The organism is Streptomyces sp. NPDC097981, assembly GCF_040302565.1.
In the GTDB taxonomy this organism is placed as follows: domain Bacteria; phylum Actinomycetota; class Actinomycetes; order Streptomycetales; family Streptomycetaceae; genus Streptomyces.
Genome location: NZ_JBEORW010000022.1, coordinates 54,613 through 139,447, shown reverse-complemented (window position 1 = coordinate 139,447; position 84,835 = coordinate 54,613). Strand labels below are relative to the sequence as shown.

At 72.6% G+C, this 84,835-nt stretch carries 65 protein-coding genes, 1 other RNA gene and 2 pseudogenes; 49 read left to right on the top strand and 19 right to left on the bottom strand.

All coding sequences use genetic code 11. From position 1 onward, the window contains the following. The 4 genes from ABTY04_RS22145 to ABTY04_RS22130 all read left to right on the top strand — a co-directional run. Window positions 1–190, top strand: a 190-nt coding sequence (locus tag ABTY04_RS22145) for a hypothetical protein (protein WP_352215076.1), incomplete at its 5' end; no start/stop codon positions are given. Window positions 191–442: 252 nt separating this feature from the next. Further along, a complete protein-coding gene (locus tag ABTY04_RS22140) occupies window positions 443–943 on the top strand; it encodes a DUF6912 family protein (protein WP_352215074.1) in 501 nt (166 codons plus the stop codon). Continuing rightward, on the top strand, window positions 940–1,641 hold the full coding sequence (locus ABTY04_RS22135; RefSeq protein ID WP_352215073.1) for an HAD family hydrolase: 702 nt from the start codon (window positions 940–942) through the stop codon (window positions 1,639–1,641). The genes ABTY04_RS22140 and ABTY04_RS22135 overlap by 4 nt, the downstream gene beginning before the upstream one ends. 354 nt (window positions 1,642–1,995) lie before the next feature. After that, window positions 1,996–6,963 carry an NAD-glutamate dehydrogenase gene (locus ABTY04_RS22130; protein ID WP_352215072.1) on the top strand — a complete coding sequence of 1,656 codons (4,968 nt, stop codon included), beginning with the start codon at window positions 1,996–1,998 and terminating at the stop codon, window positions 6,961–6,963. Window positions 6,964–7,048: 85 nt separating this feature from the next. On the opposite strand, the gene ABTY04_RS22125 is transcribed toward ABTY04_RS22130, so the two are convergent. Together ABTY04_RS22125 and ABTY04_RS22120 are read right to left on the bottom strand one after the other, a co-directional pair. Further along, window positions 7,049–7,870, bottom strand: a complete 822-nt coding sequence (locus ABTY04_RS22125; RefSeq protein WP_352215071.1) for an ABC transporter ATP-binding protein — start codon at window positions 7,868–7,870, stop codon at window positions 7,049–7,051. Then, complete coding sequence (locus ABTY04_RS22120) at window positions 7,863–8,762, bottom strand: ABC transporter permease (RefSeq protein WP_352215070.1); 900 nt, start codon at window positions 8,760–8,762, stop codon at window positions 7,863–7,865. Before ABTY04_RS22120 ends, ABTY04_RS22125 begins: the two co-directional genes overlap by 8 nt. A 146-nt stretch (window positions 8,763–8,908) precedes the next feature. Here ABTY04_RS22120 and ABTY04_RS22115 point away from each other — a divergent pair, with 146 nt between their 5' ends. After that, entirely contained in the window at window positions 8,909–9,541 is a 633-nt protein-coding gene (locus ABTY04_RS22115) for a TetR/AcrR family transcriptional regulator (protein ID WP_352215069.1), read from the top strand. 28 nt (window positions 9,542–9,569) lie between these two features. On the opposite strand, the gene ABTY04_RS22110 is transcribed toward ABTY04_RS22115, so the two are convergent. From ABTY04_RS22110 to ABTY04_RS22090, 5 genes are all read right to left on the bottom strand, one after another. Then, entirely contained in the window at window positions 9,570–11,831 is a 2,262-nt protein-coding gene (locus ABTY04_RS22110; protein WP_502996691.1) for a bifunctional glycosyltransferase/CDP-glycerol:glycerophosphate glycerophosphotransferase, read from the bottom strand. A gap of 175 nt (window positions 11,832–12,006) precedes the next feature. Beyond that, window positions 12,007–12,918, bottom strand: coding sequence for a carbohydrate ABC transporter permease (locus tag ABTY04_RS22105; protein WP_352215067.1), 912 nt, complete (start codon window positions 12,916–12,918; stop codon window positions 12,007–12,009). Beyond that, the gene (locus ABTY04_RS22100; protein WP_352215066.1) at window positions 12,915–14,243 is read right to left on the bottom strand and encodes a carbohydrate ABC transporter permease; all 1,329 of its coding nucleotides are present in this window, start codon (window positions 14,241–14,243) and stop codon (window positions 12,915–12,917) included. The genes ABTY04_RS22105 and ABTY04_RS22100 overlap by 4 nt, the downstream gene beginning before the upstream one ends. A gap of 4 nt (window positions 14,244–14,247) precedes the next feature. Beyond that, complete coding sequence (locus ABTY04_RS22095; protein ID WP_352215065.1) at window positions 14,248–15,639, bottom strand: ABC transporter substrate-binding protein; 1,392 nt, start codon at window positions 15,637–15,639, stop codon at window positions 14,248–14,250. Window positions 15,640–15,774: 135 nt separating this feature from the next. Beyond that, window positions 15,775–18,753 (bottom strand): FHA domain-containing protein, encoded by a 2,979-nt coding sequence (locus ABTY04_RS22090; protein ID WP_352215064.1) that lies wholly within the window; start codon window positions 18,751–18,753, stop codon window positions 15,775–15,777. Window positions 18,754–19,226: 473 nt separating this feature from the next. On the opposite strand from ABTY04_RS22090, the gene ABTY04_RS22085 reads away from it, so the two are divergent. Together ABTY04_RS22085 and ABTY04_RS22080 are read left to right on the top strand one after the other, a co-directional pair. Further along, window positions 19,227–20,972, top strand: a complete 1,746-nt coding sequence (locus tag ABTY04_RS22085; RefSeq protein WP_352215063.1) for a serine/threonine-protein kinase — start codon at window positions 19,227–19,229, stop codon at window positions 20,970–20,972. Between the two features lie 150 nt (window positions 20,973–21,122). Further along, complete coding sequence (locus tag ABTY04_RS22080) at window positions 21,123–22,382, top strand: serine/threonine-protein kinase (RefSeq protein WP_352215062.1); 1,260 nt, start codon at window positions 21,123–21,125, stop codon at window positions 22,380–22,382. Window positions 22,383–22,522: 140 nt separating this feature from the next. Here ABTY04_RS22080 and ABTY04_RS22075 read toward each other — a convergent pair whose 3' ends face one another. Beyond that, the gene (locus ABTY04_RS22075; RefSeq protein WP_352215061.1) at window positions 22,523–23,530 is read right to left on the bottom strand and encodes an isopenicillin N synthase family dioxygenase; all 1,008 of its coding nucleotides are present in this window, start codon (window positions 23,528–23,530) and stop codon (window positions 22,523–22,525) included. A gap of 312 nt (window positions 23,531–23,842) precedes the next feature. Between ABTY04_RS22075 and prfB the strand changes: the two genes are divergently transcribed. Then, window positions 23,843–24,952 (top strand): peptide chain release factor 2, encoded by a 1,110-nt coding sequence (gene prfB, locus ABTY04_RS22070; protein ID WP_352215060.1) that lies wholly within the window; start codon window positions 23,843–23,845, stop codon window positions 24,950–24,952. Between the two features lie 106 nt (window positions 24,953–25,058). Here the strand turns inward: prfB and ABTY04_RS22065 are convergent, their stop codons facing one another. Beyond that, the gene (locus ABTY04_RS22065; RefSeq protein ID WP_352215059.1) at window positions 25,059–25,250 is read right to left on the bottom strand and encodes a hypothetical protein; all 192 of its coding nucleotides are present in this window, start codon (window positions 25,248–25,250) and stop codon (window positions 25,059–25,061) included. A gap of 224 nt (window positions 25,251–25,474) precedes the next feature. Between ABTY04_RS22065 and ftsE the strand changes: the two genes are divergently transcribed. The 7 genes from ftsE (at window position 25,475) to ABTY04_RS22030 (ending at window position 30,167) form a co-directional block, all read left to right on the top strand. Further along, window positions 25,475–26,164, top strand: a complete 690-nt coding sequence (gene ftsE / locus ABTY04_RS22060) for a cell division ATP-binding protein FtsE (RefSeq protein WP_030161344.1) — start codon at window positions 25,475–25,477, stop codon at window positions 26,162–26,164. A 17-nt stretch (window positions 26,165–26,181) separates the two neighbouring features. Then, a complete protein-coding gene (gene ftsX / locus ABTY04_RS22055; RefSeq protein WP_352215058.1) occupies window positions 26,182–27,114 on the top strand; it encodes a permease-like cell division protein FtsX in 933 nt (310 codons plus the stop codon). Window positions 27,115–27,181: 67 nt separating this feature from the next. After that, on the top strand, window positions 27,182–28,393 hold the full coding sequence (locus ABTY04_RS22050) for a S41 family peptidase (protein WP_352215057.1): 1,212 nt from the start codon (window positions 27,182–27,184) through the stop codon (window positions 28,391–28,393). 18 nt (window positions 28,394–28,411) lie between these two features. Next, window positions 28,412–28,897, top strand: a complete 486-nt coding sequence (smpB, locus tag ABTY04_RS22045) for an SsrA-binding protein SmpB (RefSeq protein WP_352215056.1) — start codon at window positions 28,412–28,414, stop codon at window positions 28,895–28,897. A gap of 82 nt (window positions 28,898–28,979) precedes the next feature. After that, window positions 28,980–29,368: a transfer-messenger RNA gene (gene ssrA, locus ABTY04_RS22040) on the top strand. Window positions 29,369–29,514: 146 nt separating this feature from the next. Further along, on the top strand, window positions 29,515–29,859 hold the full coding sequence (locus ABTY04_RS22035; protein ID WP_352215055.1) for a hypothetical protein: 345 nt from the start codon (window positions 29,515–29,517) through the stop codon (window positions 29,857–29,859). Next, a complete protein-coding gene (locus ABTY04_RS22030) occupies window positions 29,856–30,167 on the top strand; it encodes a hypothetical protein (RefSeq protein ID WP_352215054.1) in 312 nt (103 codons plus the stop codon). Before ABTY04_RS22035 ends, ABTY04_RS22030 begins: the two co-directional genes overlap by 4 nt. A 7-nt stretch (window positions 30,168–30,174) precedes the next feature. Here the strand turns inward: ABTY04_RS22030 and ABTY04_RS22025 are convergent, their stop codons facing one another. Next, window positions 30,175–31,431 carry an MFS transporter gene (locus ABTY04_RS22025; protein WP_352215053.1) on the bottom strand — a complete coding sequence of 419 codons (1,257 nt, stop codon included), beginning with the start codon at window positions 31,429–31,431 and terminating at the stop codon, window positions 30,175–30,177. A gap of 84 nt (window positions 31,432–31,515) precedes the next feature. On the opposite strand from ABTY04_RS22025, the gene ABTY04_RS22020 reads away from it, so the two are divergent. The 8 genes from ABTY04_RS22020 to ABTY04_RS21985 all read left to right on the top strand — a co-directional run bounded on the left by ABTY04_RS22020 (window position 31,516) and on the right by ABTY04_RS21985 (window position 41,635). Next, window positions 31,516–32,481, top strand: coding sequence for a LysR family transcriptional regulator (locus tag ABTY04_RS22020; RefSeq protein ID WP_352215052.1), 966 nt, complete (start codon window positions 31,516–31,518; stop codon window positions 32,479–32,481). Between the two features lie 95 nt (window positions 32,482–32,576). Beyond that, on the top strand, window positions 32,577–33,947 hold the full coding sequence (locus tag ABTY04_RS22015) for a nitrate/nitrite transporter (protein ID WP_352215051.1): 1,371 nt from the start codon (window positions 32,577–32,579) through the stop codon (window positions 33,945–33,947). Between the two features lie 126 nt (window positions 33,948–34,073). Then, the gene (locus tag ABTY04_RS22010; protein WP_352215050.1) at window positions 34,074–35,225 is read left to right on the top strand and encodes a uroporphyrinogen-III synthase; all 1,152 of its coding nucleotides are present in this window, start codon (window positions 34,074–34,076) and stop codon (window positions 35,223–35,225) included. Between the two features lie 234 nt (window positions 35,226–35,459). After that, window positions 35,460–36,005, top strand: coding sequence for a GNAT family N-acetyltransferase (locus tag ABTY04_RS22005; RefSeq protein ID WP_352215049.1), 546 nt, complete (start codon window positions 35,460–35,462; stop codon window positions 36,003–36,005). 95 nt (window positions 36,006–36,100) lie between these two features. Continuing rightward, entirely contained in the window at window positions 36,101–36,670 is a 570-nt protein-coding gene (locus tag ABTY04_RS22000; RefSeq protein WP_352215084.1) for a CGNR zinc finger domain-containing protein, read from the top strand. A gap of 93 nt (window positions 36,671–36,763) precedes the next feature. Further along, complete coding sequence (locus ABTY04_RS21995) at window positions 36,764–39,082, top strand: HelD family protein (protein WP_352215048.1); 2,319 nt, start codon at window positions 36,764–36,766, stop codon at window positions 39,080–39,082. Window positions 39,083–39,522: 440 nt separating this feature from the next. After that, window positions 39,523–40,926 carry an NAD-dependent malic enzyme gene (locus ABTY04_RS21990; protein WP_352215047.1) on the top strand — a complete coding sequence of 468 codons (1,404 nt, stop codon included), beginning with the start codon at window positions 39,523–39,525 and terminating at the stop codon, window positions 40,924–40,926. A gap of 427 nt (window positions 40,927–41,353) precedes the next feature. Further along, window positions 41,354–41,635 carry an HU family DNA-binding protein gene (locus ABTY04_RS21985; protein ID WP_030161324.1) on the top strand — a complete coding sequence of 94 codons (282 nt, stop codon included), beginning with the start codon at window positions 41,354–41,356 and terminating at the stop codon, window positions 41,633–41,635. A 173-nt stretch (window positions 41,636–41,808) separates the two neighbouring features. Here the strand turns inward: ABTY04_RS21985 and murA are convergent, their stop codons facing one another. Further along, window positions 41,809–43,155 carry a UDP-N-acetylglucosamine 1-carboxyvinyltransferase gene (gene murA / locus ABTY04_RS21980; protein WP_352215046.1) on the bottom strand — a complete coding sequence of 449 codons (1,347 nt, stop codon included), beginning with the start codon at window positions 43,153–43,155 and terminating at the stop codon, window positions 41,809–41,811. 300 nt (window positions 43,156–43,455) lie between these two features. Here murA and ABTY04_RS21975 point away from each other — a divergent pair, with 300 nt between their 5' ends. The 16 genes from ABTY04_RS21975 to ABTY04_RS21900 all read left to right on the top strand — a co-directional run bounded on the left by ABTY04_RS21975 (window position 43,456) and on the right by ABTY04_RS21900 (window position 65,957). After that, the gene (locus ABTY04_RS21975; protein WP_352215045.1) at window positions 43,456–44,016 is read left to right on the top strand and encodes a YqgE/AlgH family protein; all 561 of its coding nucleotides are present in this window, start codon (window positions 43,456–43,458) and stop codon (window positions 44,014–44,016) included. Window positions 44,017–44,045: 29 nt separating this feature from the next. After that, a complete protein-coding gene (locus tag ABTY04_RS21970) occupies window positions 44,046–44,330 on the top strand; it encodes a DUF3039 domain-containing protein (RefSeq protein WP_030161320.1) in 285 nt (94 codons plus the stop codon). A 190-nt stretch (window positions 44,331–44,520) separates the two neighbouring features. Continuing rightward, window positions 44,521–46,197, top strand: coding sequence for a beta-N-acetylhexosaminidase (locus ABTY04_RS21965; protein WP_352215044.1), 1,677 nt, complete (start codon window positions 44,521–44,523; stop codon window positions 46,195–46,197). A gap of 407 nt (window positions 46,198–46,604) precedes the next feature. Beyond that, window positions 46,605–47,507, top strand: coding sequence for an FAD binding domain-containing protein (locus tag ABTY04_RS21960; protein WP_502996690.1), 903 nt, complete (start codon window positions 46,605–46,607; stop codon window positions 47,505–47,507). A 14-nt stretch (window positions 47,508–47,521) separates the two neighbouring features. Further along, the gene (locus tag ABTY04_RS21955; RefSeq protein ID WP_352215043.1) at window positions 47,522–49,714 is read left to right on the top strand and encodes a 2Fe-2S iron-sulfur cluster-binding protein; all 2,193 of its coding nucleotides are present in this window, start codon (window positions 47,522–47,524) and stop codon (window positions 49,712–49,714) included. Continuing rightward, window positions 49,711–52,056, top strand: a complete 2,346-nt coding sequence (locus tag ABTY04_RS21950) for a xanthine dehydrogenase family protein molybdopterin-binding subunit (protein ID WP_352215042.1) — start codon at window positions 49,711–49,713, stop codon at window positions 52,054–52,056. The genes ABTY04_RS21955 and ABTY04_RS21950 overlap by 4 nt, the downstream gene beginning before the upstream one ends. 167 nt (window positions 52,057–52,223) lie before the next feature. Then, window positions 52,224–52,766 (top strand): DUF2563 family protein, encoded by a 543-nt coding sequence (locus ABTY04_RS21945; RefSeq protein WP_352215041.1) that lies wholly within the window; start codon window positions 52,224–52,226, stop codon window positions 52,764–52,766. After that, complete coding sequence (locus ABTY04_RS21940; RefSeq protein ID WP_352215040.1) at window positions 52,766–54,169, top strand: WXG100 family type VII secretion target; 1,404 nt, start codon at window positions 52,766–52,768, stop codon at window positions 54,167–54,169. Before ABTY04_RS21945 ends, ABTY04_RS21940 begins: the two co-directional genes overlap by 1 nt. 20 nt (window positions 54,170–54,189) lie before the next feature. Then, window positions 54,190–55,371, top strand: a complete 1,182-nt coding sequence (gene mycP, locus ABTY04_RS21935; protein WP_352215039.1) for a type VII secretion-associated serine protease mycosin — start codon at window positions 54,190–54,192, stop codon at window positions 55,369–55,371. A gap of 9 nt (window positions 55,372–55,380) precedes the next feature. Next, window positions 55,381–56,553, top strand: a complete 1,173-nt coding sequence (mycP, locus tag ABTY04_RS21930) for a type VII secretion-associated serine protease mycosin (RefSeq protein ID WP_352215038.1) — start codon at window positions 55,381–55,383, stop codon at window positions 56,551–56,553. A gap of 25 nt (window positions 56,554–56,578) precedes the next feature. Continuing rightward, window positions 56,579–56,998 carry a hypothetical protein gene (locus ABTY04_RS21925; protein WP_352215037.1) on the top strand — a complete coding sequence of 140 codons (420 nt, stop codon included), beginning with the start codon at window positions 56,579–56,581 and terminating at the stop codon, window positions 56,996–56,998. Between the two features lie 9 nt (window positions 56,999–57,007). Further along, window positions 57,008–59,347 (top strand): hypothetical protein, encoded by a 2,340-nt coding sequence (locus tag ABTY04_RS21920; RefSeq protein ID WP_352215036.1) that lies wholly within the window; start codon window positions 57,008–57,010, stop codon window positions 59,345–59,347. A gap of 47 nt (window positions 59,348–59,394) precedes the next feature. Continuing rightward, window positions 59,395–60,108, top strand: coding sequence for a hypothetical protein (locus ABTY04_RS21915; protein ID WP_352215035.1), 714 nt, complete (start codon window positions 59,395–59,397; stop codon window positions 60,106–60,108). Between the two features lie 462 nt (window positions 60,109–60,570). After that, window positions 60,571–62,667 (top strand): serine/threonine-protein kinase, encoded by a 2,097-nt coding sequence (locus tag ABTY04_RS21910; RefSeq protein WP_352215034.1) that lies wholly within the window; start codon window positions 60,571–60,573, stop codon window positions 62,665–62,667. A gap of 129 nt (window positions 62,668–62,796) precedes the next feature. Next, the gene (locus tag ABTY04_RS21905) at window positions 62,797–63,732 is read left to right on the top strand and encodes a protein kinase family protein (RefSeq protein WP_352215033.1); all 936 of its coding nucleotides are present in this window, start codon (window positions 62,797–62,799) and stop codon (window positions 63,730–63,732) included. 5 nt (window positions 63,733–63,737) lie between these two features. Further along, on the top strand, window positions 63,738–65,957 hold the full coding sequence (locus ABTY04_RS21900) for a protein kinase domain-containing protein (protein WP_352215032.1): 2,220 nt from the start codon (window positions 63,738–63,740) through the stop codon (window positions 65,955–65,957). Window positions 65,958–66,084: 127 nt separating this feature from the next. Here the strand turns inward: ABTY04_RS21900 and ABTY04_RS21895 are convergent. Next, window positions 66,085–67,332 (bottom strand): annotated as a pseudogene (locus tag ABTY04_RS21895) (IS701 family transposase); the annotation flags it as partial. Between the two features lie 139 nt (window positions 67,333–67,471). Here ABTY04_RS21895 and ABTY04_RS21890 point away from each other — a divergent pair. The 6 genes and pseudogenes from ABTY04_RS21890 (at window position 67,472) to ABTY04_RS21865 (ending at window position 73,721) form a co-directional block, all read left to right on the top strand. Continuing rightward, window positions 67,472–69,016, top strand: a complete 1,545-nt coding sequence (locus ABTY04_RS21890) for an MFS transporter (protein ID WP_352215030.1) — start codon at window positions 67,472–67,474, stop codon at window positions 69,014–69,016. 104 nt (window positions 69,017–69,120) lie between these two features. Further along, window positions 69,121–69,321 carry a hypothetical protein gene (locus tag ABTY04_RS21885; protein WP_352215029.1) on the top strand — a complete coding sequence of 67 codons (201 nt, stop codon included), beginning with the start codon at window positions 69,121–69,123 and terminating at the stop codon, window positions 69,319–69,321. Then, a pseudogene (locus ABTY04_RS21880) lies at window positions 69,318–69,742 on the top strand (type II toxin-antitoxin system death-on-curing family toxin). Before ABTY04_RS21885 ends, ABTY04_RS21880 begins: the two are co-directional and overlap by 4 nt. A gap of 117 nt (window positions 69,743–69,859) precedes the next feature. After that, window positions 69,860–71,644, top strand: coding sequence for a DEAD/DEAH box helicase (locus ABTY04_RS21875; RefSeq protein ID WP_352215028.1), 1,785 nt, complete (start codon window positions 69,860–69,862; stop codon window positions 71,642–71,644). 456 nt (window positions 71,645–72,100) lie between these two features. After that, window positions 72,101–72,742: an IclR family transcriptional regulator gene (locus ABTY04_RS21870; RefSeq protein WP_352215027.1), complete on the top strand. Its 642-nt coding sequence runs from the start codon at window positions 72,101–72,103 to the stop codon at window positions 72,740–72,742. A 181-nt stretch (window positions 72,743–72,923) separates the two neighbouring features. Further along, window positions 72,924–73,721, top strand: a complete 798-nt coding sequence (locus ABTY04_RS21865) for a S16 family serine protease (RefSeq protein WP_352215026.1) — start codon at window positions 72,924–72,926, stop codon at window positions 73,719–73,721. Here the strand turns inward: ABTY04_RS21865 and ABTY04_RS21860 are convergent. The 4 genes from ABTY04_RS21860 to ABTY04_RS21845 all read right to left on the bottom strand — a co-directional run bounded on the left by ABTY04_RS21860 (window position 73,651) and on the right by ABTY04_RS21845 (window position 76,410). Continuing rightward, on the bottom strand, window positions 73,651–74,976 hold the full coding sequence (locus ABTY04_RS21860; RefSeq protein ID WP_352215025.1) for an MFS transporter: 1,326 nt from the start codon (window positions 74,974–74,976) through the stop codon (window positions 73,651–73,653). The genes ABTY04_RS21865 and ABTY04_RS21860 overlap by 71 nt on opposite strands. Next, window positions 74,973–75,194, bottom strand: a complete 222-nt coding sequence (locus tag ABTY04_RS21855) for a hypothetical protein (RefSeq protein ID WP_352215024.1) — start codon at window positions 75,192–75,194, stop codon at window positions 74,973–74,975. The genes ABTY04_RS21860 and ABTY04_RS21855 overlap by 4 nt, the downstream gene beginning before the upstream one ends. Window positions 75,195–75,261: 67 nt before the next feature. Next, window positions 75,262–75,864, bottom strand: a complete 603-nt coding sequence (locus ABTY04_RS21850; protein ID WP_352215023.1) for an ArsR/SmtB family transcription factor — start codon at window positions 75,862–75,864, stop codon at window positions 75,262–75,264. A 75-nt stretch (window positions 75,865–75,939) separates the two neighbouring features. Further along, window positions 75,940–76,410, bottom strand: a complete 471-nt coding sequence (locus tag ABTY04_RS21845; protein WP_352215022.1) for an Lrp/AsnC family transcriptional regulator — start codon at window positions 76,408–76,410, stop codon at window positions 75,940–75,942. A gap of 133 nt (window positions 76,411–76,543) precedes the next feature. Between ABTY04_RS21845 and hppD the strand changes: the two genes are divergently transcribed. After that, a complete protein-coding gene (hppD, locus tag ABTY04_RS21840; RefSeq protein ID WP_352215021.1) occupies window positions 76,544–77,689 on the top strand; it encodes a 4-hydroxyphenylpyruvate dioxygenase in 1,146 nt (381 codons plus the stop codon). A 97-nt stretch (window positions 77,690–77,786) separates the two neighbouring features. Here hppD and ABTY04_RS21835 read toward each other — a convergent pair whose 3' ends face one another. Further along, on the bottom strand, window positions 77,787–79,412 hold the full coding sequence (locus ABTY04_RS21835) for a tetratricopeptide repeat protein (protein ID WP_352215020.1): 1,626 nt from the start codon (window positions 79,410–79,412) through the stop codon (window positions 77,787–77,789). A gap of 105 nt (window positions 79,413–79,517) precedes the next feature. Here ABTY04_RS21835 and ABTY04_RS21830 point away from each other — a divergent pair, with 105 nt between their 5' ends. Beyond that, window positions 79,518–80,900 carry an FAD-binding oxidoreductase gene (locus ABTY04_RS21830; protein ID WP_352215082.1) on the top strand — a complete coding sequence of 461 codons (1,383 nt, stop codon included), beginning with the start codon at window positions 79,518–79,520 and terminating at the stop codon, window positions 80,898–80,900. 62 nt (window positions 80,901–80,962) lie between these two features. Here the strand turns inward: ABTY04_RS21830 and ABTY04_RS21825 are convergent, their stop codons facing one another. After that, window positions 80,963–81,442, bottom strand: coding sequence for an SsgA family sporulation/cell division regulator (locus ABTY04_RS21825; RefSeq protein ID WP_352215019.1), 480 nt, complete (start codon window positions 81,440–81,442; stop codon window positions 80,963–80,965). A 258-nt stretch (window positions 81,443–81,700) separates the two neighbouring features. On the opposite strand from ABTY04_RS21825, the gene ABTY04_RS21820 reads away from it, so the two are divergent. Together ABTY04_RS21820 and ABTY04_RS21815 are read left to right on the top strand one after the other, a co-directional pair. After that, complete coding sequence (locus ABTY04_RS21820) at window positions 81,701–83,308, top strand: RDD family protein (protein ID WP_352215018.1); 1,608 nt, start codon at window positions 81,701–81,703, stop codon at window positions 83,306–83,308. A gap of 87 nt (window positions 83,309–83,395) precedes the next feature. Next, window positions 83,396–84,148 (top strand): RDD family protein, encoded by a 753-nt coding sequence (locus tag ABTY04_RS21815; RefSeq protein WP_352215017.1) that lies wholly within the window; start codon window positions 83,396–83,398, stop codon window positions 84,146–84,148. A 43-nt stretch (window positions 84,149–84,191) separates the two neighbouring features. Here the strand turns inward: ABTY04_RS21815 and ABTY04_RS21810 are convergent, their stop codons facing one another. Beyond that, window positions 84,192–84,527, bottom strand: a complete 336-nt coding sequence (locus ABTY04_RS21810; RefSeq protein WP_352215015.1) for a hypothetical protein — start codon at window positions 84,525–84,527, stop codon at window positions 84,192–84,194. Window positions 84,528–84,835 lie beyond the last annotated feature (308 nt).

Sequence of the window (84,835 nt, the reverse complement as noted above, 5' to 3'; positions counted from 1 at the left end):
GTTTGCCGGTGCTGTAAATGCCGAGCGACCAGAGCAGCAGTCCCAGGAGCACGCCGAGCACCGCGAGGAGGACATCGTCGCGGCACGGGGGCGGCGCTGGTCGTGGCGGCCGGGGGGCCGGGTGGTGTTCCTGGTCCTGGTCATGGCGGTCGTCCCCGAGAAGTCAGGGCCCGGAGGTACCGGGCGGTAACTTGGTAGGGGAGTTCTACGGTTCGCGACCACCCTCCGCAACGGCGCCCCCGGGGCCGGGGCGGGCGGGGGCCGTTCACCTATCCGGGTGGGCGCCGCAGGCCCCCGGCCGCTCACCGTGTCCGCGAGCGGCACGCGGTGGACGGATTCCGGCCGGCGCCCCGCAGCCCGAAGGGGGACCGCCGCCGTCACCGGACGGAGTCCGGTCAAGTCGTATCCTGAGGGCGTTCCCGACTACTGAAAGCAGCCGGCCATGCGCGTGTACGTCCCCCTGACCCTCCCCGGGCTCGCCGAGGCGCACAAGGCGGGTGAGCTGGGCCCCGCCCCGCTGCGTGCGTACGCCGTCACACCCGGCCTGCGGGAGTGGTACGCGTCGGACGACATCGAGGAGCTGGAGTACGCCGCCCTCGGCCGGGCGGCGGCCGCGTCCCTGCGGATGCTCGCCGAGGACGACGGCGTCCCGCGCAAGCGCGTGGTCGTGGCGGTCGACGTGGACGACAAGGCCGCCGCCGCGACCCCCGGCCTCGACGAGGCCGCCCTCGGACAGGTGTCCCTCACCGCCGCCGTGCGGCTCTCCGTGGCCGCCGCCGTGCACGTCGACGCCGATGACGCCCTGGACGACGTGACGGCCGCCGCTGCCGCCCTCGGGGCCGCCGACGGCGGGGACGAGGACGCGCAGTTCACCGTGGACGGCGCCGAGGACCACGAACTGCTGTGGTTCGGCGTCCAGGAGATCCCGGGGCTGCTGAAGTGACCACCCCCGCCACCCCCGCCGGCCGCGCCGTCCCCGCCGCACCCGTCCACATAGTCTGGGACTGGAACGGCACGCTGCTGCACGACATCGACGCCGTGATCACCGCCACCAACGCCTCGTTCGCCGAGTTCGGCTTCGCGCCGATCACGCTGGAGCGCTACCGCGAGCTGTACGTCGTACCGGTGCCGAAGTTCTACGAACGGCTGATGGGGCGGCTGCCCACCGACGCCGAGTGGGAGGTCATGGACGCGACCTTCCACCGGTACTACTGGGCCGCCGCCGACACCGCCGGGCTCGCCGAAGGGGCCCGGGAGCTGCTGCGGGACTGGCAGGCGGACGGGCTCACGCAGTCCCTGCTCTCGCTCGCGCCCCACGAGAAGCTCGTGCCGCTCGTGCAGGCACACGGGATCGAGCGGCACTTCCTGCGCGTCGACGGCCGCATCGGGCCCTCGCACACCAGCAAGGCAGGGCATCTCGTACGGCATATGCAGGCCCTGGAGGAGACGGGCGTGAGCACCGGCCGTACGGTCCTCATCGGGGATGCGGTGGACGATGCGCTCGCCGCAGCGCACGTGGGCGCCCGGGCCGTCCTTTACACGGGTGGTTCGCACAGCCGCAGCAGTCTGGAACGAGCCGGGGTCCCCGTCGTGGACTCGCTGGCAGAGGCCGTACTCACTGCTCGCGAGCTGGCCGAATAGTTACTGGCATCGGGCGGGTCGCGTCACTGCGCACATCGTCAAACTTCCCGACCTGCTTTTGTACAGATCTGGTGCGTGACTAAGGGGGGGTCCGGCGAGATAGCCTGGTACCCGTGATCAGCGCGATAGTTCACGGAGGCACTGCCGCCTCCGGCCAGCGCCCGGCGCACGACCGTGCCCGGGCCTTCGCTGATCCCCGCTGCCGGGACCTCGCGCCGATCATGGCCAAATCCCTCCCGGGCGGCTCTCACGACGGCATGGCGCCGATTCCGAACGGTCACCCCGCATCGCGGCGCTACGTCATTCCTTCCTTCACCTACGTCACGCAATGGCGCGCGACAGGAGCCAGAGGACATGCAGACCAAGCTGGACGAAGCAAAGGCCGAGCTGCTCGCGCGGGCGGCACGGGTAGCTGAGCACAGCCCGGCCGGGGGGCTACTTCCGACTGGGTCCGAGCAGGGAGAGCGGCCCGACCGGGAGACGACTCTCTCGTACCTCCAGCGCTACTACCTGCACACCGCCCCAGAGGACCTCCTGGACCGGGACCCGGTCGACGTGTTCGGGGCGGCGCTCTCGCACTACCGGCTCGCCGAGAACCGGCCGCAGGGCACCGCGAACGTGCGCGTCCACACCCCCACGGTCGAGGAGAACGGCTGGACGTCCAGCCACTCCGTCGTCGAGGTGGTCACCGACGACATGCCGTTCCTCGTGGACTCCGTGACGAACGAGCTGTCCCGGCAGAGCCGCGGCATCCACGTCGTGATCCACCCGCAGGTCGTCGTCCGCCGTGACGTGACCGGCAAGCTGATCGAGATCCTCGGTCCCGACTGCGACGCGCACGGCCCCAAGACCGCGCGCCCCCACGACTCCCTCGTCGAGTCCTGGATCCACGTCGAGACCGACCGCGAGACCGACCGCGCCGACCTCAAGCAGATCACCGACGACCTGCGCCGCGTCCTGTCCGATGTCCGCGAGTCCGTCGAGGACTGGGAGAAGATGCGCGACGCCGCGCTGCGCATCGCCGACGACCTCCCGAACGAGCCGACCGCGCCCGACCTGCTTGAGTACGAGCTCGAAGAGGCCCGTGAGCTGCTGCGCTGGCTCTCGGACGACCACTTCACCTTCCTCGGCTACCGCGAGTACAACCTCGTCGACGGCGACGCCCTGGCCGCCGTGCCCGGCACCGGCCTCGGCATCCTGCGCTCCGACCCGCACCACAGCGGCCAGGAGGACGACCACCCCGTCTCGCCGTCCTTCAACCGGCTGCCGGCCGACGCCCGCGCCAAGGCCCGCGAGCACCACCTGCTGGTGCTGACCAAGGCCAACAGCCGCGCCACCGTGCACCGCCCCTCCTACCTCGACTACGTCGGCGTGAAGAAGTTCGACGCCGAGGGCAACGTCGTCGGCGAGCGCCGCTTCCTCGGCCTGTTCTCCTCCGCCGCGTACACGGAGTCGGTCCGCCGGGTCCCGGTCATCCGCCGCAAGGTCGCCGAGGTCCTCGAAGGCGCCGGCTTCTCGCCGAACAGCCACGACGGCCGCGACCTGCTCCAGATCCTGGAGACCTACCCGCGCGACGAGCTGTTCCAGACCCCGGTCGACAAGCTCCGCGAGATCGCCACCTCCGTCCTGTACCTCCAGGAGCGCCGCCGGCTGCGGCTGTACCTGCGCCAGGACGAGTACGGCCGCTACTACTCGGCGCTCGTCTACCTGCCGCGCGACCGCTACACCACCGGCGTGCGGCTGCGCCTGATCTCGATCCTCCAGGAGGAGCTCGACGGCATCAGCGTCGACTTCACCGCCTGGAACACCGAGTCGATCCTCGCCCGCATCCACTTCGTCGTCCGCGTTCCGCAGGGCACCGAGCTGCCCGTGCTGACCGACGCCGACGTCGAGCGCATCGAAGGCCGGCTGGTCGAGGCCGCCCGCTCCTGGGCCGACGGCTTCGGCGAGGCCCTGGTCTCCGAGCTGGGCGAAGAGCGCGCCGCCGAGCTGCTGCGCAAGTACGGCACCTCCTTCCCCGAGGGCTACAAGGCCGACCACTCGCCGCGCGCGGCCGTGGCCGACCTGTGCCACCTGGAGCGGCTCTCCGCCAGTGACCGCGAGTTCGCGCTCTCGCTGTACGAGCCCGTCGGCGCGGGCCCCGGCGAGCGCCGGTTCAAGATCTACCGCACCGGTGAGCAGGTCTCGCTGTCCGCGGTCCTGCCCGTGCTCCAGCGCCTGGGCGTCGAGGTCACCGACGAGCGGCCGTACGAGCTGCGCTGCAGCGACCGCACCAACGCGTGGATCTACGACTTCGGCCTGCGGATGCCGGTGTCGTCCTCGAACGGGGACAGCTACCTCGGCGACGACGCCCGGGACCGTTTCCAGGACGCCTTCGCCGCGGTCTGGCAGGGCGACGCCGAGAACGACAACTTCAACACCCTGGTGCTGAGCGCCGGGCTCACCTGGCGCCAGGCCGTGGTGCTGCGCGCGTACGCGAAGTACCTGCGCCAGGCCGGTGTGAACTTCAGCCAGGACTACATGGAGGACACCCTCCGCAACAACGTCCACACCACCCGGCTGCTGGTCTCGCTCTTCGAGGCCCGCATGTCGCCCGGCCGCCAGTCCGCCGGCACCGAGCTCATCGACGCCATGCTGGAGGAGCTGGACGGGGCCCTGGACCAGGTCGCCTCGCTCGACGAGGACCGGATCCTGCGGTCCTTCCTCACCCTGATCAAGGCGACCCTGCGGACCAACTTCTTCCAGCTCAACGACGCGGGCGAGCAGCACGCGTACGTGTCGATGAAGTTCGACCCGCAGGCCATCCCGGAGCTCCCGGCTCCGCGCCCGGCCTACGAGATCTGGGTGTACTCCCCGCGCGTCGAGGGCGTCCACCTGCGCTTCGGCAAGGTCGCCCGAGGCGGCCTGCGCTGGTCCGACCGCCGCGAGGACTTCCGTACGGAGATCCTCGGCCTGGTCAAGGCGCAGATGGTCAAGAACACCGTCATCGTGCCGGTCGGCGCCAAGGGCGGCTTCGTCGCCAAGAACCTGCCGGACCCGTCGGTGGACCGCGACGCGTGGCTCGCCGAGGGCATCGCCTCGTACAAGATCTTCATCTCGGCGCTCCTCGACATCACGGACAACATGGTCGGCGGCGAGGTCGTGCCGCCGACCGGCGTGGTCCGCCACGACGAGGACGACACCTACCTCGTCGTCGCCGCGGACAAGGGCACCGCGACCTTCTCCGACATCGCCAACGGCGTCGCCGAGGCGTACGGCTTCTGGCTGGGCGACGCGTTCGCGTCGGGCGGCTCGGCCGGCTACGACCACAAGGGCATGGGCATCACCGCCCGCGGCGCCTGGGAGTCCGTCAAGCGGCACTTCCGCGAGCTGGGCCACGACACCCAGACCGAGGACTTCACGGTCGTCGGCGTCGGCGACATGTCCGGCGACGTGTTCGGCAACGGCATGCTGCTCTCCGAGCACATCCGCCTGGTCGCCGCCTTCGACCACCGGCACATCTTCCTCGACCCGACCCCGGACGCGGCGACCTCGTACGCCGAGCGCCGGCGCCTGTTCGAGCTGCCGCGCTCCTCGTGGGCCGACTACAAGGCGGAACTGCTCTCGTCGGGCGGCGGCATCCACCCGCGCACGGCGAAGTCGATCCCGATCAACGCGCACGTCCGCGAGGCCCTCGGCATCGAGGCGGGCGTCACCAAGATGACCCCGGCCGAGCTGATGCAGACGATCCTCCAGGCCCCCGTGGACCTGCTGTGGAACGGCGGCATCGGCACGTACGTCAAGGCGTCGTCCGAGACGCACACGGACGTCGGCGACAAGGCCAACGACGCCATCCGCGTCAACGGCGGGGACGTCCGGGCCAAGGTCATCGGCGAGGGCGGCAACCTGGGTCTGACCCAGCTCGGCCGCATCGAGTTCGCCCGGATCGGCGCCGGCGGCGAGGGCGGCAAGGTCAACACCGACGCCATCGACAACAGCGCGGGCGTGGACACCTCCGACCACGAGGTGAACATCAAGATCCTGCTCAACGCGGTGGTCGCGGACGGGGACATGACCGTCAAGCAGCGCAACAAGCTGCTCGCGGAGATGACCGACGAGGTCGGCCGCCTGGTGCTGCGCAACAACTACGCGCAGAACACGGCCCTCGCCAACGGCATCGCCCAGGCCCCCAGCCTGCTGCACGCCCAGCAGCGCTTCATGCGCCGCCTGGAGTCGGCCGGACTGCTGGACCGGAGCCTTGAGTTCCTGCCCGCCGACCGGCAGATCCGCGAACTGCTGAACAACGGCAAGGGCCTGACCCAGCCGGAGCTGGCCGTCCTGTTCGCCTACACCAAGATCACGGTGGCGGACGAACTCATCGCCACCGAGCTGCCGGACGACCCGTACCTGCGCCGCCTGCTGTACGCGTACTTCCCGGGCGCCCTGCGCGGGAAGTTCCCGGAGCAGATCGACGCACACGCGCTGCGTCGCGAGATCATCACGACGCTGCTGGTCAACGACACGGTCAACACCGGTGGTTCGACCTTCCTGCACCGGCTGCGCGAGGAGACCGGGGCCTCCACGGAGGAGATCGTCCGGGCTCAGCTCGCGGCCCGCGAGATCTTCGGCCTGGCCGAGGTGTGGGACGCGGTCGAGGCGCTGGACAACAAGGTCGCGGCCGACGTCCAGACCCGGGTCCGCCTGCACTCGCGGCGCCTGGTCGAGCGCGGCACCCGCTGGCTGCTGAACAACCGGCCGCAGCCGCTCCAGATCACCGAGACCATCGAACTCTTCGGCGACCGGGTCGGCCAGGTCTGGGCCGAGCTGCCCAAGCTGGTGCGCGGCGCCGACCTGGAGTGGTACCAGTCGATCATGGACGAGCTGACCGGCGAGGGCGTGCCGGACGAGCTGGCGGCCAAGGTCGCCGGATTCTCCTCGGCGTTCCCGACGCTGGACATCGTCGCGATCTCGGACCGCACCGGAGTCGACCCGCTGGGCGTCGCCGAGGTGTACTACGACCTCGCCGACCGCCTGGACATCACGCAGCTGATGGACCGGATCATCGAGCTGCCGCGGGCGGACCGCTGGCAGTCCATGGCGCGCGCCTCCATCCGCGAGGACCTCTTCGCGGCGCACGCGGCGCTGACCGCCGACGTGCTGGGTGTGGGCAACGGCAACTCGACTCCCGAGGAGCGCTTCAAGGCGTGGGAGGAGAAGAACGCGGCGATCATCACCCGGGCCCGGACGACCCTGGACGAGATCCGCGGGTCGGACGACTTCGACCTGGCGAACCTGTCCGTTGCGATGCGGACGATGCGTTCGCTGCTGAGGGCCCACGCCTAGTCCCTGCGGGGCAGTGACGGAGAAGGGCTGCCCGGGCTTCGGCCCGGGCAGCCCTTCCGCGTTCGCGGCGCCCTTGCAGGCCCCGTCAGCGGCCGGAGGTGAACGCCTCGTACGCGTCGCAGACCTCGGCCGAGGGGCCGTCCATGCGCAGCACGCCGGACTCCAGCCAGATCGCCCGGTCGCAGGTCTCGCGGACGGTGCCGATGCTGTGGCTGACGAGGAAGACGGTGCCGGCCTGCTCGCGGAGTTCCTCGATGCGGGCCTGGCTGCGGCGCTGGAAGGCGGCGTCGCCGGTGGCGAGGGCCTCGTCGATCATCAGGACGTCGTGGTCCTTGGCGGCGGCGATGGAGAAGCGCAGCCGGGCGCCCATGCCGGAGGAGTACGTGCGCATGGGGAGGGAGATGAAGTCGCCCTTCTCGTTGATGCCGGAGAAGTCGACGATGCCCTGGTAGCGCTCACGGATCTGCTGCTTGGACATGCCCATCGCGAGCCCGCCGAGGACCACGTTGCGCTCGCCGGTGAGGTCGTTCATCAAGGCCGCGTTCACGCCGAGGAGCGAGGGCTGGCCGTGGGAGTAGATCTTGCCGCGGGCCACGGGCTGGAGGCCGGCGATCGCGGAGAGCAGGGTGGACTTGCCGGAGCCGTTGGAGCCGATCAGGCCGATGGCCTCGCCCTTGTACGCGACGAAGGTGACGCCCTTGACGGCGTGCACCTCGCGCATGCCGGGGGCGGGCTTGCGCGAGAAGATCCGGCTGAGGGCGGCGGTGGCGCCGCCCTTGCGGGCGCCGGAGCCGTGCACCTTGTAGACGACGTGGACCTCGTCGGCGATGACGGTGGGGACGCGGGTGTCGGCGACCGCCGCGGCCGGTGCGGGTGTGCTTGCGGGTGCGGTTGCGGTGTCAGCCACGGCCGTACTCCTCCTCAGCCTTCCAGAAGTAGATGAATCCGCCGACGCCCGCGAGCAGGGCCCAGCCGACGGCGATCGCCCACACGTGGTGCGGGAGCGCGTGCGGGTCGAAGCTGTCGATCAGCGCGAAGCGCATCAGGTCGATGTAGACGGCCGCGGGGTTGGTCTTGAGCACGACGGTGACCCAGTGCGCGAGGTGGTCCTTCTTGAGCATCTGGTCGATGGACCACATGACCCCGGAGGAGTACATCCAGGTGCGCAGGATGAACGGCATCAGCTGGCTGACGTCCGGGCTCTTGGCGCCGATGCGGGCCATGACCATGGCGACACCGGCGCAGAAGACCGCCATCAGGAGCAGGGTGGGCGCGGCCAGCAGCCACTTCAGGGTCGGGGTCTGGCCGCAGGCGAACAGCAGGAGGACGAGCGCGCCCATGGTGACCAGCAGCTGCTGGAAGAGCTGGACGACCGTGGACAGGGGCAGGCTGGCGCGCGGGAAGTGCAGGGCGCGGACCAGGCCGAGGTTGCCGTGGACGGCGCGGGTGGAGGCGTTGATGGAGCTGCCGATGAAGTCCCAGACGAAGACGCCGGTGATCAGGAACGGGATGTAGTCCGGCACGTCGTGGCTGGCGTTCATGACGATGCCGAAGATGAAGTAGTAGACGGCCGCGTTGAGCAGCGGGGTCACCAGGTGCCAGACCTGGCCGAGCCGGGCCGTGCTGTACGTGGCGTGCATCCGGGCGGAGGCGTACGCGGTCACGAAGTGGCGGCGGCCCCAGAGCCGGCGCACGTAGTCCGGGAGCGTGGGGCGCGCGCCGCTGACGGTCAGGCCGTGGGCGGCCGCCAGCTCTGCGAGCGTGGCGGACGGGGCGGGCGCGGCTGGCGTAGGGGTCACGGGGGTCACGGGGGTCGCTTTCGACGGGGTCGGGGCGTCGGGACGGGTCCGTATCGTCGCTACGGCGAGGTTAGGGCGCACTACGACGGAACGCAACCGTATCGTCGTGACGAGTGGGTGGCGGCGTGCGCGGCTATGCTCTGGGCATGACCACGGACCCTGCCGACGCCCCCGCCCCCGCCCGCCGCGCCCCCGCCGGGGCCGCCGTCCTGCGCGAGGACGTGACCGAGGCGATCCGGGCCGCGGTGGTGGAGGAACTCGCCGCGGTCGGGTTCTCGCGGATGTCCATCGAGGGGATCGCGCGGCGCGCGGGCGTCGGGAAGACGGCCGTCTACCGGCGCTGGAAGTCGAAGCTGCACCTGGTCCTCGACCTGGTGGGCGCCTTCGCGGTCGACGGCCTGCCGGTGCCGGCGACGGGCTCGCTGTACGGGGACGTACGGGCCCTGCTCGAAGTGATGTCGCACGTGCTGCGGCACCCCGTCGCCTCGGCGGTGATCCCGGACCTGCTGGTCGAGGCGGCGCGCAACCCGGAGATCGCGGACGCGGTACGCGGCGCCCTGCTGGACGGGGAGCGGCGGATGGCCGAGGGGATCGTGTCGGAGGCCGTGGCACGCGGCGAACTGGCGGAGGGGACGGACCCGGGCCGGGCCCTGGACCTGGCGATCGGCCCCCTCTACTGGCGCCAGGTGGTGGCGCGCGACGCCGTACCGGCGCCGTACCTGGACGACCTGGCCCGCTCGGTGGTGGCGGGCCTGAAGGCCACGTCGCCCGGCTCCTGACGGGCCCCCGGACCCGCCGCGCCCGGCCCTACGGCCAGAGGCCCGGCGTGGTCACCGACGCCAGCGTCGGTCCCGGGACGCAGGACGGGGCCGTCGGGGCCGGGCGGCGCTCCGGGAGCGGGACCACCGGCGGGACCGCCGCCGGCTGGCCCAGGAAGACGCGCCGCACGACGCGCTCGGCCGCGTGGCCGTCGTCGTACGAGCAGAACCGCGACCGGAACGCCGCCCGCAGCTGCGCCGAGCGCGAGCCCTGCCAGTGGCCGGTGGTGAAGACGTCCACCAGCTCGTCCTCGGTCCGGGCGATCGCGCCCGGCGGGCACGACCGCAGGTCGAAGTACGTGCCGCGGGCGGCCTCGTACGCCTCCCAGTCGTCCGCGTGGATCACGATCGGCCGGTCCAGCGCCGCGTAGTCGAACATCAGCGACGAGTAGTCCGTCACCAGCGCGTCGGACGCCAGACAGAGCTCCTCCACCGACGGGTACGCGGAGACGTCGATCAGGCGCGGGTGGCGCACCGGCAGGGCGGGCGCGTCCGCGTACGTCAGGTGGGTGCGCGCCAGGATCGTGAACCGCGGGCCCAGATCCCGCAGCACCCGCTCGAAGTCCAGGTGCTCGGGCCGGCTGCGCCGGTAGTCGCGGTGGGTCGGCGCGTACAGGACCGCCACCCCGCCCGCCGGGATGCCGAGGCGTTCGCGCAGGGCCAGGACGTCGTCCAGGGTCGCCCGGTGGAAGGCGTCGTTGCGCGGGTAGCCGTATTCGAGCGTGGTGTACGAGGAGGGGATCGCCTTCTCCCACACCAGGGTGGAGTGGCGGTTCGCGGAGAGCAGGTAGTCCCACTGGTCCGCGCCGCGCAGCAGGCCCGCGAAATCAGCCGTCGGCGCGGCCGCCGGCCGGTCCTGGAGATCCAGGCCGACCCGCTTGAGCGGGGTGCCGTGCTGGGTCTGCAGCAGGACCTGGCCCGGGCGCTTGACCAGGGCGCGGTCGAAGTTGACGTTCGTCGTGAGGTACGCGGCCCGGGCGAGCGCCGTCCAGTACGCCGCGGAGCCGGGGCGGAGCACGGCCGTCTCCGGCGGGAGCGTCGCCGCATGCTGCGGGTCGCAGATCCACGCCGTCCGCATCCGGGGCGCGAGCTCGCGCAGCTTGGCCTCGATGGCGGCCGGGTTGCAGGCGTAGCCGCCGTGCCAGTACGCGGAGAAGACCGCCAGCTCCGCGTCCAGCGGCAGGAGCCGCTGGACGCGGTAGTGCAGCCGCAGCGCGCTCTCGCGCAGGCCCCGCCCCAGCGACACCCCCGTGCGCCCCGCCGCCAGCGCGGCCGAGCGGAGCACCGACAGCGTGCGGTACGTGCGGCGCACGCCGAGCCGCATCAGGGCGTGCCGGATCCGGTCGGTGCGGGACAGCGGCAGCGGGGCCGGGCCGGCCGGCCGGTAGCGGCGCAGCAGCACGGAGGCCCGGTGGAAGAACTCGGCCCGGCCGGCGCGCGGGAGGCGGCGCGGGTCGGCGTACAGGGCGCAGAAGTGCTCGGCCATCCGCCGGTGCACGGTGAGGCGCCAGCGCTCCAGCTCGGGGCGGGTGCCGAGGTATCCGAAGACCCGGTCGTACTGGTCGAAGATCTCGAGGTGGCGGCGGCTGGTCGTGGTCAGGATCGAGCCGGTGCGCCGCTGGCGGTAGTGCACGCACACCCGGTCCAGGACGGCGATGGACTCGGCGGCCAGCAGCGCCGGGTACGTCCAGGGGGTGTCCTCGTAGAAGCCGGGCGGGAACTCCAGGCCTTCGCGCTCCACGTACTCGCGGCGGTACGCCTTGTTCCAGACCACCATCAGCATGCCGAGGAGCGCCGGGCGGTCCGCGAGCCGGAAGCTGGCCGGACCCTCCTCGGCCAGCCGGTGCGAGAGGCGGTTGCGCACCAGTTCGCCGGTCCAGAAGGTGCGCGCGTAGTCGTAGACGAGGACGTCCGGTGACCCGGTGTCCTTGAGCCGGTCGGCGATGGCCTGGAGGGCGCCCGGGGCCAGGGTGTCGTCACCGTCGAGGAAGACCAGGTAGTCGCCGGCGGCCCGGGCCAGGCCCGCGTTGCGGGCCGGGCCCAGGCCCAGGTTCTGCGCGAGGTGCACGGCGGTCACCCGGGAGTCCCTGGCCGCGTACTCGTCGATGAGCGAACCGCAGGCGTCCGGTGAGGCGTCGTCGACCGCGATCACTTCCAGATCCGCGTACGACTGGGACAGGACCGAGTCCAGACTCTCCCGGAGGTACGCCTGAACCTTGTACGCGGGCACGATGACGCTGAACCGGGGCACGGCACATCCAGGGGTCGGCGCGGGCATATGGCTCCCCCGGCTACCGCTGGGTGGGGGTCCCCCCGGACGAAGTCCGGGGGAGTGCCCCCAAGGAACCCCTGGCGTGGCGATCGGGTTACGCAGCGTGCGGCATTCGGGTTGCCGGGCGTCGGCGCTGCACGTCAACTGCCATGCGCTACTTGATCGCCCCCGCCATCACCCCCGAGACGAACTGCCGCTGGAAGGCGAAGAACACCACGAGCGGCACCACCATCGACAGGAACGCGCCGGGCGCCAGCACGTCGATGTTGTTGCCGAACTGCCGTACCTGCTGCTGGAGGGCGACCGTGATCGGCGGGTGCGCCGAAGACGCGAACACGAGCGCGACCAGCATGTCGTTCCACACCCACAGGAACTGGAAGATGCCGAGCGAGGCGATCGCCGGCCCGCCCAGCGGCAGCACCACCCGTGTGAACAGCCGCAGTTCGCCCGCGCCGTCGAGCCGGGCCGCCTCCAGCAGCTCGCGCGGGATCTCCGCGAAGAAGTTGCGCAGCAGGAACACGGCGAACGGCAGCCCGAACGCGGTGTGGAACAGGACCACCCCCGCCGTGGTCTCGAACAGCCCGATGGCGCCGAAGAGTTCCGACACCGGGATCAGCGCCACCTGCACGGGGACCACGAGCAGCCCGACCACGACCAGGAACAGCCAGTCCCGTCCCGGGAACTCCAGCCAGGCGAAGGCGTATCCGGCGAACGAGCCCAGCACGAGCACGAGCAGGGTCGCCGGGACCGCGATGGCGACCGTGCTGAGCAGGGCGTTCGTGATGGTGTCGTTCGCCAGCAGCCGCTCGTAGTTGTCGGCGGTCAGCCGGGTCGGCGCGGTCAGCGCCTGCCACCAGCCGCCCTTGTTCAGGTCGGTGGGCGAGAGGAAGGAGGAGATCAGCAGCCCGAGCGTCGGCACCAGCCAGAACAGCGCGGCCAGGACCAGGAACACGCGGACGGCCCCGGCCGCCGCAGCGGCCGCGAGCCGGCCGGCCCGGGCACCGGCACGGGGAGCGGGGCGGGCACCGGCACGTGCTCCCGGGCGGGCCTGGGCGGAGGCGCTCATCGGGACCCCTCCTTCCGCAGCCTGCGGATGTTGTAGAGCATGACAGGGACCACCAGCGCCAGCAGCAGCACCGCGATGGCACTGCCCAGCCCCGGATCGGCGTCGGTGCCGAAGGAGGTGCGGTACAGCTGGAGGGCCAGGACGTTCGCGTCGTCCTGCACCGAGCCCGGCGCGATCACGAAGACCAGGTCGAAGATCTTCATGACGTTGATGACGAGGGTGACGAGGACGACCGCCAGCACAGGCGCCAGCAGCGGCACGGTGACCCGCCGGAACACCTGCCACTCGTTGGCCCCGTCCACCCGCGCTGCCTCCAGCAGCTCCCGCGGTACGGCGGCCAGCCCGGCCCCGATCAGCACCATCGCGAAACCGGCCCACATCCACACGTACGCCCCGATCACCGCCGGGGTCACCAGCGTCGGGCCGAGCCACTGCACCCCCGCGTACGGCTCCCGGAAGTTCGACGCGGGCAGCCGCAGCAGCGCCCCGTCGGCCTTCGCGGACAGGGTGAACGTGCCGTCGGCGCGGGTCGTCGCCGAGTCGACCACCTTGCCGTACTTGACCGCCTCGATCCGCATCCCCGCGAAGCCGGACTCCGTCGGGTCGACCGTGTTCGTCCGGCCGCCGCCGCCCCGGGTGAAGTCCTGCCAGGCCGTCCCGGTGACCTTGCCGGGCTCGGCGGCGGCGTCCCGGGCCGGACGGGTCCCTGCCGGCAACGTCTCGGGGGCCACGCCGACCAGCGGGAGCAGCACCGGCACCCCCGCCCGTACGGGATCACGGGTCGTGAAGCCGCCCGCGGCGGCCCCTGCGGCCGGGACCAGCGGGGAGTCGCGGCCCGGACGGGCCTTCGGGAAGGCCGAGGACTGTGCGAAGGTGTCGTGCACCCCGACCCAGACCGCGTTCGCGACGCCGCGGTCGGGGTCGTGGTCGTACACGAGCCGGAAGATGATGCCCGCCGCCAGCATCGAGATCGCCATCGGCATGAAGACGAGCAGCTTGAACGCCGTGCCCCAGCGCACCCGTTCGGTGAGCACCGCGAAGACCAGGCCGAGGGCGGTGGCCGTGGCCGGCGCCAGCACCACCCACAGCGCCGTGTTCTTCAGGGCCGTGCGGATCGTGTCGTCGTGCAGGATCTCCCGGTAGTTGTCCCCGCCCACGAAGGTGTCGCCGGAGCGGTCGAAGAGACTGCGGTACACCGAGTAGCCGATCGGGTGCACGACCAGCGCGCCCAGCAGCACCAGGGCGGGCAGGAGGAACGCCGCCGCGACGAGGCGGCGGCGCCGGGCCTCCGCCGACCGTGACGTCGCGGATCCCGTGGCGGCCACGGGATCAGTTCCCGTAGGCCTTGGCCGCGTCCGCCTCCAGTCTGGCCTGGGTGCCCGCCACGTCCGACGGGTTCGCCAGGAAGTCCTGGAGCGCCTTCCACTCGCCGGCCCCCGGGGTCCCGCCGAACGCCGACGGGGCCTGGTCCGACATGTCGAAGCGGAAGTCGTCGCCCGCCGCGATCAGGGCCTTCGCGATGCCCCGCTGGATGTCGTTCGGATAGGCCTTCAGGTCCACCGACTTGTTCGGGGAGACGAAACCGCCCTCGCGGGCCTGGATCTCCGCCGCGTCGGGGGAGGCCAGGAACGTCAGCAGCGCCTGCGCCCCGGCCGACGGCTTCAGCGCGACCGCGACGTCGCCGCCCGAGACCACCGGCGGCTTGGCGCCGACCGCCGGGAACGGGAAGACGAGGGCGTCCTTGCCCACCTTCGCCTCGGTCTGCGCGATGTTCACCGCCACGAAGTCGCCCTCGTAGACCATCGCGGCCGCCGGCCGGTCGCCGCCGGTGAAGGTCTGCGTCACCGACTTCGGGAACTCGGTGGCCAGCGCCCCGCTCGGGCCGCCCGCCAGGAAGTCCTTGCGGCCGAACAGCTCGCCGAGGGTGGTCAGCGCCTGCTTGACGCTGTCGTCCGTCCACTTGATCTGGTGCTTGGAGAGCTGGTCGTACTTCTGCGGGCCGGCCTGCGAGAGATAGATGTTCTCGAACCAGTCCGTCAGGGTCCAGCCGTCCGCACCGGCCACCGAGACGGCCGGGGTGCCGGAGGCCGAGAGGGTGTCGGCCGCGGTCAGCAGCTCCTTCCACGTCTTCGGTGGCTGCACGCCCGCCGCCTCGAACGCCTTCGCGTTGTACCAGACCAGCGACTTGTTGGCGGCCTTGTAGTACACCCCGTACTGGGTGCCGTCGACCGCGCCCAGCTTCTTCCAGCCGTCGGAGTAGTTCTTGTCGAGCTGCGCCTTGGCCTCCGGCCCGACCGGCTGAACCCACTTGTTCTGCACCGCCGAGACCAGGGCCCCGACCTGCGGCAGCAGCGCCACGTCCGGCGGCTGCCCGCCGGCGATCTTCGTGCCGAGGAAGGTGACGATCGGGTCCTGGGCCGGGACGAAGGTGACCGTGGCACCCGTCCGCTTCTCGAACTCCTTCAGGACCTTCGTGAAGTTCGCCTGCTCCGGCCCCGTCCAGACCGCCGCGACCTCCAGCTTCTCGCCGGTCAGCTTCGGTAATTGCACCCGCTGCCCGGGCTGGGCGGATGCCTCCGCGCCCTGTGGCGGGCCCTCCTCCTTGTCCCCGCCGTCCCCGCACGCGCTCAGCGCCAGCGCGCCCGCGGCCGCGAGAGCCGTCCAGGCGGCGGCGCGGCTCCCTCTACGGTCCTTCGTACGGCTCGTTCCCTGCCTGCGCATGGCTCTGCCCCCGATGCCCGTGGGTGTGACTGGTCCCACAAGGTCTACGCCGAGCCGCGCACCCCCGCAATACCGCCTCGCAGCGTGTCGCCGCGTGTCGGGGTGCGGGCTCGGCGCGGGGCGGCGCGTCGCGGCCTACGGAGCCGGCGGGAACAGCACGGGTATCGCCGAGACCAGATGCGAGGCCCGGTCCAGGGCGCTCGCCAGCAGCGCCAGGTCGGTCGGGCCGTTGCCCAGCTCGCGCACGGGGCGGCGGGCCGGAGGGTCGCCCATCCGCTCCCACTCCACCGGAACCACGGTCGGCCGCTGCGTGGCCGTCCGCGGGATCCGGCCGGTCACCCGGCCGCCCTGGAACGGGATGGTCCGCCCGTCGGCATGGCGCAGCCGGCCACGGCCGGGCCCAGGCTGGTCGGGGGCGTCCAGCTCGATCCGGAGCGGATGCGCACGGGCCAGCTCGGTGTCGGCCGTACGGTCCGGGCGGGCGCTGGCGGCCACCAGGTGCACACCGAGCCGGGAGCCGTCGCGGGCCACCGCGTCCAGCGCCCGTACGACGGAGCCCGCGGCGGGGCGGCCCGTACTGCCGAGCCCCGGCGCGACCAGCGCGTCGAAATCGTCCACCAGCACCACCAGGCGGGGCAGCGGGCTCGGCCCGGCCGGCTCCGTGCGCGGGGCGGCGGAGCGCAGCCGCAGTGTGCCGGTGCGCTGCGGGTCGAGGTCGCCGTGCAGTTCGCCGGGGCCGGGCCGGCGGGGCGGGACCAGCTGGTCGGACACTGCGCGGTGGGCGTGCCACTCGGCGAACGGAACCCCGTCCAGGAGCTCGGCCCGGCGCTTCAGCTCGGCGCCGAGGGCTTGGGCGAACTCCCGCATGCGGACGGGGTCGGAGGCGACGAGGTGGGCGGCGACGTGCGGGAGCTCGGTGCAGGGCTGCAGTCCGTCGCCGCGCTCGCTGCCGGCCCCGTCGAGCAGGATGAGGCCCAGCCGGTCGGGCCGGGCGGCCGCGGACAGCGAGGCGGCCACCGACCGCAGCAGCTCCGTACGGCCGCTGCCGGCGGGTCCCTCGACGAGGAGGTGGGGACCGTCCTGGACCAGCTCGGCACCCACCGGCCCGCGCCGCCCGCTGCCGAGCACGAGCTCGACGCGGCCCCCGACTCCGTGCCCCTGGTCGGTGTCGGCGGCCCAACGAGCCATCAGGGAGGCCGGGGTGGCCCGCGCCAGCCCCAGCTCGTCCAGCAGCCGGGCGGTGTCCGGGAGCGCGGCGGCGACGGCCCGCCGGGCCCCGGCGGGGGAGGGCTCGGCCCGCAGCGGGGCCAGCGCCCGCGCGAAGCGCTCGGCCCAGGCCGCGGAGACGGCGTCGGCGGTGGCGGTGGTCCCGGGCGGGGACGGCCTGCCGCCGGTCACCGTGAACGTCCGTACGGTCGTGGCCACATCACCGCTGAGCAGGGCGACCGCACCACAGTCCCGGAAGGCGGCGCTGCTCGCGCAGGCGGCCTCGTACGTCTCCGAGAGCGGGGAGGCGGGCGTGGCGGCCGGCGTCTCGGCGAGCACGAGGACGTGGATCCCGGCGGCCGGCCCGTGCGAGGCGAGCCGGCCGGTGATGTCGCGCAGCGCCCCGGTGCCGGGATCCCCGTCGACGACGAGGAGCGTGTGCGGGCCCTGGTGGGCGGCCGCGGCTTCGCGGACGCTGCGGGCGTCGGCGGCGGCCCAGTTGGTGCCGAGGGGACCGTCGTCGAGGCGGCGGGTCAGCTCGCCGGTGCGGGCGGCGGCCTGTTCGCGGTCGTACGCGAGGAGCAGCCGGCAGTCCTGCCCGTGCGCGGGCCGCACGTGGGGCAGCCAGCCGAGCCAGCCCCAGTCGGCGCGCCGCTCGGCGATGCCCCGCGCGCGGTCCGCGGCCAGGAGCACGATCTCCAGCTCCCCGGGCCCGTGCAGAGCGGCGAGCTGGGCGACGACCGACCGGGCCACCCCGGTGAGCCGGGCCCGCGGTCCGGCGATGCCGAGCGCGCCGACGGCCTGGAACGCGACCCGGCTCCCGGCCCCGAGGCCGACGTCGAGCCGCCCGCGCGTACGGGACCACAGCCGCCGGGTCGGCCCGAGCGCGGCCAGCAGCAGCGCGGCCGGGTCGTCGGCATCGGGCACGGCGGCCACGGCCGGTTCGGCCACGAGGCCCGCCTCGGCCGCCTCTTCCCCCCGCACCCACTTCAGGGCCCAGGCGCCCAGCCCCCGCTTCCGCCCGGACCGCTGACCGCCCGCCTGCCCCGCGTCGGCGGCGCCGTACGCGGCATCGGCGTGGACGCCGGGTCCGCGGTCCGGACCGGGAGCGGCCGTGCCGGCCCCCGGGCCCGTGCCCGGGGTGCCGATGTGCGGGCCCGTGCCCGGAGCCGCCCCGGAGGGCCCGCCCGGGGCGGGGACGGAGGCGGCCGAGGGCGCACCGGGCTCTGGGTCCGTGCCGGTCCGGGCGCCGTCGGGGGCGTCCTGGGCCGGGCCCGCGAGGGAGAGGCGGCCTTCCAGGTCCGGGACGACCGGGAGCGGGGACGCCGCGTCGGGAGCCAGGCGGAGGGTCGATTCGCCGATGCGGAGCAGCGCGCCCGGCCGCAGCGCCACCGGCCGGCGTCCCACGACCGCGCCGTCCACCGTCGTGCCGTTCGTCGAGTCCAGGTCGGCCACCGACACCCGCCCGTCCGGCAGCACCGTCACCGCGCAGTGCAGCCGCGACACGTCCGGGTCGTCCAGCGGTACGTCCGCGTCGGCCGAGCGCCCGATCCGGATCGCCCCCGGGTGCATCAGGTGCACCCCGCCCGCGTCCGGGCCGGCCACCACGTGCAGCTGCGCGCCGTCCGTCCCGTCGGGCAGGACGTCCGGGACCGGCGCGTGCAGCCCCAGCACCGCCCCGTCCACGAGCGGCGGCTCCCCGAGCACCCGCCGCTGGAGGTCGAGCCGCTCCGTGCCGGCGTACAGCACGACCGTTCCCCCGGTGTCGGGCCCGCCGACGGTCGCCGCCAGGCCCGAGGCCACGGCGGCGAGCGCGGTGCCCACGGGCGCGGTGACGAGCACGTCACAGCCGGCGGGCGCGGTCTGGTGGCCGCTGCGCGACCCAAGGACGGTCAGCCGGATCTGCATCGCCGTCAGCGGTCCCTTCTGCGCGGTGCGCGGTGCGTGCGCCCGGCAGGGGTGCGACGGGGCGTGCCCGCCCGGTCAACCCCCCCACCCGGCACGGCGCGTCGTCCGGTCAGGTCTGCCGGAAGGCGGGCTCCCGTCCCGGCCGTTCCGTACGGGTGCATCCTCGCACCTGTCACGGACAACACGCCCGGCACCCGGCAATAAATGATCATGGATCATCGCACCCCCGCGCGCGCGATGCACACATCGGGACACGTGACCGGACATACAAGCCGACGAAAAGCCGCGGACGGCCGGGGGAAGGGTGCGGGAAAGCCGCAGGAAAAGGCCCCAGGCAATACCGCTCAAACATCACTCTTCGCACATATGTGCGGCAACCAACCTTCGGCACCCCGCGTCTTCCCCGGGGACACCCCCTAGAGTGGGCCGGAAAAAACAGAACCACAGCAGAACGACAGCAGGGAGCGCGAGACGTGCGGCCAGTCGGCAGCAAGTACCTGCTCGAGGAGCCGCTCGGTCGCGGCGCCACGGGCACCGTCTGGCGTGCCCGCCAGCGGGAGACCGCCGGCGCGGAGGCAGCCGTCGCCGGGCAGCCCGGCGAGACCGTGGCCATCAAGGTCCTCAAGGAGGAGCTGGCCCAGGACGCGGACATCGTCATGCGCTTCCTGCGGGAGCGCTCCGTCCTGCTGCGCCTGACGCACCCCAACATCGTGCGCACGCGCGACCTCGTCGTCGAGGGTGATCTCCTCGCCCTCGTCATGGACCTGATCGACGGCCCGGACCTGCACAGGTACATCCGGCAGAACGGCCCGTTCACGCCGGTCGCCGCGAGCCTGCTGACCGCCCAGATCGCGGACGCGCTCGCCGCCAGCCACGCCGACGGGGTCGTCCACCGCGACCTGAAGCCCGCCAACGTCCTGCTCGACGAGCGCGGCGGCCAGATGAAGCCGATGCTCACCGACTTCGGCATCGCCCGCCTCGCGGACTCCCCGGGCCTGACCCGCACGCACGAGTTCGTCGGCACCCCCGCCTACGTCGCCCCCGAGTCCGCCGAGGGCCGCCCGCAGACCTCCGCCGTCGACATCTACGGCGCCGGCATCCTGCTCTACGAACTGGTCACCGGACGCCCGCCGTTCGCCGGCGGCACCGCCCTCGAAGTGCTCCACCGCCACCTCAGCGAGGAGCCGCAGCGCCCGCCGTCGCTGCCCGAGCCGCTCTGGACCGTTATCGAGCGCTGCCTGCGCAAGGAGCCGGGCGAGCGCCCCAGTGCCGAGAACCTGGCCCGCGGACTGCGTGTGGTCGCCTCCGGCATGGGCGTGCACAGCGCCCCCGCCGAGGTGGAGGCCGCCCTCGGTGTCGGCGCGCTGCTCGCGCCCGACCCCTCGCCCGCGCCGGTCCCCGAGACGCCGGACGCCGGTGCCGCCGACCCCACCCAGGTGCTGCCCGGCCGCGCCGGTGCGCCGATGGGCGCGTACGACCCGAACGCCATGACCAGCGTGCTCCCGCCGGTCGGCGCGGCCGACGCCACCTCGGTACTGCCCAGCACGGGCGGCCCCGGCGCGGACCCGACCTCGGTCATGCCCCCGGTGCAGCAGCCGGACGCGCCGCACCCGTGGCAGTCGCAGATGCGGGCCGCGCGCGACCGCAACGAGCAGACGCAGATGCACTACCTCGACCCGAGCGAGGACCCTCTGCGCCGGCGCCCGCAGCGGCAGGCGCCCCCGCAGCCGCAGCAGATGCCGCAGCAGCCCCCGCAGTACCGCCAGGGCCCGCCGCCGCAGCAATACCAGCAGCCGCCGCAGCGCCCCCAGCCGCAGCAGTACCAGCAGCCCCCGCAGCAGCCGTACTACCAGCCGCAGCCGCCGCAGCAGTATCAGCCGCCGCAGCAGCCCCAGTACCAGCAGCAGCCGCAGCGGCAGGCACCCCCGCAGCAGCCCCCGCAGGGTCCGCCGCCGCAGCAGCGCGCCCCCCGGGAGCCGCGCGAGCCGCGCCGCCGCAGCGCCAACCCGATCAAGATTCCGGGCCTGGGCTGCCTCAAGGGCTGCCTGGTCATGATCCTGCTGTTCGTCGTGGCGGGCTGGCTGGTCTGGGAGCTGACCCCGCTCCAGGAGTGGATCGGCACCGGCAAGGGCTGGTTCGACCAGCTGTGGACCTGGGGCTCCGACATCGTCGACTGGGTCGGCGCGATCGGCGACTCCACGGGCGGCGGCACGCCCTGAACCGGTCCCCCGTAGCGCCGACTTCGTGGATTTGTCGACTTCTGGGGCGTGATTTCGCCCCCAGAAGTGAAGGTCGCCGCGATCCGGGGCGTCCAACCCCCACCCGGCCGCGTAGCTTTGGTGCGTACGCCAGCCGCTGAGGGAGCAGTCGTGGCACGGAAGATCGGCAGCCGGTACACCGCGCACCAGATCCTGGGGCGCGGCAGCGCGGGAACGGTGTGGCTGGGCGAGGGGCCGGAAGGGCCCGTCGCCGTCAAACTGCTGCGCGAGGACCTCGCGTCCGACCAGGAGCTGGTCGGACGCTTCGTCCAGGAGCGCAGTGCGCTGCTCGGCCTGGACCACCCCCACGTCGTGTCCGTCCGCGACCTCGTCGTCGACGGCAACGACCTGGCCCTGGTCATGGACCTCGTACGCGGTACGGACCTGCGCACGCGCCTCGACCGGGAGCGTCGGCTCGCCCCCGAGGCGGCGGTGGCGATCGTCGCCGACGTCGCGGACGCGCTGGCGGCGGCGCACGCGGCCGGGGTCGTGCACCGCGACGTGAAGCCCGAGAACGTCCTGCTCGACATGCAGGGGCCGCTGGGGCCGGGCGGCTCGCATCCCGCGCTGCTGACCGACTTCGGTGTCGCCAAGCTGATCGACTCGCCGCGGCGGGCCGCCGCGGGACGGGCCACGGCCCCGACGACCCGGATCATCGGGACCCCGGACTACCTGGCGCCGGAGATCGTGGAGGGCCTGCCGCCGCGGGCGGCCGTGGACATATACGCCCTCGCGACCGTCCTGTACGAGCTGCTGGCCGGGTTCACCCCGTTCGGCGGGGGCCACCCGGGCGCGGTGCTGCGCCGGCACGTGACGGAGACCGTGGTCCCGCTCCCCGGCATCCCCGACGAGCTGTGGCAGCTCGTCGTGCAGTGCCTCGCGAAGGCCCCGGCATCCCGGCTGCGGGCCTCCGAGCTGTCGGCGCGGCTGCGGGACCTGCTGCCGCTGCTGGCCGGGATGCCGCCGCTGGACGTGGACGAGCCGGACGAGCCGGAGCCCGAACCCGCGTCGGCGGAGCCGCTGGAGGCCGACCCGGTCCGCCGCCGGGGGGTGGTCCCGCTGGTCCCGGGCTCCGCCACGGACTCGAACCGGGACACGCACACCTCGATGCGGGTGCCGGGACCGGACGAGCTGGCCGGGGGCGCGCTGGGCACGGCCCGGGTCCCGCGCCCGGCGGGCGGCCACCGGCCCGGCTCGGCACGCCACCGGGCGGACACGGTCCGCAAGCGCCGGCTGGCCCTGTCGGCGGCGGCCGTCGCCCTGGCCGCGGCGCTCGGCGTGGGCGGCTGGCTCGCCTCCTCGGGCGACGAGCCGCAGCCGCCCCAGAACGGCAAGCATTCGGCCCCGGTGAAGCCGAAGCCGAAGCCGTAGCCGCCGCCGGGCCGGGGCCGGGCCCTCGGACCGTCGAAGTGGCGGCCGCGCCGTACGGGCCCCCGGACCGGGGGCCCCGGGGCAGGGCCGCCGGCCGGAGCGGTCCGCAGGGCGGGGACCGGGGTTCCGCCGCCGGCGGGCTATGCCCCCGAGGCGACCAGTTCCGGGTGCCAGCGGCGGGCCACCGCCGGGTGCGCCCGGGTCCAGCCCTTGAGCTCGTTTCGCCCGTACTCGGCGTGCAGCGGGTTCGACGCGTCGTGCGCGACCCCCGGCGCCGAGCGCAGGTACTCGCCCGGGACCGTCTCCACCACCGCGTCCAGACGCGGGTTGTAGAAGAACGGCACCGAGTACCGCTCCACCGCCCCCGGCGGGCTGACCACCCGGTGGTCCGTGGCCACCAGGTAGCCCTCCGTCGCGATCTCCAGCAGCTCGCCCAGGTTGACCACGAACGCCCCCGGCATCGGCGGGATGTCCAGGAACCCGTCGCCCTGCCGCACCTGGAGGCCGCCCACCGAGTCCTGCAGCAGCAGCGTCAGGAAGCCGTAGTCCTTGTGGGCGCCGACCCCCTGGTCGGCGCCGGACGGGGCGGAGCCCGGGTAGCGGATCAGCTTCGTGTGCAGGTGCGGCCGGTCCGCGAACGCCGCGTCGAAGAAGTCGGAGGGGGCGCCGATCGAGGCCAGCAGCTCCTGGAGCAGGCGGTGGGCCACCGCGGCCAGCCGCGACTGCCACTCCAGTACGACCGGACGCAGCTCCGGCAGCGCCGCCGGCCACTGGTTCGGGCCCTCCAGCCACAGGTACGGCGGGTCGTCGGGCCCCACCACCGGCGCCGGCCGCTCGGCGCCGACGTCCAGCTGGTCGCGCCAGTCGGAGGCCCCGCCGGTCAGCTCGTGGCCGATGCGGGTGTAGCCGCGGAAGTGCGGCGAGTTCAGGTTGCTCACGGCAAGCCGGTCGGCTTCCGGGAGAGCGAAGAAAGCCCTGGTCAACTCAAGAATGCGGGCGGTCTCTGCATCGGTGATGCCGTGCCCGGTCAGGTGCAGGAAGCCGGTGTCCCGGGCTGCCGCGTGCAGCTTCTTCAGGAAGTCGGCCCGCTGGGTCGGCTTGTCGGCCTGGGAGAGGTCGATGACAGGGAGGGTGTGCGCGGACGGCATGACGGCTCCGTTTCGGATGTCACGGGGTCCTGTTCCCCAGAGGTGTCGGGGCAGCGGAGGGGAAGGCCGCCGGCAGGGATGGCGCCGGAGCCGTTTGGGCCGCGTACAGGACCAAGTCGGATCGGGGTGGATCAGGCTTGTGGGTGGTCCGGCGGCAGACAGCTCGTCGTCGTGACACGCATGTGGTCCACATGGCGGCGCTTGACGAGGAGGAGAGTCATACCGTGAGCGTACGCCCGTTCCCATATTGATCAGAACGGGTGAATCGGCCTGCCCGGACAGCGCCGCCCGCGGACCGGCTACGCTGGACCCGTGGCAGTCGTCGATGTTTCCGAAGAGCTGAAGTCCCTCTCCTCGACCATGGGGTCGATCGAGGCCGTCCTGGACCTCGACAAGCTGAGGGCAGAAATCGCCGTGCTTGAGGAGCAGGCCGCCGCGCCGTCCCTGTGGGACGACCCGGAGGCAGCCCAGAAGATCACGAGCAAGCTTTCGCACCTCCAGGCCGAGGTCCGCAAGACCGAGACCCTGCGCGGCCGTATCGACGACCTCGCGGTCCTCTTCGAGCTCGCCCAGGAGATGGAGGACGCGGACACCCTCGCCGAGGCCGAGGCCGAGCTGGTCTCCGTCCGCAAGGCGCTGGACGAGATGGAGGTCCGTACCCTGCTCTCCGGCGAGTACGCCGAGCGCGAGGCGCTGGTCAACATCCGCGCCGAGGCGGGAGGCGTCGACGCCTCCGACTTTGCCGAGCGCCTGCAGCGCATGTACCTGCGCTGGGCCGAGCGCCACGGCTACCCCACCGAGATCTACGAGACCTCGTACGCGGAAGAGGCCGGCATCAAGTCGACCACCTTCGTCGTCAAGGCCCCGTACGCCTACGGCACGCTCTCCGTCGAGCAGGGCACCCACCGCCTCGTGCGCATCTCGCCCTTCGACAACCAGGGCCGCCGCCAGACCTCCTTCGCGGGCGTCGAGGTGCTGCCGGTCGTCGAGACCAGCGACCACGTCGAGATCGACGAGACCGAGCTGCGCGTGGACGTGTACCGCGCCTCCGGCCCCGGCGGCCAGGGCGTCAACACGACCGACTCCGCGGTGCGCATCACGCACATCCCGACCGGCATCGTCGTCTCCTGCCAGAACGAGCGCTCGCAGATCCAGAACAAGGCCAGCGCCATGAACGTCCTCCAGGCCAAGCTGCTGGAGCGGCGCCGCCAGGAGGAGCAGGCCAGGATGGACGCCCTCAAGGACGGCGGCAGCTCCTGGGGCAACCAGATGCGCTCCTACGTCCTGCACCCGTACCAGATGGTCAAGGACCTGCGGACGGAGTTCGAGGTCGGCAACCCGCAGTCGGTGCTCGACGGCGAGATCGACGGCTTCCTGGAGGCCGGCATCCGCTGGCGCAAGCAGCAGGAGCAGACTGCGTAAGGCACGGATCACATGCCAAGGGCCCGGACACCCCGGGGGACGCCAAGCGTCCCCGTCAGGGGGGCGGGCCCTTCGCTTTCTTCCGCATGATCGGAACGTGGGGATGCTACGCCGTGTGCTGAGCCACCAGGGCCAGAGCTGCCACGAAAACCACCAGGAGCAAGATGAGCGCCATGGGGTTCAGGCCGGCGAAGGGGCCCTCCTGCCGGAGGCGCTCCCGATTGGCCCGGCACACCGGGCAGCGGCCCTGGCTGACGGGCGCGGCGCAGTTCGCGCACACGAGCCGGTCGTACGTCATGCGCTCTCCTCCTCTCGTCCCCTTGAACAACGCTTGAAGGAACGACTCCGTTCCCCTACCACTGTGCCAGCTCCCGCGACATTCGGCGCGGCCCGTCCGGGCAATCGAGGGTCTTCCCCTCCCGGACCAGGGGATATATCGGGCAACTCCGGACGCCGGGCCCCCACCCCGCGCCCGTTCGCGTATGGTCACGCACACCTACTCCCGGCGACCGTGGTGCACCCGTGATCCGATTCGACAACGTCTCCAAGTCCTACCCGAAGCAGAACCGTCCCGCACTCAGAGATGTCTCCCTCGACATCGCGAAGGGCGAGTTCGTCTTCCTGGTCGGCTCCTCCGGCTCCGGCAAGTCCACCTTCCTGCGGCTGGTCCTGCGCGAGGAGCGGGCGAGCCACGGCCAGGTCCACGTCCTCGGCAAGGACCTCGCCAAGCTCTCCAACTGGAAGGTCCCGCAGATGCGGCGACAGCTGGGGACCGTGTTCCAGGACTTCCGCCTCCTCCCCAACAAGACGGTGGCCGAAAACGTCGCCTTCGCCCAGGAGGTCATCGGCAAGCCGCGGGGCGAGATCCGCAAGGCCGTCCCCCAGGTCCTGGAGCTCGTGGGCCTCGGCGGCAAGGAGGACCGGATGCCCGGCGAGCTTTCCGGCGGTGAGCAGCAGCGCGTGGCCATCGCCCGTGCCTTCGTCAACCGGCCGGCCCTCCTGATCGCGGACGAGCCCACCGGCAACCTCGACCCGCAGACCTCGGTCGGCATCATGAAGCTGCTGGACCGGATCAACCGGACCGGCACCACCGTGATCATGGCCACGCACGACCAGCAGATCGTGGACCAGATGCGCAAGCGCGTCATCGAACTCGAACAGGGCCGACTCGTACGCGACCAGTCGCGCGGCGTCTACGGCTACCAGCACTGAAAGGCCCTTGAGACGTCATGCGCGCCCAGTTCGTCATGTCGGAGATCGGCGTCGGTCTCCGTCGCAATCTCACCATGACCTTCGCGGTCATCATCTCCGTGGCCCTGTCGCTCGCCCTGTTCGGCGGCTCCCTGCTCATGCGCGACCAGGTGAGCAAGATGAAGGGCTACTGGTACGACAAGGTCAACGTCTCGATCTACCTCTGCAACAAGAGCGACGCCGAGGACACCAGCGAGAGCGGGAGCAAGGCCTGCGCCAAGGGCGCGGTCACTCCCGAGCAGAAGCAGCAGATCGAGACCGACCTGAAGAAGATGGACCTCGTCGAAACGGTCCACTACGAGTCCTCCGACGAGGCCTACAAGCACTACAAGGAGCGCTTCGGGCACACCGCGCTCGCCTCGGTGATCACCCCGGACCAGATGCCCGACTCCTTCCGGGTGAAGCTCAAGCAGCCCGAGAAGTACAAGGTCATCACCACGGCCTTCGCGGGCCGCGACGGCGTCCAGTCGGTCGCCGACCAGCACACCGAGCTCGACAACCTCTTCCAGATGCTCGGCTATCTCAACTGGGCCGCCCTCGGCATCATGCTGATCATGCTGATCGTGGCCCTGCTGCTGATCGTCAACACCGTGCGCGTCTCCGCCTTCAGCCGCAGGCGCGAGACCGGGATCATGCGGCTGGTCGGCGCGTCCAGCTTCTACATCCAGGTCCCGTTCATCATGGAGGCCGCCTTCGCGGGCCTCATCGGCGCCGTGTTCGCCTGCGGCATGCTCGGCGCCGGCCAGTACTTCGTCATCGACCACGGCGCCTCGCTGCGCACCAAGATGGAGCTGATCAACTTCATCGGCTGGGACTCCGTCCTGACCAAGCTGCCGCTGGTGCTGGTCATCGGTGTGCTGATGCCCTCGCTGGCCGCCTTCATCGCATTGCGCAAGTACCTGAAGGTGTGACAAGCGCCCCGTGTGAGGTCCGTTCAACCTGCCGTGTCCTCACGGGGGTTGTCCTAGACTCGGCGCCATGCTGGGCTTGCGGGGTATTCCCGCCTTCTGTCTCCGGCCCCGCGACCTAGGTCGCGGGGCCGCTTTGACGTTGGCCTTCATCGCCGCCGTCGGCGCCGCGGCGGGCGCCGGCTGCTGGGACCGCGCGGACGCCGTGAGCGCCGCCGGCGGCGGGTTAACGGCCGCCGGCACGCACACCCCCGAGGCCGGACCCGAGGCGCCCCGCGCGGCGGGCACCGCCGACCGCGAGGCCGTCGCCCGCGCCGCGGCCGCGGCCGTCGCCGAGGGAAAGTCCGGCAAGAACGCCGCCCAGGAAGTGGTCAGCCGCAGCGGCGACCGCTGGGGCATGGTCTACGACCAGGGCGAGTACGCCGCGTTCACCGACGAGCTCGACGGCCGCTGGACCGGCGTCGGGCTCTGGACCGAGCGCCGCCGGGACGGCCGCATCGATGTCGACAAGGTCCAGCCCGGCAGCCCGGCCGCCCGGGCCGGCCTGCGCGCCGGGGACCGGCTGCTGAGCATCGACGGCCACGCCGTCACCGGCCTGCGCGTCGGCGACGTGGTCGCCCTGCTGCGCGGCGACGCCGGCACCCCCGTCGTCCTGCGCCTCACCCGGGACGGCGCCGATCTCACCGAGACCCTGCACCGCGAGCAGCTGCACACCGATCCCGTGACCGTACGGCAGCTCGCGGGCGGGATCACCGTCATCAAGGTCGCCTCCTTCACCCGCGGCTCGGGCGAACAGGTCCGGGCCGCCGTCCGCGCGGCCCCGCCCGGCGCCGGCTTCATGCTCGACCTGCGCGGCAACCCGGGCGGCCTGGTCACGGAGGCCGTGACGGCCGCCTCCGCCTTCCTGGACGGCGGGCTGGTGGCCACGTACGACGTACGGGGCGCCCAGCGCGCCCTGTACGCGAGTCCGGGCGGGGACACCGCGAGACCCCTGGTGACGCTGGTCGACGGCGGCACGATGAGCGCGGCGGAGCTGGTCACGGGCGCCCTCCAGGACCGCGGCCGCGCGGTGGCGGTCGGCACGAGGACCTTCGGGAAGGGCTCGGTGCAGATGCCGACAGAGCTCCCGGACGGCTCGGTGGCGGAGCTGACGGTGGGCACGTACCGCACCCCGGCGGGCCGCAGCCTCGACGGCAGCGGCATCACCCCGGACCTCGCGGCGGGCGACGGCGCCGAGGAACGGGCGCGCACGGTATTGGGTGGCCTCGGGGTGGGTCCGTAGTGCGAAAATGACCGCACTATGGCTAAGGAAAAAGGGCGCAAGCTGATCGCCCAGAACAAGAAGGCGCGGCACGACTACACGATCCTCGACACCTACGAGTGCGGCATCGTGCTCACCGGCACCGAGGTCAAGTCCCTGCGCCAGGGCCGTGCCTCGCTGGTGGACGGCTTCGTGTCGGTGGAGAGCGGCGAGGCCTGGCTCTACAACGTGCACGTGCCGGAGTACAGCCAGGGCACCTGGACCAACCACAGTGCCCGCCGCAAGCGCAAGCTCCTCCTGCACCGCGAGGAGATCGACAAGCTGGACTCGAAGACCGGCGAGACGGGCAACACGATCGTGCCGCTCTCGCTGTACTTCAAGGACGGCCGGGCGAAGGTCGAGATCGCGCTGGCGAAGGGCAAGAAGGAGTACGACAAGCGCCAGGCCCTGCGTGAGAAGCAGGACACGCGCGAGACGAACCGGGTGATCTCGGCCGTGAAGCGCAAGGAGCGCGGTCAGCTGTAATCTCCTGGCATCCCGTGGTCCACTTCGCGTACCATGGCGTCAGCACCGCCCCCCGGGGCGGAGCACCTTGTTAAAAAAACATGGGGATGATCGGTTTCGACAGCGGATGTCGATGCAGGGGAAGCGAGCCGAGGAAGCGGCAATGATCTCGCTAACCACATGTCGCAAAAAATAATCGCCAACTCCAAGAGCGATAACTCCCGCTTCACCCTCGCTGCCTAATAACAGTGAGCTGAAGCCTCTGTGAGGAGCGTCAGCCCGGAAGTGGTCCCGGTCCGGATCCTGGCGTCAATGAGGGATCTAAACCTCTAGCCCCGGTCACGGGGGTTGGAGGGAAATCAAACAGTGACTGAGCCCGTCGGAGACTTGTCCGTGTGATCTCCGGGGCCGAGAAAAGCGCAGCGGACTGCGCTCGGAGAAGCCCTGCTTCTGCACCGTTGGACGCGGGTTCGATTCCCGCCATCTCCACTCATCCCATGTGGGCGAAGGCCCCGCAGCCTCCAGGCTGCGGGGCCTTTGTCGTGCCGAAGCCTCCGGCGGGCCAGGGAATGGCGATACTCTGCAATCGGACTGCCGCTGACGAGCGGGCGAGCCGCACAATACGGAGGAGGGCAGGTATGACCACCGCTGCCATGGGCGAACCGGGTGTCCCGCCCATGCCGGAGAGGAGCCCGCGGGCCCTACGTGAAGCCATCGCCCAACATGCCCCGCAGTTGCTTCCGGACTTTGACGCGCATTGGAAGCGGGACATCGCTGACGCGTACGACATCGCACCTGTCCCGGCGTTCATGGCCCGATGGTGGGGCGAGTACGCCATCGCCCGCGACCCACTGTTGGATCAAGAAGTGCGCCGCCTGGAGGACGGGGCCGCAGAGGCGACCGACATAGGCCGCGCGAAGGCACTCCTCGAACAGGCCGGGCACCTCCGGCGCGGCGCGCGCCAGGTGGAGCCCGGTCAGTGACGGACGGCTTCATGGGGCCACCCTGGCAAGCGGACTGGGTGGAGGCGGCGTCGAACTATCGCGACGCCCTCCCCGAAGAGGTGCGAAAGAATATCCAAGAGGGCATGGCCGAACTGGTCACCGCCAGGAATCCGTACGTCCCGCAGGACGAATTCCCGGACGGCTTCCACCTGGAACCCGCCCGGTCCAGCCGCCCGAAGGGCCCACACATCCTGTCCTTCGACCGTGGGCGGGGCTGGCTGCGATTCACCTTCGTACGCCGAGTCGAAGACCCGCAGATCGTCGTGGAGGAGATCTTCTGGCAGTGAGGCGGACTCACTGCGGGAGTTTCCGGGAGGGTCGGGTCCCCGCTGCGCCGACGGCGAGGGCCAGGACGGCTGCCGCGGCCGGGAGGGCGTAGGGGGTCGTCGGGCCCAGGGCGTCGATCAGGGTGCCTGCCGTGGCCGAGCCCAGGGAGATGCCCGCGAAGATGGCCGTCACCGCCAGGGTCATGCCCTCGTTGAGGCGGCCCTCCGGGGTGACCGCGTGGATGCGGGACATCGCCGTGACCATCGTCGGGGCCGTGGCCATGCCCGCCAGGAGCAGGGCGAGGGCCAGGAGGGCGAGCGAGCCGGTCGAGGCGGCCGCCCAGGGGAGGGCCATCGCGACGGACAGGGTGATCAGGCAGGTCCGCAGGCTGCGCGGGCGCAGGCTCCCGTAGAGCAGGCCGGCCGCGCAGGAGCCGGCCGCCTGGAGCGCCAGGACCGCGCCGGTGGCGGCGCCCAGGCCGTGGGAGTCCAGCTGGGCGATCGAGGTGACCTCCAGCGAGCCGAACAGCAGGCCCAGGGGGAGGAAGAGCGCCAGGAACGGGGCGACCGCACGGAGCGGCGAGCTGCCGTGGCGGGGCGCCGACACCGGGGGCTCCGTGGCGCGCCGGGACGTGAACAGCAGCATGCCGGTGAGCAGGAGGGCGGCCGCCGTGAGGGTGCCGGCCTCCGGGAAGACGGCCGAGCACAGGAACGCCGCCACCACCGGGCCGAGCATGAAGCAGAGCTCGTCCGCGGCCTGCTCGAACGACATCGCCGTGTGGTGCGCGGCGGGGGAGTCGCGCAGCAGGTGGGTCCAGCGGGCCCGGGACATGCCGCCGATGTTGGGGCTGGTCGCGGTGGCCGCGTAGGAGGCGAACAGGGTCCAGGCGGGGGCGTGCATACGGACGCAGAGGACCAGGGAGAGCGAGCCGAGCACCGCGATCAGCGTCGCCGGGACGGCGATCCGGGCCTGGCCGTACCGGTCGACCAGGCGGGCGGTCCTCGGCCCGGCCAGCGCGGTGGCGGCCAGCCCGGTGGCGGTGACCGCGCCGGCGAGGGCGTACGAGCCGCGCTGGCCGGCGATCATCATGACCGCGCTGATGCCGAACATGCCCGTGGGGAGGCGGGCGATGAGGTTCCCGGCGGTGAAGGCGCGGGTGCCGGGGATGGCGAACAGGCGCCCGTACGGGCCCGGTGCGCGGGCCGCCCGCCGATGCGTAGCGGGGGCAATGACGAGGGTCGAGCCGGTCACGGCCATCAGTGGGGCGGAAGTGGTCTGCGGCATGCTCCAAGGCTCCGGCGCGGGGTCCGTCCGAGTCCAACACCTGTTCCGGGGCCATTCACCCGCTTCCGTTGTTAGTCTCCTCGGGTGAATCCCCGTGATGTGGAACCCCGGCTGCTGCGCGGGTTCGTCGCCGTGGCCGAGGAGCTGCACTTCACCCGCGCCGCCGCCCGGCTGTACGTCGCCCAGCAGGCACTGAGCCGGGATGTGCGGAAGCTCGAAGGGGCCCTGGGCGCGGGGCTGTTCGTACGCACGACCCGGGCCGTCGAGCTGACCGCCGACGGGGAGCGGCTGCTGCCCCTGGCGCGGCGGGTGCTGGCCGCGCACGAGGAGCTCGCCGCCGCCTTCGCCGGCCCGCGGGCCCTGCTCGTCGACCTGAACACCGACGGGCCGAGCACCGCCCGCACGGTGCTGGAGCGGGCCCGGGAACTCGCCCCGGACTGCGAGCTGATGGCCCGCTTCGAGAGCGGGCTGACCCACGCCGCCGCCGAGGTTGCCGCCGGGCGCCTCGACGTGTCCTTCGGGTACGCCGACGGGCTGGATCCGGCGCTGCGGGCCCGCCTCGCGCACCGGCCCGTACGGTACGAACCGCTCGCGGTGCTGCTGCCGGAGGGGCATCCGCTGGCCGCGCGGCCCGCGGTACCGCTGGACGCGCTGGCGGGGGAGACCGTGTACGCGGGGGCCGGCAATCCGCGCACCCTGGAGTGGACCGGGCTCGCCCGCGAGCTGTTCGCCGGGCGCGGGATCGCGCTGGCGCCGCCCGCGCCCGTGGCCGTGGGGAAGGAGGAGTTCAGCCGGGTCATGGCCAAGACCCGCAATCCGGTGCTGGTGACCGTGGACTTCCTCGACATGCCCGGGTGCGTGAAGCGGCCGCTCGTGGACCCGTTGCCGCTGTCCCCGCTGTCGATGGTGTGGCGGAAGGGTTTCGGCCACCCCGGGCTCGACGCACTGCACCAGGCGGCGGCCGTGCTCGCCGCCGAGCACGGCTGGCTGGACGCGCCCCCCGCGAGCTGGCGCCCCGCCGCGCTCACAGGCGCCCGCGGCAGCGGGTGAGTGCAAGGTTTCCCGCCGGTCATCCGGCGGGGACCGGGGCCGAAACGCGCCGTTCCTACGGTCGTCACCACGGACGCGACATGTGGAGGCGTGTGATGACCGGTACGACCGCACCGCGCAAGGGGGGCCGCTGGATCGAGCGGTGGGAACCCGAGGACGAGACGTTCTGGAAGGAGTCGGGGGAGCGCATCGCCCGCCGGAACCTGCTCTATTCCGTGCTCTCCGAGCACATCGGGTTCTCCATCTGGTCCCTGTGGTCGGTGATGGTGCTCTTCATGGGCCCCGCGTACGGGATCGACCCGGCCGGGAAGTTCTTCCTCATCGCGACGGCGACGTTCGTGGGCGCCCTCGTCCGGGTGCCGTACACCTTCGCCGTCGCCCGCTTCGGCGGCCGGAACTGGACCGTCGTCAGCGCGCTGCTCCTGCTCGCACCCACTGTGGCCGCACTCGTCGTCATGGAGCCCGGGACCTCGTACGGGACCTTCCTGGCCGTCGCCGCACTGACGGGCGTGGGCGGCGGGAACTTCGCCTCGTCCATGACCAACATCAACGCTTTCTTCCCGCTGCGCAAGAAGGGCTGGGCGCTCGGCCTGAACGCGGGCGGCGGCAACATCGGCGTGCCCGTGGTGCAGCTCGTCGCCCTGCTGGTCATCGGGACCGCCGGGGCCGGGCACCCGAGGCTGCTGCTGGCCGTCTACCTGCCGCTGATCGTGGCCGCGGCCGCGCTGGCCCTGCTGCGGATGGACAACCTGGCGCCCGTACGCAACGACACCGGCGCCGTCCGCGAGGCGGTCCGGGAGGCCCACACCTGGATCATGGCGTTCCTGTACATCGGCACCTTCGGGTCCTTCATCGGCTACAGCTTCGCCTTCGGACTCGTGCTTCAGACGCAGTTCGGCCGCACTCCGCTCCAGGCCGCCTCGTTCACCTTCGTCGGACCGCTGCTCGGCTCGCTGATCCGGCCCGTCGGCGGCGCCCTCGCGGACCGGTTCGGCGGGGCAAAGATCACCCTCGCGACCTTCGTGGCGATGGCCGCCGCGACCGGGATCGTCGTCTACGCCTCGGGCCAGAAGTCGCTGGCCGTCTTCCTCGTCGGATTCGTGGCGCTGTTCGCGCTGAGCGGGCTCGGCAACGGCTCCACGTACAAGATGATCCCCGGCATCTTCCAGGCCAAGGCACTGGCACGGGGCATGAGCGGCGAGGACGCGGCCGCGTACGGACGCCGGCTGTCCGGGGCCTCCATGGGACTCATCGGCGCGGTCGGCGCGCTCGGCGGACTCGGCATCAACCTGGCCTTCCGGGAGGCGTTCTCGACCTCCGGGTCCGGGACGGCCGCCTTCGTCACCTTCCTCGGCTTCTACGCGGTGTGCTGCGCGGTGACCTGGGCGGTATACCTTCGCCGGCCCGCCGCCGCGGTGCTCCCGACGGCCGGGACCGAGGCGAAGCCGCAGCTCACTTCGGTGTAACGGCGGTTTACGGCCACGAAATACGGCGGAACCGAGCCTGACACGCCGACTTGACAGGCTCGGTTCCGTTCACGCGACGCGTGAGCGCGCGATGTGATACCGACCCACTGGGCAAGGCAGGTCACCATGGACGACACGCACACCGGCACCGCCCCGACGGCGGGCCCGCTGGCGGGATTCACCGTGGGAGTCACCGCAGCCCGGCGGGCGGACGAGCTGATCGCCCTGCTGCGTCGGCGGGGCGCCACCGTCCTGCACGCCCCGGCCCTGCGGATCGTGCCGCTGGCCGACGACAGCGAACTGCTCGCCGCCACGAAGGAACTGATCCACTGCGCGCCCGACACGGTGGTCGCCACCACCGCCATCGGATTCCGCGGGTGGATCGAGGCCGCCGACGGGTGGGGGATCGGCGAGGAGCTGCTGGCGCGGCTGCGGGCCACCGAACTGCTGGCGCGCGGCCCGAAGGTGAAGGGCGCCGTCCGCGCCGCCGGGCTGGTGGAGACCTGGTCCCCGCAGTCGGAGTCCCTCGCCGAGGTACTCGACCGGATGCTCGCCGCCGGCGTCGCCGGCCGGCGCATCGCGCTCCAGCTGCACGGGGAACCGCTGCCCGGGTTCGTCGAGGCGCTGCGGGCCGGCGGCGCCGAGGTGGTCGTGGTCCCGGTGTACCGGTGGATGGCCCCGGAGGACCTCGGGCCGCTGGACCGGCTGCTGGACGCGGTGGCCTGCGGCACGATCGACGCGGTGAGCTTCACCTCGGCCCCGGCGGCGGCCTCGCTGCTGTCCCGGGCGCAGCAGCGGGGGATGCGGGAGGCGGTGCTGGCGGGGCTGCGGGGAGACGTGCTGTCGGCGTGCGTGGGGCCGGTGACGGCGCTTCCGCTGCAGGCGCACGGGGTGGACACCGTGCAGCCGGAGCGGTTCCGGCTGGGCCCGCTGGTGCAGTTGCTGTGCCAGGAGCTGCCGGGGCGGGCCCGGGTGCTGCCGGTGGCGGGGCACCGGGTGGAGATCCGGGGGCACGCGGTGCTGGTGGACGCGGAGCTGCGGCCGGTGCCGCCGGCGGGCATGGCCCTGCTGCGGGCGCTGGCCCGCAGGCCGGGGTGGGTGGTGGCGCGGCCGGAGCTGCTGCGGGCGCTGCCGGGGGCGGGGCGGGACGAGCACGCCGTGGAGACGGCGATGGCGCGGCTGCGGGGGGCGCTGGGCGTGCCGAATCTCATTCACACGGTGGTGAAGAGGGGGTACCGGCTGGCGCTGGACGCCGGTGAGTGCACGCCGGTGGCCTGACCGGCCTGCGGCCGCGCCTGTGGGGCTCCGCCCCCGCGCCCCGCGCGCCCTGGCCGGCGCGGCCGGACGGGCGGGCGGCCGCGCGGGCGGGTGCGGCGCCGTCGCCGGGGCTCCCCCGGCTACCGCTGGGGGTACCCCCGGCGCCTCGAACGCCGGCGGGGCCGGATGTGGCCGACGGGGCCGGATGTGGCCGATTCGGCCGGACGCGGCCGACCGGGCTGGAATGATGTGCGCATGATCATTGACGGGGTGGAGATGCGGGGCGTCGAGGTCGGGGACGCCGCCGGGCTGGCCGACGTACTGACGCGGAACCGGGCGTACATGGCGCCGTTCGAGCCGTGGCGGTCCGAGGTGTTCTTCACCAAGGAGGGGCAGGCCGCCCGCATCGAGGCGCTGCTCGCCGAGCGCGACGGCGGGCGCCTCGCGCCTTACGTGCTCGTCGAGACCGGTACCGGCGCGCCCATCGGGATGATCAACCTCGGCAGCATCTCCCTCGGGCCCTTCCGCAGCGGCGGCGTCGGCTACTGGGTCGACCAGGCCTGGACGGGCAAGGGGGTGGCCACCGCCGCCCTGGAGGAGGTCTGCCGGATCGCCCGCGACGACCTCGGCCTGCACCGCGTGAAGGCCGGGACGCTGGTCGACAATGCGGCCTCCCGGCGCGTCCTCGCGAAGGCCGGATTCGAGCAGTACGGGCTCGCCCCCGGCTACCTCCACATCAACGGCGCCTGGCGCGACCACTGCCTGTTCCAGCGCCTCCTCCACGACGACCCGCCGCTCTAGCCAAGTGCTGGCCCCCGTACGGGGGGTTCCGCATCGGGTCGCCGCGCGGCACTCTGAGAGGCACGCGCGCCCCTAGGCAAGAGGCGGTGACGGGCATGTGGTTCGACTCCGGGCGGGTCTGCCTGGACCTGGTGGCCACCTTCGCCGCCCCCGCGGGCGCCGAGGAGATCCGGGACGGCGACGAGCTGCGGCTGTGGCTCGCCGGAGCCGGGCTCGTGCCCGACCGGACGCCGATCGCCCGGGTGGGCCCCGACTGGGTCGAGGCCTTCCAGGTGCTGCGCGCCGACCTGGGCAGCCTCGTACGGGCCGAGCTCGCCGGGGCAGGCCTCGACGAGGGCGCGCTCGCCCGGGTCAACGCGCTGGCCGCCGGTCCACCCCCGGGACTGTGTGCCGTACAGGACCAGGAGGGTCGTCTCGTACGCGAGCTGTGCGGCGGCGTGGAGTGCGGTGCGCTGCTGGCCGCCGTCGCCCGGGACGCCGTGGAAATGCTCACCGACCCCGGGGAGCGGGCCCTGCTGCGCTCCTGCGAGGGGGACGGCTGCACCAGGGTCTACCTGGACACTTCGCGCGGCCACCGGCGGCGCTGGTGCTCCAGCGAGCTGTGCGGCAACCGCGAACGGGTCGCCCGGCACCGCCGCAGGGCCCTCGCGGCGCGCCCCGCGTAGTGATCTTCGCCCGGTCATCGGAACGGGCGTGCGGACCGGGTCCGGATTCGCGTACGGTTGACGGTCGCCCATGCACGTCAGAAGGGGGCCTTGGTGGCCGCGCAGAATGCCGCTGTCGACAGCACGGCGGATTCCGTCCGCGATCGGGAGATCGCGGTCGAGCAGACGCATCTGGACCAGGTGTACCGCCGCCTCGAAGAGAAGATCGACGAGGCCGAGTTCCTGATGAACGACGCGGCCAAGCGCGGTCAGGTCGGCACGCCCGGCGCGCTCGCCGAGCGCGACGCACAGGTCTTCCGGGCGGGCATCCACCTGAACCGGCTGAACAACGAGTTCGAGGACTTCCTCTTCGGCCGCATCGACCTGGTCCTCGGCAAGGACGGGGAGCGCGGGCCGGACGGCGCGTACACCTCCGTCGAGCCCGCCGACGACGCGATCCGCGAGGACCTCACCGCCGACATCGCCGAGACGCTCCACATCGGGCGCATCGGCGTGCTCGACGCCGACTACGCGCCGCTGGTCATCGACTGGCGCGCGCCGGCCGCCGCGCCGTTCTACCGGTCCACGCCCAAGGACCCCGGCCGCGTCGTGCGGCGCCGCGTCATCCGCTCCAAGGGCCGCAAGGTGCTCGGCGTCGAGGACGACCTGATGCGCCCCGAGATCACCGCGTTCCTCGACGGCCGCGAGCTGCCGGCCATCGGCGACGGCGCCCTGATGGCCGCGCTCGGACGGGCCCGTACGCACTCGATGCGGGACATCGTCTCCTCCATCCAGGCCGAGCAGGACATGGTGATCCGGGCGCCCGCCGCCTCGGTCGCCGAGGTCGCGGGCGGGCCGGGCACCGGCAAGACCGCCGTCGCCCTGCACCGCGCCGCCTACCTGCTCTACCAGGACCGGCGCCGCTACTCCGGCGGCATCCTGATCGTCTCGCCGACCCCGCTGCTCGTCGCGTACACCGAGGGTGTGCTGCCCTCCCTCGGCGAGGAGGGCCAGGTCGCCATCCGGGCGCTCGGCTCGCTGGTCGACGGCGCCGAGGCGACGACGTACGACGAACCGGCCGTGGCCCGGATCAAGGGCTCCTCGCGCATGCGCAAGGTGCTCCACAAGGCCGTACGGGGCGCACTGGAGCTCGGCGGCGGCGGTGGCGGCGCCCCCGAGCGGCTTCGGGTCGTGGCCTTCGGGCGGCGCCAGGAGCTGGAGGCCGACGAGCTGAACCGGATCCGGCAGAACGTGCTCAGCGGCACCGCGCCGGTGAACCTGCTGCGCCCGCGCGCCCGCAAGCTGCTCCTCGACGCCCTGTACGCGCGCTCCGGCGGCGCCGGCCGGCACAGCGATCCTGAACTGGCCGCCGAGCTGCGCTCCGCGTTCGACGAGGACATCTCCACCGAGGACGCGTTCATCGACTTCCTGAACGCCTGGTGGCCCGAGCTGACCCCGCGCGGCGTACTTGCCGCGATGGCCGACGAGCGCAGGCTCGGGCGCTGGTCGCGGCGGGTCCTGAACCCGCGCGAGACCCGCCAGCTGGCGCGCTCGCTGCGCAGGGTGGGCCCGGACGGCAAGGGTCCGCTGTCAGTGCACGACGTGGCGCTGCTGGACGAGCTCCAGCTGCTGCTCGGCGCGCCGGCCCGGCCCAGGCGCAAGCGGCAGCTGGACCCGCTCGACCAGCTCAGCGGGCTGGAGGAGCTGATGCCGACCCGCGAGGAGACCCAGTGGGAGCGGGCGGAGCGGATCGCGGCGGAGCGCACCGAGTACGCGCACGTGATCGTGGACGAGGCGCAGGACCTGACGCCGATGCAGTGGCGGATGGTGGGCCGCCGCGGCCGCCACGGCACCTGGACGGTGGTCGGGGACCCGGCGCAGTCCTCGTGGACGGACCCGGAGGAGGCCGCGGCGGCGCGTGACGAGGCCCTGGGGTCCCGGCCTCGCCGGCGGTTCACGCTGACGGTGAACTACCGCAACCCGGCGGAGGTCGCGGAGGTCGCGGCCCGGGTGCTGCGGCTGGCGATGCCGGGCATGGAGCCGCCGACGGCGGTCCGCTCCACGGGCCTGGAGCCCCGCTTCACGGCCGCGGACGGCGGTCTGGGCCCGGCGGTCCGGGAGGAGACGCGCAGGCTGCTGGAGCAGGTGGACGGCACGGTCGGCGTCGTCGTGGCCATGGACCGGCGCGCGGAGGCCGCGGGCTGGCTGGCGGACCTGGGGGAGCGGGCCGTGGCGCTCGGCAGCCTCGAAGCCAAGGGCCTGGAGTACGACGCCACGGTGGTCGTCTCCCCGGCGGAGATCGCGGACGAGTCCCCGGCGGGCCTGCGGGTCCTGTACGTGGCCCTGACCCGCGCGACGCAGCAGCTGACGGTGGTGTGCGCCGACCGGGACGAGCCCGACGCGGACGGCGTCCCCGCGCTGCTGCGGCCGTAGGGCCCGGCCTGCCCGGTTCCGTACGGCCGGATGGCCCGCAGCCACCGGCGTGGTGAGACGAGGTCAACCCCTTGGAGGGGGATCGCTTCCGGCGATCCTTTGTTAGCCTGGGTACGGCACCGGCTCGATCCAAGCCCCCGGGCCCAACCTTCGTCGCTTAGAGCGACCACTTGCCGCGAGGCGAGCATGGCGGGTCGGTGTCATAGACGTTCTTACAGGTCCGCGCCCCTCGGGTATCGAGGGGCGCGGACCTTTTTCATGAGGGCTACGCTTCCCCACGCCTGATCTATCTCGTATGGTGGAAGTGTCTTTCCGAAATTTGTAGCTGGTTACCTTGTACTGGCTGGTAGGTGGGACGATCGGACAACAGGTCCTGCTGCGCCTGGCGTGTGGCAGGGCCCTGTGTGGAAAAAAACCAGGGACAGAAGAGGAACACGGCCATGGCAACGGCGCCCAGCGTCTCGTACTCGATGACGGTCCGCCTGGAAGTGCCCGCGAGCGGAACCGCGGTCTCCCAGCTCACCACCGCCGTGGAGTCTTCCGGTGGGTCGGTCACCGGCCTCGACGTGACCGCCTCCGGCCACGAGAAGCTCCGCATCGACGTCACCATCGCCGCGACCTCCACCGCGCACGCCGACGAGATCGTCGGCAAGCTCCGTGGGATCGAGGGCGTCAGCCTCGGCAAGGTCTCCGACCGAACCTTCCTGATGCACCTCGGCGGCAAGATCGAGATGGCGTCCAAGCACCCCATCCGCAACCGCGACGACCTCTCGATGATCTACACCCCGGGCGTCGCCCGCGTGTGCATGGCCATCGCAGAGAACCCCGAGGACGCCCGCCGCCTCACCATCAAGCGCAACTCCGTCGCAGTCGTGACGGACGGCTCCGCCGTACTGGGCCTGGGCAACATCGGCCCGAAGGCCGCGCTGCCCGTCATGGAGGGCAAGGCGGCCCTCTTCAAGCGCTTCGCGGGCATCGACGCGTGGCCCATCTGCCTGGACACCCAGGACACCGACCAGATCGTCGAGATCGTCCGCGCCATCGCCCCGGGCTTCGCCGGCATCAACCTCGAAGACATCTCCGCGCCGCGCTGCTTCGAGATCGAGGCCCGCCTGCGCGAGGCCCTCGACATCCCCGTCTTCCACGACGACCAGCACGGCACCGCCATCGTCGTCCTCGCCGCCCTCACCAACGCACTTCGCGTGGTGGGCAAGGCAGTTGGGGACGTCAAGGTCGTCATGTCGGGTGCCGGCGCAGCCGGTACCGCCATCCTGAAGCTGCTCCTCGCGGCCGGTGTGAAGAACGTCGTCAGCGCCGACATCCACGGTGTCGTGCACGCGGACCGCCCCGACCTCGTCGACGCGGCCGCCGACTCCCCGCTGCGCTGGATCGCGGAGAACACCAACCCCGAGGGCTACACGGGCACCTTGAAGGAGGCCGTGGTCGGCGCCGACGTGTTCATCGGCGTCTCCGCCCCCAACGTGCTGTCCGGCGAGGACGTCGCCGCCATGGCGGAGGGCGCGATCGTGTTCGCGCTCGCGAACCCGGACCCCGAGGTGGACCCGGCCATCGCCCGTCAGACCGCCGCCGTCGTGGCCACCGGCCGCTCCGACTTCCCCAACCAGATCAACAACGTGCTGGTCTTCCCGGGTGTCTTCCGCGGTCTGCTGGACGCCCAGTCCCGCACGGTGAACACGGACATGATGCTGGCCGCCGCGAGCGCGCTGGCGGACGTCGTCGGCGAGGACGAGCTCAACGCGAACTACATCATCCCGTCGGTGTTCAACGACAAGGTGGCCGGCGCGGTCGCCGGAGCCGTCCGCAAGGCCGCCTCGGCGATCTGACACGGAGCCTGACGCAGGGTCCGGTGCCGCGGTCCGGCGCCGGGCCCGACGCGGGTCCGCCGCCGGGGTCCGGAACCCGGTCCGGGGCCGGCCCGACGGCCGCTGTGACGGCCCTCACGGCTTCCCCGTCCCGGCGCGTCGCGAGATGCGGGTCCGACGGGCCGCCTCTAGGGTTGCGGGGATGCCCGCGAGGTCCGCGGTCCGCATCCACCGAGTGCGGACGGAGCGTCACCGCGGCGTGACTGTGGCGCTTTTCGTGTGACCCTGGCGGGTGCCGGATTGGCTTTCCCGCCGCTGGTGGGGGCAGGATGCGTAACCGGGCGAGAGGGTCTGACGTTCAGACCCGGGTCCGGGGACTGTCCGAGGACCCTGGCAGCATCGGCTTCGATCTCACGCCTCTAAGGCAAGTTGAACACGGGAGTACAACATGAACCGCAGTGAGCTGGTGGCCGCTCTGTCCGAGCGCGCCGAGGTGACCCGCAAGGACGCCGACGCCGTTCTGGCCGCGCTCGCCGAGACCGTCGGCGAGATTGTCGCCAAGGGCGACGAGAAGGTCACCATCCCCGGCTTCCTGACCTTCGAGCGCACCCACCGTGCCGCTCGCACCGCGCGCAACCCGCAGACCGGCGACCCCATCCAGATCCCGGCCGGCTTCAGCGTGAAGGTCTCCGCGGGCTCCAAGCTCAAGGAAGCCGCCAAGGGCAAGTAGTCCGCCCTTGTGCCGAGGGCCGCACAGGCCCTCGGGACGGCAGCAGTACGCAGAGAACGCCGAAGGGCGGCCACCCGGGTGGGTGGCCGCCCTTCGGCCTGTCCAGGGCCCCCTGGAGGGCCTTGGCGGGGCCGGCGGGCGCCGCCCTCGGGGGCGCCCGCCGGGGAAACGCCTCAGACGAGGTCGCCGCCCGGGAGTTCGACCTTCGCTCCCAGCTCCACGAGCTTCTCCATGAAGTTCTCGTAGCCGCGGTTGATGAGGTCGATGCCGTGGACCCGCGAGGTGCCCTCGGCCGCGAGCGCCGCGATCAGGTACGAGAACCCGCCGCGCAGGTCGGGGATGACCAGGTCGGCGCCCTGGAGCTTGGTCGGGCCGGAGACGACCGCCGAGTGCAGGAAGTTGCGCTGCCCGAAACGGCAGGCGCTGCCGCCCAGGCACTCCCGGTACAGCTGGATGTGTGCACCCATCTGGTTGAGGGCCGAAGTGAAGCCCAGCCGCGACTCGTAGACCGTCTCGTGGACGATCGAGAGGCCCGTGGCCTGGGTGAGGGCCACCACCAGCGGCTGCTGCCAGTCGGTCTGGAAACCGGGGTGCACGTCCGTCTCCAGCGCGATCGCGTTGAGCGGGCCGCCCGGGTGCCAGAAGCGGATGCCCTCGTCGTCGATCTCGAACGCGCCGCCGACGCGGCGGTACGTGTTCAGGAAGGTCATCATCGAGCGCTGCTGGGCGCCGCGCACGTAGATGTTGCCGCCGGTCGCCAGCGCCGCGGAAGCCCAGGAGGCGGCCTCCAGGCGGTCCGGGAGCGCCTTGTGGTTGTAGCCGCCGAGGCGGTCGACACCGGTGATCCGGATGGTCCGGTCGGTGTCCATGGAGATGATGGCGCCCATCTTCTGCAGAACGCAGATGAGGTCCTCGATCTCCGGCTCCACCGCGGCGTTGCTGAGCTCGGTGACGCCCTCGGCCAGGACGGCCGTCAGCAGCACCTGTTCGGTCGAGCCGACCGAGGGGTAGGGCAGGCGGATCTTGCAGCCGCGAAGGCGCTGCGGGGCCTCCAGGTACTGGCCGCCCTCGCGCTTCTCGATGGTCGCGCCGAACTGGCGGAGCACGTCGAAGTGGAAGTCGATCGGCCGGCCGCCGATGTCGCAGCCGCCGAGGCCCGGGATGAAGGCGTGGCCGAGGCGGTGCAGCAGCGGGCCGCAGAACAGGATCGGGATGCGCGACGAGCCCGCGTGCGCGTCGATGTCCGCGACGTTCGCGCTCTCGACGTGCGTCGGGTCGAGCACGAGCTCACCCGGCTCCTCGCCGGGGCGGACGGTCACCCCGTGCAGCTGGAGCAGCCCGCGCACGACCCGGACGTCGCGGATGTCGGGAACGTTGCGCAGCCGACTGGGTCCGCTGCCGAGCAGAGCGGCGACCATGGCCTTGGGCACGAGGTTCTTCGCACCGCGGACACGGATCTCGCCCTCAAGCGGGGTACCGCCATGGACAAGCAGTACGTCGTCTCTGTCTGTGCCGGTCATGAATCTCGCGTTCCGGAGAGGGGCTCCCCCGGCGAAGCCAGAGGAGGGTGGGCAGGGGGCCAGGGAAAAGGGTAAGGGGCACCACCCCCTTGTTCGTAAGGCTGACGCGGCCATCGGACTGTCATAAATCGGCCACAACACCCACCGTGCCCGCCCCGTGGCGGAGTGTGGCATTCCGCCCCTGTCCCCGGCCCCTTCGGTGCCGCGCGCTCCTTCCTGCTGCCGTGCGCCCTGGGCCGTGTGAGATCCGATGCGTCCGCCCGCTCCCCCTCAAGCGCGAATGTGCGAGATCATGTCGGCATGACCGAGGTGTCCTCCCTCACAGGGCGGCTGCTCGTGGCCACCCCCGCCCTCGCGGACCCGAACTTCGACCGCGCGGTGGTGCTCCTGCTCGACCACGACGAGCAGGGCTCGCTCGGCGTGGTCCTCAACCGGCCCACCCCCGTGGGCGTCGGCGACATCCTGCTGCCCTGGGCGACCCTGGCCGGTGATCCGGGGGTCGTCTTCCAGGGCGGTCCGGTGGGCCTGGACTCGGCCCTCGGGGTGGCGGTCATCCCGGGCGAGGAGGGGCCGCTCGGATGGCGCCGCGTGTACGGGGCGATCGGCCTGGTCGACCTGGAGGCGCCGCCGGAGCTGCTGGCCGCGGCGCTCGGCTCGCTGCGGATCTTCGCCGGCTACTCGGGCTGGGGTCCGGGCCAGCTGGAGGTGGAGCTGGGCGACGGCGCCTGGTACGTCGTGGAGTCGGAGCCGGGGGACGTGTCCTTCCCGGATCCCGAACGGCTGTGGCGTGCGGTGCTGCGCCGCCAGCGCAACGAGCTCGCCATGGTCGCCACCTATCCGGACGACCCGTCGCTCAACTGACCCGCGCACGGGTCGGTACCCTGGCTTTTATGAGCACTCTTGAGCCCGAGCGCGGGACTGGTACGGGGACCCTCGTAGAGCCGACGCCGCAGGTGTCCCACGGCGACGGCGACCACGAGCGCTTCGCCCACTACGTCCAGAAGGACAAGATCATGGAGAGCGCGCTCGGCGGGACCCCCGTCGTCGCGCTCTGCGGCAAGGTCTGGGTGCCGGGCCGGGACCCGAAGAAGTACCCGGTCTGCCCCATGTGCAAGGAGATCTACGAGTCCATGGGCCCCGGCGGGGACAAGGACAAGGGCGGCAAGGACAAGTAGTCCGGCCCCGTTCCCGGCAGGACCGGGGCCGGACGTGGGCCCCCCGACGCACCGCGTGCGTCCGGGGGCCCTCGCCGTGTCCGGGGGCCTTTGCCGGGTGCGGAGGGCGGGCTAGGGTCGGCCGCGCAGGCGCCATGCGAAACATGCGTTGCGCATGGTGCAACACCTGGACGGTGGAGGGGTCGAGGCCATGCCCGAGTCGGATCCGCAGCCGCAGTACACGCTGATTCCGGAGCCGCGGTACGTGCGATTCACCCGCGACACCGGCGAGTGCCCGCTGGACGATCCGCTGCTCGCCGTCGGCCCCGGCGCCGAGGGGACCGCCCGCTGGCTGCGGCGGGAGCTCGGCGCGGCCACCGGCTGGGAGCTGCCCGCACCGGCGGCGGGGGAGGAACACGGCGGGCGCACGGTGATCCGGCTCGCGCTCCGCCCCGAGCTCTCCCGGAGCATTGGCGCCGAGTCGTACGAGCTGCACGTCACGCAGAAGCGGGTCCTGCTCGAAGGCGCCGACCCGGCGGGACTCTTCTACGCCGCGCAGACGCTGCGCCAGCTGCTCGGGCCCGAGGCCTGCCGGCGTGCGCCCACGGCGCCGGGCCGCGGCTGGCGGCTGCCGGTGGGGGGCGTCCAGGACGGGCCCCGGTTCGGCTGGCGCGGGATGATGCTCGACGTGGCCCGGCACTTCATGCCCAAGGGCGGCGTGCTGCGCTACATCGACCTGCTCGCCGCGCACAAGCTCAACGTGCTCCACCTGCACCTGACGGACGACCAGGGCTGGCGGGTCGAGATCAAGCGCCACCCGCGGCTCACCGGGGTCGGCGCGTGGCGGCCGCGCAGCCGATGGGGGCACCGGGCCTCGCCGCTGTGGAACGAGACCCCGCACGGCGGCTTCTACACGCAGGACGACATCCGCGAGATCGTCGCGTACGCCGCCGAGCGGCACGTCCGGGTGGTCCCGGAGATCGACGTGCCGGGGCATTCGCAGGCCGCGATCGCCGCGTACCCCGAGCTGGGCAACACCGACGTGGTGGACACCGCCGCGCTGGAGGTGTGGGACGACTGGGGGATCAGCGAGAACGTGCTCGCGCCGACCGAGGCCGTACTGCGCTTCTACGAGGGGGTCTTCGAGGAGCTGCTGGAGCTGTTCCCGGCGGACGTCTCGCCCTTCTTCCACGTGGGCGGCGACGAGTGCCCCAAGACGCAGTGGCGCGCGTCGGCGGCTGCGCAGGAGCGGATCCGGGAGCTGGGGGTGGACGGGGAGGACGGGCTCCAGTCCTGGTTCATCCGGCACTTCGACGGCTGGCTCGCGCAGCGCGGGCGGCGGCTGATCGGGTGGGACGAGATCCTGGAGGGCGGGCCGGCGCCGGGGGCCGCGGTGTCCTCGTGGCGCGGGTACGCGGGCGGGATCGCCGCCGCCGAGGCCGGGCACGACGTGGTGATGTGCCCCGAGCAGCAGGTGTACCTGGACCACCGTCAGGCGGACGGCCCGGACGAGCCGATGCCGATCGGGTACGTGCGCTCGCTGGAGGACGTGTACCGCTTCGAGCCGGTGCCGCCGAAGCTGTCCGCGCCGGCCGCGGCCCGGGTGCTGGGCGCGCAGGCCAACGTGTGGACCGAGGTGATGGAGAACCAGGGCCGCGTCGACTACCAGGTGTTCCCGCGGCTGGCGGCCTTCGCCGAGGTGGTGTGGTCGCGGCTGCCGGAACCGGGGGAGCGGGACTATGCGGGCTTCGAGTCCCGGATGGGAGGGCACTACCGGCGGCTCGACGCGCTGGGGGTCGACTACCGGCCCCCCGGCGGCCCGTTGCCCCGGCAGCGGCGGCCCGGTGTGCTCGGCCGTCCGATCGAGGGAGAGCCCCCGAACGTGTGATGCGGGTGGGGGTGGCCGGAACCCTCCGCGCCCTCATGCGCCCTGCGCGCCGTGCCGGGCCCTCCGGCGGCCGCGGCGGGCCCGCCAGGTTTCCGGACTGTTCGACACTGATCGGAATTCTTCGGACTTCTTCGGAACTCCCAAGGGTTCCGGGACGTCTTTCGTTCTTGGGGGGTGTCGGGAACTCTTGCTCGATTTCGGCGTATTCAGCGAATTCTTCCGATTCGGTCGATTCGGTGAATACGGGGGAAACCGGACGGCCGGGAGCTTCAGGGGGCGCCCGCCGGACCCTCGCGCCGGGCGGTGGGGAAGATGTGCCAGAGTTGCCACGTCCCGGCGGTGAGCACGTACCGTACGGCGGACAGGCGTGAGCGCCGGGACCGGGACATCGGGAAGGGGCAGCTGGGTTGACCACGCACGCACCGCATGCACTGCATTCATCTCAGGGGCCGCAGGCGGCGCAGTCCGTGACGCTGCCGGCCTCGCTCGACGAGGCGGTGGCGGCACTCGCCGCCATGCCCGCCGCCGTGCCCGTCGCCGGCGGCACCGACCTCATGGCCTCCGTCAACGCAGGGCTGCTGCGGCCCGCCGCGCTGGTGGGCCTGGGCCGGATCAACGAGATCCGCGGCTGGCAGTACCAGGACGGGCACGCCCTGCTCGGCGCCGGGCTCACCCACGCGCGGATGGGACGGCCGGATTTCGCCGCTCTGATCCCCGCGCTGGCCGCGGCCGCGCGGGCCGCCGGGCCCCCGCAGATCCGCAACGCCGGCACCCTCGGCGGCAACATCGCCACTGCCGCGCCGGCGGGCGACGCACTGCCCGTGCTGGCCGCGCTGGAGGCGACCCTCGTCATCCACGGCCCGGGCGGGTCGCGCCGGGAGATCCCGGTCTCGCACCTGCTGGCCGGCCGCGAGATGCTGCGGCCCGGCGAGCTGATCGGCTTCGTACGGGTGCCGCTGCTGCACGCGCCGCAGGTCTTCCTGAAGGCCACGGGGCGCACGGGACCGGGGCGCGCCGTGGCTTCCGTGGGCCTCGTACTGGATCCCGCGCACCGGGGCGTGCGCTGCGCGATCGGCGCGGTCGCCCCGATGCCGCTGCGGCCGCTGGAGGCCGAGCAGTGGGTGGCCTCGCTGATCGACTGGGACGGGGGGCGGACGCTGGCCCCCGAGGCCCTGGAGGCCTTCGGCGAGTACGTCGCCGCCGCCTGCGTCCCCGACCAGGGGGAACCGGTGGCTCCCGGTGTACTGCATCTGCGGCGGACGGTCGCCGTGCTGGCACGGAGGGCCCTGGGGAGGGCGCTGACCTCATGAGTGGGAACGAGAACGTGAGCGGAACGACGGGGGACGCGGGTCCCGCCGGACCTGCCGGTACTGCGGACCGCACCGGCGCGGGCTGGGGCTGGGAGCCGGTCCCGCAGGGCGGCGAGTACGACAACGACGCGACGGCCTTCGTGAAGCTGCCGCAGGACATGCTGGACGCGCTCGGCACCGGGGAGCCGCTCGCAGCGCCCGGGCACGGCTACGTGCCGCCGCCGATGATCGTGCCGCTGGGCTCCGCCAGCGCGGACCCGACGGCCACGGGCACCTGGGCGATCCCGGTGCAGTGGCCGGAGGCGGGGGCCGCGCCCCAGGCCGAGACGGGGTCCGGCCCGGCCGCGGGCACGCCCGCGCCGGTCGGCGGGCCGATCCCGGCCTCGATCCCGATCCCGGCGTCGGTGGCGGCGGCGTTCGCGGAGCACGGGCACGGGCCGGTCCAGGTCTCGGGCCAGGTGACGGACCAGGCGGCTCCGGGGCGTGTTCCGGGCCACGGGCCGGGTCAGGCGCCCGGCCACGCCGCGGACCAGGCGCCGGTTTCGGCCGAGACCGACCACGATCCCGGTGCGACCGCCGAGTGGCGGTTCCCGGATGCGGTGCGGGACTCCGAGCCCGTGACCACCGGCCAGTGGACCCTGCCGGAACTGCCCGAGGAGACCGGCGAGTTCCGCCTCGGTGCACCGGAGGCCGACTGGAGCCAGGCCCCGGCGACGCTGCCGGGCGGAGCACCGGCCCCGTGGGCGGCCCACCCCGACTTCGAGGCCGCGCGCGCGGATGCCGTGATGAGCTCGGGCGTACTGCCCGAGGCGCGGCCGGACGCGGGTGAGGCGGGCACCTCGGGCGCGGGCCTGCGGCGGCTCGGCGGCCCCGGTGTCGGCGGCCCCGGGCGCGGCCCGCGCGTGCTGGGCGGACCCGGCGTGGGCACGCTCGCGGAGGGCGAGCCGGTGCATGCGGCTGCGCACGACATCGATGCCGCCCACGGCCCGGCGGCGGAGCCGCCGGCGACGGAGCGGCCGCATCCGGCGACGGAGGCCTCCGAGCTGCATGCGGCGGCTGCTGCTGCGGCTTCGGTGGACGCGGTCGCGGTCGCAGCCGCGGATGTGGCCGGAGCCGTGACCGAGGCTGCGGGGTTCGACTCCGCGCCGGAGCGCGAGGCGAGTGCCGTCGCGGCCGCGGAGTACGCCCTCGCGGGCGGTCCCGGCCTGGGCGGGATCGAAGCCGCTGCCGGCGGCTTCGCGGCGCCCGGGGACGCGGGCGACACGAACGGGCACGGTTTCACGGCGTCCGGCCACGGCGCCGGCGCCGGCGCGGAGGAGTCCGGGCCGGCCGGTGAGCACGGCTTCACGCCGGAGCCCGCCGACACGGAGGGCCGCGGCTTCGCCGAGGCGGCGGGGCCGGTTCCGGATCCGGGGCCGGTCTCGGGCGCGGGATCGGGCGAAGCCGGGGCGGGCTCCGTGCCGGGTGCGGACACCGCCGACAGCGCCGTGGCAACGCCGGATGCGGGAACGGCCGAAGGTTTCCCGCCCGAGGGGCCGACGTACGAAGAAGAACAGGCCGCCGGGGCCGTCGCCCATCACGAGCACCCGCTGGCTTCCTACGTCCTGCGCGTCAACGGCGCCGACCGGCCCGTCACCGGTGCGTGGATCGGCGAGTCCCTGCTCTACGTGCTGCGCGAGCGCCTCGGCCTCGCCGGCGCCAAGGACGGCTGCTCGCAGGGCGAGTGCGGTGCGTGCGCCGTGCAGGTCGACGGCCGGCTCGTCGCCTCCTGCCTGGTCCCGGCCGCGACGGCGGCGAGCAGCGAGGTCCGCACCGTGGAGGGGCTCGCCAGCGGCGGGGAACTCTCGGACGTGCAGCAGGCGTTGTGCAGGTCGGGTGCGGTGCAGTGCGGGTTCTGCGTGCCCGGCATGGCCATGACCATCCACGACCTGCTGGAGGGCAACCACGCCCCCAGCGAGCTGGAGACCCGGCAGGCCCTGTGCGGGAACCTGTGCCGCTGCTCCGGCTACAAGGGCGTCATCGAGGCCGTCCGCGAGGTCGTCGCCGAGCGCGAGGCGACGGCCGCGGCCGACGCGCCTGCGCCCGGTTCCGACCTCGGGGCCGGGCCCGGGGCCGTTCCCGGGCCCGGGAACGCCTCGGAGACGCGCATCCCGCACCAGGCGGCGCCCGGCGAGGGCGGGATCCACCACAACGGAGGCATGGCGTGAGCGGGCACGACGCGGCCACGGCGACGGCGACGGTAACGGTCTCCACGGGCGCTTCGCCCGCCGCGCCACCTGAGACGGGCGAGCAGCGCATTCCGCGCGGAATCGGGGCCTCCGTGCCCTCCGCCGACACGCGCGCCAAGAGCGAGGGCACCTTCCCGTACGCCGCCGACCTGTGGGCCGAGGGCCTGCTCTGGGCCGCCGTGCTGCGCTCCCCGCACGCCCACGCACGCATCCTCTCCGTCGACACCTCCGCGGCCGCCGCGATGCCGGGCGTGCGCGCCGTCGTCACCCACGCCGACATCCCCGGCGCGACCACGCACGGCCGCCGGATCGCGGACCGGCCGGTCTTCGCGCACGACGTCGTCCGCCACCACGGCGAGCCCATCGCCGCCGTAGCCGCCGACCACCCGGACACCGCCCGCCTCGCCGCCGCCGCGATCGCCGTCGAGTACGAACTCCTCGACGCGGTGACGGACCCCGAGCAGTCCTTCGGGGCCCCCGCCCTGCACCCCGACGGCAACCTGATCCGGCACATCCCGCTCCGTTACGGCGACCCGGAGGCCACCGGCGAGGTCGTCGTCGAGGGCCTGTACCGGATCGGCCGCCAGGACCCCGCGCCCGTCGGCGCCGAGGCCGGGCTGGCCGTGCCGCGGCCCGACGGGGGCGTGGAGATCTACACCGCCTCCACCGACCCGCACCTGGACCGGGACTTGGCCGCAGCCTGCTTCGGCCTGGAACCCGACCGGGTCCGGGTCGTCGTCACCGGTGTCCCGGGCGCCACGGCCGACCGCGAGGACGCCGCCTTCCAGCTGCCGCTGGGCCTCCTCGCCCTGCGGACCGGCCACCCGGTCAAGCTGGCCGCCACCCGCGAGGAGTCCTTCCTCGGTCACACCCACCGCCACCCGACGCTGCTGCGCTACCGCCACCACGCGGACGCCGAGGGCCGCCTGGTCAAGGTCGAGGCCCAGATCCTGATGGACGCGGGCGCGTACGCGGACTCCTCCTCCGAGTCGCTGGCCGCGGCGGTGGCGTTCGCCTGCGGCCCGTACGTCGTCCCGCACGCCTTCGTCGAAGGCTGGGCCGTCCGTACGAACAACCCGCCGTCGGGCCACGTACGGGGCGAAGGCGCGATGCAGGTCTGCGCCGCGTACGAGGGCCAGATGGACAAGCTCGCGGCCGCCCTCGGCATCGACGGCGCGGAACTGCGCCTGCGCAACGTGCTGGCCACCGGCGACCTGCTCCCCACGGGCCAGACGGTCACCTGCCCGGCCCCCGTGGCGGAACTCCTGCGCGCGGTACGCGACTTCGAGCTCCCCTCCCTCCCGAAGGACGCCCCGGAGGAGGAGTGGCTGCTGCCGGGCGGCCCGGAGGGCGCGGGCGAGCCGGGCGCGGTGCGGCGCGGGGTCGGGTACGGCGTGGGCATGGTCCACATGCTCGGCGCGGAAGGCACCGACGAGGTCTCGACGGCGACGGTCAAGGTCGTGGGCGGCTCGGCGACCGTCATCTGCGCGGCGGTCGACACCGGCCAGGGCTTCGCCACCCTCGCCCGCCAGATCGTCCAGGAGGTCCTGGGCGTGGACGAGGTCGTGACGGCCCCCGTCGACACCGACCAGCCGCCGGCGGGCCCGGCGGCGCACGGCCGCCACACGTGGGTGTCGGGCGGCGCCGTCGAACGGGCGGCCAAGATGGTCCGCACCCAGCTCCTCCAGCCGATGGCCCACAAGCTCGGCATGTCCACGGAGCTCCTGCAGATCCAGGACGGCCGGATCACGTCGTACGACGGGGCGTTCTCCACGACGGTCGCCGAAGCCATCGCGGGCAAGGAACTCTGGGCGACGGCCCAGTGCCGCCCCCACCCGACCGAGCCCCTGGACGGGTACGGGCAGGGCGACGCGTTCGTCGGCCTGGCCTTCTGCGCGATCCGCGCGGTGGTGGACGTGGACATCGAGCTCGGCTCGGTACGGGTGGTGGAGCTGGCGGTGGCCCAGGACGTGGGCCGCATCCTCAACCCCGCCCAGCTGGAGGCCCGTATCGAAGCGGGCGTCACGCAGGGCGTGGGCGCGGCCCTGACGGAGAACCTCCGCTCCGTCTCGGGCCTGGTCCGCCACCCCGACTTGACGGGCTACGCCCTGCCGACGTCGCTGGATGCGCCGGTGGTCCGCATCGTCAAGCTGGTCGAAGAGCGGGACGTGGTGGCCCCGTTCGGGGCGAAGGCGGCCAGCGCGATCCCTGTGGTGACGGCCCCGGCGGCGGTGGCCTCGGCGGTACGAGCAGCCACGGGCCGCCCGGTCAACAGGCTCCCGATCCGGCCATCGGCGGCGGTCGCGGCGCCCAACTCGTGACCGTGTGACCCGCATTGCACGTGCAACCCCGAGCTTGGGACTGTCGGCGCCGGTCGCTAGAGTGATCGGTAAGACGTATTACGTGCGCGTGCGAACGGGTGCGAACGGGGACGGGGAGCAGCGGAAACGCTGCAACCACGGGGATAACGGGGAAACGGGGAGCCATCGTGGCAGAGGAAAACGGGCTGTCGTTGTTGGTGGGTTCGCCCAATGCAGTGGCGGACGCGATCAGGGCGCAGGCCGCGTCGCAGGCGAAAGCGGCGGCGCTGAAGGTCGAGTACGACTCGCTGACGGAATACCAGAACATGGTCAAGGACCTGCTGGACGACCTCACGGGATCGCACGCGGACCACAAGAAGCTGGCGACCACCACCACGCTGCCGGCGGCCAAGCTCGGCTCGGGCTTCCCCGAGGCCGACGCCCTCTTCAAGTCGTACACGACGGTCGTCACGGAGCTGGAGAAGCTCTCGAAGGGCCTGGCGGACCAGATCGAGGGCCTGGGGATCGCGATCCTGACGGCGGGCAAGGGCTTTGCCGGTATGGACGACGAGCAGAGGCGACGCATGGCCAGCATCGCCAAGCAGGCGAAGGCGGAGTACGTGCCGGAGCGCGACCCGTGGCCGGAGGAGCAGCGCAAGCTGGCGGCCTCGAAGCACCCTGGCACTGCGACTCCTGGCACCGATGGCGGCACGAGGGGGAGTGAAATCTGATGGCAACGAACTTCGAGGGCTACTCGCACCAGAAGCTGCGCGAGATGCGGGCCTCGCTGGACCCGACGGCGGTCAAGGACCGTGCCGACCGCCTCCAGAAGGCGTCTGAGGACATCGCGAAGATCGCGGAGAAGCTCAAGAACCACCGGGTCACCGGCTGGGAGGGCGAAGCCGCCACGAAATTCCAGGAGTGGGTGGGCCGGGCGGGCAACGCGACGCTGCGGCTGAGCGAGTACAGCGCGACGGGCGCGAAGTGGATGGGCGACACCGTCCAGAAGATGATCGAGGCGCGGGACATGCCCGCCTACGACACGAAGGCCGCCGAGAACCTGGAAGCGGCCCGCAAGGCCCACAACGACCCGGACGCGCAGCAAATTGCCAGCCAGGAGCGGAGCAAGCTCGACGCGGACCACCGCGAGTCGATCAGGTTGATGAACAACCTGGCGCAGTCGTATGAGCTGTCGTACGGCGAGATGAACAAGGCGGAGATCCCGACGTTTCCGCCGCCGCCGGCGGCGTTTGTGCCACAGGATTACTACGCTGGTGAAGACAGGGCTCGTCCAGGAGGCAGTTCTGGGTCGGGGAGCTACACGGCATCCGCGTCGTCTGAACCTGGTGGCAGCCGCACTGAGAACGAGCCGGGCTGGGTGCCGGGACACCAGCCGAAGGCGGACGGTACCCCGCCCCAGACGACAGCGCCGACGCACGTGCTCGGGATCCCGGACCGCAACGTGGACGTGGACCTCGACCACGTTTCGACCCTGCCGCCGCCCACGACGACCTTGCCTCCGACGACGGGCACGCCGGTCCCCAACCTCCCCGTGGGACCCGGACCCGGCCCCGTCACCCCCATCCCGCCCGTGGGTCTCCCGCCGATCACCGGCAAGACGGGGCCCGGCCTCGGGCAGCTGCCGAACCTCGGTCCCGGCGGTAGCGGCCTCGTCAAGCCCAACCCGATCTCCGGGCTGCCTCCGCGGGATTCCGGCATCATGGGCGGCCGCCAGGTGCCGACCAGCGGCCCCAGCGCGGGTATCCCGCGAGGTACCGTGATCGGCAACGAAGGCACGCAGACCGGCCGCGGCACGATGGGCGGTCCCCACGGTGGTGGTGCCCACGGCAGCGGCGTGAGTGGTTCCCCTGCGGGACGTCGGCTGACCTCGGAGCCGGGCGGCATCGTGGGCGGCCGCCAGGCTGCGGCGAGCAGGCGCCTGGCTACCGGTGGCCAGCCGTTCACCCAGGGCGGCTCGGGTCTCGTACGCAACAGCGGCGCTATGGGCCATGCCGGTACGCATGCTCCGGGCCGGCGACGTGAGGACCAGGGCGGCGAACGCCCCGACTACCTGGTCGAGGACGAAGAGACCTGGCAGGGCAACCGTCGTGTTGCTCCGCCGGTGATCGACTAGAAGAACGGACGTTGTACGGGATGCACATGCGCAAGGCGACCGCGGCCCTCGTGGGTCTGCTGCTGGCCGGGGTCGCCGCGACCCCGGCCCATGCGGAGACCATTCGCTCGCAGCAGTGGCATCTCGACAGCATGAAAGCCGACGACATCTGGAAGATCAGCACCGGTAAGGGGGTCACCGTCGCAGTGATCGACACCGGAGTGAATGTCGTCCCGGAGCTTGAAGGCCAGGTTCTTTCCGGCACCGCTTTTCCCGCTGGTAGTGCCGAGGGGGGCAGGGACAACGACTACGACGGTCACGGCACTGGTATGGCTGCAGTCATCGCTGCAACCGGGAAGCACCCGAGTGGCGATGGCGCCTACGGGCTCGCACCCGGCGTCAAGATTCTCCCGATCCGCGTGCCCAATATGCTGGAGGAGGCTAACACTCCGTCTTGGGCCGCGGCCATTCGGTACGCTGCGGACTCGGACGTCAAGATCATCAACATTTCGCAGGGTCGAGACGGGACGCCGGAGGATGATCGGGAGCGGGCCGACGCGGTAAAGTACGCCCTCTCGAAGGGCAAGTTGATCTTTGCTGCTGTCGGTAACTCTGGAGATACGCTCAACGAGATCGCCTACCCAGCGGCGACACCCGGAGTGGTGGGCGTCGCTGCCGTAGACACCAAGGGTGAGCCGACCAAGGAATCGCAGCACGGACCGCAGGTCGACCTGGCTGCCCCCGGCATCGACATTGTGACGGCCTGCAAGGGCAAGACAGGGCTGTGCACCACCCACGGCACCAGTGACGCATCGGCCCTCGCCTCCGCCTCCGCCGCCCTGCTCTGGTCCGCGCACCCCGACTGGACCAACAACCAGGTCCTCCGGGTCCTCCTGAACACCGCCGGCAAGCCGAAGGACGGCTCTCCGCGCAACGACTACATCGGCTACGGCATCGTCCGGCCCCGGACCGCCGTGCCCACGCCCGGTGACCCCGGTCCCGCCGATGTCTACCCACTTCCCGACCTGGCGGCGGCCGACGCGAAGAACTCGGCCTCCCCGTCGGCCGGCGGCAAGACGCCCGCGTCCGGTGCGCCCGCGCCCCAGGCCGAGGCCAAGGAGGACGGCGGAAGCCCCGTCCTCTGGATCGGGCTCGGGCTCGGTGCCTGCGTGCTCATTGGCGGAGCCGTCGTCGCTGTTGTCGTTCGGCGCAGGAACGCCTAACGTCGCCCGATGCGGATGCGTCGGACGATCTCGGCCCTGGTCGGCCTCCTGCTGGCCGGGGTCGCTGTGGCCCCGGCCGCCTACGCCCGCACCGCTCGGCCAGAGCAGTGGCATCTGGATGCCATGCAGGCCGAGGACGCCTGGAAGATCGGCACCGGCCAAGGCGTCACCGTCGCCGTCATAGACACCGGCGTCGGCCGGATCCCCGAGCTCGACGGCCAGGTGGTCCCGGGCAAGGACTTCTCCCACGGGTACGAGGGCGACGAGCGCACCGACTACGACGATCACGGCACCGGGATGGCCGCCCTGATCGCCGGCACCGGCAGGCGCCCGTCGGGCGACGGGGCGCTCGGGCTGGCTCCGGACGCCAAGATCCTTCCCCTCCGCGTCTCCGAGGGCGGCGGGAACCTGCGCCTCCACCAGTCGATCGCCGAGGCGGTCCGCTTCGCGGCGGACTCGCAGGCGCAGGTCCTGAACATCTCGTTCGGCGGCCCGGGCAGGAGCGAGGAACTCGACGCCGCCGTCAGGTACGCCCTGGACAAGGGCAAGCTCGTCTTCTCCTCGGTCGGCAACGACGGGGAGGGGACCAACGAGGTCATGTACCCCTCCGGCTCGCCCGGCGTGGTCGGTGTCGCCGCCGTCGACGCCGACGGCGAAGCCACCAGGGAGTCCCAGCACGGCCCTCAGGTGGACCTGTCCGCCCCCGGCTTCGACATCGTCACCGGATGCACCGGCGACTCCGGCTCCGACTCCGGTCTCTGCACCGAACACGGCACCAGCGAGGCCACCGCCCTCGTCTCCGCCTCGGCCGCCCTGCTCTGGTCGGCCCACCCCGACTGGACCAACGACCAGGTGCTCCGCGTCATGCTGGACACCGCCGACAAGCCGGAGCCCGTACACGGCATCGAACGCAACGACTCCATCGGCTACGGGGTCGCACGCCCTGCCACCGCGCTGCTCACACCCGGCGACCCCGGCCCGGCGGATGCCTTTCCGCTCCCCGACCTGGCCGCGCCCGCCTCACCGACACAGGAACCGGCACCTGTACCGGCCCTCGCGTTCCAGGCCCGGACCTGGGAAGGCGCCCTCGGGCTCCTTCCCTGGGTCGTCCTCGGGGCGGGAGCCTGCCTGCTCACCGGCGGAGCCGTAACCGCAATCGTTGTTCAGCGTGTTAAACGCTGATGTGACACGACGAGAAGAGCACGCGATGTCGTTCGACGAGGAATGGTTCACCGCGCGCGCCACTGCCGCGGCCAACGTCTCCATGCGCCTCAACCACGTCCCCGCCGACCCCGGCGGTGGCAGCGGCGATCTAGAGCTCAACCAGGACCACATCGGCGCCATCGGCTCCGAGGCCTACAAACTGCACTCCCGGCTCCAGACTGACGGCAAGCACGCCGCAACGGCCTCGGCCGAGGCCGCCGGTGCGCTCACCAAGGAGAGCTTCGCCAGCGGCGCGGCACTGGCGAAGGTCAACGCCACCTGGGAGAGCCAGGTGAAGACGCTGGTGGCCGCCTGCGCGAACATCTCCAACGGGCTCAACTACTCCCTCTCCTCCCACGCCAAGGACGAGCAGCAGCTCCACGCCGACTTCACGGCCTCCGCCATCGACAAGTACCTGAAGTAGGCGCCCACCATGCTGACGTACGAGAACGTGCTCAACGCACCCGTCGACAAGCTCCGGACGGCCGTGGCCGACTGGAAGGCGATGGCCGACAAGCTCGACGAACTGGCCGAGTCGGCCCGCAACGGGATGAAGGCCAAGTCCGACAAGGCCCAGTGGAGCGGTGTCACCGCCGGCGTGGCGCGCGGCTTCGTCGACAGGACGGCCAAGGAGTTCGAGGACGCGGCGAAGGAGGCGAAGGGCATCCACAAGGCACTGACCGAGGGCCTCGCCGCTTTCACGTCCTCCAGGGACCGACTGAAGAAGATCGCGGCGGAGGAAGCGCCCGCGGCCGGCTTCCAGGTCGGTGCCGACGGCAAGGTCACCGCCACCCCGCTCGCCACCGAGGCCGACCGCAACGCGGCACGCCACGATCCCGACTACCAGCAGTCCGTCCGGGAGAACCGCGGGCTGTGGCAGAAGAAGATCGACGACGTCATCGACGGCTGCGACGACATCGACCGGTCGTTGGCCCGCGCGCTGGCCGCCAACGTCGCCGACGGCCACGACTTCAGCGGGCCGAGGTACGCGAGCCTCGACGCCGAGCAGGCCGGCCGCGCCGCGGACCTGGCCAACAAGGGCCGGGACCTGACGCACGCCGAACTCATCGAGCTCAACGAGCTGATGGCCGACAACGCCAAGGTCCCGGAGTTCTCCAAGGACTTCTACGAGGCGCTCGGACCCAAGGGTGCGCTCCAGTTCTTCGGGTACATGTCCACCGACACGTACGACTACTCGAAGCTCGACGAGCAGCGCCTCAAGGACGTCCAGGAACTCCAGAGGAACCTGGGCCTCAACCTCGCCACGGCCACGAACTCGAAGAACGAGCCCCACCTGCCGGACAGCTTCGCGCAGGACCTGCGCAAGCTGGGCACGCAGCACATCCCGCTCGCCCGGTACGACCAGAACCCGCCCTACGGGTACCAGCTGCTCGGCGGCATCATGCGGTACGGGAACTACGACCCGAAGTTCCTGGTCCCGATCGCCGAGCACGCCACGCAGATCCACGCCAAGGACCCCGACTTCTTCAACGGGACGCGGCAGCTGAACGGCCTCGGCAAGAACATGCTGAACCCGTCCGGGACCAACGGCGCCGGCTACGACCCGGTGGTCAGCTTCCTGGAGGCCCTGGGCCACAGCCCTGAGGCGGCGCAGCAGTTCTTCGACCCCGAGTGGTCCCCACACGCGTACGACCGGGACGGCACGGAAAGGTCCGGCCCGCCGGACCTGGGCAAGGGCGCGGACAAGAGGCCGGTCACGAGCTACCTCGACTTCTTCGGCAATGCGAAGTACGACTTCACCATCGACATGGAGGGCATGAACCCGGACGACCTGAAGAAGGTCCAGCAGTACATGCCGGACGCCCTGGGCCACGCCCTGGAGGCGGCAACACTCGGCCACGCCTGGGACGACCCGAGGCCGGAGCTCCACCGGACTGAGCAGGGCGCCAGGGTATTCGAGACGGTCGTGCGGAAGTACGGAGGAGACGCCGCTCTGCTCAAGGCGCACGAGTCACTCGCGGACAGCGTGGGCAACATGACCGCGGGGTACATCGACGACGTCAACCGGGCGATCGCGAACCAGGACGGGGAGAGCGTCTTCGAGCCCAAGGCCAAGGCAGGCCATGTGGACCTCAAGCTGGAGGACGCGCGGAACCTGCTGAGTGCCCTGGGTCAGCACCCCGATTCCTATGCGACCGTGTCCACGGCGGAACGCGTCTACTCGGCCGGGGTGCTGGAAACGCAAGGGTTCCACGACGGCCAGGTCGACGAGGGCCGCGCACGCGCCTCGATCCGTACCGGCGCCGAGGTTCAGGGCATGCTCGACGAGTCCCGCGCCGAACAGGTCAAGGCCATGGGCGAGAAGAAGCACGAGGAGTACGAGAAGGCACACGAGAAGCAGTCGGCGTGGGTGGAGTTCGGCACGACCGCGGCAGTCGCAGCCGGTGTGGCATTTCTGCCGGCCACTGCGGTGGCTGCCGGAGCCGCGGCGATCGTGGTTCCGCTGGCGGTGGATGTCGGCAGCGGTGCGGTGGAACAGGTCGCCTCCCAGGTGGTCGGCGAATGGTCGGACGATGCGGTGGACAGGCACAAGGACGACGGCGAAGCGAAGACGCACGCCGCCACCAAGGCCATGTACCAGGCCGGTGAGCACAGTGCCCGAGCGCCCATGAAGGAGTTCATGGAGCGGCACGGCGTCGCTCCGACCAGTGTTCTCGGAAACGACCTGACCGAGTCGATGCTCGCCGGGTACCAGGCGGGCAACTCGCGTGCGGAGCAGCAGGGGCACGCTCCCGAGACGGGCAAGAAGTAGTGATGGGCGGACAAGGGCCGCCATGCGCGGCATCCACCGCGGTCGGGGTGGTGGTACTGGTGCTTGCGGCCGCAGCATGCAGCGGGTCCGCGTCGGACGGAACGTCGACACCGAGCGAGCCCGAACAGGTCTCGGCGATACAGCTCTGCGGCGGCCTCGTCTCGTCTGCCGCCGCTCCGGCCTTGGAAAGGGTTCTGGAATCCTCCCGCTTCGTGATCCGGGAGGGCAAGGAGAACGCGGACGTCGCCTCGATCGCGAAGGCGCTGGAGAGCGCTTACCGCGCGGGCAGGATGGTGCGCGACACGTCCATCCCGTCGTGCGACATCTCGGGTGCGCTCAAGGACATCGATTCCGACCGGTACTACCCGACGGCCTATCTGCGTTTCCGCGCCACCAGCAAGAACGAGGGTGTCCCGGACTACATGCCGGGAGCAAAGGACGCGGGTGCGAAGGGCTGGGCAGGCTTTCGCAAACACACGATCGCATTCGACTGCATCAGCCCCCGCGTCGGCTCCACGAGCGAGGTCCCGCTCCGTATTACTGCTGCATTCCGCAGTAAATGGGACAAGGGGCAGGCCGGCGAAGCCGCCCTCGCCTCCGACTACGTGACGCTGGCCCACTCGGCGGCTCTCGCGGTCGCCGAAGCATTGGGCTGCGATGCCCGGGGCGGTCTGCCCGACCGTCCCGAGGGTCTGCCGAAAGCGGAACCTGCATCAAGCGAGAGCCCGACATCCGGCGCGAGCGCGGCCCCGGCCGGATAGGCCGCCCACCGTATGGCGGGAACGACGAAGACCGCCCGGATGCGCCTGTCCGGGCGGTCTGCGTCAGAAGCCGTGGCGGGAATTGAACCCGCGTGCCTCGCATTGCAGGTTTGTCCGCTTTAGTTAGGTAAACCATGATTCGGGTGCGTTCAAGGACGTTCAAGCCCGTACGCTGAGGTTCCCCCGAGATGCGGTGAGTCGGGGGGGAGGGGGGAGAGGAGGGGGGAGAGGAGGGGGCTCTTCGGCCCCTTGACACCGGGGCTGGCGGCGGGTCGGTGCGTGCGCCGGCGCGCCGCCCGGGCAGGTATCCGGCCTGAGGACACCCCCATAGGATCGAGCTGCCGCAGCGATCACGGGAACCGCTCCCCGGGGATCGACGGCCAGGCTCGCTCGGCACCAGTGCCGCGCGCTGCGCAGGCCCGAACGACGGGCCGGCCCACCACCGACAGGAAGCAGCACCCCATGGAACCGCTCGGCACCGGCGACCCGATCCGGCTCGGCCCTTACCGCGTCGTCGGCATCCTCGGCGAAGGCGGCATGGGCAAGGTCTACCTCGGCCGCGACGGCGCCGGCCGACCCGCCGCGGTCAAGGTCCTGCTCCCCGAACTGGCCGACGACCAGCACCTCGCCCAGCGCTTCCTGCGCGAGGCACAGACCGCGCAGTCGGTCACCGGCAGCGGAGTCGCCCGCGTGCTGAACGCCCAGAGCGAGGGCAACCGCCCCTGGATCGCCACCGAGTTCCTCTCCGGGCCCACCCTCGACGACGCCGTATGCCGGTACGGCCCGCTCGGCGTCGACACCGTACGGGCGCTGGCCGCCTCGCTCGCCGCCACCCTGCGGGAGATCCACGCCGCGGGCCTGGTCCACCGCGACCTGAAACCGGCCAACATCGTGCTCACCTCGGCGGGACCGCGCATCATCGACTTCGGCATCGCGCGTCCCGAGCACGGGCTGACCCTCACCACCACGGGCCAGGTGCCGGTCACCCCCGGATACGGCGCTCCCGAGCAGGTGCTCGGCCGACGGGTCGGTCCGGCCGCGGACATCTTCTCGCTCGGCGCTGTGCTGGCGTACGCGGCGACCGGCCAGCGCACGTTCGACGGGACGCATGTGGCCGCCGTGCAGTACGAGGTTGTGCACGGCGAGCCGCAGCTCGCCTCCGTACCCGAGGATTTGCGGCACCTGATCACGCCATGCCTCGCCAAGGACCCGACGCACCGGCCGATACCCGAGCAGATCGAGGCGGCGTTCGCCCCGCCGCGCGGGGCGGACAGGGCCTGGCGCAAGGGGCCGATCGCCGACGACATCGCCCGCCGGGCCGCCGAAGCCAAGCGGCAGACCGCGCTCGACGGGCCGGGGGCCGGATCCGGAACCGGGCCGTCCCGCCGCCGCCTGCTGCGCGGCTCGCTGGCGGCGGGCGGCGTGCTGGTCGCCTCGGGCGGAGCGGCCGGCTCCTGGTGGTTCCTGCGCGACGACACGCGCCCGCTCCCCGCCGCCGGGCCGGCCCGCACCGCGCGGCCGCTGTCCCTGCCCGTCGCGAAGTACGGCCCGCCTCCGTCGCCCCTGTGGGGGCCGCTTGCGGTGGCGGCCAAAGCGGTGGACGGAGTGGTCACGACCCCGCTCCCGCTGCTCGACGTGGTCATATTCGCCGCCAAGGGAGGCGGTCTGGCCGCCCGCACGGCGCACGACGGCAAGGAGAAGTGGCGGCTGCCCGACGTGTCGCCGAAGGCCGGCATCCTCGCCCTGCCGGACCAGGGGTTCGTGACCGCGGACGCCGAGGGTGCACTCCTCGGCTTCGAGGCCTCCACCAGCAGGCAGTCGTGGAAGGTGGCGGGCGCTGACACCGGCCGCGTCCTGGCCGCCGACGAGTCGGCCGTCTATCTGCTGACCCGCGATGGGCAACTGCGCGCTGTGGACACCCGCAGCCGCAAGGTCCGTTGGACGGTCCGGCTGACCCAGGCCGCCGTACAGGGCACCGGGCCGCTGGCCGCGGCCGGACCCGGACGGCTCGTCGTGTCCGGCGCAGACGGCGATGTCGTCGCCGTCGACACCTTGACGGGAGACCCGGTCTGGTGGGTCATCGGCCAGGCGAAGTCCGCCGTCGCACCCCTCGTCGACAAGGACACCGCCTACCTGGGCGGCCGGAACCTGACCGCCCGCAACCTCGCTGACGGAAAGGAAAAGTGGAAGGCGGAGGAGGCGGAGCGCGGCACACAGCCGGGTACCGCCGGCTGGGGCCCGGTGGTCCCGTACGGCGATTACGTGATCGGCGTGGACGGGGCGGCGCTGACCTGGGCCCGGACCGGCACCGGCCTGCCGGTGCCGAAAGCCCACGGCGCGAAGGGGGCGCTCCCGCACACCCTCCCCGTGGTGCAGGGCCGCACGGTCTGGGCGGTCGAGGCGGACGGGCACGGCGTGACGGCCTTCTCCGCCGAGCACGGCGCCATGTACTGGACCTGGGCGCCCGAGTCGCAGGGACCCTGGGCCGTGTCCGGCGCGGGGAACCGCGTCTTCCTCGTCAACGACGGGAAGCTCACGGCCATGCCCACCGTCGACTGATCCCCGACCGCCGGCTGATCCCCCCGCTGCCGCGGTTCCGCCCGCGGCAGCGCACCCGGTTCTCCCACGCCCCAGACCAGCGCTTAGGCTCGGTCCGGTCCGCCACTTCACCGACTCCGGGGACCGCGCATGGAACGCCTACGCCAGGACGACCCGCCGTACATCGGGCCGTACACGACCCTGGCCCGGCTCGATGCCGATTCCACCGAGCACACCGTTCCCGAACGCCGCTACCTCGCACGCTCCGCCGACGGCGAGCGCACCGTCCTCGTCTGCGTGCCCCGGGTCGGCGCCGATCCGTCCCGGTGGGCGATCGAGGCCGAGGGGGCCCGACGGCTGTCCGTGGCCCGGTTCCTCACCGTCGCCGAGGTGGGCGGGACGGCCGGATTCCCTTGGTACGCGGCTCCGTACACGCCCATGCTGCCGCTGTCGGCCGTGCTCGCCGCGTACGGCGGCCCGCTGCCCGAGAACCTCGTCCGCGGGCTCGGCGCCGCGCTCGCGGAAGGGCTGGCCGCCGCGCACGCCCAGGGCGTGACGCACGCGGGCCTGTCACCTGCCGCCGTACTGGTTACCCCGGGCGGGCCGCTGCTGACCTGCTTCGGTGCCGTACGGGCGGCCGCCCCCGACGGAATGCCGCGGTCGGGGCTTCCCGGGCTCGATCCGGGCTGTCTCGCCGCGGAACAGGCGTCGGGCGGCCGGCCCGGTCCGCTCGGGGACGTCTTCGCGCTCGGCGCCGTGCTGGCGTACGCCTCGACCGGCCACACCGTGCCCGAGCAGAGCGAACTGCCGCCGGGGCTGCGTCGCCTGGTGGCCGCATGCCTGTCGCGCGCCCCCGCGGACCGGCCGACGGCGCAGGAGCTGCTGCGCGAGCTCGCGGCGCCGGCCGCGGGTACCGGCCCCACGGAAGTCTCGCCGCTGCCGGACAGGACGGTTCTCGACCACACCGCTCCGCTGCCGCTGCCGGGCCGCGTAGTCGCCGCGCTGGCGGACCAGTCCGGACAGCTGCTCGGCATGGAACTGCCCGCCACACAGGAGCCGTTCACGCCGGCCCAGAAGGTGCACTGACGCCGATGTCCTCCGTAACGCCCCCGTACTCCCCGAACTCCTCGAACTTCCAGGAGCCCCCGAACTCCCCCCGTTTTCCGCTCGCGCCGCTCACCCACGAAGACCCGCAGCAGGTGGGCGGCTTCCGGCTGCTCGCCCGGCTGGGCAGCGGCGGCATGGGCACGGTCTACCTGGCCCGCTCTGCGGGCGGGCGCACGGTCGCGCTCAAGACCGTGCACGCCCGGATCACCGCCGACACCACCTTCCGCACCCGGTTCCGGCTGGAGGCGGACGCGGCCCGGATCATCGGCGACCGGTACGGCGCCCGCGTCTTCGCCTCCGACACCCTGGCCGCGACGCCCTGGCTGGCCGCCGAGTACCTGATCGGACCGCAGCTCGACGAGGCGGTTCGCACCGGCGGTCCGCTGCCCGAGCCGGGTGTCCGGTCCCTGGGCGCGGACCTGGCCCGGGCGATCGGCCTGCTGCACCGCTCGGACGTGGTGCACCGCGACCTCAAACCGTCCAACATCATGATCACGGCGGCCGGGCCCAAGGTCATCGACTTCGGTATCGCGCGCGCCCTCGGTGACGACCGGCTGACGAGCATCGGCGCGGTGGCGGGCACCCCCACGTACATGTCTCCCGAGCAGGCCGGAGGGCTAGAACACACCCCGGCGGGCGATGTGTTCGCGCTGGCAGGTGTCCTCGTCTTCGCGGCGAGCGGGCATGCCCCCTTCGGCGGCGGGCAGGCCGCCGACCTGCTCTACCGGGTGCGGTACGCGGAGCCCGACCTGAGCGGCGTCCCGGCGGGACTGGCGGAATTGCTGGCCCGCTGCCTGGACAAGGACCCGGCGCGCCGGCCCACGGCCGCCGAGCTGGCGGAGCTGCTCGCACCCGGCGACGGCCTCTTCGAGGACGGGCTGCCGCAGCCCGTCCTCGCGGACATCGCCCGGCGTAGCGCGCTGGTCTGGCAGGAACCCCCGCATCGGCTCCCGCCGCCTGCCGCGGAACCTGCCGCGGCAGGCGTCTCGCGGCGCAGACTGCTCACGCTGACCGGAGCCGCCGTCGGCGGCGCGGCCCTCGCCGGCGGCGGTCTGTGGGCCTGGCTGGCCAACCGGGCCCAGGACGATTCGCCGGGCGCCCAGCCCCCCCTGAAACCGGCCCCCACTCCACTGTGGACACGTGACATCGCGCACTCCGACGAGGGCGGCGAGCCGCTGCGGGTCGGCGGCCTGCTCGTCGCGGTCGCGGGGATCACGACCACCGGCATCGACCCGCAGACGGGCGCACTCCGGCAGGACTTCAGCATCAAGCGCACCTGGCGCCTCGTCACCGACGGCACGGCGCTGTACGCCCTCAGGGAGCCCGACGCCCCGGACCCGGCAGCACTCACGGTGCTGCTCCTCCCCCTGGAGTCCGGGAAGGAGAAGTCGCCCGTCGTAAAGCTGCCCGCATACGACGGCACCCACGTACTCAACCAGCTGCTGTGCGTGGACGGCGGCACGGCGTACCTCCTCGCCAAGTCCGCCGCGGGCAACGAGTGGTTCGTGGTCGCGGCGAGCCTGCAGTCCGGCCGCGAACTGTGGCGCCGACCCGCGCCGGCCCCCACCGAGTACTTCGTCACCCGGGAAATCCCCGTCGTGGTGCGCGGCAAGCCGGTGAAGGGCGGGCTGCTCCTGTGCCGCCGCGCGGACGCGGGCGACTCCCTGACCCTGACCCTGCACGACACCCTCAGCGGTGCGACGCGCTGGCAGAGGTCACTGTCCGCGCCTGGCGCGGTGCCCTACCGGCTGGCCGCGGACGATGACCACGTCTACGTGGGCGCTGAGACCCTCCAAGCGCTGCGGCTCTCCGACGGCGCGTCGGCCTGGTCCTTCGGCAAGGGCCGCGACCAGGGGAATCCCATGTACGGGCAACGCCGCTACGGCATCCCCACCGTCCGCGACGGGGTCGTCTACACCGTCGAGGGCACCCGCGGCATCGTCGCCGTGGACGCCCGCACCGGCACCGAACGCTGGTCGGAGGCCCCCGTGAAGGACGCCGTCCCCAACGGCAACATCGCCCCGGTCGCATCCGGCGGCCACGTCTACACCATGGACAGCATCGGCCTGCGCGCGGTCGACATCCACAGCCACCGCCCGGTCTGGCGACACGAAACCCGTGCGGACACCCTGGCCTCCGACCCGGGCGCCACCCAGCTCTACGCCCGCGACACCACCAGACTCCTGGCCTTCCGCATCGACTAGTAGGGCTTGGTCAGGTTGGGGCTGGTGAGGGTGTCCCGCGGTGGCAGGTGGGGCAGACGCCGGTCCATGTCGCGAGGAGGTCTGTAGCTCGCGGACGACTTGGTAGAGGCTCAGGCCGGCGCCGTGTCTTTGGGGCTCTGGCCAGTCGTTGCAGGGTGCAGAAGGCGTGGGCGAGGGAGACGAGGGTGACGTGGTGGTGCCGGCCGTTCCAGGTGCGGCCCTCGAAGTGGGCCAGGCCCAGGGCCTGTTTCATCTCGCGGTAGTCGTGCTCGATGCGCCAGCGGAGCTCGGCCAGGCCGACCAGGGTGGTCAGCGGGGTGTCTGCGGGCAGGTCGGACAGCCAGAACTGAACGGGTTCGGCCTGGTCGGCGGGCCACTCGGCCAGGAGCCAGCATTCGGGCAGCTCCGGGCCCTCGACCGCTTGGCGGACCTCGCGTCCGGCAGGCCGGATCCGCAAGGTCACGAACCGTGAGTACATCCGCTTGAAGCCACTGCGTCCCGTGCCGGGCCGGGAGCCCTCACGCCATTGCACCGGCTTTGCGGCCTTCCGGCCTGCCGCGATGACCAGCTGTTTCACCGACTGCGGCTTGTCTGGGTACTTCGCCACCGGCCGACGTCCGATCCCGCTGTAGGGCTCGGCGACCGGCAGCGCGTGGCAGGGCTGGGCCCAGAGGGTGGTGGAGATTCCCACGACGTAGTTGAGGCTGCGGGCCTGCAGGCCGCGCCGGAAGGCGGCCGCGTCGCCGTATCCGGCGTCCGCGACGGCCAGCGGCACCTCGATGCCCCACGAGCGGGTCTCGTCGAGCATGTCGAGTGCGAGCTGCCATTTCTCCACATGCCCGATGTTGTCGGGAACACCGCAGGCCGTGCGGCGGGTGACCTTGCCTGGATCCGCCTTCACGGACCCGGGCGCCCAGGTTTCGGGCAGGAACAGCCTCCAGTCCACCGCCGCCGAGGCAAGATCCGAGGCCAGGTGCAGCGAGACCCCCACCTGGCAGTTGGTGACCTTGCCCGCGGTGCCCGTGTACTGCCGGGACACGCATGCGGAGGCGTTGCCGTCCTTGAGGAACCCGGTGTCATCGAAGATCAGCGCACTCGGCCGGATCGCCGCTTCCATCTTCCAGGCCAGTCGGGCCCGCACATGCGCCGGATCCCACGGGCTGGTGGTGATGAAGTGGGCCAGCGCCTGCCTGTTCCCGTCCGCGCCAAGCCGGGCCGCCATCGTTTCGACCGACTTGCGCTGCCCGTCGGCCTGCAGGACCTGCAGGTAGACCCGCCCCCACCGACGCTGATCATTACGCGCGAATGGTTCGAAGGCCTCTGCCGCGAAGTCCTCCAACTTGCCACGCACAGCTGCAATTTCCTCCGGCGTCACGTCTTCAACGACACACCGAACCCACAGGACACGCACCACCAACACTGACCTGACCAAGCCCTACTAGGACCCGCGGACGAGCGGAGGATCGGTCGAATTGACAGGGGCGCAACCGGCCCACGGGCCTTACTCTGGGGCGATGAGTGCCCTTGAACCCCGTGCGTCACAGCGCAGTGCGCCGATCCCGCCCCAGCCGCAGGGCGGGATCCTCGGGTCCGCGTACCGGACGCTCAGTGTCGGGATGATCTCCGTCATCTTCCTCATCGCGTTCGAGGCGACCGCCGTCGCCACTGCGATGCCCGTCGCCGCCCGGGAGCTGGAAGGGATCGGGCTCTACGCCTTCGCCTTCTCCGCGTACTTCACGACCAGCCTCTTCGGTATGGTCCTGTCCGGGCAGTGGGCCGACCGGCAGGGGCCGCTGCGGCCGCTGACCGCCGGGATCGGGGCCTTCGCCGCCGGACTGGCGCTCGCCGGGACCGCCGCGGACATGTGGGTGTTCGTCCTCGGGCGGGCCGTGCAGGGGTTCGGCGGCGGGCTCGTCATCGTCGCCCTGTACGTCGTGGTGAGCCGCGCCTACGAGGAGCGGCTCCAGCCCGCGATCATGGCCGCCTTCGCCGCGAGCTGGGTGGTGCCGTCCATCGTCGGGCCGCTGGCCTCGGGGACCGTGACCGAGCACCTCGGCTGGCGCTGGGTGTTCCTCGGCATCCCCGTGCTGGTCGTCGTTCCGCTGGTGGTGGCCCTGCCGGCGATACGGCGGACCGCGTCCGGGCCCGTGGATCCGGACGCGCCGCCCGCCGCCCTCGACGGGCGGCGGATCCGGCTGGCGCTCGGGATCTCCGTCGGGGCGGGGCTGCTGCAGTACGCCGCCCAGGACCTGCGGTGGCTGTCGCTGCTGCCGGCCGCCGCGGGTGCGGCGCTGCTGGTGCCCGCCGTACGGGGGCTGCTGCCGCGCGGGACGTACCTGGCGCGGCGCGGGCTGCCCTCGGTGGTGCTGCTGCGCGGGGTGGCGGCGGGGTCGTTCATCGCGGCGGAGAGCTTCGTGCCGCTGATGCTCGTCACCCAGCGGGGGCTGAGCCCGACGCTGGCCGGGTTCTCGCTGGCGGCGGGCGGTGTGACCTGGGCGGGCGGCAGCTGGCTGCAGTCGAAGGGGCGGATGGCGCCCTACCGGGAGCGGCTGATGGTGCTGGGGATGGTGCTCGTCGCGGCGGCCATCGCGGCCGCGCCCGCGGTGCTGATCGCGTGGGTCCCGGTGTGGACGCTGGCGCTGGCCTGGGCGGTGGGGTGCCTGGGGATGGGGCTGGTGATCGGATCGACGAGCGTGCTGCTGCTGAAGCTGTCGGCGCCGGAGGAGGCGGGGGCCAACTCCGCCGCACTGCAGATCTCGGACGCGCTGGCCAATGTGGTGCTGCTGGCGGCGGGGGGCGCGGCGTTCGCCGCACTGGGCGGGGGAGCGCTGGGGGCCGCGCACGCGGTGGCCGGGGACACGGGTTCGGGGTCGGGTGCGCACCCGGGGGCGTTCCTGGTGGTGTTCCTGCCGATGGCCGCGGTGGCGCTGACCGGGGCATGGATCGCGACCCGCCTGCACGCCGACGGCACGAAGACGCCGCAGACGCAGACGCAGCCGGAGCCGGAGCCCGGCCCCGGTCTGGGGCCGGAACCCGAACCCGGGCCTGCGCAGGCCTAGCCAGGTTGCCTCGGCGTTCCGCGCCCGGCGGGCGGCTTGACGGGGTGGCCGGCGGCTCCGGAAAGGGGATGAGGAGCGGGGTCGGGGATGCGTAGCCTGCCTGGATGGAGGAGCTGATCATCCCACTCGACGACGCCGACCGGGCGGAGCTCGCCGATCTTGCCGATGCGAGCGGGCGCACCCCCGAGGAGACGGCGTTGGAGGCCGTACGCCAGTACCTGCGCCAGGAGCGGGCCCGGGCCGGGGGCGAGGCCGCGCGCCTGGCGCAGCGGCACGGGGTCCTGCTGAAGCGGCTCGGCCGATGACCGGAAACGGGACGGGCGTGCGGCACCTGACCGTTGCCGAGGTGCTCGATCTCGCCCGGCACGCCTGTCAGGCCAACGAGCAGAGCGTCGAGCTGCGCGCGCCCGGGCTGCTGGAGTCCGCCGTGCACCGGCCGCGGGCACTGGGGGCCCCTCCCGGCGGTAGCTGGGGGAGTTCGGCATGTCGGCCTACGAGGACCCGTACCAGCAGGCCGCAGCCCTGCTGCACGGGATCGCGATCAACCACCCCCTCGTCGACGGGAACAAGCGGACCGCGTGGCTCGCCGCCGCGACCTTCCTCGCCGTGAACGGAGTGGATCTCGGGGGCGTCGACCAGGACGCCGCGTACGGGCTGGTCATCGAGGTCGCATCCGGCGCCGAGGCCGATGTGCCGTGCATCGCCGAGCGGTTGCGCAGGATGTGACGCTCACCGCACCCGCCGAGGTCACGGGCCTGTCCCTCCACGAGGGGCCGGCCGGCCCCGGTAGGGTGGCCCGGTTGTCCTACGTACGACCGCCGCCGAGAGCCCGAACCGGAGACCGTGACTACTACCGCCTCCCACCACCTCTCACCCGCCTTTCCCGGCCGTGCCCCCTGGGGTACCGCCAGCAAGCTGCGCGCCTGGCAGCAGGGTGCGCTGGACCGGTACATCCAGACCCAGCCCCGCGACTTCCTCGCGGTCGCGACGCCCGGCGCAGGCAAGACGACCTTCGCGCTGACGCTCGCGTCCTGGCTGCTGCACCACCACGTCGTGCAGCAGGTGACCGTCGTCGCGCCGACCGAGCACCTGAAGAAGCAGTGGGCCGAGGCCGCCGCCCGGATAGGCATCCGGCTGGACCCGGAGTACTCCGCCGGGCCGCTGAGCAAGGACTACCACGGGGTCGCCGTCACGTACGCGGGCGTGGGCGTGCGGCCGATGCTGCACCGCAACCGCTGCGAGCAGCGCAAGACGCTGGTCATCCTCGACGAGATCCACCACGCCGGTGACTCGAAGTCGTGGGGCGAGGCCTGCCTCGAAGCGTTCGACCCGGCGACCCGGCGGCTCGCCCTCACCGGCACGCCCTTCCGGTCGGACACCAACCCCATCCCCTTCGTCACGTACGAGGAGGGGAACGACGGGATCCGGCGGTCCTCCGCCGACTACACCTACGGCTACGGGAACGCGCTCGGCGACGGCGTCGTCCGGCCCGTGATCTTCCTGTCCTACAGCGGCAACATGCGCTGGCGCACCAAAGCCGGCGACGAGATCGCCGCCCGGCTCGGCGAGCCGATGACCAAGGACGCCATCTCGCAGGCCTGGCGCACGGCGCTGGACCCGCGTGGCGACTGGATGCCGAACGTGCTGCGCGCCGCCGACCAGCGGCTGACGGAGGTCCGCAAGGGCATCCCGGACGCGGGCGGGCTCGTCATCGCCTCCGACCAGGACTCGGCGCGCGCGTACGCCAAGCTGATCCGCGAGATCACCGGGACGAAGGCCACCCTGGTGCTCTCCGACGACACCGGTGCCTCGAAGAACATCGACACCTTCAGCGGGAACGACGACCGCTGGATGGTCGCCGTCCGTATGGTGTCCGAGGGCGTCGACGTACCGCGCCTCGCGGTCGGGGTGTACGCCACGACCATTTCGACGCCGCTGTTCTTCGCGCAGGCCGTCGGGCGTTTCGTACGGTCGCGCAGGCGCGGCGAGACGGCGTCCGTGTTCCTTCCGACGATCCCCTACCTGCTCGGCTTCGCCAACGAGATGGAGGTCGAACGCGACCACGTCCTCGACAAGCCGAAGAAGCAGGGCGAGGAGGACCCGTACGCCGAGTCCGAGAAGGAGATGGACGAGGCGAACCGGCAGGAGGACGAGGACACCGGCGAGGACGAGCAGATGTCCTTCGAGGCGCTGGAGTCCGACGCCGTCTTCGACCGGGTGCTGTACGACGGCGCCGAGTTCGGCATGCAGGCGCACCCGGGCAGCGAGGAGGAGCAGGACTACCTCGGCATCCCGGGGCTGCTGGAGCCGGACCAGGTGCAGATGCTGCTCCAGAAGCGGCAGTCGCGGCAGATCGCGCACAGCCGCCGCAAGCCGGACGCCCAGGCGGACCTGCTGGAGCTGCCGGCCGACCGGCGGCCGGTGGTCTCGCACAAGGAGTTGCTGGAGCTGCGGAAGTCGCTGAACACGATGGTGGGGGCGTACGTCCACCAGAGCGGCAAGCCGCACGGCGTGATCCACACCGAGCTGCGGCGCGTGTGCGGCGGGCCGCCGAGCGCGGAGGCGACGGCGGGTCAGCTGCGGGAGCGGATCAAGAAGGTGCAGGAGTGGGCCACGCGGATGCGGTGAGCCCCGTCCGCCGTTCACCCCGCCCACCGTTCACCCCGTCCTCCTCTCCTCCGTTTCCACGGAATGCGGACCGGGGTCCGTGCGGAGCTTCGCACGGACCCCGGTCACGTTCCGTGTCCGTCCCCGGGGCCGCGGCCGGAGCCGCCGCGGTCCCGGAACCGTGACCCGGCGTCGGCGGATCGCACAGGCCCTCCGGTCCGGCCGGGAGGCGAATTGTCTCCGCGGGCGATCCTGAACCGGCATAAAGGGGTAGTTGGCGCCCGGATTCTGGACGAGGCCTTCCGCTGAGCGGACCCGCTCGCTAATGTCCCCGCATCGAACGCCCCGTGGCAGCGCCGCCGCGGGAGCGCAGCCGGTGCCATGGCCGCTACCGGCGGCCTCTCCGTGCGTCGCCGTGGGACCGGCGTCGTTCCATCCCGAGAGTCACCGCCGCTCACCGAGAGAGGGAGAGGCGTCGTGACCGCGGAAACCTCCCAGACTCTGGACCGAGGGCTCAGGGTCCTCAAACTGCTCGCCGACACCGACCACGGTCTGACCGTCACCGAGCTCTCCAACCGCCTCGGTGTGAACCGCACCGTGGTCTACCGCCTGCTGGCCACGCTCGAACAGCACGCCTTGGTCCGCCGCGACCTCGGCGGCCGGGCCCGCGTCGGGCTCGGGGTGCTGCGGCTCGGCCGGCAGGTGCACCCGCTCGTGCGCGAGGCGGCCCTGCCCGCGCTGCGGTCCCTCGCCGAGGACATAGGCGCCACCGCGCACCTGACCCTCGTCGACGGCTCCGAGGCACTCGCCGTGGCCGTCGTCGAGCCGACCTGGACCGACTACCACGTGGCCTACCGGGCCGGCTTCCGGCACCCGCTGGACCGGGGGGCCGCCGGGCGGGCCATTCTGGCCGCCCGTCAGGGCACGCTCACCGACCCCGGCTACACGCTGACCCACGGCGAGCTCGAAGCGGGCGCCAGCGGCGCCGCGGCACCCCTCGTGGGCATCACGGGGCTGGAGGGCAGCGTGGGGGTCGTGATGCTGGCCGACGCCGTGCCCGAGCGGGTCGGCCCGCGCGTCGTGGACGCGGCCCGCGAGGTCGCCGACGCCCTGCGCTGAAGCCGCGGACGCCCTGCGCTGAAGCCGCCGACGGCTCCCGCGCCGAGGCGCGCCCAGGGCCTCCGGGCGCACACCTGCCGTGCCCCGCACCGAGACGCGTCGACGCCGTACGAGAGCCTGCCGCGCCGCGTCCCGACCGCCGGGGCGCGGCGCCGCCGGGCGCGCCCGATAGATTGGCCGGGTGCTCTCTCGCCTCACACGTCTGCCGCGTCCCGCCGCCCTGGCCGTCTGCGCCGTGCCCGTGCTCGGCCTGTTCGCCGCCGCGGCCTTCGCGCCGCTGCCCTTCGTGATCGCCCAGCCGGGGCTCACGGCCGACGTGCTCGGCGCCCGCGACGGCAAGCCGGTCATCTCCGTGACGGGCGCCCCGACCCGGCAGACGACGGGCCAGCTCCGGATGACCACCATCCAGGCCACCGGCCCCTCCACCACCGTGACCCTGCCCGAGCTCGTCGACGACTGGTTCGACAGCACCCGGGCGGTCATGCCCAAGGAGGCGGTCTACCCCACGGGCGGAAGCGACAAGGAGATCGAGGCGCACAACCTGGAGGAAATGGCCACATCGCAGTCGACGGCCACCCGGGCCGCCCTCGGCTACCTCCACAAGGACCCGAAGGACGTGAAGGTCGGCCTCAACCTCGCCGATGTGGGCGGCCCGAGCGCCGGCCTGCTCTTCTCCCTCGGCATCGTCGACAAGCTCGACGGCGACGGCAGCGGCGGCGATCTCACCGGCGGCCACACCATTGCCGGTACGGGCACCATCAGGGCGGACGGCAAGGTCGGCGCGGTCGGCGGCGTGGCCCTGAAGACCCAGGCCGCGCGGCGCGACGGGGCGAGCGTGTTCCTCGTACCCAAGGCGGAGTGCGCCGACGCGCGGTCCGAACTCCCCGAGGGGCTCCGGCTGGTCCCCGTCAGTTCGCTGACGGACGCGGTGCAGGCGCTGCGTGCGCTGAACCGGGGGGAGCCGGTTCCGTCCTGCTGACGTCGGCAGGGACGCCGGGGGAGCCGGCCGGCTCCGGGGTGCGCTCCATCGTGCGCCAGGCCGGGAGGACCAGCGGCGCGAGCGTGGTCAGCAGGTACACGCCGCCGAACAGCAGCAGCGCCCGCGTCGCCCCGAAACCGTCGACCAGCAGTCCCGCGGCGAGCCCGCCCAGCGGCATGGTCAGCTCGCAGCCCGCCGTGGTCACGCCCGAGACGCGGCTGCGGAGCTCGTCCGGGACCCTCTCGTAGATCACGGTGGTCAGGATCGGGTTGAGCATGCCCGCGCCGAGCCCGGACAGCGCCATCGTCAGCGCGAGCGGCAGCGGCGTGCCGGTGAAGGCGGCCACCGCGTAACGGGGGGCACCGCACAGCAGGAAGGCCGTCGTGTACACCGCCCGGCGGGAGAACCGCTCGCCCCACATCCCGTAGAGCAGGGCGCCCAGCAGCGCGAAGCCGCCGAAGACGGAGACGAGCAGGCCGAGCGCGGTGGTGCCGCCGAGGTCCTCGCGGCCGTGCACGGGCAGCAGGACCGCGGACCAGCCCTGGTCCAGTCCGTTGGTCATCATCACCATCACGGTGATGCCGGTCAGCAGCCGGGAGCGGGTGAGGAAGGTCCAGCCCTCGGCCAGTTCGGCCCGGTAGCCGGCGAAGGAGATCTTCCCTGCGGTCCGTTGCGGCTCGGCGGCCGGGACGCCGCGCAGGAAGACGGTGACCAGCAGCGCCGAGACCGCGAAGGTGGCCGAGTCCAGCATCAGGGCGGGCTCGGCCCCGGAGGCCGCGATGAGTACGCCGGCCAGCGCGGCCCCGATCATCCGGGCGCCGCGGGAGACCGCGTCGTAGAGGCTCGCCGCGCGGGTCACGGTGGTGCCGGCGTGCTCGGCGAGGTCCGGCAGCAGGACGCCGCGGGCGGTCAGGCCGGGCGTGTGGACGAGGCCCCCGACGGCCATCAGCGCGCACAGCATCCAGAACTCCAGCACGCCCGCGTAGTGCAGCAGCGGGATCGCGCCGACCGACAGGGCGCAGATGACGTCGGAGGCCGCCGAGACCCGGCGGCGGCCGATCCGGTCGATGACGGGGCCGCCGACGAGGGCGGCCACGATGACGGGCAGGGTGGCGCAGAAGGCGACGAACCCGGCCCGGCCGGCGCTGCCCGTGGTCTGGAGCACGAACCACGGGACGCCGATCAGGGTGAGTGAACTCCCGGCTATGGAGACGGTGTTGGCGGCCAGGACGGCCGCGAAGGGCCGCCGGCTCATGCGGAGTGCGGGGTTTGTGCGATCCGGGCGTGGACATGGGCGGGCTGCATCAGCCGGATCCCGGCGCTGATCAGGGCTTCGCCGAGCCGGTCCCGCAGGTCGGGGGCGGCCGGGGCGGTTGCGTGGGCGAGGTGCCAGGCGGCGGCCTCGGCGGCGAGTTCGGTGGTACGGGCGGCGTGCGTCGCGGTGTGGATCTCGGCCGGAGTAGATGTGTGCATGACAAGACTCCTTCTGCGGAGGTGTAAGCGAAGCGGGTGGGGCGAAGGCCGCGGGCTGCCGGGCGTACTACTCGGCGCGGCGCGGGAAGGCGTGCGTGTGGAAACGGACCGTCTCCGTGCCTTCGGAGGGCGGGAGGTCGCGGTAGCTGTTGACCAGGTCGTGCATTTTGCGGACCAGTTCGAGGCTCTGCTCGGCGGTCAGCTGCAGGGTGAAGTCGCTGAGGTCCGAACCCTGCCGCCACGCCGGCGACCAGTTGTGGGCGGTGCCCAGCCAGGTGGTCAGCTCCTGCGCGTGCATCCTCGTGACCTCGGTCAGGAAGACGTCCGCGGCGCCGCGCGTGACGGGGTCGTCGTCGGTTATCAGCGACTCGTCGAACCCGGTGACGTCATGGGCGGCCCGCCACCAGCGCTCGCGGCCCTTGCCGCGCTCGGGCGCGTCCTCGACGAACCCGTACGCGGCGAGCTGGCGCAGGTGGTAGCTGGTGGCTCCGCTGGACTCCCCGAGCTTCTCGGCCAGCTGTGAGGCGGTGGCCGGCCCGCTCATCCGCAGGGCGGCCAGCAGGCGCATGCGCAGCGGGTGGGCCAGGCCGCGCAGCGACTGGGCGTCGAGGACGCGGGCCTGGGGTTCCGTGCCTGCTGGGGTTTCCGGGACTTCCGGCTCTTCGGGCATGGCTCAACAGTAGAGTTGCAAAGACTTCTATGCAAGGGTTTCTTTGCAACGCTTTCTTTGGAACCGTCCGGCGGCTCAGCCCTCGTGTGCCGCCTGCTCCACCAGAGGGATGACCCGCAGCGGCTCCGGGTTCTCCATGACGATCGCCGTCGAGGCGCGCACGATCCCCTCGAACCCGACGACCCGGTCGATCACCCGCTGCAGATCGGCGTTGGACCGGGCGACGAGCCGGCACAGCATGTCCCCGTGCCCGGTGGTGGTGTGCAGCTCCAGCACCTCCGGCACGCCGTTCAAGTGCGCCCGCACGTCGGCCCCTTGGCCCTGTTTGATCTCCAGTGTCGCGAAGGCGGTCACCGGGTACCCGAGGGCCGCCGGGTCCACCTGCGGGCCGAAGCCGCGGATGACCCCGTTCGACTGGAGCCGGTCGAGCCGGGCCTGCACGGTGCCGCGGGCCACGCCGAGCCGGCGCGAGGCCTCCAGGACCCCGATGCGCGGTTCGCGGGCCAGCAGGACGATGAGCCGGCCGTCGAGTTCGTCGATTCCCATGGCTGCCTCCGGGCCGCTCCGCGGGTGGTCATACTGCACAGATCTCTCAGCCATAGTCCGCTGAGGCTGGTCATTCTGTACAGCCAAACAGGAAACTATTGCGCAGCTTGTGGATCGGCGGGACTCTGCGCTCATGACTGAGACCATCGAAACCACCCCCCACACCGCGCGTGAGGCAGACCCCTTCCCGGTGAAGGGCATGGACGCGGTCGTCTTCGCCGTGGGCAACGCCAAGCAGGCCGCGCACTACTACTCCACCGCGTTCGGCATGAAGCTCGTCGCCTACTCCGGACCGGAGAACGGTGTCCGCGAGACGGCCAGCTACGTCCTCACCAACGGCGCCGCCCGCTTCGTCCTGACCTCTGTCATCAAGGCGTCGACGGACCACGGCCGCTTCCTCGCCGAGCACGTCGCCGACCACGGCGACGGCGTGGTCGACCTCGCGATCGAGGTCCCGGACGCGCGGGCCGCGTACGCGTTCGCCGTCGAGCACGGCGCGCGCGGACTGGACGAGCCGTACGAGGTCAAGGACGAGCACGGCACCGTGGTGCTCGCCGCGATCGCCACCTACGGCCAGACCCGCCACACGCTCGTCGAGCGCAAGGACTACACCGGCCCGTACCTGCCCGGCTTCGTCGCCGTCGACCCGATGGTCGAGCCGCCGGCCAAGCGCACCTTCCAGGCCATCGACCACTGCGTGGGCAACGTCGAGCTCGGCCGGATGAACGAGTGGGTCGCGTTCTACAACAAGGTCATGGGCTTCACGAACATGAAGGAGTTCGTGGGCGACGACATCGCGACCGAGTACTCGGCGCTGATGTCCAAGGTGGTCGCGGACGGCACCCTGAAGGTGAAGTTCCCGATCAACGAGCCGGCGATCGCGAAGAAGAAGTCGCAGATCGACGAGTACCTGGAGTTCTACGGCGGCGCGGGCGTCCAGCACATCGCGCTCGCCTCGAACGACATCGTGGCGACCGTCCGGTCGATGCGGGCGGCGGGCGTCACCTTCCTGGACACCCCGGACTCGTACTACGACACCCTGGGCGAGTGGGCCGGCGAGACCCGCGTGCCCGTGGAGACCCTGCGCGAGCTGAAGATCCTCGTCGACCGCGACGAGGACGGCTACCTGCTGCAGATCTTCACCAAGCCGGTGCAGGACCGCCCGACGGTGTTCTTCGAGATCATCGAGCGGCACGGGTCCATGGGCTTCGGCAAGGGCAACTTCAAGGCCCTGTTCGAGGCGATCGAGCGCGAGCAGGCCAAGCGCGGCAACCTCTAGGTTGCACAGGCCGTACGGGCCGGGCCCCCGACGCCGCCGGCGCCGGGGGCCCGGCCCGTACGGGCGGCGCCGCGATCACCGACGGGCCCGGGCCGCCTCACTCGGCGGCAGGGCCCGGCCTGACCGACGGGGCCGGCTTCGGCCCGGGCTTCGGTCCCGGCTTCGGTTCGGCCTTCGGCTTCGGCTTCGGCTTCGGCTCTGGCTTCGGCTCGGGCTTCGGCTCGGGCTTCGGCTTCGGTTCGGCCTTCGGCTTCTCCGCCGAGGGCTTCGGCTTGGCCGCCTTCGGAAGCTCCGGGGCCACCCACGGCGTTTGCGGCTGCATGTTCTCCGGGCCGCCCGTCGGCGGCCGGCCGATCGAGGCGAGCGCCTCCTTCGCCTGCGGCACCCGCACCGGGGAGAAGCGCGGGTTCGTCCGCAGCGCCTCCTCCAAGTGGCGGCGGGCCGCGGCGTCGTCGCCCAGACTCCGCTCGATCATCGCCCGGTGGTACGCGAAGTCCGCGCTCCGCACCCCCCGGTCCGTCGACTTCTTCGCGTACTCCAGCGCCGCCGTGTCGTCGCCCACCTTGTGCAGCGCCCACGCCAGCGCATCCGCCACCTGCATGTTCTTGTGCCGCGACCACTCCTGGTTCAGCCGCCGCACCGCCACCGCCGGATCGCCGTGGTCCGCCTCGAACAGGCCGAGGACCACCTCCTCGTTCACCTCCGCCGTACCCTGCGCAGCCGCCTTGCGCAGCACGTCGTACGGCGCCCGCGCCTCGTCGCCCCGCCCCAGCGCATCCAGCAGCTCGCCCAGCTCCAGCGCGAGCCGCGGCACCTGCGCCCGGCCCAGCGCCAGCCGGTAGTCCCGGACCGCCTCCCCGCCCCGGCCCAGCCCGGCCAGCGCCCTGGCCCGGCCGCCCAGCGCCTCCGCCTGCGCCGGATCCGCCCGCAGCGCACCCTCGTACTGGCGCAGCGCCGCCGCCGCCTCGCCCCGCTCCCAGGACAGCTCCCCGAGCCGGAACAGCACGTACGCCTTCTCCGCCGGCGACTTCGCCGAGCCCCCCGCGTGCTCCATCGCCATCGTCGCGTCCTCGCGCCAGCCGCGGTCCCGGTAGACCTGCGAGGCACGGATGAACGCCGCCAGCCCCGGCCGCAGGTCCACCAGAAGCTCCATCGACCGCTCGGCGGCCTTGTAGTCCCCCAGGCCCGTGAACGCGTCCACCAGCACCGGGTACGCCGTCCACTGCTTCGGCGCCTGCGCCCGTACGAGCTCGCCCCACTTCCTCCCGGTCCCGAAATCGCCCCGGGCATTGGCCAGCGTGCCCATGCCCGCCATGGCGTCGAGGTTGCCCTTCTCGGCCGGGCGGATCGCCAGCGACCGCTTCAGCGCGTTCTCCGCTTTCGGGTACCAGGCGGGCTCTGCCGTCCGGCGCGCCTGCTCCAGGTACGCCGCCCCGAGCACCGCCCAGGACGCGTCGTCCTGTGCATGCCCCGCGACCCACTTCTCCCGGTCCGCGACCAGCGCCGTCAGGTCCATCGCCGCCGTCGGCGCACCCATGCCGACCGCCGAGGCGGCCCGCTCGGTCGGCCCCGGCGGGCGGGCGTCGTCGGCCTGGCGGGCCGGCCGGATCAGCAGGGCCCCGGCGATCAGGACCACCAGGGCCGTGGCCGCCACGAGCGTCTTGCGGCCGGTGAAGGTCACGGGTGGCGCGGGCTGCTGTGCTTCCTCGTCGATACGGTCCATGGGGTTACTGTGCGTCAATATGAAGAGTTCGCCGAGGTGTCCGAAGCCGGTCGCGGCCGTGTTCACACCGATGGCCCCTGGTGCCACGCTGGGCTCATGGATGTCATGGACGACGATCTCTCCGTACGTCTGCGCGCGAGCCTCCTTCAGGGGCTCCCCGCCGAGGCCCTCCTCACCGACCCCGAGGTGACCGCCTCCTACGCCACCGACATGGCAGGGTTCTGCACCGCCGGCACCCCGGCGGCCCTGGTCCTGCCCCGCACCGTCGAACAGGTGCAGCACGTCCTGCGCACCGCCACCGCCCTGCGGGTACCCGTCGTCCCACAGGGTGCCCGAACGGGCCTGTCGGGCGCCGCAAACGCCTCCGACGGCTGCATCCTGCTGTCACTCGTCAAGATGGACCGGATCCTGGAGATCAACACCGTCGACCGCCTCGCCGTCGTCGAACCCGGCGTCGTGAACGCGGTGCTCTCGCGGGCCGTCGCCGCACAGGGCCTCTACTACCCGCCCGACCCCTCCAGCTGGGAACAGTGCACGATCGGCGGCAACATCGGCACCGCGTCCGGCGGCCTGTGCTGCGTCAAGTACGGGGTCACCGCCGAGTACGTGCTCGGCCTCGACGTGGTCCTCGCCGACGGGCGGCTGCTGCGCACCGGCCGGCGCACCGCCAAGGGCGTCGCCGGGTACGACCTCACCCGGCTCTTCGTCGGTTCCGAGGGCAGCCTCGGCGTCGTCGTCCAGGCCGTCCTCGCACTGCGTCCCGCGCCGCCCCGGCAGCTCGCGCTGGCCGCCGAGTTCCCTTCGGCCGCCGCCGCGTGCGCGGCCGTCTGTGCCGTCATGGAGGCCGGACTCACGCCCTCGCTGCTGGAACTGATGGACCGTACGACCGTGCGCGCCGTCAACGCGCTCGGCAAGATGGGCCTCCCCGACACCACCGAGGCCCTGCTCCTCGCCGCCTTCGACACCCCGCACGCGCCCGACGACCTCGCCGCCGTGGGAGACCTGTGCACGGCCGCGGGAGCCACCGCCGTCGTGCCCGCCGAGGACGAGGCGGAGTCCGAACTGCTGCTCCAGGCCCGCCGGATGTCGCTGACCGCCCTGGACGCCCTGCGCCCGGCGACGATGATCGACGACGTCTGCGTACCCCGCTCGCGGCTCGCCGAGATGCTGGACGGGACGGCCGCCATCGCCCGCGCGTACGACCTGCTCATCGGGGTCTGCGCGCACGCCGGCGACGGCAACACCCACCCGGTGGTCTGCTTCGACCCGGCCGACGAGGACGAGACGCGCCGGGCCCGCGAGTCCTTCGACGAGATCATGGCGCTGGGGCTGGCCCTCGGCGGGACCATCACCGGGGAGCACGGGGTCGGGGTCCTGAAGAAGGAGTGGCTCGCGCGGGAACTGGGGCCGGTGGGGCTGGAGATGCAGCGCGCGGTCAAGCAGGCCTTCGACCCGCTCGGCCTGCTCAACCCCGGCAAGCTCTTCTGACCGTACGCCGGGTACGCCGGGTATGGCGCATACGGGGTGCACGAGGCGGAGGCGGCCCCGCATCACAGGTCACCGTCCGCCGACTCGTCCGACGGCCACGGATCCCGCATCCACAGGTCGTCGGCCGGGGTCGGCGCGAGCAGCTCCGCCAGCGCGTCGTCCAGGCCCAGCCGCTCGGCTTCGGTGCCGGGCGGGACCACGCGCAGCGTGCGCTCCAGCCATGCCGACACCGAGCCGGCCGGGGCCTCCAGCAGGGCGTCGCCGTCGGGGGACGTCAGCGCCATGCAGAGGACGGCCTTGTTGTCGACCTTCGTGGGCCAGATCCGGACGTCTCCGTGACCGCACGGGCGGAACACCCCCTCGACCAGCAGCTCGCGGGCGAACGTCCAGTTGACCGGGGTGCTGGAGCCGGCGTGGAAGGTGATGTGCACGGCGTACGGGTCTTCCGTCAGGTAGACCAGCCGGGCGGGGACGGCGATGCTGCGCTCGGGGGACAGGACCAGCTTGAGTTCCAGCTCGCGTTCGACGACGGGGTGGTGCATGGCGGCCTCACTTCGGTTTTCCGGATCGCGATGCGGGGCCGGGTTCGCGCCCCACATCCGGAGAGAGCGCCGATGTGCCGGGGTATGACGCGACTTCGCGCACCGCATCGCGGATTGGCCTGATCCTGTCGGCTGACCGAAAACAGCCGCATGGTGCGGAGTTCGCTCAAAGGCTTGGATTCTCCCGTTACCGGACCTGTCGGGGCACGGTTCTTGGCTATGGTCCTCCCCTGCACAAGCCTCAAGCCACGATCGGAGTTGGGGACATTGACGGCCTCCCCTGGTGACGGCGAGCACGCGGCCCGCGAGGGCTACTACCCGGATCCGTCCATCCCCGGGTTCATCCGGTACTGGAACGGCCTCAACTGGGTTCCGGGTACAAGCCGCCCTGCCACCCGGCCCGACGAGACCGGCCCGGTGTTCCTGGACGAGACCGGCGTGACCGAGGTGCTGCCCGAACCCGAACCCGAACCCGTGGCTCCCTCACGACCGCAACCCGAGCGCGAGCCCGAGCCCGAGCCGGAACGCGCCGCCGGGCCCGAGGCACCCGCGGCCGCCTGGCAGGCCGACCCGCTGCACCAGTCCGGCTTCGGCGGGCCCCGAGACCACCGGGTCTCCTGGGGCAGCCCCGCGCAGCCGGAGCCCGATGCGGGGCACGTGCCCGCCCGCGGGCCGCGCCCGGAGCCGCTCGACGTGGCCGAACGGCCGGAGCGCGGGCCGGGGGTGTCCTTCGCCCGGACGCCGGCCGCGGCGGCCTCGACCGCGGAGCGGCTGCCCGCGCAGGCCGAGGCGGTGCGGAGCTCCGCCGAGGGCGTGGGGATCCTGTCGGCGCGCTCCGGCGCCGCCCCGGCACCGGCCGCTCCCGCCCCGGCTCCGGCTCCGGCCCCCGCGCCCGCCCCGGCCGAGTGGCCCGCCGTGCCTGGGGGTGGCACCGGGACCGGGCTCACCTCCTCGTGGCCCGAGGCCTCGGTCCGGCCCGAGCCCGCGGCCCGGGCGGCCGGCCGGCCGGCGCCGGCCGTGTCCGCTCCGACCGCCCCCGCCCCGGCGGATCACGACCTCGAAGCCCAGGCCCGGGCCGAGGCCGAGGCGGCCCGGTGCGTCCCGGCGTCCGAAGCCGCGGTGGCTGCCCCGGCCCCGGCGGCCCGCCGCCCCGCCCCGGCGGATCACGACCTCGAAGCCCAGGCCCGGGCCGAGGCCGAGGCGGCCCGGTGCGTCCCGGCGTCCGAGGCCGCGGTGGCTGCCCCGGCCCCGGCGGCCCGCCGCCCCGCACCCGGCCCGGCCCACCAGGCCCCGGCCCCGCAGCCGGCCCCCGGCCAGGCGGCCGCGGCGTCCCCGGCGCCCACCCCCTCCGCCGCCCGGCCCACCGGGCGGGCCGTGTTCGAGCGGATGGCGGAGCGGGCCGTCCGACCCGCCGGGCTCGTCCGCCGGGCCGTGGCCCGCGCGCTGGACACCCTCGTACTCGCCGCGGTCGCGGCGGTGGCCGCCCGGCCCCTCCTCCCCGCTGCCAGCGCCCACCTCGAAGCCAAGGTCGACGCCGCCAAGGCCGGCGGCCGGACCACCACCGTGTGGCTGTTCGACACCACCATCGCCGGATACCTGGGCATCGTCCTGGGCGCCGTACTGCTCTTCGGCGTGTTCTACGAGGCGCTGCCCACCGCCCGCTGGGGCCGCACCCCGGGCAAGAAGCTCCTCGGGGTCCGGGTGCTGTGCGCCGCCACGCTCCGCCCGCCCGCGTTCGGCGCCGCCCTGCGCCGCTGGCTGGTGTACGCGCTCCTCGGGATCCCCGGCAGCCTCTGGTGCCTCGGGGACCACCCCCGCCGCCGGGGCTGGCACGACCGGGCGGCCGGGACGTACGTGGCCCGCTGAGGCCCGGCCGGGGGCCGCCTCGGCGTCCCTCCCCCGAACGGACGCCGTCCGCTGGCGGGGTGCGCGGAGCCGGGTTCGACTCGGGCCATGAGTACCGACCAGCCGCCGCCGGGCCCGCCGCCCGAGGACGACCCGTTCCTCAAGAAGCCCCAGGAGCCGACGCCTCCGTCGGGCGGTTCGCCGTACGGCCCGCCCCCCGGCGGCCCGACGCCGCCCCCGGGCGGCCCCCCGCCCCCGCCGCCGGGCGGCCCGTACGGCGGCGGGGCGGGCGGCGGATACCCGCCTCCGCCGCCTCCGTACGGGGGCGGCGGTGACCCGTACGGCGGCGGGGGCGGCCACGGCATGCCCGACCCGCTCGCGGGGATGCCCCCGCTGGCCGACTTCGGCAAGCGGCTGGCCGCGCGGATCATCGACGTGATCATCGTGGCCGTACCGCTGTTCCTCATCCAGCTGGCGTTCGGCACGAACCGGTACATGGTCGAGACGGACAAGGGGGAGGACGTCAGCGAGGTCTTCACCAAGTCGTACAGCGGCACCGGCCTGGTCATGACCCTGATCTCGATCGTCGCGTACGTGGGCTACGACTGGTGGTTCACCAAGAAGGACGGCATGACGGTGGGCAAGAAGGCGCTGCGCCTGCGGGTCGCGATGCTCAACGACGGCAGCGTGCCGCAGTCCGGCCCCGCACTGTCCCGGGCCGCGGTGCTCTGGCTGCCGACGCTGATCTGCTGCTTCTGCCTGTGGCCGCTCGCGCTGATCGTGTCGATGCTCGTGGACAAGCCGTACAAGCAGGGACTCCACGACAAGGTGGGCAAGACCGTGGTGGTGAGCGCGGCGTAGCGGAGCGGACCGCGCGGGGGCGTGCGGCCGGCCGGCGTACGGCTCAGTGGTGAACCGGCTGTTCGGCGGCGGCCGTCCGGGGCTCAGGCACCCGGGCGGCCGCCGCCGTGTCCGCGGGGACCTGAACGGGCGTGATTTCGGCAACACCGGGGGAAACAGCGGGGGTACGGGCGGCGGCGCCGGCGGGGGCCGCGTGCCGGCCGCGGCGGCGGGGGTTCGCCGCGGTGAGCGCGACGAGCAGTCCGAGGGCCAGAGCGGCGGTTGCTATGACGGCGATCCCGCGCCCCGTACTCGTCTGCGAGAGCAGCAGCATGGCGATCGTCGACACGACGACGGTGGCGGACCCGTAGAAAAGCTGGGCGGCAGTGGGACGCGGCATGGCGATATCCGTCCTCAAGGCGGGGAGGGGGAGTCTGCTCAACTGGGTCGCACGTCAGGCGACTCTACGTCGGGGGATTCCCGAGCGGAACCGCCAGTAAGCGTGACCTAACCCACGGTGCCCGGAGCACGGGGGGCGCACGGGTTCATCGCCCGTCCCCACGGGGAGGCCGGGACGCGGCCTTCGTCCTATATGGCAGAGGAACGTCCGGATAGCGGAACTCCCTGACCGCATAGTGCAGTTGTAAGGAAGAAGTCAAGGTCTGTCTTTTCTTTAGACTCTCCGGTCAAATGTCGTCACTTGAGACG

Bases quoted from the DNA above. Each gene is read 5' to 3' on its own strand.
- ABTY04_RS22140 (WP_352215074.1), top strand. From the start codon at position 443: ATGCGCGTGTACGTCCCCCTGACCCTCCCCGGGCTCGCCGAGGCGCAC.
- ABTY04_RS22130 (WP_352215072.1), top strand. From the start codon at position 1,996: ATGCAGACCAAGCTGGACGAAGCAAAGGCCGAGCTGCTCGCGCGGGCG.
- ABTY04_RS22115 (WP_352215069.1), top strand. From the start codon at position 8,909: ATGACCACGGACCCTGCCGACGCCCCCGCCCCCGCCCGCCGCGCCCCC.
- ABTY04_RS22105 (WP_352215067.1), bottom strand. From the start codon at position 12,918: ATGAGCGCCTCCGCCCAGGCCCGCCCGGGAGCACGTGCCGGTGCCCGC.
- ABTY04_RS22095 (WP_352215065.1), bottom strand. From the start codon at position 15,639: ATGCGCAGGCAGGGAACGAGCCGTACGAAGGACCGTAGAGGGAGCCGC.
- ABTY04_RS22090 (WP_352215064.1), bottom strand. From the start codon at position 18,753: ATGCAGATCCGGCTGACCGTCCTTGGGTCGCGCAGCGGCCACCAGACC.
- ABTY04_RS22075 (WP_352215061.1), bottom strand. From the start codon at position 23,530: ATGCCGTCCGCGCACACCCTCCCTGTCATCGACCTCTCCCAGGCCGAC.
- ABTY04_RS22065 (WP_352215059.1), bottom strand. From the start codon at position 25,250: ATGACGTACGACCGGCTCGTGTGCGCGAACTGCGCCGCGCCCGTCAGC.
- ftsX (WP_352215058.1), top strand. From the start codon at position 26,182: ATGCGCGCCCAGTTCGTCATGTCGGAGATCGGCGTCGGTCTCCGTCGC.
- ABTY04_RS22050 (WP_352215057.1), top strand. From the start codon at position 27,182: ATGCTGGGCTTGCGGGGTATTCCCGCCTTCTGTCTCCGGCCCCGCGAC.
- smpB (WP_352215056.1), top strand. From the start codon at position 28,412: ATGGCTAAGGAAAAAGGGCGCAAGCTGATCGCCCAGAACAAGAAGGCG.
- ABTY04_RS22035 (WP_352215055.1), top strand. From the start codon at position 29,515: ATGACCACCGCTGCCATGGGCGAACCGGGTGTCCCGCCCATGCCGGAG.
- ABTY04_RS22025 (WP_352215053.1), bottom strand. From the start codon at position 31,431: ATGCCGCAGACCACTTCCGCCCCACTGATGGCCGTGACCGGCTCGACC.
- ABTY04_RS22015 (WP_352215051.1), top strand. From the start codon at position 32,577: ATGACCGGTACGACCGCACCGCGCAAGGGGGGCCGCTGGATCGAGCGG.
- ABTY04_RS22010 (WP_352215050.1), top strand. From the start codon at position 34,074: ATGGACGACACGCACACCGGCACCGCCCCGACGGCGGGCCCGCTGGCG.
- ABTY04_RS22005 (WP_352215049.1), top strand. From the start codon at position 35,460: ATGATCATTGACGGGGTGGAGATGCGGGGCGTCGAGGTCGGGGACGCC.
- ABTY04_RS22000 (WP_352215084.1), top strand. From the start codon at position 36,101: ATGTGGTTCGACTCCGGGCGGGTCTGCCTGGACCTGGTGGCCACCTTC.
- ABTY04_RS21990 (WP_352215047.1), top strand. From the start codon at position 39,523: ATGGCAACGGCGCCCAGCGTCTCGTACTCGATGACGGTCCGCCTGGAA.
- ABTY04_RS21985 (WP_030161324.1), top strand. From the start codon at position 41,354: ATGAACCGCAGTGAGCTGGTGGCCGCTCTGTCCGAGCGCGCCGAGGTG.
- murA (WP_352215046.1), bottom strand. From the start codon at position 43,155: ATGACCGGCACAGACAGAGACGACGTACTGCTTGTCCATGGCGGTACC.
- ABTY04_RS21975 (WP_352215045.1), top strand. From the start codon at position 43,456: ATGACCGAGGTGTCCTCCCTCACAGGGCGGCTGCTCGTGGCCACCCCC.
- ABTY04_RS21970 (WP_030161320.1), top strand. From the start codon at position 44,046: ATGAGCACTCTTGAGCCCGAGCGCGGGACTGGTACGGGGACCCTCGTA.
- ABTY04_RS21965 (WP_352215044.1), top strand. From the start codon at position 44,521: ATGCCCGAGTCGGATCCGCAGCCGCAGTACACGCTGATTCCGGAGCCG.
- ABTY04_RS21940 (WP_352215040.1), top strand. From the start codon at position 52,766: ATGGCAACGAACTTCGAGGGCTACTCGCACCAGAAGCTGCGCGAGATG.
- mycP (WP_352215039.1), top strand. From the start codon at position 54,190: ATGCACATGCGCAAGGCGACCGCGGCCCTCGTGGGTCTGCTGCTGGCC.
- mycP (WP_352215038.1), top strand. From the start codon at position 55,381: ATGCGGATGCGTCGGACGATCTCGGCCCTGGTCGGCCTCCTGCTGGCC.
- ABTY04_RS21925 (WP_352215037.1), top strand. From the start codon at position 56,579: ATGTCGTTCGACGAGGAATGGTTCACCGCGCGCGCCACTGCCGCGGCC.
- ABTY04_RS21920 (WP_352215036.1), top strand. From the start codon at position 57,008: ATGCTGACGTACGAGAACGTGCTCAACGCACCCGTCGACAAGCTCCGG.
- ABTY04_RS21910 (WP_352215034.1), top strand. From the start codon at position 60,571: ATGGAACCGCTCGGCACCGGCGACCCGATCCGGCTCGGCCCTTACCGC.
- ABTY04_RS21905 (WP_352215033.1), top strand. From the start codon at position 62,797: ATGGAACGCCTACGCCAGGACGACCCGCCGTACATCGGGCCGTACACG.
- ABTY04_RS21900 (WP_352215032.1), top strand. From the start codon at position 63,738: ATGTCCTCCGTAACGCCCCCGTACTCCCCGAACTCCTCGAACTTCCAG.
- ABTY04_RS21890 (WP_352215030.1), top strand. From the start codon at position 67,472: ATGAGTGCCCTTGAACCCCGTGCGTCACAGCGCAGTGCGCCGATCCCG.
- ABTY04_RS21885 (WP_352215029.1), top strand. From the start codon at position 69,121: ATGGAGGAGCTGATCATCCCACTCGACGACGCCGACCGGGCGGAGCTC.
- ABTY04_RS21860 (WP_352215025.1), bottom strand. From the start codon at position 74,976: ATGAGCCGGCGGCCCTTCGCGGCCGTCCTGGCCGCCAACACCGTCTCC.
- ABTY04_RS21855 (WP_352215024.1), bottom strand. From the start codon at position 75,194: ATGCACACATCTACTCCGGCCGAGATCCACACCGCGACGCACGCCGCC.
- ABTY04_RS21850 (WP_352215023.1), bottom strand. From the start codon at position 75,864: ATGCCCGAAGAGCCGGAAGTCCCGGAAACCCCAGCAGGCACGGAACCC.
- ABTY04_RS21845 (WP_352215022.1), bottom strand. From the start codon at position 76,410: ATGGGAATCGACGAACTCGACGGCCGGCTCATCGTCCTGCTGGCCCGC.
- hppD (WP_352215021.1), top strand. From the start codon at position 76,544: ATGACTGAGACCATCGAAACCACCCCCCACACCGCGCGTGAGGCAGAC.
- ABTY04_RS21835 (WP_352215020.1), bottom strand. From the start codon at position 79,412: ATGGACCGTATCGACGAGGAAGCACAGCAGCCCGCGCCACCCGTGACC.
- ABTY04_RS21830 (WP_352215082.1), top strand. From the start codon at position 79,518: ATGGACGACGATCTCTCCGTACGTCTGCGCGCGAGCCTCCTTCAGGGG.
- ABTY04_RS21825 (WP_352215019.1), bottom strand. From the start codon at position 81,442: ATGCACCACCCCGTCGTCGAACGCGAGCTGGAACTCAAGCTGGTCCTG.
- ABTY04_RS21815 (WP_352215017.1), top strand. From the start codon at position 83,396: ATGAGTACCGACCAGCCGCCGCCGGGCCCGCCGCCCGAGGACGACCCG.
- ABTY04_RS21810 (WP_352215015.1), bottom strand. From the start codon at position 84,527: ATGCCGCGTCCCACTGCCGCCCAGCTTTTCTACGGGTCCGCCACCGTC.